This window comes from Flavobacterium hydrocarbonoxydans, from assembly GCF_009789235.1.
Classification (GTDB): domain Bacteria; phylum Bacteroidota; class Bacteroidia; order Flavobacteriales; family Flavobacteriaceae; genus Flavobacterium; species Flavobacterium hydrocarbonoxydans.
Window position 1 is genome coordinate 1 of record NZ_WSTB01000013.1, and the last position, 97519, is coordinate 97519.

Consider the following 97519-nt stretch of genomic DNA (forward strand, 5'->3'; position numbering starts at 1 on the left):
AACAGAGTAGTTAAGCCCGCCTGCGCAGATGGTACTGCAGTTATGTGGGAGAGTATGTCGTCGCCTTTCTTTTAAGAATCCTCATCATGAATTTGATGGGGATTTTTTGTTTTATAACATGAACGGGTTTTTGCCGCGAAGGCGCTATGGCGCTAAGAATTATGGGAAACTCTAAAGTTCAAATTCGAAATTCCAAAATCCAAACGCATCTCTCAGATAAAGCTTGAAGCTTCCAACTTCTAACTTCCAGCTTTTTTTGCCGTAAAGAGACCAGGACACTAAAGTTTAGTATAAGTATGGTTGAAAAAATTATCTGCGAAACTCTGCTTAAATCTTTTTTTAAATCTGCGTGAAAAAAACTTTCCATTTTGCCGCAAAGTCGCTAAGACGCTAAGAATTATGGGGAACTTCAAATTCGAAATTCGAAATTCAAGACGAGTCTATGCTAATTATTTTGCTATAAAGCTTCCAACTTCCAACTTCTAGCTTCCAACTTTAAACTTCCAGCTTCTAACTCAATTGTTAAGATCTTCTTTCTTATGAAAACAGATCTTGGTATGCGTTAGGGATGGGAGCGGCATCTCGCGATTTAGAAAAACAAGGCTTTTTAGCCGTAGTTTTTGTTAATCGGGAATATAGCGGACAGCCCGGCCCGGAGGGAAACGCCCTAAAAATAATGCTTCTGTTAAATTAAAGTCAATATTAGGTTTTTCGATTGTTGAGTTTCGTCTTTTTAAATGTGAATCTGTATTTTTGTGTAAATTATAATTTAAGTATGAAAAAAAGTATTGTATTGTTGACCTTATTTGTTATCTCAAATTTAAATGCTCAACAGCGTCCAAAATTAGTGGTTGGTATTGTAGTCGATCAAATGAAAATGGAGTATTTGTATCGGTTTTCAGATGATTTTTCTCCAAATGGTTTCAAGAGATTAATGAATAATGGATATACGTTTCATAATATGCACTACAATTATGTGCCTACTTATACGGCTCCAGGACATGCTTCTATTTATACGGGAACTACGCCGGCTACACATGGAATTGTTGGAAATGAATGGTTTAGCCGTACACTTGGGAAAGATGTGTATTGTACAGATGATGCTTCTGTAAAAACGGTGGGTGATGGTACCGCAGAAGAAGGAGCAATGTCTCCGAAAAACTTGTTGAGTACTACGGTTACTGACGAAGTAAGAATGGGGACTAATTTTGCGGGAAAAGTAATTGGGATGAGTTTAAAAGATCGTGGTGCAATTTTGCCTGCTGGTCATTTTGCTAACTGGGCTTTTTGGTACAGTAAAACTGGTGCTTTTATTTCTAGTACTTTTTACGGCGAAAAATTACCTGATTGGGTTACACAATTTAATAATGAAAAACATTATTTGCCTTACCTTAATAAAGGCTGGGATTTGTATAAGCCTGCCGCTACCTATAATGAAAGCTTACCAGATAATAATCCTTATGAAGGTAAGTTGTATGGCAGTGCTGCACCAGTTTTTCCGTATGATTTGAAGAGTATGTATGAAAAAAATGATGCAGGTGTCATAAGATCTACTCCGTTTGGGAATGACTTATTAGCTGAATTTGCCATGAAAGCAATTGAAAAAGAAGAGTTAGGAAAGGATAATATTACAGACTTTCTGACGGTTAGTTTTTCATCTACTGATTATGTTGGACATTTATTAGGGCCTCGTTCGATGGAGCTTCAGGATACTTACCTGCGCTTAGATCAGACTATTGCAGATTTTCTGAACTATCTTGATAAAACAGTGGGTAAAGATAATTATTTGCTTTTCCTGACCGCTGATCACGCAGGAGCTGAAAACGTGGCTTACTTAAAAGATCGTAAATATAATGTAGATAATCACTCTGGAAAAGAGGTAAAAAAGAGTTTACAGGACTTCTCAATTAAAACGTGCGGAGTTGATTTGATTTTGAATTATTCTAATTTTAATATTTTCTTCAACAAAACACTTATAAAAGACAAAGGTTTGGAATTAGTGAAAATCAAGCAAGCTTTTAAGGAGTTTTTAATGGCTCAGCCTCAAGTTAAACAGGCCTATACTGAAGAGGAAATTCTGGCAAACTCAGGTAATGATGCTTACTTAAATTTTGTTGCTAAAGGTTATGATGTGACTCAGGATGGTGATATGGTTATAATTGATAAACCGGGGAATATTCAATATGCTACGACGGGTACTTCTCATGGTACACTTTATAATTATGATACGCATGTACCGGCACTTTTTTATGGCTGGCATATTAAAAAAGGAGAATCCTTTGATAAAAAGGCTATTACTGAAATTGCTCCAACTATTGCACTAAAAGTTAAAGTTGCTCTTCCTAATGCAACTGAAGCTAAAGTGCTGGAGGAAGTTTTGGATGAAAAATAATTATTTTGGATTTACATAAATAATATAAACCTGTCGATAAGACAGGTTTTTTTATGGGATAAAAAAAAGGCTTTTCATTTAGAAAAGCCTTTTTAAAGTGATTTAGTAAGCACTTTTTTTAATGTTAGCACTATGCGTTTGCTAACACTATTTCTTCGTTGAAAGGAAGATTCCAAGCTTCTGCAACCCCTTTGTAAAGGATTTTTCCATTAGCTACATTTAATCCTTTTTTCAATTCTTCGTTTTCAGCACAAGCTTTTTCCCAACCTTTATTTGCCAATTGTACAGCATAAGGTAAAGTTGCATTTGTTAAAGCTAATGTAGAAGTATAAGGAACTGCACCTGGCATATTTGCTACACAGTAGTGAACGATATCATCAATAATGAAAGTTGGGTTTTCGTGCGTTGTTGGAGTACAAGTCTCGATACAACCACCCTGGTCAACTGCAACGTCAACAACAACAGTTCCTGGACGCATTAATTTAAGCATATCACGAGTAATCAAGTGTGGTGCTTTTGCTCCCGGAATCAATACAGCACCAACGATTAAGTCAGCATCAGCAATTGCTTTAACGATGTTGTAGTGGTTTGACATTTGCGTATTTACGTTTGCTGGCATAATATCGTCTAAATGACGTAAACGTGGCAAACTTAAATCCATAATAGTTACCTGAGCACCTAACCCAGCAGCCATTTTAGCAGCCTGAGTACCTACGATACCACCACCTAAAACTAAAACTTTAGCAGGAGGTACACCTGGAACTCCACCTAAAAGAATTCCTCTTCCTTTTAATGGTTTCTCTAAATACTTTGCTCCTTGCTGGATAGCCATACGACCTGCAACTTCAGACATTGGCACTAATAATGGTAAACTACGGTCTGTTTTTTCTACAGTTTCGTAAGCTAAACATACAGCTCCTCTTTCGATCATAGCGTGCGTTAATGGCTCAGAAGAAGCGAAGTGGAAGTATGTGAAAAGTAATTGGTCTTTTTTAATCAAATTATACTCAGAGGCAATTGGCTCTTTTACTTTGATGATCATGTCTGCGATAGCATACACTTCTTCGATAGTTGCTAAAACTGTTGCACCAGCGTTTGTATATTCTTCATCACTAAAACCACTTCCTAAACCAGCAGTTGCCTGTACGTAAACTACGTGACCGTTGTTTTTCATTTCAGAAACACCAGCAGGAGTTAACGCTACACGGTTCTCGTTATTCTTGATTTCTTTTGGAACACCTATTATCATTATGTTATATTTTTTTGTTTTTTTTGAAATTGTTTTACAAATCTACTAATAGAGAATATATTATTGATAATCGACTGATAAATAAGAAAATATTATTTTATTGATTACTTTTACAGAAAAATATTCTTTTTTAGGATTTCGAAACTGCTTTAAAAAGAAAAATTGACTGAAATTTGATGTTTAAATAAAACGTTTTCGTTATGGCTTTAGATGAAATTGACAAGAAAATCTTACGTCTTTTACAGGAAAATGCGCACTACACCCTAAAAGACATTGCAAACAAAATAAATTTGTCCCTAACACCTGTTCATGATAGGGTGAAACGTCTTGAAAAAGAGGGTGTTATAGAGAAATATGTTTCGATTTTGAACAAGAAAAAACTAGGCAATAATCTAACCGTTTATTGCCAGGTGACACTTACCAAAACGACTTATGATACTTCTGAAGGCTTTAATCTATCTATCATGGAAATGCCGGAAGTGGTGGAGTGTAATTATGTCTCAGGAAATTTTGATTATATGTTAAAGATTATCATTCCGGACATGGAAAGTTATCATCATTTTCATCAAAAAAAATTATCGGTCTTACCTGAAGTTTCGTTAATAAATACGGTATTTGTAATCTCTGAAGTAAAGAGTACAACTGTTTTGCCCATTTAAAACTTTACAAAAGAAATCATTATAATCCTTTTAATCTGTGGCTGACTTTTTTAAACAAAAAACCACCAAGATATCTTGATGGCTTTTAGGGTTTTGGTTTGGTTGTGAATTAATAGTAAGTAAAACGTCTTACTTTGGCAATATATTTAGCCAGACGAATTACCTGATGGCTGTAGCCGTATTCGTTATCATACCAAATATAAAGCACAATATTTTTTCCGTCTTTTGAAACGATAGTGGCATTGCTGTCATAAATTGATGGTGCCGAAGTCCCTACAATATCAGATGAAACCAATTCATTATTCAAAGAATATTTTATTTGCTCTACCAGTTCTCCTTCAAGAGCATACTTTTTCATGATTTTATTGATAGCCGGAATCGAAGTTGCTTTTTTAACTTCTAAATTCAGAACCACCAAAGAACCATTCGGAACCGGAACCCGGATCGCGTTCGAAGTTAATTTTCCTTCTAATGATGGTAATGCTTTCGCAACAGCACTTCCTGCACCCGTTTCGGTAATAACCATATTTAGTGCTGCGGCTCTGCCACGACGGTATTTTTTGTGCATATTGTCAACCAAATTCTGGTCGTTGGTGTAGGCGTGAATGGTTTCTAAGTGTCCTTTAACCACTCCAAAAGTATCTTCAATTACTTTTAAAATTGGAGTGATGGCGTTTGTAGTACAGGAAGCTGCCGAGAAAATATCTATTTCGTCAGGGTTGTATTCGTTATGATTTACTCCGTGAACGATATTGGGAACTCCTTTTCCGGGTGCTGTCAATAATACTTTGTGAGCTCCTTTTGAAGTTAAGTGCCTTTTTAAAGCTTCTTCTGTGGTGAAAGCTCCGGTATTGTCGATCACTAAGGCATCGTTAATTCCGAATTGGGTATAATCTATTTCTTCTGGTGCATTTGCTGTGATAATATGAACGGTAGTTCCGTTAATAATCAGAGCATTGTTTTTTGGGTCTGCCGTAACGGAACCCTGAAAATCTCCGTGAATCGAATCATAGCGCAATAGAGAAGCTCGTTTCTCTAAAGTTGTTGCATCATTTTTATCGCGGGTTACAATCGCTCTCAGACGCAATTGGTTTCCTTTTCCGGTTTTCGACATTAATTCTCTGGCCAATAAACGACCAATTCTTCCAAAGCCGTATAAAACGACATCTTTTGGCTGAATTTCTTCTGAAAATTTTGCTTCTTTCAATTTTTCGATAACAAAATATCGCGCATCCGGATATTTGTCTTCTTCTAAGCGATATTCGTACGCTAGTTTCCCGATGTCTAATTTGGCAGGTGGAAGATCTAACGACAAAATAACTTTTGCAATTTCAACCGAATCAAAAACGGTAATTGGTTTCCCGACAAATTCTCCCGCATATTGATGCAAATTGATAATATCGCTGACATTTTTATCCAGCAATTGGTTTTTGAATAAAACCATTTCGATGGATTTGTCATACCATAAATCGCTTATGACTTTAATTAATTCGACACCAGCTCTCCTTCGGTCGACTTGAATTGATACCTCTTTTTGGTACAAAGATTTTTTGCTCATAATTGAAAATTTGAAAAAATAATTTAAAGTAATATTTTACAATTTTGCGCAAAAGTATCCATTTCAATCGATTTCGTAAACTATTTTAGCATTTATTTTTGAATAAAAAAAAAGCCACCTTATTTCTAAGATGACTTTCAAAATTTAAATTATTTGTTTTTAAATGATGATTCTAAGAATTTCTCCTTGTTTGTTTATCATTTCAAGACGCATACTTTGTCCTTCGTCTTTTTGTTTCAAAAGTTTCGAAACGGTTTCAACATTGATCGCTTTTACATTATCAATTTTTAAAATAATATTGCCTTGCAATTCGTCCTGATACTGCATCAAATTCTCATTGGTGATGTTTTTTATTTTTACACCATAATCAATGTGGAATTTCTTTTTATCAGAAGCGTCTATATTCTCTAACTCGATTCCTTTAAATTCGGCACTATAAAATTCGTTTTTGCTTAAAGTTACCGGAACGGTTTTCGTTTTTGCGTCTCTAATATAAGTTACGTTTACCACATCATTCGGGCGTTTGGTATTAATATAACCTGAAAGATCGGCGTAAGTAGCGATTTTTTGGTTGTCTAGTTTTACAATAACATCACCTTTTGTAAGTCCGGCTTTCTCAGCACCGGAATTTTTAGAAACTTTGTTGATGTAAAAACCTTCCGTTTCAGAAATACCTAATTCTTTAGAAGCATTGCTGTTCAATTCGCCGCCTTCAACACCCAGAATTCCTCTCTGAACATTTCCAAATTCCATAATATCCTCGATGATTTTTCGGGCATTATTAGATGGAACTGCAAATGAGTATCCTACATACGAACCTGTTTGTGATGAAATCATCGTATTGATACCAATTAATTCTCCTCGGGTATTTACCAATGCACCACCACTGTTTCCAGGGTTTACCGCTGCATCTGTCTGGATAAAGGATTGAATTCCGCTGCCTAAATCTCTGGCTTTCGCCGAAACAATTCCAGCCGTTACAGTCGAAGTTAAATTATAAGGATTACCCACTGCCAAAACCCATTCGCCTACTTTCACATTATCTGAGTTAGCAAAAGCAGTGTATGGAAATTTTTCACTGGAATCAATCTTTAATAAGGCGATATCCATTTTAGAATCGGTACCAATCAGTTTTGCCTTGTATGATTTTTTGTTATTTAGGGTTATTTCGATTTCCGATGCGTCTTTAATCACGTGATTATTGGTTACAATGTAACCATCTTCAGAAATGATAACACCAGAACCAGTACCAATTTGTTCTTGTTGCTGACCGCCTCCATAACCATAGAAAAATTCAAGCATTGGGTTGCTAACGGTTCTTCTGGATACATTTTTTACGTGTACAACAGAGTGAATAGTTTTATCGGCAGCTTCAGTAAAATCGACAGCCTCACCGGCTAAACCAACATTTCTTCCGTAAGATTCAGGGGCAAGTGTAGTAATAGGATTTCCTTTTCCAAAATAAGAACTATTACCGTCAAATAATAACTTGTAAGCTCCAAGTGTAGTAGCGCCGCTTAATAAGGACACTAAAAATAAGGTTGAAAATCTTTTCATAAGTACAATTTATGTTTAAGTTATTTAACGTAAAATTACTTGAAAAAAGTATCTGTAAAAATGGTTTAACGCTCTTTAACAATCATTAACATTTTATTAATTAATAGTCTGTTAAAATCAGTGGTATTTAACATATTGAATCACAATTTAAAAGGTTTGAATAATAATTAAGTGGCTATAATCTGAAAATTGTGATTTTAGGAATAGTAATTATAAAATTTTAACATTCTATTTTGTTTGAATATCTCTTATGCTATTTTCATTCATTAAAATTTCAACAAGATTTAAAAATTTCATACCCATAACGCCAAATTTCACGTCCGGCACTTGAAATTTCACGTCAGCGATGTAAAGTTTCACATCAGGAACGTAGATGTTCCCGTTTCTGGATATATATTAAACTTCAAATCTTTATTGTTGTGGTTTTATAAGTTGCAACTATGTCTTTGCATAATAAAATTCAGAAGGATATAGTAAATGAGTATTTCACAAATAACAATCTATGGGTTAATTAATAGTTTGTACTTTTGTACTTTATAACCGAATAGCAATGCAAATAGAATTTTATAAATATCAAGGTACAGGAAACGATTTTGTCATGATTGATAATCGTTCTGATTTTTTCCCGAAAGAAGACATTAAATTAATTGAACGCCTGTGTGACAGACGTTTCGGTATAGGTGCTGACGGACTTATTTTGCTTGAAAATGACTCTGAAACCGACTTTAGAATGGTGTATTATAACTCAGATGGAAATCAGAGTTCGATGTGCGGAAACGGTGGTCGTTGTTTAGTAGCTTTCGCTAAAGAACTGAATGTCATCGAAGATAAAACAACCTTTATTGCTACTGATGGTCTGCATCATGCGACTGTGGTTGAAGACGGAATTGTTTCGTTGCAAATGATTGATGTGGATGAAATTCAGAAAAAAGATACTTATACTTTTTTGAATACCGGTTCGCCTCATCACGTTCAAATTGTAGAGGATTTAAAAAACTATAATGTAAAAGATAACGGAGCAGCCATTCGCTACGGAGAATTATACGGACAAAAGGGGAGCAACGTAAATTTTGTTAGTAAAGTGAATGATACAGAATTTTCGCTTCGTACCTACGAAAGAGGTGTAGAAGACGAAACCCTGGCTTGCGGAACGGGTGCAACCGCTGTTGCGATTGCCATGAATGCTACAGGGCAAACGGATAAAACTTCGATCAATATTAATGTTGAAGGCGGTAAATTAGCCGTTTCTTTTGATAAATTGGGTGAACATTTTACGAATGTTTTCCTGATTGGTCCTGCTAAGTTTGTTTTTAAAGGGACCGTGGAGATTTAATTATTTGTTTAGTAAATTTCAAGAGTATATAATATAAATCTTAAAAATGACAGAAAAGCAGTTAACTAATTTTAATTTAGGTAAATCAGTTTTATTGGGTCTAATATTTCCAATTATCTTTCTGTTCTTTTTTCTTGAAAAAACTAATTTAAATCCAATTTTAGATAAATGTAGATTACTTACAGGAGAAAGAATCATAGCATCTGGAATAATAATTAAAGCCAAATATTTTGAAGATTTTATAGAATCAAATGAGCATACGAAAACAACTGAAGTTTCGGGATATGAATATGATTACGTTTTTATTTCTAAAAAAGGAGAAAAAATAATCACGAAAAATTATTCATATGGTCAACTGCCAAATAATAAATTGATTTCTGAAATTCCATACAAGGTAAAAGTAGAATATCTTGCTGAGAGCCCAAAAAATAATAGAATAGTTGATTTATATTATAATGAAAGTTTTGTTGATTTTTTAAAAAAAGAGCTTTTTATACCTTTGTTAATTTTTTTATTTTGTAGTTACGCAGCTTTTAAAATTATTGAAAGAGGAGTTAATAAATATAATTTCGAGACAAAATATAGTCGTAAATAATTATTTAATTTTAAAATAGACAATGATAACTCTCAAAGGCAAAAACATCTATTTACGTGCGCTCGAACCCAATGATTTGGAATTTGTGTATGCGATGGAGAATGACCAGAGCATTTGGGAAGTCAGTAATACTTACACACCTTACAGTCGTTTTTTGGTTCGTCAGTATCTCGAAAATGCCCAGCAGGATATTTATGAGGCCAAACAATTGCGTCTTGCAATCTGTCAGGACGATGATTTTCCGGCCATTGGATTGATTGATTTATTCGAATTTGATCCTAAAAATAACAGGGCAGGAGTCGGAATTGTGATTCAGAGTAACGATAATAAAAGACAAAATATTGGTTCTGAGGCATTAGAGCTTCTGATTAAGTATTCATTTTTTAACTTAAATTTACATCAATTGTACGCAAATATTAGTGTAGAAAATGTAGCAAGTATAGCTCTTTTTACTAAATTTGGTTTTGAAAGAATAGGAATCAAAAAAGATTGGATATTGCTTAATGGCCACTATCAAGACGAAGCAATGTACCAATTAATCAATAAACAAATTTAAATTTTAAGCTTTGAACATAAAAAGAATCATCACGCTAACTGCTGTAGCCGTAATTTCAATATTAATGATTTACGGATTTGTTTTAATTAGTAAAATATTTAGTGCCAATACTAAATTTGAAGAAAAAGAACTTTATGTTTATGTTCCAACTGATGCAAACTATAGCGATGTCAAAAAAATATTAGCACCTTACGTTAAGAATTTCGAAAACTTCGAGATGGTAGCGGACAAAAGAAGTTATCCTGAAAACGTAAAATCAGGTCGTTTTTTACTTAAAAAAGACATGAACAGCATGGATTTGGTAAGAGCAATGCGTTCGAACGTTCCGGTAAAATTAGCTTTTAATAATCAGGAGCGTTTAGAGAATTTTGCAGGAAGAGTAGGCTCGCAAATCGAAGCTGATAGTTTGTCTTTGATGAAAGTAATTAAAGATTCTACCTTTATGGCAGCAAACGGCTTTAACGAAGACAATGTTTTTGCCATGTTTATCCCGAATACGTATGAAGTATATTGGAATACTTCGGCAGAGAAGTTTCGTGATAAAATGATCAAAGAATATCATAATTTCTGGACAGAAGAAAGAATCGAAAAAGCTAAAAAACAAGGATTAACTCCCGTTCAGGCTACAATTTTGGCATCTATTGTTCATAAAGAATCGGTTAAAAAAGACGAAAGACCGAGAATCGCCGGAGTTTATCTGAATCGTTTACGTTTAGAAATGCCTTTGCAAGCCGATCCAACTGTGATTTATGCTTTAAAATTAAGAGATAATAATTTTGATCAGGTCATCAAAAGAGTTTTTTATAATGATCTGGTAATGAGATCTCCTTATAATACTTACATGAATACAGGACTTCCTCCAGGACCGATTGCAATGCCGGATATTACAGCACTTGAAGCCGTTTTAAATCCAGAGAAAAACGATTTTATTTATTTTTGTGCCAGCGTAGAACGCTTTGGTTACCATGAATTTGCGACTACTTTGCCGGAACATAACATCAATGCAAAAAAATATTCTGACTGGATTGCAAGTCAGGGCGTAACAAGATAGTTTTGAAATTAAAAACAGCTTATCTTTTTTATTTTTTATTTTTTTTGAGTTTTCAATTTAATGCTCAAAGCAAGTTCGAAAGTTTTTTAACACCTTCGGATTCTTTAAATCTAAAAAGACAACATACAGTCATCATAACCGAAGCCGCTCTGGCTTCGGTTACTTTAATTGGTTTAAACCAACTTTGGTACGCTGATTATCCAAAATCAAAGTTTCACTTTATAAATGATAATACTGAGTGGCTCCAGATGGATAAAATTGGGCACATGTATTCTGCTTATCATTTGGGCAGATTTGGTGCCGAAGCGCTCAATTGGAGCGGATCCAGTAAAAAAACACAACTTATTTATGGAGCCGGTATCGGTTTTGCTTTTCTTACTGCTGTAGAAGTTTTTGATGGATATTCTTCAGAATGGGGAGCTTCTTCAGGAGATTTAATTGCAAATGCCGCAGGAACAGCTTTGTATGTTTCGCAGGAATTACTTTGGAAAGAACAAAGAATCACTCCAAAATTCTCTTTTCACACTACAAAATATGCTGAACAAAGACCTGATGTTCTCGGAAAATCGTTTAGCGAACAAATTTTAAAAGATTATAACGGACAGACTTATTGGCTTTCTTTTAACCTTCATTCTTTTGCAAAAGAATCCAAAATTCCAAAATGGATAAATCTTGCTTTTGGATATGGAGCAGATGGAATGTTAAGTGGAAATTTTAAAAATGAAAATGTAGATTTTAATCAAAACCAGGAAATTTATCGTCAGTATTTTCTCTCTTTTGATGTAAATTTGACGAAAATTGAAACAAAATCGCATTTTTTGAAAACTATTTTTTCTGTTTTTAACACGATAAAAATTCCGGCCCCAACTCTCGAATACTCCGCCAATAAAGGGCTCAAAGCACATGTGTTTTATTTTTAGAAAACATTAACTTGTTGGTTTTCAGCATTGTTTTAGATTTATTATCTTTGCACCGCAGAAATTTCAAATGGTGACAGTGTTTGAAGAAAAACAATTTATGATAAAGAAATGGTATTTTTACGCGAGTTTAATCGTTATTATTACATTTTTAACTTTGGGTTTCAAACCCTTTAATCTGGAAACCAAACCTTGGTTTTTAATAGAAAAAACAGATGGATCTGAATACGTATTTCCATCACAAGAAAAGGATGATTATCCTAAACTTAACAACTTCCCTTACACCGGAAATCGTTTAATAGGTTTTAAAGAAGCGGTTGCTTTTAAAGAATCTCAGGGAAAATACCGAAAAGTAAATACTTTAGGGTATATGGGAAAATACCAGTTTGGTTCTGAAACTTTAAGAACTGTTGGTGTACACAATGACAGAGCCTTTTTGAAAAATCCCGCGTTACAAGAAAAAGCTTTTATTGCACTGTTATCCAAAAATAAATGGGTTTTGCGCAAAGAAATCGAAAGGTACGAGGGAAAAATCATTAGTGGTGTCGAAATCACAGAATCAGGAATTTTAGCTGCGGCTCACCTTGGTGGTGCCGGATCGGTAAAAAACTTTTTCAAAAACAAAGGAAACAGACGTTTTAGAGATGCTTATGGAACTTCGTTAAGAAGTTATATGAGAGATTTTGGAGGTTATGATTTGTCTTCTATTGAAGCGGATAGTAATGCTACAATAAACGATTAATTTCGAAAATGGATAAGCAAAAAAAGTCCCGAGAGTTTAGCTTTCGGGATTTTTTTATTTTATAAAGTATTTTTTTAATTCGTTAGATCAAACACAAGTCCGCCGCCTAAACTAAACTGATACAAAGAAGAATAACTGCTAACTCCAGTAGAAACACCTCCAGTTCCAAAATAAACACCGCCTCCAACAGATTGTGTTATCGACAACATTTGTCCCTGAAATTTGATTCCGACATTTTTAGAAGCCCAATAGGTAACTCCCGCTTTTAATCCCCAGGCAAATTTTGTTGCAGAATCTGAGTGATTTCCTGTTACAGTACCAGACATATTGCTTGTGCTTCCGTCAATTCCGATTATTCCAATTCCGGCCATAATTCCGGCAAATCCTTCAAAATCAGAATCTGGACTTCTAAAACTTCTGGTTCCGCCTAATAAGATGTAATTCATATTTACATCAAAATTGGCATATTTATTAAAAGCTCCACCGTTATAATATTGCGTTGGTGCATGGGTATCTTCTCTTAAATAAGATAGCTCTACAAACGAATTAGGGTGAACTTCAAGTTCAATTCCTAAACCATACTGAAAGCCATCCTGTAATTGCCCTTGATAATAATTTCCTAAATCATAATAAGAATCAAAATTGTCCTCAAAAGTATAAGCTCCATAAAGGTTAAGTCTAAAATTATTTTGTGCGTAAGAAGCTGTACACGATAACATAAATACAGTTACTATTAATCTGATTGCTTTTTTCATAAATAATTAAAGTTTGGTTAGTATTCAATTAAAACAAAATTAAAGAAATGAACTATAATTTAAGAATTTATGTAGGTTAAATTTTATAAGAGTTAGCTTTGATTATGTTAAATTAAAAAGTCTAATCTATTAGAATTTCTAAAATTTTAATGGCAGCTTCACTAATCTTAGTGCCTGGACCAAAAACAGCTACAGCACCAGCATCAAAAAGATATTGATAATCCTGTGCCGGAATTACCCCTCCTACAATGACCATAATATCTTCCCGACCGTGTTTTTTTAATTCTTCAATGACCTGAGGAACCAGGGTTTTATGACCAGCTGCGAGTGAAGAAACACCTAAAATATGCACATCATTTTCGACTGCCTGTTTTGCTGCTTCGGCAGGAGTTTGAAAAAGCGGACCGATATCTACATCAAAACCTACATCGGCATAACCTGTTGCTACTACTTTTGCACCTCGGTCGTGGCCATCCTGTCCCATTTTGGCAATCATAATTCTTGGGCGACGGCCTTCTTGTTTAGCAAAGGCATCTGCTAATTGTTTTGCCTTTTCAAAACTCTCATCGTTTTTTATTGCTGCACTATACACACCGCTAAAGGATTTAATTTGTGCTTTATATCTTCCAAAGACACTTTCCAGGGCATCGCTTATTTCTCCTAAAGTTGCTCGGTTTCGGGCAGCTTCGATAGCGATTTCTAGTAAGTTTCCTTGTCCTGTTTTGGCACAATGAATTAATTTTTCGAGTGATTGATTTACTTTTTCAGTAGCTCTTGTTGCTTTTATTTTTTCTAATTGTTCCAGTTGTTGTTTACGAACCATTTGGTTGTCAACATCCAAAATATGCAACGGATCTTCTTTTTCTAGTCTAAATTGATTTACCCCCACAATAATATCTTGCGAACTGTCAATACGAGCCTGCTTTCTGGCGGCGGCTTCCTCTATTCGAAGTTTCGGAATTCCGGCTTCGATGGCTTTTGTCATTCCGCCCAATTCTTCTACTTCTTCAATGAGTTTCCAGGTGCTTTCTAAAATCTCATTGGTCAGACTTTCGACATAATAACTGCCTCCCCAAGGGTCAACCGTTTTGGTGATTTTGGTTTCTTCCTGTAAAAATATTTGCGTGTTACGCGCAATTCTAGCCGAAAAATCGGTTGGTAACGCTATGGCTTCGTCCAAAGCATTGGTGTGTAAAGATTGTGTTCCGCCAAATGCGGCAGCCGTAGCTTCGATGCACGTTCTGGCAACATTATTAAAAGGATCCTGCTCTGTTAAACTCCAGCCACTCGTTTGGCAATGTGTTCTTAAAGCCAATGATTTATCACTTTTTGGGTTGAATTGTTGTACCAATTTTGCCCAAATCATTCTTCCGGCTCGCATCTTGGCGATTTCCATAAAATGATTCATACCAATTGCCCAGAAAAAAGACAATCTTGGTCCAAATTCATCAATAGTCATTCCGGTAGAAAGTCCGGTTCTAATATATTCTAAACCATCAGCCAGAGTGTATGCCAATTCAATATCGGCAGTGGCTCCGGCTTCCTGCATGTGATAACCCGATATGGATATCGAATTGAATTTTGGCATTTTTTTGCTCGTAAATTCAAAAATATCAGCAATGATTTTCATCGAAGGAGTTGGTGGATAGATATAAGTATTTCGCACCATGAACTCTTTTAGAATATCATTCTGAATTGTTCCAGACAATTTTTCAATCGCAACGCCTTGTTCTTCGGCGGCAACAATATAAAAAGCCATAATAGGTAAAACCGCACCATTCATCGTCATCGAAACCGACATTTCATCCAAAGGAATCTGGTCGAATAATACTTTCATATCTTCAACAGAATCGATGGCAACGCCTGCTTTTCCGACATCGCCAACTACGCGTTCGTGATCGGAATCGTAACCGCGATGGGTTGGTAAATCAAAAGCAATGGAAAGTCCTTTTTGTCCGGCGGCTAAATTTCGTCTGTAAAAAGCATTACTTTCTTCAGCTGTAGAAAATCCTGCATATTGACGAATTGTCCAGGGTCTTCGCACATACATAGTCGCGTAAGGACCACGTAAATTAGGCGCAAAACCAGCTCCAAAATCCAAATACTCTAAATCTTCAATATCCTTTTCAGAATATGTTGCTTTAAGTTCGATGCCTTCAGCAGTGGTGAAGTTTTGAGTCCCGATAGCTATCGGGATGGGTTCTGAGTTTTGTGTCACAACTTTTGACTTTAGACTTTCTAGGCTAATATGTTTAAGGTTCTTCCGTACCATTGTTTTTTTATTTGATTAATTACTAAAAGATTACTCTAATTCTAACCGTTCCTGTTCCAGTTTTTCGGCTAATCTTTTTTCTATAATAGGTGTAATTAATGTTTTTCTTGGTTTTATTTTTACAAAAGGAAACAATTCTAAATCGTGTTTCATTTTGTCATCTTTGTTGGGATATTTATTGGTTCCTAATAAAACTTCTTTTTTAGAATCGAATAATTCCTGCTCTTTGTTGGCACTTTCCTGAATTTTACTTTTGATGGTTCCTGCGTTTAAAAGTTTTAGAAAACCTCCTTCGGCTTCGATGTTTTTGAATAAAGTCAAACTTTTTTCGGCCAATTGCATCGTTAGACTTTCGATATAATAACTTCCATCGGCTGGATTATTGACTTTGTCAAAATAACTTTCGTGTTTTAAAACCAACAATTGATTTCTCGCAATTCTATCTCCAAACTCATTGTCTTTGTGGTATAAAGCATCATAAGCCAAATTAGCAACCGCATCGGCTCCGCCTAAAATCGCCGACATACATTCGGTTGTGGTGCGCAACATATTTACATTGTAGTCGTAAATTGTTTTGTTACGTTTGGTTGGTGTCACCAATAAATGACACTCTAAATCAGAGTTGTATTCTGCTGCAATCAGGTTGAAAAGCATTCGCAAGGCACGAAGTTTTGCAATTTCGAAGAAATAATTGGTTCCAACCGAAACCTGAAAAACAACCTTTTTTGGAATATTTGGTACACGATTTAAGTATTCGTTAGCGTGAGCCAAACTATACGCGATTTGCTGTGTCATGTTGGCTCCGGCATTTTGGTACAATCCTAAATCAACGCTTATTAGCGAAAGGTTTGTGGTTGCTTTTGAAATTAAATCTATTGTTTCAAAGTTATTTTTATCCGATGTTGTAATCCAGTTTCCCTGACGGGCAAAATGACCAATAGGGTCTAAATTACAATAAAAATTAGCTTTTTTCTGAATAGATATAGTGTCTAATATTTTTACGAAATCGATTGAAATAAAACTCAAATTAAAGTAAACAGATCTATTTTCTAAAGGAAGATTTTCTAATAATTTTTGAATATCGATTTCTTCGTTCTGAATAGTGAAACGCAAACTTTCTGCACCACGATTAAGGGTGTCTAAAGCTCTTTTGATAGATTTTTCGATATCAAAAACAAATATATTTTGGCAAATAGAAAAGTGGGTTGCCTGAGTTTGTACAGGAGCCGCTTTTGTGAATTCGTCTCTGTGGTAAAAGGGTTTTACCTGAATATCTTCGGGAGAGTTCCAGATTACGGTTTGATTGTATTCGGCGCCATCCAACTCAAACTGAATTTTTTGTTTCCATTGTTTGGATGAAATCGGATTAAAATCTTCGAATAGGGTAGTAGCCATTGGGTTGTATTTCTTGGTTATTCTTTTTCCTGAACAGTATCATCCTGAAATTTGATGATGTAAATATCTTCGCTGTCTTTTTTCATATAGTATTTTTCGCGAGCATATTTTTCTATTTGTTCGGGATTTTTGAGTTGCTTGATTTGTTCCTGATCTTTCTTGATTTCTTCCTGATAATAGGTTTTATTATCTTCGAGTTCGTTGATTTGATTGTCCAGGAAACGATGGTCAAAATAGGAGTAATTGTCTAAAAATAACATCCAAACAACAAAAAATAATAAAACCCAAACGTATTTGTTTCCCAGGTATTTAAACCATTTTTTATCTTTATATGGATTTTTTAATTTCATTTTACGAGTGGCTCTTATAATTTCTAAACGTCTTTTAGCCCCGATAGTAGTGTAAATCCTTTTGTGCCGGGGTTCGGCACAAAAGATTGAAACGGATAGCGGGAATAGCTCCTAAATATTCTGGAATAAATTTACAATAAAATTTATGAAATTCGCTGATTTATTACGGCGCGAACTACATCTATTGCTACAGTGTTGTATTTGTCATTCGGGATAATGATGTCCGCAAAAGCTTTTGTTGGCTCGATAAATTGCTCGTGCATAGGTTTTAAGGTGTTTTGATAACGTGTTAAAACTTCGTCGATATCGCGGCCACGTTCTGAAATATCACGTTTTAAACGGCGAATTAATCTTTCGTCTGAGTCGGCATGAACAAAAATTTTGATGTCGCATAACTCACGAAGTTCCGGATTTGTGAGGATTAGGATTCCTTCGACAATCATTACTTTTCTTGGGTGTGTAGAAACGGTATCATCTATTCTGTTGTGCTGTACAAACGAATAAACCGGTTGATCGATGGTTTCACCTGCTTTTAAGGCTTTGAGATGTTTTACCAATAAATCGAAATCGATGGCACGGGGATGATCAAAATTGATTAATGCTCTTTCGTCAAACGACAAACCGTGGTTTTCTTTATAGTACGAATCCTGGGAGATTACCCCAACTTCTGTATCTGGTAATTCGTTCATGATTTGATGTACTACTGTTGTTTTTCCACTTCCTGTTCCTCCTGCAAGTCCGATGATGAGCATAATTTTATGTTTGATATTTGTTAGGCAAAAATAATAATTTCTGCGGATTGAATAAGCATATTAGTGTATTTAACCATATAAGTAATGTAAGTAAATTTAAGCAGCAATATGTTTAAATAAAACAGTACTTCACTGAACTTATATTGCTTATATGGTTAAAATGATTATTGTTTATATGGTGAAATATTTAAAAAAAATCCCGACAGCGAACCGTCGGGATTTAGTGCAATCAGTATAATTGAATATTCTGAATTTAGTAAGCACGTAAAATTATTTATTCTTTTTTGCTTTTATCATCATTTCCAGCTGATCCCAAAGTTCTTCCGGGATTGCTTCTAATAAATTGAATTGTCCTGCACCTTTTAACCATTCGCCACCATCAATCGTAATCACATCACCATTTATGTATGCTGAAAAATCAGATACTAAATAAGCTGCTAAATTGGCTAATTCCTGATGATCGCCTACACGTTTCAAAGGCACTTTTTTAGCCATATCAAACTTTTCGGCAAGATCGCCTGGCAATAATCTGTCCCAGGCACCTTTTGTAGGGAACGGTCCCGGAGCGATAGCATTAGAACGGATTCCGTATTTTGCCCATTCAACAGCCAAACTTCTTGTCATGGCCAAAACTCCCGCTTTTGCAGTAGCACTTGGCACTACGTAAGCCGAACCGGTCCAGGCATAAGTAGTTACAATATTCAAGATTGTTGAAGATTTTTGTTTCGTATCAATCCAGTGTTTTCCAAAGGCAAGTGTACAGTTTTTAGATCCTTTAAGTACAATGTCTATAACAGTATCAAATGCGTTAGCAGATAAACGTTCTGTTGGAGAAATAAAGTTTCCGGCAGCGTTGTTCAAAAGAACATCCACTTTTCCGAAAGCTTTTAAAACTTCCTGAAGCATGTTTTCGACTTCTTCATAATGACGTACATCACATTGAAGCGGCAAACATTTTCCACCAGTTTCAGTTTCAAGTTCTGTTGCAGTCGTTTTTAGCTTTTCTAAATCCCTAGAAGTAATGGCTACCTGAGCTCCTAATTCTAAGAAATATTTAGTCATTGCTTTTCCTAAACCACTTCCGCCACCTGTAACTACAATGACTTTACCTTTTAAGGCGTCATCACGCAACATTTTATCTGTATAGCTCATACTTTTCTTTTTTTTACAATATTAAATAAATAAAATAGGATGCACGCATAATAATGTTATAAAATTTTGATAAACTTTAAATTTTACGCAATTTTTCAGCTGCAGATTCTAGTGTATGATTGTCTTTGGCAAAGCAAAAACGTATTAATTTCTGGTCTTTATGATCGGAATAAAAGGTTGAAATTGGAATGGCCGCGACACTATGATCGGTTATTAATTTTTTGCAAAAAGTAACATCGTCGTTTTTTGAGATATTTGCATAAGAAACCACCTGAAAATAAGTTCCTTCGCAGGGTTTCAATTCAAAACGACTATTTTGAATCAATTTTTGAAAATAATCACGTTTTCCCTGATAGAATTTTCCAAGCAGGTTTACATCAACAACATCCAAATATTGACTAATAGCGACTTGTGAAATGCTGTTGACACTGAAAACCAAAAACTGATGTACTTTCTTGATTTCTTTCATTAAATATTCCGGTGCTACCACGTAACCAATTTTCCAGCCTGTAATGTGAAAAGATTTTCCGAATGAAGAAATCATAATACAACGATTCAAGAGGAATTCTTTGGTATGTGCCGATATATGTTTTTCTTCGAAAGTAATAAATTCATATACTTCATCAGATAAAACCAATAAATTTGGAAATTTTGAAAGAATTTTTTCTAATTGTAAAAAATCATTTTCAGTTAATATTTTCCCCGTTGGATTATGCGGATTATTGATGATAATCATCTTGCTTTTTGAAGAGCAGGCTTTTTCGATTGTTTCCCAATTTGGTGTATAATCATCGTTTAAAGCGACACGAACTGGCTTTGCATTTGATAATAAAACCGGTGCTTCGTAACAATCATAACTTGGATCGAGGATAATGACTTCGTCTCCCGATTTTACCAAAGCCTGAATGGATGCAAAAATTCCCTGAGTCGCACCCGCTGTTACCAAAACTTCTGTTTCGGGTTCTATAATTCGGTTATAAGAAGTTTGAACTAATTTTGCAATCTGATTCATCAACGGCGGATAACCTGTCATTGGTGTGTATTGATGCACATTTTCGAAAGCTAACTTTGATACAATTTCAGTCAACCTTTCATCTACAGGAAAATTCGGGAATCCCTGCGAAAGATTAATTGCATTGTATTCCGCAGCCATTTTAGACATGACTGAAAAAATACTAGTAGTTATGTGCGGAAGTTTACTCATAATTAGATTAATGAAAAAGAAGATAATTATATTCTCATTTTGGTAAATAAAATACAATTGAATATAAAGTTCTAATTTCTTTGTTGTTTTGTTTTCCAGGTTTCCATTTAGGAGACAATTTTAAAACACGTAAAAGTTCATCTCCTGTTCCAAAACCAATGTCGTAGAGATTTTTCATGTTAGTTAATGTTCCATCTTTTTCAATAACAAAACTGGCAAATATCTTTCCTTGTAGTGCTGGTTGCTTGTGTGGTTTTTTGTAGTTTTTACTTATAAATTGATGAAACTTAACTATTCCTCCTGGAAAAGCAGGAAGAATTTCTAGCCCAGCAGTATTATAGATATGATTTTCATCAAAAATTATTTCTTCTTCTTTGTGATTTTTTAGGTTGTCTCGTAAATCATCACTTTTTTCCCTGACTTTTTTTTGTTGAGAAAATATAATCTGTGCAGTACAGATAAAAATCAGAATCAAAAACTTTTTCATGACAACGAGATTTAAATGTTAGCTTACATTTTATGAATAATAAAAATCGTTGGTCTATTGTGCAAATCAACTTTCAATTTCTTCCAGTCCGAAACTCTCATCGTTTTGATGAATTCTGTTGGCAACGTAATATCAGTCGCAATACAAAGATGCGTTGAAGGATTTAGAATTTGTAAAATATCTTCCACCAACTTATTGTTTCGGTATGGAGTTTCAATAAAAAGCTGCGATTGATTTTTGTCCTGAGATAATTTTTCGAAAAATTTCAATGCCGATTTTTTTTCGTCTTTATCTATTGGCAAATAGCCATTAAAAGTAAAACTCTGGCCGTTCATTCCGGAAGCCATCATCGCTAAAAGAATTGAAGAAGGACCAACTAAAGGTACAACTTGAATTCCTTTTTCGTGAGCCAATTTTACAATAACAGCACCAGGATCAGCAACGCCAGGACAACCTGCTTCGCTCATTAAGCCCACATTCTTTCCTTCTAATAAAGGTTTGATGAAGTCTAAATGTTCGCTTGGTTCTGTGCGTTTATTCAGGGTAAAAAGTATAAGTTCGGATTGTTTTTTCTCTGGAGAAACTGCTTTTATTGATTTTCGGGCTGTTTTTTCGTTTTCAACAATGTAGTAATCTATAAAATCGATACTTCTTTTTACAGTTTGCGGCAAAACATCCATCGGATCGCTTTCGCCCATTGTAGTTGGAATTAAATATAGTTTTCCTAAAAGTTTCATGAGCGTTTTTTAGAGTTTGTAAAAACGGATTTTATGTAGATTTCAATTTTTGAATTTAAGAAATTGAAAATTAGGGATGCTTTTCTAAAAGCCGCTGTGCGATGATTTCCGAAACTTCATCTAACATTTGGTAAACATTAGCAAAACCATTAGTAGAACCGTAGAACGGATCTGGTACATCAACATTTTCTCCGGGAAATAATTCGTTTAAAATAAGAGAGACTTTAGTTTTATGTTCGTCCGTATTAGCCAGTTCTATTACATCATTGTAATTCGAATTATCCATTACGTAAATATAGTCAAAATCTTCAAAATCGGCTTTGCTAAATTGTCTGCCTCTTTGATTTTCCAGATTCAGACCGTTTTTTTTGGCAATAGCAATAGAGCGTTTGTCCGGGGAGTGACCTACATGCCAGGAACCAGTTCCGGCGGAGTCAACGATGAATTTGTCTTTGGGTAATTTTGATGCTAAAATGCCTTCGGCTAAAGGTGATCTACAAATATTTCCCAAACAAACCATTAAAATTTTTACTGGCATGATGCGCGTTTATAGCGTTAGTTTTTTGTTGATGTCTTCGACAAATTTCTTGAATTGTTTGTCTGTTGAAACTAAATTATCGACTGTTTTACATGCGTGTAATACGGTGGCGTGGTCGCGATCTCCAATTTGAGAACCAATATTTGCCAAAGAAGCTTTAGTGAACTTCTTCGCAAAAAACATAGCCAATTGTCTTGCCTGAACCACATGCCTTTTTCTAGTTTTAGACTGCAGTGTTTCAATATCCAATTGAAAATAATCTGAAACGATTTTTTGAATATAATCGATTGAGATTTCTCTTTTTACATTTTTAACAAATTTTTCTACAACGCTTTTCGCCAATTCAATCGTAACTTCTTTTTTATTGAAAGAAGACTGCGCAATCAACGAAATAATGGCGCCTTCTAATTCTCTAACATTCGTTTTGATATTGCGGGCAACATATTCGATAATGTCTTCTGGCATTTCAACACCATCACGATATAAAATGTTTTTTAAGATCGAAATTCTGGTTTCATAATCCGGCTGATGTAACTCAGCAGATAATCCCCATTTAAAACGGGACAACAAACGCTGTTCAATATCCTGCATATCAACAGGAGCTTTGTCAGAGGTTAGGATAACCTGTTTTCCGTTTTGGTGCAAATAGTTGAAAATGTGGAAAAACACGTCCTGAGTTCCTGATTTTCCAGATAAAAACTGAACGTCATCAATAATCAAAACGTCGATTAACTGATAAAAATGAATGAAATCATTACGATTGTTCTTTTTTACAGAGTCAATATATTGTTGTGTGAAAATTTCGGCAGAAATATATAAAACCGTTTTTTCAGGATATTTGTCTTTTACTTCAACACCAATAGCATGTGCCAAGTGGGTTTTTCCTAAACCAACGCCACCAAAAATCAATAATGGATTAAAGGATGTTCCTCCAGGTTTATTGGCAACAGCCATACCTGCAGAACGGGCCAGACGGTTAGAATCTCCTTCAAGGAAATTATCAAAACTGTAGTTCGCGTTTAATTGCGACTCAATTTTAAGATTTCGAATTCCAGGAATTACAAACGGATTTTTAAGTTCAGGATTTAAGTTTTTAAACGGAGCGTCAACCTCTTGCGGTTTCATTGGCACTCGGTTGGCACTTGGCAATTGTTCCGTAAACGGTTGTTTATTGCCATAAGTGTTTTCCATTTTAATTTTATAGAGTAACTTTGCGTTTTTTCCCAGTTCTTTGGTAAGCGCAACTTTCAATAATTTAACGTAGTGTTCTTCTAGCCATTCGTAGAAAAATTTACTTGGTACCTGAATGTATAACGCGTTGTCGGTTAGCTCAACTGACTTGATTGGTTCAAACCAAGTTTTGTATGCTTGATCTTGAATATTGTCTTTTATGAAGGACAAACAGTTTTCCCATACCGATTGAGCAGTTTTAGTCATAGATTCAAATAAATTTTTTTATTATTGATAAAGATTCTCCTAATAAAAGTGGAGCAATTTTATTCCGAATTTCGGGATAACAAATATGTGAACAAATTTCTTTAAAAAAAAATATTTTGGTGTGTAATTTTATAAAATATTGTTGTAAGGGAGCTTTAAAAGTATAATTTTTTTTAATCTATATATAATGAAAAATCATCAGACGCAAGTTCGCGTTCGCTACTCCGAAACGGATCAAATGGGAGTCGTTTATCACGGAAATTATATTCCTTATTTTGAAATTGGCCGCGTTGAATGGCTTAGAAACAAAGGGATTTCTTATAAAAGCATGGAAGAAAGCGGTATTGGTTTGCCAATTGTTTCTATGACCATAAATTATAAAAAATCTGCGCGTTATGATGAACTTCTTACTATTCATACTACCTTCAAAAGTCATTCGTCTGTTAAGATTGAATTTGACTGTGCCATCTTTAACGAATCAAATGAGTTATTAACAACGGCTGCATTTATATTGGTATTTATTTCGTTAAAAACAGGTCGTCCAACAGCTCCTCCGGATTATATTTTAGAATTATTTAAAACGCTTGAATAATTGTTAAAATGAGGCGTGAATTTCTGTTAAATTACATAATTTTAATGTCGATTTCAAACATTAAATCAAAAATGTCGAATACCATTTCGGCATTTTTTTTTCGTGTTTTGATGATGATTTTGCCAATTGGCAATCCGGAATCTTCATCGATTTCCATTTCCTGAGCGACAATTTCGAGCTTTTTCTCTTTGATAACACGCATAACTTTGTTCATGTTTTTATAATCAAAGGAAACTAAAAATTGCTCGTCGATGGTTTTTTCAATCACTTCGCAAACTTCTAAAGTCATTTGTGCAGTTGTTTTGTAAGCCGAAATCAATCCGCCAACTCCTAATTTTACACCACCAAAAATCCGAACCACTACAACAATAACGTTCGTAAGTCCAAAAGATTGTATCTGTCCGTAAATTGGAGCCCCGGCTGTATTATTGGGTTCTCCGTCATCATTGGCGCGATAAGACACTTTTGGTGCAACGCCCAATTGATACGCATAACAAAAATGTACCGCATGCGGATGTTGTTTTTTTAGGTTTTCGATAATGGGTTTTACTTCGTCTTCGCTTTCTATAGGAAAAGCATAGCCAAAGAACTTACTTCCTTTTTCTTTCATCAAAATTTCTTCTGATGCAAATGCGATGGTTTGATAGGTATCGTTATGTTCCAAAAGTAAATTTCTTAGTTATGTTTTTTATTGCTGCGTTGATTTTAACGCAAAGTGCGCTAAGATTTTTTTTCTTTAAATGTCTTTAGAAACGTAAAGAGTTCGCAAAGCTAGAATTAACGGCTGATAGTAGTAGCTTTTTTTTGTTTATTTACACTTTTGCATTCTTAAAGGTTCATTTCCGAATACAAAATCTATATTACTTATATTTAATTTATCTTCAATTTCATGCTTTTTAGGATTATGAATTGTATCTTTAAATCTATATGTAATTGCGGTAAGTTGGATCTCGTCGTTTTTTAAAAATTGAGCAGTAAATCCAATTTCTTGATTAAATGGAATTACAATTTTGATTTCGTTTGTGTTTGAAGAAATAATAATTGATTTAAGCTTTTCGGTTTTGATTTTATTGGCAATTATTTTTTTAAAATCTCTGATTACAAATTGAATTGCAGGTGGAAGGATAGTTGGATGAATTAATTTCTCTTCTAAATATGAAATTTTATCAATACAAGGTTTGTTATTCTGTTTTAAATTTGAACAACTGCAAAATAATGAAAGGATAAAAATTGTAGTAAATATTTTTTTCATTTTAAGTTTCCTATAAAGTTACTGCCAACTCAAAGCTTTGCGAACTTTGCGTTTTCTGATCATAAAGTTTGATAAAAAACCTTAGCGCACTTTGCGGTTAATTTTAATCAAATCTCTATTTACAATATTTGTTTTTCAAATAAATCGACAACATCTTCCTGACCGACTTGTAAATTCCAAACATGGAAACCCAACGCAGCGGCAGAATCTGTGTTTTCTTTTTTATCATCTACAAATAAAGTGCGTTTTGGCGAAAGCTCATGTTTGTTAATTAAATACTGAAAAACTTCGGCGTTCGGTTTGCGCATTCCGATTTCGAAAGAAAAATACACTTTTTCGAAACATTGATAAAAATCGCTGTAAAAAGAAATTCCAGATTTGTTTTCGAAAGTTTCTATATGAATGGCATCCGTATTACTTAATAAAAACAAACGGTATTTTTTAGAAAGCATTTGAAGAAATTCTAATCTATATAAGGGGAAGTCAGCCAAAATTGCATTCCAGGCTTCCAGAATTTCTTCGATAGTAGCGTTTGGTAATTGTTTCTGAAAACCGGCTAGAAATTCTTCTTTGGTAACATCGCCTGTTTCATATAAAAGATTCAGTTTGTCTAATTCTGCGTTCCATTCGGTTAAGCCTAATTTTTGCAATCCCGAAATAGTCGCTTGTTTATCCAAATTGATAAAAATATCTCCAAAGTCAAAAATGATAGTATCAATCATGATTTCTAATTAGTATAAGTTCGTCGTTTCCGATGAATGTTTTTTCTAAATTCTTTCTAGATAATTGGGGTGCTTTTGTTCCTTTTTCGAAAGTTGTTTTTCCGATAAAAATACGTGCTTCATCCCAAATATTTTGGTCAATAAAAGATTGTAATGTTTTAGAACCGCCTTCGATAATAATAGATTGTATTTGATTTTGATGCAAAACTTCAAGAATTTGCGGAATTATATTTTTCTCAAAATCAAGTACTTCAAAGGTAGTATTTTCTTTGTCAACAGCAGTTTTCGATTTTGTAAAGACTATCGTTTTGACACTGTCATCCAATATAAAACTATCTTTTTCGATACGATTATTTTGATCCAAAACTACTCGCACAGGATTGTTTCCAGACCAATCGCGCGTATTCAATTTTGGATTATCGTCAATCACTGTTTGTGTGCCAACCAAAATTGCCTGCTCTTCGCTGCGCCATTTATGAACCAATTGTCTTGAATATTGATTGGTAATCCAAACTGGTTTTCGTTCCTGGTTTGCTGCTTTTTCAGGAGCAATAAAACCATTTTGTGTTTCGGCCCACTTCAATATAATATAAGGACGCTTTTTTTGATGAAAAGTAAAAAAGCGTTTATTAAGTTCGTTACATTCCTCTTCTAAAACACCTACGACGACATTCACTCCTGCAGCAATAAGTTTCCTGATTCCGTTTCCGGCGACTTTTTCGTTTGGGTCAACGGTTCCCACGACTACATTCGGAATTTCATTCGAAATAATCAAATCGCAACACGGAGGCGTTTTTCCAAAATGACTGCAAGGTTCCAGACTTACATATATAGTCGCTTTTTTAAGTAGTGATTTATCTTTTACAGAAGCTACAGCGTTTACTTCGGCATGAGGGCCGCCGGCTTTCTTGTGCCAGCCTTCGCCAATGATTTCGTCATTATAAACAATTACGCTTCCCACCATTGGGTTTGGATACGTTGTTCCAAAACCATTTTTGGCAAGTTCGATGCAGCGTCTGATATATTTTTCATGTATATTCACAGTACAAAAGTAGTTATTTTTGAGTTTATGATTTCGTTTACTAACTATCGAAAAACTTATTTTACTTTTGTACTTATACTATATGAATTACATTTTATGGAAAATTGGGTAATCAGAACAATTAAAAAAGAAGACAATCAGTCTGTTGCAAAATTAATACGTGCTGTTTTTGATGAAATGGAAATTCCGAAAGTGGGTACGGCCTACGAAGATCCCTATCTGGATTTGATGTTTGAAGAGTACAATAAACCAAAATCGGTTTATTTTGTGGTGGAGAATGAGGGTGAAATTGTAGGTTGTGCCGGAATTGCACCTTTAGAAAATGGCGATCCGGCGATTTGCGAATTGCAAAAGATGTACTTTTTGCCCAAAACCCGTGGTTTGGGAATTGGCTCAAAAATGATGGAGCAATGTTTGCAGGCAGCTAAGGATTTTGGTTTCGAAAAATGTTATATCGAAACAATGCCGTTTATGCACGCCGCTCAGAAATTATATGTAAAATCAGGTTTTCAATATCTTGATGAGCCAATGGGCTGTACTGGGCATTGTTCGTGTCCTGTTTGGATGCTAAAGGATTTGTAAAAAGTATTGTAACAAATTTCATTTTCCGAATACTTACTCTTGCGTAGGCTTTACTCTAAAATATATTTTAATCACAAAGATGAAAATTAAACAATACCGCACTCAATTTATTCAGGAACTGACTTCTTTTTATGATCCGTATGAGGCAGAGAGTTTTTTCTATTTGATTTTGGAAGACAAACATAAACTGAGACAAATTGATGTGGCGTTGAATCACGAATTGATTTTTACCGAATCGGATATTAAGGTTTGGGAATCGCTTTTGGTCGAATTGAAAAAGGAAGTTCCGATTCAGTATTTACTGGGGAAAACCAATTTTTATGGTTTGGATTTTGAAGTGAATGAAAATGTTTTGATTCCGCGTCCGGAAACCGAAGAATTGGTGGAATGGATTATAAATGAAAACACGAGTTCTAAAAAAATAAAAATTCTGGATATTGGTACAGGAAGTGGCTGCATTGCTGTTTCACTGGCTAAAAATCTTCCGAATGCGCAGGTTTATGCTATTGATGTTTCTAAAAAAGCATTGGAAACCGCGAAAAGAAATGCCGAAAGCAATGAGGTTGAAGTGTTTTTTTTACTTCAGAATATTTTAGAAACAGAAGATTTAAAAGAGCAGTTTGATATTATAGTTTCGAATCCGCCTTATGTTCGAAATTTAGAAAAAGAAGAAATCAAAAAGAATGTTTTAGATTACGAGCCGCATCTGGCTTTGTTTGTAGAAGATCATGATGCTTTGGTTTTTTATCGAAAAATTGCCGAACTGGCTCAAAAAAATCTCCAGAAAAAGGGGCAGTTGTATTTTGAAATCAATCAGTATTTAGGAGAAGAAATGAAAGATTTGCTCCAGAATATGAATTTTAAAAATATCGAATTGAAAAAAGATATTTATGGGAATGACCGCATGCTTTCCTGCAAGGTTTCCAAAACCTTGTAGGTATAAAATAGTATTAGTTAAAGTTAAAAACTTTGCGTAGAGATTCCTCCGGAATGACAAACTTTGTGTAGAAAAAAAATAAACGCAAAACTTTGTGTATAAGACTTTTGAATTAATCTGAAAATTTTTACACCTACAAGGTTTTGGAAACCTTGCAGGAGGCAAGGCTTTTGAAAAACAAAAATTTCTAATTTAGCCCCGATAGCAGTGGAAATCCTTTTTTGCTGGTGTTCAGCAAAAAAGATTGCAACGGATAGCGGGACGAGTCGTGAACTGAAAAACGAATGTGCTGCTCCTCATTTTACTCGTAACGCAGCGCTTCGATAGGGTCTAATTTTGAAGCTTTTATGGCTGGGTATAAACCCGAAACAATGGCGACTGTGAAACTTGTGGCAAAGGCTGCAAAGATGGCTGCCCACGGAATTACAAATGCAAAATCCATTAGGCTTGAAACTAAAAAGCCAACAATAAGCCCTAATATTGTTCCAACAAATCCGCCAATTTGACCAATGAGTAACGTTTCGATAAAAAACTGAACGGCAATCGTTGTTTTTTTAGCCCCCAAAGCTTTACGGACACCAATTTCGCGGGTACGTTCTGTAACCGAAACAATCATGATATTCATTAAAGCAATCGAAGAACCAAGGATGGTAATGATGCTGATAACCCAGGATGCCCAGCCTAAATATTGGGTAATACTAAGGATTCGGTTGATTAAATCATCGCTTCGGATAACGCCAAAATTATTGTCACGAACGGGACTTAGTTTGCGTACTCTTCGCATGGTACTTGTAGCGTTGTCGATGGCCTGGTCGAGAAGTTCTTTTTTGGAAACCATGACACTTACGGTGTAATTGATATTAGGTGCTGTAAACAACGAACGCGCCACCTGAATCGGGATCAGAACTCGTAAATCCTGGCTGTTCCCAAATGTAGAACCTTTTTCTTTTAGGACTCCGATAACTCTGAAACGTGCGCCACGAATGGAAATTATTTTGTCAATGGGATTAATGTCTTTTAGTAAGCCTTTTTCGAAATCGGAACCTACAACGCAGGAATAGGTATTGTTGTCCACATCAAACTGGTTAAAAGAACGTCCTAAACTGGTTTCTAAACCGGAATTGGCTACAAAATGTTCGTCAACTCCTAAAATAGAGATTTCCGGATCGGTTTTTTGGTCCTGATATTTTACTTCTGCTGAAGAAGTAGCTGTAAACGACAGAGAAGTTTCGGTAAAAGGGTATTTGTATTTGTTTTTGAAAGCAACAGCTTCAGGATAGGAAACGATAGGATTGATGACTTCACGCTCGTTTCCGCCACGGTTTCGAACGTTATTTTCGTATTGCGCAATGTTGAAGGTATTGGCACCCATGGAAGCAAAATTGGTAGAAACCTGATTTTCGATTGCCGCAACAGCGGTTAGCATGGCAACCAGGGCGGTAATTCCGATAGCGATAATAACTACGGTAAGGATGGTGCGTAATAATTGTGTTTTGATAGAACCAAAAGCAATTCGGATATTTTCTTTAAATAATTTTAGCATCATGAACAATTTGTCACGAAAATACGTTTTTTGTTACAAGTTTGTTTTCGAAGGGGTGATATTTATTTTAAAATATAAGATATTTGCACTCGATTATAATGAAAGAGAATCTATCCCGATAGCTATCGGGACTAAAATCAACAATCTAAAATATAAAAGATGGCTTCAAAACCAAGCATACCACAAGGAACAAGAGATTTTTCGCCAGCAGAGGTGTCAAAACGTCAATATATTATTCAAACGATAAAAAGCAATTTCGAGAAATTTGGATTTCAGCCAATCGAAACGCCTTCATTTGAAAATTCAGATACTTTGATGGGAAAATATGGAGAAGAAGGAGATCGTTTGATTTTTAAAATATTGAATTCGGGTAATTTTTTCTTCAATAAAAATAAAATTGAATTACCAGAATCTATAGAATCGCTACAAGTAAATTCTGCCGAAACAATTGATTTGAATCAAAGAATTGAGTTGAATAAATTTACAGGAAAAATTTCCGAAAAAGCATTGCGTTACGATTTAACGGTGCCGTTTGCGAGATATGTGGTACAGCACCAAAACGAAATTGAGTTTCCTTTTAAAAGATATCAAATTCAGCCTGTTTGGAGAGCTGATCGCCCGCAGAGAGGACGTTACAGAGAATTTTTTCAATGTGATGCCGATGTGGTGGGATCCAAATCATTGTGGCAGGAAGTAGAATTGGTTCAGTTATACGATGCTGTTTTTACTTCTTTAGGATTAGAAGGTGTTACGATTAAAATCAATAACAGAAAAATATTATCTGGAATTGCAGAAGTAATTGGTGCTTCGGATAAATTAATTGATTTTACAGTGGCTTTGGATAAGTTGGATAAAATTGGAGAAGACGGTGTAAAAAAAGAAATGATCGAAAAAGGAATTTCTGAAGAAGCGTTGGTGAAAGTGCAGCCGCTTTTTAGCTTTAGCGGAACTTTTGCAGATAAAATTAATCAGCTTTCGACTTTGTTAGCTTCTTCTGAAGAAGGAATGAAAGGAGTAGAAGAATTGAAATTTATATGTGACAATGTGGCGACTTTAGGTCTGTCAACCGCAACTTTGGATTTGGATGTGACTTTGGCCCGTGGATTAAATTATTATACAGGAGCCATTTTTGAAGTGGCGGCACCAAAAACCGTTTCGATGGGATCTATTGGCGGTGGCGGAAGATACGACGATTTGACGGGTATTTTTGGTTTGAAAAATATGAGCGGCGTTGGAATTTCTTTTGGTTTAGACCGAATTTATTTGGTTGTGGAAGAATTGCAATTGTTTCCAGAAACAGTAGCGGCGACATCAAAAGCATTATTTATTAATTATGGCGATGCGGAAGCTTTATACGCTTCGAAAGCGATTCAGAAATTGCGTCAAGAAAATATAAAAGTAGAATTGTATCCTGATAATGTAAAGGTTGGAAAACAGTTTCAGTATGCTGATAAACGTTTGATTCCGTTTGCAGTGATTGCAGGGGAGCAGGAGATTGCAGCTAATTCGTATTCGCTTAAAAATTTAGTGACAGGAGAGCAGGTTTCAGTTGATTTTGAAGGTTTGAAAAATGCTTTGTTATAATTTGATTCTAAAATGTTTTTCACGGAGATTTTACAGATTAAAGCAGATTTAATTTGATTTTTATCCAAAGAAAATCTTTTATAATCTGCGTGAAAGAAAAAATTAGTTTCAGGATTGAAAAATACTTTGTTGGTTAACTGTTTGGAGACAAGGTTTTTGCTGTAGATTGTGCGGTTTTAAAGGGTTTTTCTTTAAAATCTCTGTTTGAAATAATTGGTTAGAAAGAAAAAAAGCTTTTAATTTGCCGACCTTAAGTTACGGGCGTAGTTCAAGGGTAGAATAGCGGTCTCCAAAACCGTTGATGGGGGTTCGAATCCCTCCGCCCGTGCAATATTTTTATCGCAGAGAACACAAAGATTGTTATCTAAATATAAAAAAATGAACAAAGTTCGCAAAGCTAAATCAATACAAAGCTTTGCGAATTTTGCGTTTTTTAAAGATAAAGTTTGATAAAAAAACTTAGCGCGCTTTGCGGTAAAATTTTCAAAAAAAGCAAAAAAAAGCTTCGTCTGACGGCGAAGCTTTTTTTAATATAAGGTAAACTTGAATTAATAATTATTTATACAGCCGAGGCTAACCCTTAAATTCAATTTTGTGTGGTAATTATTTTAATTGATATCAAATTTAAGATAAACGAAAACGTAATAGTCTTAAAATTATACTAAATTTTCAGCCTCAAAAGATATTTTTTTAAATGAATGAAAATTAAGAAAGTGACAATTTGACATTTTAAAAGATTTGGCAGTACTTTTGCTTTCCAAAAGAAAGAATAAAAATGAAGTTTAAGAATATTTTTAAAAATAAAAGTAATATGACTACGGAAAATACAGAAATCGATCAGGAATTAGATGATGTAACGTTAGAAAATAACGCCAATGGAGAACAATTAATTGTTGAGGAATTAAGTGTTGAAGAGCAATTAGCAAAAGACTTGGCACATGAAAAAGATAAATTCTTGAGATTGTTTGCTGAATTTGAAAATTATAAAAGAAGAACTTCAAAAGAACGTATCGAATTGTTTAAAACTGCAGGTCAGGATGTTTTAGTTGCGATGCTTCCTGTTTTAGATGATTTTGACAGAGCAATGGTAGAAATCAGTAAATCTGAAGATGAAGTTTTGACAAAAGGAGTAGAGTTGATTCATGAAAAACTGAAAAATGCTTTGGTTTCTAAAGGTTTAGAGCAAGTTGAGGTAAGAGCAGGTGATGCTTTTAATGCAGATTTTGCTGAAGCAATTACTCAAATCCCTGCACCGTCAGAAGATTTGAAAGGTAAAATAGTTGATGTTATCGAAAAAGGATACAAATTAGGAGATAAAATTATTCGTTTCCCTAAAGTTGTTACAGGTCAGTAATTTAGTCGCTTTTAAGGCCTAAATCTACAATACAATATAAACATGAAAAAAGATTTTTACGAAATACTAGGCATTTCAAAAAGTGCTGATGCTGCCGAAATTAAAAAAGCGTACCGAAAAAGTGCGTTAAAGTATCACCCTGATAAAAATCCAGGCGACAAAGAGGCAGAAGAAAACTTCAAATTAGCGGCAGAAGCTTATGAGGTTTTGAGTGATCCACAGAAAAAAGCTAAATACGATCAATACGGACATCAGGCATTTGATGGTTCAGGTGGTTTTGGTGGCGGTGGTCACGGTGGTATGAATATGGATGACATTTTCAGCCAGTTTGGTGACATCTTTGGTGGCGGATTTGGTGGTTTCGGTGGAGGCGGTGGCGGAGGCCCTCGTCGTTCTAAAGGAAGTAATCTTCGTATTAAAGTAAAACTGACTTTAGAAGAAATTGCAAATGGTGTTGAGAAAAAAGTAAAAGTAAAACGTAAAGTTCAGGCCAAAGGTGTAACGTACAAAACGTGTTCGACTTGTAACGGTCAGGGACAGGTAATGCGCGTAACCAATACCATTTTAGGAAGAATGCAATCGGCATCTACTTGCCCAACTTGTGGTGGTTCTGGACAAATTTTAGATAAAAGACCTTCTGAAGCTGATGCGCAGGGAATGGTTTTGGAAGATGAAACGGTATCAATCAAAATTCCTGCCGGAGTAGTGGATGGTATGCAATTGAAAGTTTCTAACAAAGGAAACGATGCGCCAGGAAACAGTGTTCCAGGTGATTTAATTGTAGCGATTGAAGAATTAGAGCATGAATTCCTGAAACGTGAAGGTGAGAACATTCACTATGATTTATACATCAGTTTCCCGGAAGCCGTTTTGGGAGTTTCGAAAGATATCGAAGCCATCAATGGAAAAGTTCGTATAAAACTGGAAGAAGGAATTCAATCAGGAAAAATCCTGAGATTAAAAGGAAAAGGTATTCCAAGTATCAACGGTTACGGAAGCGGAGATTTACTAGTTCATGTAAATGTCTGGACACCAAAAACGCTGAATAAAGAGCAGAAACAATTTTTTGAAAATGCTTTAACCGACGAACATTTTATTCCGAGTCCTGAAAAATCAGAAAAATCATTTTTTGAAAAAGTAAAAGATATGTTTTCGTAAGGAAAACTTTTTCTAAAATGTCAAAATAAATTTTAAAACCCATCCATAAAGTAAATTTTGGATGGGTTTTTTGTGTAATAGTGCCTAGTTTCGATACGAATTATTTACTTTTACAGTCGTAGACCAAAATGGTCAATTTGACGCAGAAAATCCTAAAAATAGCATGAGCAACTTACTCGAAGTACATAAAGTCGTAAAACAATACGGTGATTATGTCGCGCTTAACGAAGTTTCATTAAATGTGCCAAAAGGCAGTATTTACGGTCTTTTAGGGCCTAATGGAGCTGGTAAAACTTCCCTAATTCGAATCATCAATCAGATTACTTTGCCAGATAGCGGCGAAATAATTTTGGATGGAGAAAAATTACAGCCCAAACACGTGCAAACTATTGGGTATCTTCCGGAAGAAAGAGGTTTATATACTTCGATGAAAGTGGGTGAGCAATGTTTGTATTTGGCGCAAATGAAAGGATTGTCGAAAGCTGAAGCGAAGATACAACTGGAATATTGGTTTGAGCGTTTAGGAATTCAGGGTTGGTGGAATAAGAAGATTCAGGAGCTTTCGAAAGGAATGGCGCAGAAAATACAGTTTGTGGTTTGTGTATTGCACAAGCCTAAATTACTAATTTTTGATGAACCTTTTTCTGGCTTTGATCCTGTGAATGCGAATGTGATTAAAGATGAAATTCTGGCATTGAAAGAGCAAGGTGCAACTATTATCTTTTCGACACACCGTATGGAAAGTGTGGAAGAACTTTGTGATCATATTACTTTAATCCATAAATCGAATAAACTGATTGAAGGGAAACTGAGTGATGTAAAGCGTCAGTTTAAAACCAATAGTTTCGAAGTTGGAATTCTTACCAATAATGTGGAAGGCTTGATGTATGATATTACGCAGAAATTTACTGTTTCGCCGGCTAATTTTAAATCGTTAAATGATGATTTGAAATTAAATATTCAGATAGGCGATGCTACACCAAATGAATTATTACATCTTTTGACACAACGAGGACAAGTGACTCATTTTGTAGAGAAAATACCAAGTGTAAACGATATCTTTATCCAAACGGTTACTGAAAATAAAAATTAAAATTCCAAAAATTAAATTCCAAATTCCAATTTTAGAGCGATACAATTGGAATTTGGAATTTGAAAATTAATATATTTATGAGCATCATTTCGTTGATTATAAAAAGAGAATTTATTGCCAAAGTCCGCAATAAATCTTTTGTTGTCATGACTTTTCTGAGCCCGTTATTGTTTGTTGCAATTGCTGGATTTATTGGATATTTGAGTTCGATGAAAGCAGATACCAAGCGAATTGCAATTCACGATGAAACTGGTTTTTTTGCGAATGATTTTGTAAAACAGAATAAAAAAGAGGGCGAGTTCAAATACCTGAATTTATCAGAAATTGACACCAAATCACTGAAAGATAGTATTACTAAAGAAAATTTTAGCGGTTTAATTATTATTCCAAAAACTACTAATTTAAAAGAGTTAGAAAGCAAAGTCGAGTTTATTTCGAACAATAGTCCGAGTATTGTTTTTATCGAAAATACGCAGGATGTTATTGCTTCAAAAATTACAAAAATCAATCTTGAAAAAGCAAAATTAGATACAACAGCCATTCAAAAAGCCCAGGCAAATGTTAATATTCATTTGGCAAAATCATCTGGAGAAGAGAGTTTAAAAGGGTTGAACGAAATTAAAATTGGTATTGGCGGTGCTTTTGGTTATTTGATTATGATGTTCATCATCATTTACGGAAACATGGTAATGCGAAGTGTAATCGAAGAAAAAACCAATAGAATTATCGAAATCATTATTTCATCGGTAAAACCTTTTCAGCTAATGATTGGTAAAATCATTGGAACTTCGCTTGCGGGATTATTACAATTTACCATTTGGGCGGTTATTGGATTGAGTTTGATGTTCGCCGCTTCAGCATTTTTTGGAGTGAATGTTGGACCAACAGCCAGAATTTCACCAGAATTAATGCAGGCTGCACAACAAGAATTTTCGGGAACGGCGCAAATGTATATTGCCGAATTATGGAATCTGCCAATCGCTAGTATTCTGGTTGGTTTTATAGTTTATTTCATCGGAGGCTATTTTTTATACAGTTCGTTTTATGCCGCAATTGGTGCTGCTGTTGACAATCAAACCGATTCACAGCAATTTTTATTACCGATTATTATGCCCTTGATTTTGAGCGTTTATATTGGTTTTTTTACTGTTGTAAACGATCCTCACGGAACTGTAGCTGTAGTATTTTCGATGATTCCACTTACGTCGCCAATCGTAATGCTGATGCGTTTACCTTTTGGAGTGCCTTGGTGGCAAATCGCAATTTCGGTATCATTATTGTTTGCTACTTTTTTCCTTGTGGTTTGGTTTGCTGCAAAAATTTACCGCGTAGGTATTTTAATGTACGGCAAAAAACCAACCTGGAAAGAATTGTATAAATGGCTTAAATATTAATTTTAAAGCTGCTAAGTCACTAAGGTTCTGAGACGCTAAGTTTTTAGTTTCTTGGTAAATAAATAAAAAACCTTAGAGCCTTAGCAACTCAGAACCTTAGTACCTTTAAAAAAGAATGAGTAAAATACTAATTATAGAAGACGAAGCAGCTATCAGAAGAGTTTTGGTAAAAATCTTATCAGAAGAAAATGATACGTATCAGGTTGATGAAGCTGAAGATGGCGCGATTGGTCTTGAGAAAATAAAAAACAACGATTACGATTTGGTTTTGTGCGACATCAAAATGCCAAAATTAGACGGTGTTGAGGTTTTAGAAGAAGTAAAAAAAATCAAACCTGAGATTCCGATGGTCATGATTTCCGGTCACGGCGATATGGAAACAGCGATTCAAACCATGCGTTTGGGTGCTTTTGATTATATCTCGAAACCACCGGATTTGAATCGTTTACTGAATACGGTTCGAAATGCTTTAGATAAAAAACAACTGGTAGTTGAGAATAAAATTTTAAAGAAAAAAGTAAGCAAAAACTACGAAATGGTAGGCGAAAGCGAAGCTATCAGTCATATTAAATTAATGATTGATAAAGTTGCGCAAACCGAAGCCAGGGTTTTGATTACGGGACCCAACGGAACCGGAAAAGAATTGGTAGCGCATCAATTACATGAAAAAAGCGAGCGTGCTAATTTTCCTTTGATTGAAGTAAACTGTGCTGCAATTCCGAGTGAATTGATCGAAAGCGAATTGTTCGGTCATGTAAAAGGTGCTTTTACATCGGCAGTGAAAGATCGTGCCGGAAAGTTTGAAGCAGCTGATAAAGGAACTATTTTTCTGGATGAAATTGGGGATATGAGTCTTTCGGCGCAAGCCAAAGTATTAAGAGCCTTGCAGGAAAGTATGATTACTAGAGTAGGAGCTGAAAAAGATATAAAAGTGGATGTTCGCGTAGTGGCAGCGACCAACAAAGATTTAAAAACCGAAATTGCCGAAGGGCGTTTTCGTGAAGATTTGTACCATCGATTGGCTGTGATTTTGATAAAAGTGCCGCCATTGAATGAAAGACGTGATGATATTCCGGCCCTGATCAATCACTTTACTGAGAAAATTGCTTCGGAACAAGGGAATGCAATCAAAGTATTTTCGGCCCAAGCCATAAAATTATTGCAGGAATACGATTGGACAGGAAATATTCGTGAACTCCGAAATGTAGTCGAAAGATTGATTATTTTGGGAGGAAGTGAGATTTCTGAAAACGATGTGAAAATGTTTGCAAGCAAATAATAATTTTAGAATCTGAATTCTAAAATCATAAATCTAAAATTAGTATATGAAACTAAAAAAAATAAACGAAAAACTACAGGACGCCTTAATTGAGAACGGCTTAACGGAGCCTAATTTATTGCAAAAAGAGACTTTTTCGACTATAAAAAGTGGTGTCGATTGTATTGTGCTTTCGCCAAAAGGAAGCGGAAAATCAACTACAATTGTATTGAATGTGATTCAGCAACTGGCAGGTCAAACTGAAGAATCGCCACGCGCTTTGATTATTGTAGAAGACAAAACGAAGGTTTTGGAGATGGCAGAGCTTTTTGAGAAATACGGAAAATACACCAACCTTGAAGTGTATGGCGTACATGATAAAGGTGATATGGACTATGATAAAAACTACATTTCGACAGGAATTGATGTTCTAATCGGAACGCCAAATAAATTGAGTGATATGTTTACCACCGCAGGGTATAATGTAAACCGATTGAAAATGTTTATTTTGGATGATGCCGATCCAATTTTGAAATTGCGTCACGAGACTAAAATCATGCGCATTTCGAACAGTATTGCCAAAACACAGCGCATTATTTTTGCTGAAGATTATACAGAACGTATCGAGATTTTGGCGGATAAAATGCTATTAGAACCTTACATATTTGATTTGGATGAAGAAGGAGAAGATGAACTTGACGAAGAAGAAGGTTTGATCGAAGAGGAAGAATAATCGGTTTTGAAATGAATTTAAACAATAAAATTATAATGTCATGGGATTGATGAAAGTGTTTTCAGGAAGTGAAGTTTTAGCGCTTGGTTTACAAGAAAGACTAGAACAGGCAGGAGTAGAAACAGTAAAAAAAGACAATATTCAATCGGCCAGAGCGGCTGGTTATGGCGGTTCGGACTTGGCTGTTGAAATCTTTATTCAGGAAACAGATTTTGCAAAAGCAAATCCGGTTATTGAAGATTTCAGAATGAGTATTTAAAAGAAAAATGAGAAAAAGCTTCATTTTGATAATAATTATTTTGCTGACACTGATTTTGGATAGAATTCTATTCATGGAAAAGCGACTTGCAAATAATTTATTTGAATATGAAACAGGAGTTTATGTTGGTGATCCAATTTCTGCATCGCAAAATATTATAATTAAAAATAATTTTGAGATTCAAATTAGTAAGAATGAAAATTCAAATTCATTTTATGTTTTAGGTTTATATTTTGGAGAACTTTACTTATTGGAGAAAAATACTTTTAAATATACTCATTACACAGAATTTCAGGGAAGCTCAAGGTGGAATTAATTTAGAAAAACAATGCAATACAAAATGCTGGTACTCGACATGGATGACACCTTGTTGACAGACGATCATAAAATTTCAGATTTAAATAAAAAAGTACTTCTTGAAGCTCAGGCAAAAGGCGTTTATGTAGTTCTGGCTTCAGGTAGGCCAACTTCGGCAATGACTGCTTATGCAAAAGAACTGGAATTAGACTTAAATAATTCATACATGCTTTCGTTTAATGGTGCTATCGTCAGCAGCGTAAAAGATGACGAAATTTTGTTTGAGCAAAAGCTAACAGAAAAGCAGATTCACGAATTGTACGATTATAGCCTTAGTAGAAACACTGATATTATCACGTATCTTGACGGTGCCATCATAAGCGAAACCGACTCGGAGTTTATAGAAATCGAGAAAGAAATTACCAAAATGCCTCACAATAAAGTGGCTAGTTTTAAAGAGACTGTTAACAGGCCTGCAGTAAAATGTATTTTACTGCAGGAACCATCTTATCTAAAAGAATTAGAAAATGATTTAAAAGCAGCAATGCCACATCTGAGTGTTTCGATGTCTAAGCCTTTTTTCTTAGAAGTTGCCCAAAACGGAATTGACAAAGCAGCCAGTTTAAAATTTCTAGCCGAAAGATTAAACATTCAGCAAAGCGAAATCATCGCAGTAGGAAATGCTGGAAATGACCTGACCATGATTGAATACGCTGGTTTAGGAGTTTGGGTTGACAATGTAACGCCTGAATTGCGTGACAGAGCTAATATAATTGTGGCATCAAATAATAATGATGGCGTAGCTGAGGTAGTGCAGCGTTATATTTTAAATTAACGATGAAAAAAACAATCGAAACAGACCGTTTGATTTTAAGAGAATTAGTTGATTCTGATGCCGAACTAATGTTCGAAATGGAATCCAATCCAAACGTTCATATTTTTGTTGGTAAAAAGCCTTTAAAACATATTGACGAAGTCTATGAATATATCAGACTTATTCAAGAGCAATACGCAGCTTTTGGAACAGGCCGTTGGGCGGTAGTCTTAAAAGAAACAGGTGAATTTATTGGCTGGTCCGGAATAAAGTTTATTACAAAAGAAATAAATAACCATCAGGATTTTTATGAAATTGGGTATCGTTTCAATGAAAAACACTGGGGAAAAGGATACGCTACCGAAGCAGGAAAAGCTTTTATAAATCACGCTTTCAACGAAATGAAAGTAGATGCAGTATATGCTTATGCAGATGAAGGAAATGCAAATTCAAGAAAAATTTTAGAAAAACTGGGATTGCAGTTTATCAATACCTTTGAGTACGAAGACGAAACCGAAGTCTGGTACGAAATAAAAAATCCGAAAAATATATAATCCAATTGTAATAATTGGATTTTTTTTTGGATAAATAAGAAAGTGTCCCAGACCTTTACAGCCTTTTTTAATCACCTATAACAAATTTAGTAGGTAGTAATTGTTCAGGATTTTGGGTGTAAAGATTTGGGAAACACTGCTCACACTTGAGCTTTTCTTATAAGTAGATTGGGCTTATTTTTTAGCTACAGAAACAAAATATTTATTTCCGTCACCCATTGTCAGTTTTACGCGTTCATCACAAAGATCAATAGCAAAATTAGCACTTTCGTAGCAAGTACAAGTCGTGTTTTTGTCTTTAGACATCTCTGTTTTGCAATTGTTGTTTTTAAAAGTTGACAACTGCGGCGTGTACAAACTTACTAAATCTGTAGATGCTGTTACAAGCGAAATAATACTTGCAGAGTTGTTGTTCGTGATTCTGTACACAATTCTGTCCGTGTAATTTACTTCATTAACCGTTACTTTTCTAATGTAGGTGTAAGCAGTTGAAGCCTCTCCCGGCTCTTTAACCTCAAATTTAAAACCAACTGAACGAATAGCAATATCAAACTGAGTTTGATTGTTATAACTCGCCCATGTAGTAAGTGTACTGATGGATGGAAAAGTATTTGTAACCGGAGCAGGAGTTTGAGCTTCTGCAGAGAAAATCGTTAATAGCATTAAGCAAATCGTGGGGAAAAATGCTTTCATATAGTTAAAATTTTAAATTTGCCTACTCTGTATGGTTTTCGGCTTACCCATTTTATTAAATCTTCAAATACAAAACAAATCAGTAAACGCTATAAAAGGAGAAATGTTATTTCAAATTTCATTTATAAAGCAATTAATTTTTAAGTTTTAATAAAATAGGGTAAGACTAAAAATTAAACGACTAATAATGAGTTGTTTTCTAAATTAATATTTTTTTATTTTTTTTCAATAAAATCCTCCTGCGTTTTGGTATAAACACATTCAAAAATTAAAATCTGTTTTGGAAATGTGAATTTAAGTTTAAAATTGGCGTAAACAAAGAACTTATCGAGATTTTTTTTCTTTTTTTAGAATCAAATTTTCAAAATAATCTATTTGGTTAATTTTCATCAACTTAAAAAATATGTTTTATCCTCAATTTTTGAAATATTTAGTTTACTATTTTTCTTTACCCTACTTAATCTTATTAAAAAATAATTGAAAATTTGCTTAATCCCGAATTGGTTAACAGGTTTGAATCTAATTAGGAGCATCACAACCGGCTTCTTTTAATCAGGGTTCCCGTCTTCGGCTTTATTCCCGATTAACAAAAACTACGGCTGAAAAAGCCTTGTTTTTCTAAATCGGGAGATATCGCCTCAACCGGGGCTAGGCTCAAACAATTGGCTTCTTTTAAACATTTTTTAAAACTAAAAAAGGATGATATTCTTTTTAAAAGCTTTCATTTCAATAAATTAAAAAATAAAATATTGCAATCAATTGATTTTTAAATAATTATTGATTTTATTTTCAAAAATATTGTTCGTAAATTTGCAACCTTAAATTTTTTGACAACGATTTCATTAGTTTAAGACACATTATGGAAAATAAAAAGAAAGTTGCCTTTTATACACTGGGTTGTAAACTGAATTTTTCAGAAACCTCTACAATCGCCAGAAACTTTAATGACGAAGGTTTTGACCGCGTCGATTTCGAAGAAGTAGCCGACATCTATGTCATCAATACCTGCTCAGTAACCGAAAATGCGGATAAACAATTTAAGCAGGTTGTCAAAAAAGCAATGAAACTCAACGACAAAGCTTTTGTCGCAGCAATAGGTTGTTACGCTCAGTTAAAACCAGAAGAATTAGCGGCTGTAGATGGTGTTGATTTGGTTTTGGGTGCTACCGAAAAATTTAAAATTACCGATTATATCAACGATCTAAGCAAAAATGACATGGGTGAAGTACATTCATGCGAAATTGCCGAAGCCGATTTTTATGTAGGAAGTTATTCAATAGGCGATCGTACCCGAGCTTTCTTAAAAGTTCAGGATGGCTGCGATTACAAATGTACGTATTGTACCATTCCATTAGCTAGAGGAATTTCCAGAAGTGATGCGCTAGAAAACGTGTTGCAAAATGCCAAAGAAATTTCGGCTCAAAATATTAGAGAAATTGTACTGACCGGAGTAAACATTGGTGATTACGGAAAAGGCGAATTCGGAAACAAAAAACACGAACATACTTTTTTAGACTTAGTGCAAGCTCTGGATAAAGTAGAAGGAATCGAGCGTTTGCGAATTTCCTCAATCGAACCAAATTTGCTTAAAAACGAAACGATCGAATTTGTATCTCAAAGCCGCACTTTCGTTCCGCATTTTCATATTCCGTTACAATCAGGAAGTAATGACATTCTGAAAGCCATGAAACGTCGTTACTTACGTGAAGTATATACCGAACGCGTGAATAAAATTCGCGAAGTGATGCCGCACGCTTGTATAGGTGTCGATGTGATTGTTGGTTTTCCTGGTGAAACCGATGAGCATTTTTTAGAAACCTATCATTTCCTAAACGAAATGGATATTTCGTACCTGCACGTTTTTACCTATTCTGAAAGAGATAATACAGAAGCCGCAGATATGCCAGGAGTTGTTCCTGCAAATGTGAGAGCAAAACGTAGTAAAATGTTACGTGGTTTATCCGTTAAAAAACGTCGTGCTTTTTACGAAAGCCAATTAGGAAGCAACAGAACAGTTTTGTTCGAAAGTGAAAATAAAGAAGGGTACATTCACGGTTTTACCGAAAATTACGTAAAAGTAAAAACACCCTGGAATCCTGAATTAGTGAATACTTTACAAGATATTAAGCTCACAAAAATAGACGAAGACGGAAGCGTTCGTTTGGAGTTTATTCATAAATTGGTGGAAGCCTAAAAAATCAAAGCCCTTTAAAATTTCTTAAAGGGCTTTTTTTTACTTCTCATTCTCATCAACAAACAATTTCAGTGAATTGATGTAATCAGTATCAAATTCTATGACTCTGATTTTTTCAGGATTAAAACTTAATTCACCACCAAACTGACCTCGAATGTCCAGGAAATCAATAGTAAGTATTTCTTCGTTTACTTCAATCAATTTTCCTAAATAAACCGATTTTGGTGATTTTTTCACAATCTGAAAAAGACCGTATTTATTCTGAACGTAATTCAAAATCGTACTCAAATCCCGAATAGGGATAATATCCTCCGCATTTGTCTTTAAACCTTTCAGGCGAATCACCTTTTCGTTAAATTCAAGTTCTTCGTCTCTTTCGATCGCTTCGATGTTTTTGTTTTTCAAAATCACAAAACCATCCAATACAAAATCAATCGGATTGTTTTTCAACAAAATCCAATCATCTGAATAATCAATCAAAAAACCAGTGAAGATTTCTTTTTTATCTGTAAATGCAATCGAAATTAATTGCCTTAAATATTGTTCCATCATATTAATTTTTTAAAATTCCAATATTAAAATTCCAAATTCCAATTTTTGCATCACTTGGAATTTGGTCCCGATAGCTATCGGGATTAATTTTTGAGATTTAATGTTTTAAGGATTCGTCGACCAAATACTGCTGTTTTTTATAAAAACTCTACGGTTTAATTTCAGTTGAGCGATAATCAATTCGGCAACATCTTCAGCCTGCATCACTTTTTCTGGATTTCCATCAGTCAGTTTTAAGTCAATTGCCAGATCCGTTGCAACTGTACTTGGCGTCAAGGCGGTCACACGAATGTTGTGTTTTCTCATTTCCTGCATCAAAGAATCTGTCAATCCCATCACGGCAAATTTCGAAGCGCTGTAGGCACTCGTCAAAGCATTTCCGTTTAATCCGGCTGTCGAAGAAATATTGATAATATCACCAGATTGTCTTTCAATCATATTGGGCAATACGGCTCGGGTAGTGTAATAAGTTCCCATTAAATTAACCTGAATAATTTTTTCCCAATCTGCCGGTTCCAGTTCCATAAATTTACCAAAAGAAGCAATTCCTGCATTATTGATTAAAATATCAATGTTTTTAAATTGTAATAATGCTTTTTCAACCGCAGCATTTACCGAATTTATATCTGATACATCAGCAGAAAGCGCTAATGATTTAACACCAAAATTTTCAATTTCAATAGCTAATTGATCTACGTCAAATTGTGTTCGCGAAATCAAAATTACGTTTACACCTTCTTTAGCCAGAGCCAGCGCAATAGCTTTTCCGATTCCTTTTCCAGCTCCCGTGATAAGGGCATTTTTATTTTTTAAGTCCGTCATGATTTTATTTTTAGAAATGCAAAAAGCATCATTTTAGTTACACAAAAATACGGTTTTTGCTTCCTAAAATGATGCTTTTGTAAGGTTTCTTAATCTAAGTTTAACAACTTCTTTATTCCTTCAAAACCATATCAATACACATCACTGCTGCTAAAATCAATTGTCTTAACGGAGAATCTGCTGCTACATTTTCTTCAATATGAAGTACATAATTATCAGCACTTGTAAATAATTCTTTGCCCATTCCAGCCCATTTTTTAGATACTTGAGCCAATTCTTTATTTTCATGACTGAATTTAAAATCCCAACCTGTCCATTTTCCCTGAAGCGTACAAACAGGTTTTTCGTTTTTGTCCAGAATTTCAAATCTTCCTCCAAACGAAAAGAATTTTTGTTTGAAAGTACCAACCAAACGCTCTTTCTCGTCAAAAACTTCAACAGTAGAACGAAAAATAGCAACACCACGTTTTACAGAAATCAATCTTTCGCCAGAGGCTGTTGTAATTTCAACATTAAAAGGTGTCATTCTTTTATAATCGGTAAATCGCAATACTTTGGTGAAAAAGCCAAGATTGTTCTCACGGCAATTCATGATAATTTGGTTGCTTTCGGGATTGTAAATATCATAATTGTTAGCAGCCTTAAACATGCCAACATGTTCTTTTACAAGAAATAAATTCTGGTTTAAAATAGGGTTCATTAAATTTTAGTTATAAATGATTTTGTAATATATTCTTTAAAATTATTCTAATAGAAATCGAACTTGAACGGTACTTGAAATTTTTATTTTTTTAAATTCAACGCTAGGTTGTTTGCTTTCGCTTTGGTCATAATACCTAATTGATTTTGCTCCTCTAATTTGTATTCCATTAACTCGTCCTGCAAGTTGATTTGAAATATCTTCAAAATTACTGATTTGCAAAGCGTTTCCAATTTTCTGATTCAAAGGTTTTACAAAACTTTCCGCAATTTTTTTGGCACTTTCCATAGCTTTACCGTTAATTAAAAGTTGAATCTTTTTTTCTTCTGAATTTTCTATTTTTTCAATACGAACATTAGAGATGTCAATTTTTTCTAATTCAATAAATACCTTTGAAGTGGTTTTTGCATCGGTTGTTAAAATTGAATATGATTTCGCTTTTAAAATATCAGTTTGCTTTAAAAAATAATTTTGAAAATTACTTGACATATCAGTCATACTTAGATTGTTTTCCACATCAATTCCTATTTCTTGCAATTTTTGAATCATTGCTTTTTCTAAATCTTCTACAGATTTTTTTCCTTTTGAATCTTTTTCAGTAAGTATAACACTAATCCAAATTCTATTTGGCATTACCAAAGTATCAGCTTGACCAGAAACTTCAATAAAAGGTTTGTCAATTGTTTTTTTATCTTGTGAAAATGTTAAAACTGGAAAAATAATAAATATAAAATAAAAGAATGTTTTCATAAAATAGGGAATTAGGTATTGATGAGTCAAATGTAAATAAATTTCTACTAATAAACCTCTTTCAAAGTTTCAACCAATCGAATAAATTCCGCCTTGTAACCTTCGGTGTCGTTTGATAATCCTTGTCTGGCCAATTTTACAATATCTTCAGAAGATTTGTTTGTAATGAGTTTAGAATCTCTCAATTTCAATCCAAACCAGGCCACGGCAGCACTAAATTTTAAATCATCACTGGAATTTTGCAAGGTAACCGCTTTGTTTTCAATTACGTTAACCATTTCAATGCTTTTCTCACCATCAGGTTTTTTATAACGGAATTTTATCGTAGCCAATTCATTCGTATAATTGTTTTTTGTTGCTTCAACCTGAGTGTATTTCAAATCATCAGGCTGAGTGGCCAAATAATCACTTTTTACTCCGGCAGGAATGATTTCGTACAAAGCCGTAACAGTATGATTACTTCCTAATTCGCCTGCATCGATTGCATCGTTTTTAAAATCTTCGGCACGTAATTTTCTGTTTTCGTAACCAATCAATCGGTACGCCTGAACTTGTTTTGGGTTGAATTCAATCTGGATTTTTACATCTTTGGCAATGGCAAACATCGAACCTTTAAATTCTTTACCTAAAAAACGATTTGCCTCCTGAATATTGTCGATATACGCATAATTTCCGTTTCCTTTGTCGGCTAGGGTTTCCATTTTGCTGTCTTTGTAATTTCCCATTCCGTAGCCTAAAACAGTCAGGAAAACCCCTGATTTTCTTTTTTCTTCAATTAGTTTTTCCATGTCGGTATTCGAAGAATCGCCCACATTAAAATCGCCATCAGTAGCCAAGATCACTCTATTGTTGCCGCTTTTTATAAAGTTTTCAGTAGCAATTTTATAAGCCAAATTTATTCCAGCTCCACCAGCAGTGCTTCCGCCAGCGTTTAAATTGTCTAATGCGGCTATAATTGTTTTCTTCTCATCACCCGAAGTCGGAGGCAAGACCAGTCCTGCAGCTCCGGCATAAACGACAATCGCAACTTTGTCTTTTGAACGCAATTCGTTTACCAAAATTTTCATCGATTGTTTTAGTAAAGGCAATTTGTTCATATCGCTCATCGAACCCGAAACATCAATTAAAAACACCAAATTAGAAGCCGGTAAATCATCGGTCGGAATGTTTTTTCCTTGTAAACCAATTTTAAAGATTTGATTTTTGGTATTCCACGGACTTTCACTCAGTTCGGTATTGATAGAAAACGGATTTTCGTCTTTTGGCTGTGGATAATTGTATTTGAAGAAATTCACCATTTCTTCGACACGAACGGCGTCTTTCGGAACCGATTGCCCGTTATTGATAAAACGTCTCACATTGGTATAAGAAGCATTGTCAACATCAATAGAAAAAGTAGAAAGTGGTGCTGTTTTTGGGCTTTCGAAAGCATTTTCTACAAAAGCATTATAATCTTCCTGAGTTGGTTCTACTGGCTGAACGGGATTTATTTTGATTAATTTTTCACGAAGTTCTTTTTCCGAAAGGTTTTTGTAGATTCCGTTTTTAGTATCAATTACAATAACACCATTAGTAGCTTTGCTGCCGTAAATAGCAGTTGCGTTAGCCTCTTTTAAAACCTTTACTTCCTCAATATCACTAGGGTTGATTTGAGCAATCTGATCTGCTTTTGCCGGAACACCATCTATAACGTACAAAGGTTCATTTTTGGATGAAATTGAGGCTACACCACGAATAACAACATTTTGACTTGGCGAAGTTTGAACATATCCTGGTGAAATTGCAAGACCTGCAACTCGACCCTGAAGCATTTCAGAACCAGATTTTTTATCTTTCCTTTTGGATGAACGGTAACTCGTATCTTCATATTCATCAGAAGAAGTTCCGTAACCCACAACTACCACTTCATTAAGTGTTTGAAAAGCAGGAAGCAGTTTTATGTTTATGGTATTTGAATTTTGTACTTTTTGTCTTTGCGATTTATACCCAATATAATCAAAAACCAAAAGATCTCCTTTTTGTGCCTGAATACTGTACGCTCCATTAAAATCAGTTACTGCTGTTTTTTTAGTGTTTTGATTGGTGATGTTCGCACCGGGAATTGGCATTCTGGTTTCATCAGAAACGATTCCGGTAATGGTTTTTTCCTGTGCCATTGTTACGAAACATATAAGCATAGTAAGGGCTAATGAAATAAGTTTTACGTTTTTCATGATGGTAAATTTTTAAGATTAATGTTTAGGATTTAGCTATTTCTTTAAAGCTGGTTTTCCGTTTTTAGTAGTGATAATGACAACTCCTTTTTTTCCTTTTTCGCCATATTTTGAAGTAGCTTCCAGGTCCTGAAGGATGGTCATTGTTTTAATGTCTTGTTTGTCTAAAGGTGCATAAGGACTTGTTGGGTTGTTGCCAAATAAGTCATTTTCAGAATAATAAACACCATCGATGATATACAAAGGATCCTCTAATATGACTAATGATTCTACATTCTCAGGTTTTAAATTAGGCAATTCATCCTGCATCATTTTGTCTCTTTTGGTATCATCACTATGTGCAATTGCATTTCCGTTAAGGACAACCAAAGGTTTACTTTTTCTGGACATCTGTGCCTGGCTTTCGCTTTTTGCTAATTCATACGAAGCCGATTTTTTTGCCTGAAAGTAATGACTTTCGGAGGCCGTTTTTTCTTTTAGAGAACTATTATTTTCTTCAGCTTCATATTCAGGCGCAGCTTGAACTGGCACAGCAATTTGATCTACTACTGGTGATGCTTCATAACTCATAACTGGGCTATTGTCACTTCTAATTTCGTTTACGGCAACTGGTTCTCGATTGAGTTGTTTTTCTAAAATCTGAGTGGCTTCTGCCTTCGGAATTATTTCTGATGAGGAAACAATTGCATCATTTTGCTCTAAAGCAGGTTTTGCCACCCGGTCTTTTGATTTTTCATTTGTAACAACAGTTGGATTCTCAATGTTAGTGGTTTTGTCTGATTTCAAAAACTGAGAACCTAACGAAATCACTAATAAAAGAGAAGCTGCTACAGCAATTTTCTTCCATAACGAAATGGTTTTTTTATCTTCTTTTTTGTCGAGTTTGTCTTCAACACGCGACCAGACTTTTTCCATTGCTGGAAAGTCTTTGGCTTCGGCGTTATGTGAAGCCTCCTTAAATTTATCGAATAATTTATCTTGATTGTCCATGACTATTTTGCTTTTTGATAATACAATTTATTTACTAAATCCTTGAGCTTGGTTTTGGCAGCATTCAGTTGTGATTTTGATGTGCCTTCAGAAATATTGAGCATGCTCGCAATGTCTTTATGACCGAAACCCTCGATGACAAAAAGGTTAAAAACAGTTTTGCAGCCTTCCGGAATATGATTGAGTAAATTGAGTAAATCTTCTTCTTCTAAAGCATTAATTTCATCTATAAAAGGCTGAGAAAGCTCCTTGACATCATCAAGATACATATTGAAATTAGTGTGCTTTTTAATCGTTGCCAGACAATGGTTGACTGTTATTTTTCTGGCCCAGGCCTCAAAAGCTTTTTCTTCCTTCAGTTGATCCAATTTGGTAAAAACAGTATAGAAAGCGTCAGCCAAAGCTTCTTCAATTTCTTCTTCTTTCTTAAGGTATCGTTTGCAAAGACGATACAATTTGGGAGCCATGTGCTCATAAACCTGACGCTGAGCATCACGGTTCATTTTTTTGCAGTTAGAAATTAGCGTTTCGTTTATCACAATGGTTGTCTTTATACTAAAGAGAGCTGAAAAGTAAAAAAGGTTGGGACGGGGTTGAAATAAATGTAAAAATAATTTAAATTATTTTGTAAATGACTGATTACAGGATATTTATTGATGTACTGTAGAGACGCACTGCAGTGCGTCTTTACGATACAATTATAGTTTAATATGCGTTTTTTATTTTTAACGCGCTTTAGCGAGTAAAAGAAAAAGATCCCAAAGAAAATGACAAAGGATTACAATCTTAATGTTTCTGTATTTTTCGTATTGCAATGCAAATACCAACCCGATGACGATTGGGCCCACGATATTAAATAAAGTTCCATATCCAAAATGCAAAAGTCCAAAAAGAATACTGGAGAGAATTATGGCCAACGTTCGGTTTTTGAACAGTAGTTCTAAGCGGGGTAATAAATAACCTCTAAAAATTAATTCTTCGGTAATGCCGGCTGTTACGCAAGTGAAAAAAAGCAATAAAAAATTACTTTTAAAAAGTGCCAAAGTTTTTTTTAGAATAGCACTTTCTGCCGGATTTTTAAACAAAAGCATTAAAAGACCAGTTGCTAGAACTGCCAGAAATAATTTTAAGAAAGTTTTGAATAGCGCTATGGTAAAAAAAGAAAAAGGATATTCCGTTTCTTTCCAGATAAGTAAAGGTTGTTTTTCTATTTTCAGCGAATATAACAATAATAGAAGCAATGAAAACCAAATTGTAAATCTCGAAATGTAAAATTGAGTTTCAAAACTAAAACCTAATTTTTTGAATAATAAATTAGAACCAATTGCCACTAAAGGAAGAAGTACAGAAAGCAGGATACCAGTAATTAATAATGGTTTTTTGGATGAATATTTGGGTTCTTGCATTTGGATAATAGTGGGTTTGGGTTACGTTTTATTTTATTTAATATTTGTTTCACAGAGATTCACAAAAAAATCACAGAGAGACACAAAGTTTATTTATTTCTTCGTGACTCTCTGTGTAAACTTTGCGCATCTCCGTGAAACAACCTACCTAACCGGCAAGCTCAACTTAAAAACCTTAGTCTCCAACAATTCCGTATCATTGTCCTCACAAAGCAAAAACTCGATTTTGTCATTTGATTTTTTGTAGAAAGTCAGACCTTCGAATTTATTGGTTGAGGTGATTTTTTGAGTGTAGTCGATCTTCATGGTGGCAAGGTCGATGCGGCCAATGAAACTTCCTAATACTTCACCATCGTCGTAAGTAGATTGGGTGTCCTCGGCAGTAGAGAGGAAATAGATTTTGTCTTCGACCAAAATAGCATCGGTAAAACTAGAACGAACGCCTTTTATTTTTGGCAATTTATAATTGGTTGCGACCATTGCAAATTCTTCGCTTAGTTTTTTGGCGTGAATGGTAAAAATCGTGTTTTTGTTCGAAATTCCGTTACCGCGATTGAATAAATACCAGTTTTCGCCATCAAAGATGGCACCTTCCAGATTAAAATCTTCGGGTTTTATGGAACCGAAATTTTGCATTAGCGCATATAAATCTATCAGATCGTTTTTCTGGGAAATGGTTTTGGTTTTCAAATCAAACTCGATCATTCGGTTTCTGTGTTCGGTAGAACCGGAACCAAAAACATACAAAGTATCGTTGTAATGTGTGATCGATTCGAAATCAGGTTTTATGTTTTTCGGAATATTTTGCGACGGATTATCTATTAAAGGATGATGACTTAATTGCTGGTTTTCCATATTGTATTCGTACAGATAACCACTATTGTCGCCAATAATATAAAGAGAATTGTTAGTAAGAAAAAGCCCTGATGCAGAACCGATTCCGATGATTTGAAAGAGTATTTCTAATGTGAATTTTTCCATGGTTGTTTTATGAAATTCTAGTTTTTATTTTTAAGTGAATGTTTTGTGTCGCAAAGTTTGTCATTCCGGAGGAATCTCATGCTTGCTAAATTTTTACACATAGAGATTCCTCCGGAATGACAAGATTGTGTTTATAGGTTTGCAGATATTAAACTGGTTTTGACTTATTTTTTATTGATTAATTTCATTGTTTGTTCATTAACATTTTTTTTAAATTTTTGCAAAGCACTTGTTGATGTACATGCTGCAACTGAAATGTATATTAAATTATTGTCATCAGTTATATTTTGGTTTTTTTGCTCAACGTCATAAAAACTATCCAATCCATTTGTCAAATATACTGGAGTTCCTTCTTTATAAAGAATGGTACAAATTTCAATGGCTCTTTTTAAAATTACTTCCTGAATATCTTTTTGGTCTTTTGTATATTCAATGCCCATTTCACATTGTGCTAAACTACAAAAAGTCAATACTTTTAGAATAGGATTGTTTTCAATTTCTTGAATTGGTTTTAAGTCCTCAAAACATTTATTGTAAATTTTATATTGATATGGTAGTTGTTCTTCAGAATTATCTTTTTGACAAAAGGCTTGATTCATAACCAAAAGAAAAAGTATCAGAATTGTTTTTTTCATTAAAGTATAATAAAAGGTTATTATGAAAACCAATGCCTAGCCCTGATAGAAGTGAAAATCCTTTTGTGCCGGGGTTCGGCACAAAAGATTACTTCACTTAATATTTATTTTAATTTGTGTTCAGTGAACATGTTTGTAACGGATAGCAGGAATTTGCTTCGTAAAATTAGTATATTTATATTACAAATTATAAAATTCAGATATATGAAATCGATAGACCCGAATGATTTTAAAGTTGTAGATAAAATAAGCTTAGCCAAGATCCCGACTTTACTACAAGTAGATGCTGACGAAGAAGACAAGGAAGAAAAACTGAATAAGGTGCGTAATAAACTGAGCGACTTGCAGGATGTCATGTATGCGCACAACAAATACGGCGTTTTGATTTGCCTGCAGGGCATGGATACTTCGGGGAAGGATAGTTTGATTCGGGAAGTTTTTAAAGAATTTAATCCGCGTGGGGTGGTGGTGCACAGTTTCAAAACGCCGAATTCTACCGAGTTGGAACACGATTATTTATGGCGACATTATTTGGCTTTGCCGGAAAAAGGAAAGTTTGCGATTTTTAACCGGACACATTACGAGAATGTTTTGGTTACACGCGTGCATCCGGAATATATTTTGGGCGAGAATTTGCCGGGGATTGAATCGGTTGATGATATTACGCCGACTTTCTGGGAAAACAGAATCGAGCAAATTAATAATTTCGAAAAACACATTGCCCAAAACGGAACTATTGTCATGAAGTTTTATATGCACCTGAGCAAAGAGGAGCAAAGAGAACGCCTGCTGCGACGTTTGGAGGAAGAAAAACACCATTGGAAATTTTCGCCCGGCGACCTCAAAGAGCGCGAACACTGGGACGAATACCAGCAATATTACGAAGAAGCCATCAATAAAACCGCTACAGAACACGCTCCCTGGTACATTGTTCCGGCCGATGATAAGGAAATGGCACGCTATATTGTAGCCAAAATTATCTGGGAAGAAATGCAAAAACACACCGATATAAAAGAACCAGAACTAGACGATAAAGTAAAAGCCAATTTTGAAATGTATAAAAAACAATTGGAGTAGAAATAGAGAGAATTAGATAATGTGTCAATTTGATAATGAGATAATTTTCTCTACACTTACGATTAAACCCGACAGGTTTTAAAAACCTGTCGGGTTTACTATTTCGTAAAAAAAACAAACCCGACAGATTCCATAACTGTCGGGTTGTACCAAAAACAAAAAAACCAATAAAATAACCTATTTTTATAGTTCAAAACCATACGCCACACGAAGTGCTACCTGGTTGGTTTCGAATTTGTGATAATCTTCGTAACGTACACTAATATCGATGTTTTTACCTGCGTAACCAATACCTGGCGCCCATAAAAGTGTCGTATCATTATACCCGTTAGTAACTGCAAAACCAGCACCAACTTCTCCTAATACATAAAACTGATCTTCCCAGATAAAGGCTTTAAAACCTGCTTTTGCCGGAATAAATCCTAAATCATCAACATCATCTCCCATAAACAAGTTCGTAAAACCTGTTGTTAAGGTTACAGATGTTCTTTTAGATAAATCATATTGTAGTCTAACATCACCACCCAGTGCCCAATCATAGGCATTATCTGTTGGCAACCCTCCGTTTATACCGAAACCTAATTTGAATTTTTGATCATAATTTTGAATATCTCCACTAGTTTGTGCAGAAGCCATTGAAGTAATACCTAATGTTAAGGCTGCGAAAAGAACTGTTCTGATGTTTTTTAAATTTTTCATGTGCGTATATATTTTTGAATTTCTATACTGTAAAAGTACTCTCAAGGTATTCGTGAGATGTTATATAATTTTCCGGATTTGTTACATAATATCGCAGCTAGGGTTGTTAAGCCCCGTAAATAGGGGAATTGTAGGAATTTAATAGAATCATTTTCAGGAGCTATTTCCAGCTATCCGCTATATCTATTGTTGCGAACCCCGCAACAATAGGATGCCGCTCCTATCTGGGCTAGGGCTATCCGTTTTCATAAGTCACATTCAATCATTCAATTAACGTTTCCATTATTAAACTCCGTAATTTAGAGAGTAAGCTCCGTAGTTTAGAGAATGAGCTTCGTAGTTTGTAGAGTAAGCTCCGTAGTTTAGAGAATGAGCTTCGTAGTTTGTAGAGTAAGCTTGGTAGTTTAGAGAATGAGCTCCGTAATTTGTAGAGTAAGCTTCGTAAGTTTGAGAATGCGCTTCGTAATTTAGAGAATGAGCCCCGTAGTTTGTAGAGTAAGCTTCGTAATTTAGAGAATGAGCTCCGTAAAGTTGTTGGCGAGCTCCGTAAGTTAGTTGGTAAGCTTCGTAAGTTTGTTAGTGGGCTCCGTAAGTTGTTGGCGAGCTCGGTAAGTTTGTTGGTAAGCTCTGTAATTAAGGGAGATGATAATTAGAAAACGTCAAATTTGGCATTCCCCAAACATAATATTGTGTTTTTAGCTTAAAGTTGGCTTATAATTTTAATAATCCACAAGAATTAAAACCATCTGAGTATATTTGCCGACTAAAAAGATTAAAAGTGAATTTAGCTCAGTATACAAAGGAGTTCGGGTACAATATGAGATTAGCATATCCTATTATATTAGGTATGGTAGGGCACACCTTAATAGGTATAGTCGATAATATCATGGTAGGCAAATTAGGCAGTACAGAACTTGCCGCCGTTTCGCTGGGTAATAGTATGATTTTTATCGCCATGTCGTTAGGGATTGGTTTCTCTACCGCCATCACACCCATAGTGGCCGAAGGCGATGCCGAAAAAAATGATGGTAAGATTCGTTCGGCATTTCATCACGGATTATTTTTATGCTGCATTTTAGGGCTAGTGCTTTTTGGCGTTATTGTTTTGGCAAAACCTTTAATGGAGCTGCTGCAACAGCCAGAAGATGTTATTGCATTGGCAAAACCCTATCTCGATTGGGTGGCTTTCTCCTTAATACCTTTAATAGTATATCAGGGATACAAACAATTTGCCGACGGACTTTCGCTAACCAAATACTCTATGTACGCCATGATTATGGCCAATGTGCTGCACGTTGGAATCAATTATGTATTGATTTACGGCATCTGGTTTTTTCCTAAAATGGGCATTATAGGGGCAGCTTTAGGAACCGTGATTTCAAGAATATTTTTGGTCATGTTCATGCACATCATGCTGTCCAGAAGAGACGATCTGAAACGTTTTTTCAGCAACTTCAGCTTCGATGAAATAAAAAAAGAAACTCTGAAAAAAATAATAAATATTGGTTTTCCATCAGCCATGCAAATGCTTTTCGAAGTGGTGCTGTTTACAGCCTCTATCTGGCTTTGCGGAAACATTGGCAAAACCAGTCAGGCTGCCAATCAAATTGCATTGAGCCTGGCTTCGATGACCTTTATGTTTGCGATGGGACTTAGTGTAACATCGATGATTCGCGTTAGCAATCAAAGAGGTTTGATGGATTATAAAAAGCTGGTAGTAGTGGCACGCTCCATCTTTTTACTGGCGATTATAATCGAAACTTTTTTTGCGATTCTGTTTGTAGCATTCCACCAGTTTTTGCCTCATATCTTTCTGAATATGGAAAACGGAGGGCAGCTTTTGGATAACAACGAAGTAATCAGTATTGCATCTAAGTTACTATTGATAGCGGCTGTTTTTCAAATTTCTGACGGTATTCAGGTAGTAGTATTAGGCGCTTTACGCGGATTGCAGGATGTAAAAATCCCAATGTACATTACCTTTGTAGCCTATTGGGTAATTGGTTTCCCGATTTCTTATTACCTTTCAGAACACACACCCTGGAAAGCAGAGGGAGTCTGGATCGGACTTTTGGCAGGATTAACTTCGGCTGCAGTATTTTTGTATATTCGCTTTCATTATCTAACAAAGAAATTAATTACTGATTCAGCGAATAATTAAATTTTAAAATTGCAAAATTTAATAGTCACCGCAAATTCCACAAATTAGCGCAAATTAATTTGTGGAAATTTGTGCAATTTGTGGTAAAATTTTAGAGCTAGAAAGAAAATATACATTTTAAGACACATCATTTTAAATTAAAAATTAATAAAATACAATAACATGGAATTACCTAAATTTTTACTTGGCGACAACACTGATTTCCCGGATGACATCTTCATCATTCACCTGGATTACCCAAGATTTATCATCAATCTAAAAGACGATGAGGTAGAGTTTATGGAAGAAGCGGAAGACCTGGACGAAGCAGAATTAAATGCCGAAATGGAAGGTCTGATTGTGAAAGCAAATGAGTTTTACGACAGAGAAATAGGCCGTTACGAAGAGTAGAGACGCACTGTAGAGACGCACTGCAGTGCGTCTCCTGTAATACAAAATAGAGAGACGCACCGTAGAGACGCACCGTAGAGACGCACTGCAGTGCGTCTCCTGTAATACAAAATATAAAGACGCACCGTAGAGACGCACTGCAGTGCATCTCTACAATTGTACGTCGCTACAGATGAAATAATTTTTTAAATCCCCCCAATGAAAAAATTAAGTTTTTTAAAACCTATTTTTAATTTCATAACAATCGGTTTGCTGATTACGACTTTAAGTCGGATCTTTCTTTTCTTTATTTTTAAAGACAGGGTAGTAGAGACACCTGATTTCTGGTACATCTTTCCAATCGGTCTCCGTATGGATCTGATTTTACTGTGTTATTTATCATTTCTGCCAGCCGCTTTAATTACGTTTCTGCCGAATAAATGGCTGAAATTTACCAATAGTTTTCTGGTAATCTATAGTTTTTTATTCTTGTTTCTGATACTTTTTGTAGAACTGGCATCGCCTGATTTTGTAAAACAATACGATACACGCCCCAACAGAATCTTTTTAGATTATTTAATTTACCCGAAAGAAGTAGTAGGGATGCTTCTAAAAGGATATTTGGTATCTATAATAATTACTTTTTTAATTATTATTGGGGTGCTTTACCTGGCTTTTAAAAAAGGAAAGAAATTCTTTTACACCACAAGTGCAGATTATAAATTCAAATTGATGGTTTTTCCATTAGTTGCTTTTTTATTGTTTTTTGGAGCACGTTCGAGTCTGACTTCAAAACGCCCTATTAATGCCAGTAATGCGGTTTTCTCCACAGATCAGCTAACCAATACCTTGGGACTGAATTCGTTTTATACCGTTGCGTATGCAGCATATTCAATCAAAAACGAAGGAAACACCAAGATGTACGGCAAAATGGACGAAGCCGAGGCTATTGCCCGTGTAAAAAAATACATGGTTGCCGGACCAGGCGGTTTTACAGCTGCTGATATTCCGTTTCTTCATGTACAGCAGCCCGATTCAGTGATGAAAAAGCCATATAATCTGGTTATTTTTCTACAGGAAAGTTTAGGCGCCGAATATGTGGGTATTTTAGGTGGAAAAAAATTAACGCCTGAATTTGATAAACTATCAAAAGAAGGATTGTTATTTACCAATTTATATTGCACCGGAACCCGAAGTGTAAGAGGTATAGAAGCTGTAGTAACCGGATTTTTACCATCGCCCTCAGAAAGCGTGGTAAAATTACCAAACTCCCAGCAAGGCTTTTTTACTCTGGCAGCTGCCCTGAAAGAAAAAGGATTTGACACCAGTTTTATTTATGGCGGAATGGCAAATTTTGATAATATGGCCTCGTTTTTCAACGGGAACGGTTTTCAGGATATTGTTGATCAGGATGATTTTGATTCAGATGGAAAAAAATATGCCTTTAAAGGAACCTGGGGTTACTCGGATGAAGATTTGGTAACGAAAGCCAATGAATATTTTAAATCAAAAGGTGATAAGCCTTTCTTTTCTTTAATGTTCTCAACTTCTAATCACGAACCTTTTGAATATCCGGCTGGAAGAATTAAACCTTACGATAAAAAAGCGGCAACGGTAAACAATGCCATGAAATATGCGGATTTTTCTATTGGTAAATTCTTCGAAATGGCTAAAAAAGAAGCGTATTTCAAGAACACCATTTTTATTGTTATCGCAGATCACAACACCAGAACCTACGGAAAGAATTTAGTGCCAATAAACAAGTTTCATATTCCGGCTTTCATCATGGGACCAAATGTTCCTAAAGGTGCGGTGTATAGTAAATTAGCCAGCCAGATCGATATTCCGCCAACATTATTAAGCTATTTAGGGATTCCTTTTGAAACCCCAATGGTGGGTAGAAATTTAAATCAGTTAGATCCAAAAACACAGGGAAGATCAATCATGCAGTTTAATGACATCAATGCTTTCAGAGTCGAAAATCAGGTTGTCATCATGCAGCCCAATTTGAAACCCCTGCAATTCGAAATCAAAAACGATACAACCTTAGTTCCTGTAAAATTAAACGAAGAATTAGCCAAAGATGCTTTAGCACACGTGGTGACAGCGGGTAATTTGTATTTGGAAGGGAAATATAAGTTGAGAAGGAAATAATATTTTTTCAGGTTCAAAGGTTCAGAGATACAAAGGTTCAAAGGAGAAAGAAGATAAAAACTTTGTTCCTTTGAACCTTTGCTACTTTGAGCCCTTGTTAAAATATAATTTTAACAAACTCTGAGCAGCTGCAAATGGTGAAATTTCATCGTTTTGCACTGCTTTTTTGTTTTGTTCCAATTGTGATATAATGTCGGGTTGACTGTAAAATTGCGTTTTCAGTTGTTCGTTGATCGTTTCCAGCATCCAGAAATGATTTTGGTCTTTTCGGTTTTCTAGGAAGTAACCACTTTCTTTAGTTTGTTCAAAATAACTCGAAATCGTTTCCCAAACTTCAGCAATTCCATCTTTGGTTATAGCGCTGCAGGTCGTTACTTTTGGTTCCCATCCCGATTTTTTGGCAGGAAATAAATGTAGAGCCCGGTTGAATTCCAGTTTGGCCTGATTGGCTTTTTTGATGTTATCACCATCGGCTTTGTTGATGACAATGGCATCGGCCATTTCCATAATACCGCGTTTAATGCCTTGTAGTTCATCGCCGGCGCCGGAAATTTTTAGTAGTAAAAAAAAGTCTACCATACTGTGAACGGCAGTCTCGCTTTGTCCAACACCTACCGTTTCGATAATGATGGTATCAAATCCTGCGGCTTCACAAAGAATAATGGTTTCGCGGGTTTTTCTTGCCACACCACCCAAAGTTTCTCCTGATGCGCTTGGTCTGATAAAAGCATTCTCATCTTTTACCAATTCTTCCATTCGGGTTTTGTCGCCCAAAATACTGCCATGCGAAAGCGTACTGCTGGGGTCAACAGCCAGAACGGCTACTTTCTTTCCTAAAGCTGTTAAGTGTTTTCCAAAAGCTTCTATAAAAGTACTTTTTCCAACACCCGGAACACCTGTAATACCAATTCGAACCGATTTATTAGCATGTGACAAGCAACCTTTGATGACTTCATTAGCTTTAGCTAAATGTTCAGTATTGGTACTTTCCACCAAAGTAATGGCACGACTAAGTGCTGTTCGGTTTTCATTTAAAATGCCGTCAATTAATTCCTCAGCAGTGGGTTGCATCCTTCTGTTTTTCTGAATGTGATGAATAGCAGCAGTATTGATAATTTCAGGAGGTGAAATTCCAGCTTTCTCTTGTAAATGGCTTGGTTGCTTTTTTGAAGTTGACAAAGTGTACTTTTTAGTAATGTAAAAGTACAGAAAACAAAAACAGTTTCAAAAAAGGATTTTTTAGGTGCAAAGTAACAAAGGGACAGAGGTACAAAGTAGAAAAAAACCTTTGCGACTTTGCCTCTTTGTACCTTTGAACCTTAAATAGTGTTTTAGTAACCCGCTGTGAAACGAACCTGGTGGTGTTTTGGAGTTTCTGCTTCATCAGCAATAACAACTGCTAAATCCTCAACAGATAAAATACTTCTTTGTTCGTCGTTAAAAACTGGATTTTCCAGACCTAAACGGTATTTCCCAGTTCTTCCGGTTGTTGTACCGGCGTGCATCTCAAAAGCTGGACTAAAAAAGGCCCAATCCAGTTCTTTTTCTTCTTTAATATAATTTAGATAATCTCTTGCTGCAGTTGCTCCAGCATAAAAATCTTTCGGAAAATCGGGTGTATCTACAGCCTGTAAGCCCGGAGCTACAAACAAACTTCCTCCGCCTCCAATGGTAATGAAACGTTTTACCCCCGATTTTTTTACAGCTTCCTGAATGGCTTTAGAACCGGATAAAAAGTCCTCGTAAATATTTGGATTTGCCCATCCCGGATTATAAGCATTAATAATTATATCATTTCCTTTTAAGATTTCAGCTAAGGCATCAATATTAAAAATATCAGCAGCTATCCAATTTGTATTGGGTGTATCTTTTGGTGTTCTTGCAATAGCGGTCAGATCATGATTTCTGTCTGCTAATTCATTTAAAATGGCTGAGCCTACAAATCCTGTAGCTCCAATAATGGCGATTTTCATAATATATAATTTAATTAGTAATAAAAAATGTTACAGTTTTGGGTAAAAAAATAGTTTTAGAACTGAATCGAAAAATCTTCTAAGGTGATGTCGTCGAGTTGTAAGCTAATTTTTTGATTAATATCAGCATATAAAAGACCAAGATTTTGATTGATTTTTTTTCCAACAGGACAATCAGGATTAGGCGTATTTTTCGCATAACCTAAATTAATAGTGTCGAAAGTCATTCCAAAAATTTCTTTTAAAGTGATATTTGAAGGATTAACAGCCAGTTTCGTTCCACCGTTTTTTCCTTCTTTACTTTCTACAATATGATGAGCCTTTAAATTCGCAATTTCTTTCCGAACCAAAACAGGATTCAAATTAATGCTCCCCGCAATAAATTCCGACGACAAAAAATCATTAGGGAATTTAGTCAGCAAAGTGAGAATGTGAATCGTTATGGCAAATTTACCTGAAATCATACTGTAATAAAATATGTTACAAATGTAGTTTGTTTTTTCGGATAAAAAATAATTTTAACTAAAAATTAATTCAAAACGGCAATTGATAAAATAGTATTTTTGCTTTTTTCGCCCTATGAACAACTTTATTCTCATATTTTTCTTTCTTGCATTAGGTCTTTTACTGCAGCATATCCGGCAGTTTCCAACACATGCCTATAAGATTTTGAATAAAATTGTAATCTATGTTTGTTTACCAGCTTTGTCCTTATATCATATTCCGAGAATAAAATGGGACAATACTTTATTATATCCCATTGCTTCAGGTTGGATTGTTTTTATTCTGGCTTTTGTGTTTTTTCATTTTTTGGGAAAGAAGTTAGGATGGTCGAATAAACTCATTGGATGTCTGATTCTAACAGCTGGTTTGAGCAATTCTTCTTTTTTAGGCTATCCTATAATTGAAGCCTTGTACGGAAAAGAAGGTCTCAAAACGGCAATTTTGGTCGATCAGCCCGGTACATTTGTAGTAGTCTCGACTTTGGGTGTTTTTGTAGCTGCTTTTTATTCAAAAGGAAATCCAAATGCTTTTGGTATTATAAAAAAAGTACTTTTTTTTCCACCATTTCTAGCTTTCCTGGCGGCATGTGTTATGAATGTTTTCCAAATCGAATTCGATACCAATATTCAATCTGGTTTGCTTAAAGTAGGCAGTTTTGTGACTCCGTTGGCGCTTACTTCTGTGGGTTTGCAATTGCATTTTGATAGAAAAAGCCAGCACTGGAAATTTTTAAGGTTGGGTCTTTTTTATAAATTAATTTTCGCTCCATTATTTATTTTGGTTTTGTATGTTTTTGTTTTAAATCATCGTTCCGAAGAAATTAAAATTACCATTATGCAAATGGCCATGGCTCCGATGATTACGGGCGCAATTTTGGCTTCGACACACGGATTAAAACCCAAATTAAGCAGCATGATGATTGGTTTTGGGATACCAATTTCTTTCATAACCCTCGCCATTTGGTATTTTATCGTTAGTTTTGTAGGATAATATAGTTTCCCAAAATATGAATTCATCTACACAAACCGCCTCGATTGATGGCGGTGCTTTGGCTCAAAAAACAGTTTATTCGGTATTATTTTCAATAGCATTTGCCCATTTATTGAATGATTTAATGCAATCTGTAATTCCTTCAACATATCCGATTTTAAAAGAAAATTTCAATCTGACATTTACTCAAATCGGAATCATAACGTTTGTTTTTCAACTTACATCTTCATTATTACAGCCATTTGTTGGGTTTTATACAGATAGAAAACCAAAACCTTATTCTTTGGTCGTGGCCATGATTTTCTCTATTTCGGGACTTGCCTTATTATCCGTTTCTACTTCTTTTTGGATGTTATTAGTTTCAGTAAGTATAGTAGGAGTTGGCTCTTCTATTTTTCATCCGGAAGCTTCGCGTGTTGCTTTTCTAGGTTCTGGAGGAAAGCGGGGTTTGGCGCAATCTATATTTCAGTTAGGAGGAAATGCAGGAAGTGCGGTTGGACCTTTATTAGTAGCTTTGATAGTGGCACCTCGCGGGCAATCGTATGTCATTTGGTTTGTCATTGCGGGAGTTTTAGGAATCATGATTTTATCTAGAATTGCTGTTTGGTACGGAAATCATATGGCTTTAAGAGCTTCTAAAAAATCAAATTTAGAAGAAACTATTCAATTATCAGATAGAAAAGTTACCATTGCCATCGTAGTTTTATTATTGTTGATTTTTTCGAAATTCTTCTACATGGCGAGTATGTCCAGTTATTTTACTTTTTATCTCATTAGTAAATTCGGATTGACGGTTCAGGATTCACAGTTCTATTTGTTTCTCTTTATGGCTTCTGTAGCCGCAGGAACCTTAATTGGCGGGCCTTTAGGAGATCACTTCGGGAGAAAATATATTATTTGGTTTTCTATTTTAGGAGCAGCACCTTTTACGTTGCTTTTGCCTTACGCTAATTTATTTTGGACTGCAGTTTTGGCAGTAATTATTGGAGTGATAATTGCGTCGGCATTTTCGGCCATTTTGGTTTTTGCACAGGAATTAAAACCTGGAAAAGTCGGAATGATTTCGGGTCTGTTTTTCGGTTTTGCTTTCGGAATGGGCGGTTTAGGTTCTGCTATTTTAGGATATATTGCCGATCAGACCAGTATCGAATATGTCTATAAATTGAGTTCTTTTTTACCGTTAATTGGTGTTTTGGCTTACTTTTTACCGAATATTAAACAGAAAAAATAATTTAATAATCCTAAAATTGATAGAAAAAGTAGAGTTTAGTTTTTTTTAATTATTTTTTTTAAGTAATTTTAGAGGAACTAAAAACTTTATATTATGTCAACATTACGATTAGGCGATATAGCTCCGGATTTTCAGGCCGAAACTACTGAGGGTACAATTAAATTTCATGAATGGTTAGGCGATTCATGGGGCGTTTTATTTTCGCACCCTTCAGATTTTACTCCTGTTTGCACTACAGAGTTAGGAACAGTTGCCAATTACCTTCCTGAATTTACCAAGAGAAATACAAAAGTCATTGCTTTGAGTGTTGATGGATTGGCATCACATTTAGAGTGGATAAAAGACATTAACGAAACGCAAAACACGACAGTAAATTTTCCGATAATTGCTGACGAGGATAAAAAAATAGCGACTTTATACGATATGCTGCACCCAAATGCGAGCGATAAGTTTACAGTTCGTTCGGTTTTTGTGATTGGTGCCGATAAAAAAATCAAACTAACCTTGACTTATCCGGCTTCAACAGGAAGAAATTTTGACGAGTTGCTTCGTGTTATTGATAGTCTGCAACTAACTGCCAATTATAGTGTAGCAACGCCAGCCAACTGGAAAGACGGCGAAGATGTGGTTATTACACCAGCGGTTCCGGATAGTGATATTCCGGCAAAATTCCCAAAAGGGCACACGCCAATAAAACCTTATTTGCGTATGACACCGCAACCTAATAAATAAAAAAGGTACTAATATGTTAAGTTTCTGAGGTGCTAAGATTTATTTCCTTAGAGACTTAGCACCTCAGAACCTCAGTACCTTTTGTTAAACTTTTTTACTTAATTCGGTCATTTTTTTTCGGTCGCCTACCACCCAGATAATATCGTTTTTCTCTAAAATTAGATTAGATTCAGGATTCAGGATTCGTTTTCCGTTGCGCTCGATTCCAACGACCATTCCGTTTGTTTTATTTCTAAACTGACCAATGCTTTTCTGAATAAAATCTTCATCAGAAACTTCTAATTGGCGTAATACGACTTCGGTTTCGGCAACACTTTTGGGTGCTTCAATTTCATTTTGATTCAAATATTCACCAAAAGCGGTAACCTGTTGATCTGTACCAATAACGGAAATCTCATCTCCAGGAAATAAACGCTCATTTTTGGTCGGAATCGGAATCATAACATCGCCTCTTTTAATGTAAGCAATATTAATCCCCAATTGCTCACGAATCTGTAATTCCTCAAGTGTTTTCCCGGCTAAATTAGATTCTTTTCCAATATCAAAAATAGACATGTGACCATCCCAGGGCATTAAATTAGCATAACGACGGTCGATCTTTTTATTTTCTCTATCGTTTAAATTCTTCAAAAAGTGATTTTCAATTTTATGATATTGATCGTTTAGTTTTTTCGGGAATATCTGATACGCCACAATAGCAATTATCAAAGCAACAAAGGCTACTAATGGTGAAAAGAAAATATTCAAAAGGAAACCTATAAAAAACACGGCAAGACTCATTCTCAATAAGATCAACATCAATATTGCACCTCGATATTTACGTTCCTCCCAGAGTGCTTCGACATCGTCAACTGCAAATCTTCGTAAAGAAAGCGCCCATAAAAACGGAGCACTAATGACCAAAGTAATTAAGGCGGCCAAAGTGTTCCCAAAACGCGTTTCAGCAACCAAAGGCGCTACAAATTTAGCCGATAGTAAAATGACAGCAGCCACAATAATGGAGTTGACTACAATTTGAATAATATAAGTATTGAGAACTTTTTGCCACGTACTGACCGATTTTATCGCTTGCGCATTCACACTATAACGATTAATGTTTTTAAGCCATTTTTTAGGTAATTTTCGTTCCAGTAAGTCTGAAAACGGAACAGCATATTTTACCATAAATGGCGTCGTAAAAGTCGTTACCGCAGAAACGGCTACCACAACCGGATACAAAAACGAACTGGTAACATTTAGCGTCATTCCTAAAGTGGCAATAATAAACGAGAATTCCCCAATTTGCGACAAACTCATTCCGGTCTGAACCGATTGCTTCAGCGGCTGTCCTGCCAAAAGTGCTCCAATAGTAGAACTTACAGATTGCCCAATAATGGTTACAAATGTTAGAATTGCGACAGGTAAAGCGTATTCGTAAAGGGTATTTGGGTCAATTAACATCCCGACAGATACGAAAAATACCGCCCCAAATAAGTCTTTTACAGGTTTTATTAAATGTTCGATATGTTCAGCTTGCGTGGTTTCGGCAATAATAGAGCCCATGATAAAAGCACCAAGAGCAGGAGAAAACCCAACATTCGAAGCAAACGTTACCATCATCAGACATAAAGCCAGCGAAATAATAAGCAACATTTCGTCTGTCAGTAAATGTTTGGCTTTTTTAAGAAGTGTCGGAATAAAAAAGATACCGCCCACAAACCAGGCAGTCAGGAAAAACACTAATTTAAGAACCGACATCATCAATTCGCTTCCGGAAAATTGCTGACTTACCGCAATTGTCGATAATAAAACCATCATCAAAATCGCAACCAAATCCTGTACAATCAGAGAGCCAATTACAATTCCGGCAAATTTTTGAGCTTTAACCCCCAGTTCATCAAAGGTTTTAAGGATAATAGTAGTCGAAGAAATAGATAAAATTACACCCAGAAAAATACTATCCATCTTCGACCAACCCATCCATGTCCCGACCAGATAACCCATGGCAACCATGGTTATAATTTGCGTAATGGCAGTAATCGAGGCGGTTCCGCCCACCTTCATCAGTTTCTTAAAACTAAATTCGAGCCCCAGGCTAAATAGTAAAATGATAACACCAATTTCGGCCCAGACCTCGACACTTTTCATGTCGGTGATAGACGGAAAAAAATCAAAATGATTACCCGCTAAAAAACCAGCGATCAAATACCCTAAAACCAAGGGCTGTTTCATTTTTTTAAATATCAAAACGGCAATTCCAGCCGTAATCAGGATCAGTCCTAAGTCGCTAATTAAGGGTTTTAAGTGGTGAGTAGTTTCGGCAACGGCGTTTAATGCAATCATATAATTCTGTTTTTTTTTAGGAGCTATTTCCAGCCTTTCATTTCAAGCTTTTACTCAAAAAACCTATTTTTTAAGCTGGCACAGGAGCTTCCGCTGGTCGCTCTGTTCCAGCAAAAAAATATGGTTTTTTGAGCAAAAGGCTTTCCTTTTCAGTCTGGGCTAGTTCCTCACTGGATTCAATAAAAAAAGCTATCGATAAAGATAGCTTTTTTTGAGAAAATATTTTTGGTTTTTTATGTTAAAACCTATGTAATTAGTAGGATTTACTTATTCCAATTTAGCAATTCCAATTTTTGAATCCTTATAATAAAGATCAAAAACAGAAATATTTAATTGTAACGGAATGATAAAAAATAATTCCGCTTTGAAATTTTCGTAAGCTGTTTGTCCAAAATAAACAATAGTTGGGTCAGGATTTTTTTTAGTGCCTAATTCAACCGGAATTTCAAAATTACTATATCCTTCAAAAGTAAACTTGTCAAATTGATCTGTTTCATTTTCATTATAAGAAGGTAAACTATACGGATAGTTTTTTCTGTCAGGTTTTGTTTTCCTAAAATAATTACGTTCAGGATTACCAATGATAGCACCATATCCTAAATAATCACCTACACGATATCTAATCTTGGTAACAGTATCTAATAATGAAAAAGCACTAATCAGGGCACGATTTGTACCTAATGATTTTACTTTGCATTTTACCATTACGTATTTATACTTCGCGGGATCGAATTTTATTCCTCTTAAAAGCTGAGTCGAAAAAGACGAAGGTTCTTTGGTTTTAAGAATTTCGATTTCAATTTCATCGATAGTATTTTTTTGTGAATACACAGATGCATTTACAAAAAACAGTATAAGTACTAAACAACTAAATTTCATAAACCCGATTAAATTCCTGTGAAATTACTTGGAGTTATCTGCAATAATTCCTCCTTAATTGCATCAGAAACCTCCAATGTCGCAATAAAATTATGAATTGCTTTTTTATCAATCGCTTCGTTAGTTCTGGTCAGACCTTTCAATGCTTCATAAGGATTTGGATACGCCTCACGACGTAAAATCGTTTGAATAGCTTCGGCCACAACTGCCCAGTTTTTTTCTAAATCTTCGGCAAATTTACCTTCGTTCAAAAGCAATTTGTTTAGACCTTTCAAAGAAGCCTCAAAAGCAATAATGGTGTGTCCCATAGGAACACCAATGTTACGCAAAACCGTACTGTCAGTTAAATCGCGTTGTAATCTTGAGATTGGCAATTTAGCAGAAAGATGCTCAAAAATAGCATTTGCAATTCCTAAGTTTCCTTCAGAATTTTCAAAATCAATTGGGTTTACTTTATGTGGCATTGCAGACGAACCAATTTCTCCTGCTTTGATTTTTTGTTTAAAATAATCCATCGAAACATACGTCCAGATATCTCTGTCAAGATCGATGATAATATTGTTGATTCTTTTTAAAGCATCAAAAAATGCTGCAAAATGATCGTAATGCTCAATTTGAGTAGTTGGGAAAGAGTGGTGTAAGCCCAATTGGGTTTCTACAAATTTGCTACCAAATTGTTTCCATTCGATTTGTGGATACGCTACGTGATGTGCGTTGTAATTCCCGGTTGCTCCACCAAATTTAGCGGCAAACGGAATATTAAATAACAAACGCATTTGCTCTTCAAGACGCTCTACAAAAACCAAAAGTTCTTTTCCTAAACGAGTAGGAGAAGCCGGTTGTCCGTGCGTACGCGCCAACATTGGAATGTCTTTCCATTCAACGCTTAATTCTTTTAATTTTGAAATTAAAGTAATTAAAGATGGCATATAAACCTGCTCAAAAGCTTCTTTTGTCGAAAGCGGAATGGCAGTATTATTAATATCCTGAGAAGTTAATCCGAAGTGAATGAACTCTTTGTATTGAGATAAGCCTAATTTTTCGAAAGCATCTTTGATAAAGTATTCCACCGCTTTTACGTCGTGGTTGGTTACTTTTTCCGTTTCTTTAATCCAAAGCGCATCTTCGGTAGAGAAGTTTTTATAAATGTTACGTAAACTGTCAAATAGACTTGGATTTACGCCTGAAAGTTGTGGTAAAGGCACTTCGCATAAAGCAATAAAATACTCGATTTCAACCAATACACGGTATTTGATTAAAGCTTCTTCAGAGAAAAAAGGTGCTAATGAAAGGGTTTTGCTTCTATATCTTCCGTCGATTGGCGATATAGCATTCAATTCGTTTAAAGTAGTCATTGTTATGTTGTTTGTTCGAAAGGTGCAAAAATAGTTATAAGTTGTGAGTTGTGAGTTGTGAGTTGTATTTTTTTTTATTTAAATCATTCGCATTAACCAAAATAATATTTGTTAACAAACTACAAATATTATTTTTGATTGAATTCAGATATTGCCCCGATTGTTTTACGAAGCAAAATTTCCGATTTCCCTTTAACTATAAAATCTTTCAATTCCCCCACTTTTTCATAACCCATTTTATAATATAATCTTGCAGCGTTTGTATTGAACGAAGAAACACACATAAAAACATTTGGTGATATTTGAAAGATTCTCTCTTCGAAAAATGCTAGAAGTTCTGAACCAATTCCTCTGTCTCGGTGGCTTGGTTTTATTATTATGGATTGAATATATCCTCTAAAAGTTCCTGTCATTTGTAAAACTGCAAAGCCAACTAATTCTAAATTTTCTGTTACGATATAAACTTCTTTATTTTCGCCACGCATTGCATCTTTGCAACTTTTTAAATCCCTTTTAAGTGTTAGCCAAGGTTCTGATTCACTCATTAGTAATCCGCATTCGTCAATTATATTTTCGTCAGTTGTCAAATCGATTTTCATTTTCTGTAGTTTTTTATTTGACGTAATTGTATTTTAAATTGATTTTAATCGCTCACGTAATTCAGCCACACCTTCAGAAGCAACTTTAGCAATAACTTCCACTTTATTTCGAATATTCGGAATTGTAATGGGTTTTGGATCAATATAAAAAACCGGAGTGATGCTGTACGTGTACGAAATTAAACCCGCCGCTGGATAAACTTGCAACGAAGTACCAATTACGGCAAAATAATCTGCCGTTTCGGTAATGGCGATTGCTTCTTCCAGTGCAGGAACATCTTCGCCAAACCAAACAATATGAGGACGAAGCTGATGCCCGTTTTCGTCTAAATCACCAGTAAATAAATCGTCAGTCCAATCCAGAATATGATTTCTATTTTGAGTGCTTCTTACTTTTAATAATTCTCCATGTAAGTGCAAAACTTTTGTACTTCCGGCGCGTTCGTGCAAATCATCCACATTCTGTGTAATAATATATACATCAAAATCGTGCTCTAATTCGGCTAAAATTTGATGCCCTAAATTAGGTTGAACGTCTTTGAGTTGTGCGCGACGTTTGTTGTAAAAATCGAGAACCAATTCCTGATTTTTTCGCCAACCTTCTGGGGTAGCGACTTCCATCACGTCATGACCTTCCCACAAACCGTCGCTGTCACGAAAAGTTTTGATACCGCTTTCGGCACTAATTCCTGCACCGGTCAGGACCACTAATTTCTTTTTCATTTAATTATTTCAAAGTTAGTTTCATTAGCAAATCAGTTTGTTCATCATCGCCTAATCTAAAAATATGTTTGTCAAATTCCACAAAACCATTCTTTTTATAAAAGTTCAAAGCTCTGTGATTTTCTTCCCAAACTCCTAACCAGATATAATTCAAGTCGGCATCTTGAGCTATTTCCAACGCTTTTTGATATAAAATTTGCCCGACTTTAAGTCCGTGGAATTCTTTCAAAACATAAATACGTTCTATTTCTAAACCGTTTTTATCTTTCAATTCGGTTTGTGCTTCCCCAAAATTTACTTTTAGATAACCTAGAATTTTATCTTCGATATGTGCAAAATAGAATTCAGAATCAGTATTTGATAATTCGGCGGTAAGTTTGTCAATTGCGAATTTTTCATCTAAGTAGTCTTTCATGTTTTCCTCAGAATTGTCACCAGAGAAAGTTTCATAAAACGTTTCTCTTCCTATCTTTTGTAATTGCTGAATTTCTGAAAGTTCGATTTTTTTAATTGAGGGAGTTTTCATGCTTAGAATGTTTTTTTACGAATTTAATCAAAGTTTTTCTGATCACGAAGAGAAAGCATTCTTTTTAGAAGGCATTTGTTTTAAAAAAAAAGAAAAAAAAGTTAGCCACGAATTACACCAATTTTCGCTAATTTTTATCAAATTTGAAATTTAATTACTCGAATCCTACTTGTTTTTTTAGGAATTAGTGTAATTAAAAACTAGTTGTAATTCGTGTTTATTTGTTTAATTGCTTCGCCTGTTCGCTATTGCTCGGGTCGTGGCAAAAATTTTTAAATATGAATGCCCTGATTTTTTTATCGAATAAAAAAGAAATTTAAAAAATGTATTTTTGCGATAAATAAAAACCAAAATGATTGATTTAGATTACCTCGCTTTTCTTGAAAATATATTGACAGATAACCGTAAAGAACGATTTCTAAATGTTCTCGAAACTCGTACCAAACATTTTACAATTGTGGTAGAAGATGTTTTTCAGATGCACAATACCAGTGCTGTGATGCGCAGTTGTGAAGTTTTTGGAATTCAGGAACTGAATGTTATCGAGCAACGTTTTGGAAAGAGAATTGACAAGGAAATTGCGATGGGCGCTCAAAAATGGGTAGATATCCATCAGTTTGAATCGGTTACAAGTTGTATTGATAATCTAAGAAATCAGGGATACCAAATTATTGCAACAACGCCTCATGAAAATGATTGTTTGCTGGAAGATTTTGATATTTCAAAACCAAGTGCCTTATTTTTCGGAACAGAAAGAGACGGACTTTCTCCAGAAATTTTAGAAAAAGCAGATGGTTTTTTGAAGATTCCGATGGTTGGTTTTACCGAGAGTTTGAATATTTCGGTTTCGGCTGCGATTATCATCCAAAATATAACCAACCGATTACGAAATTCTGATATCGACTGGCAATTATCTCCAGAAGAAATTTTAGAGAAACGTCTGGCTTGGGCAAGAAGCTCCATAAAAGATATCAAACGAATCGAAGCCAGATATTACGAAGAGAATCCGAGATAGTATAAAGGCGAGTTATTTTTTAAAGCCACAGATTATAAAGATTAAAAGGATTATTTTATTAAGATTCTGCAGATTAACACAGATTTTTTATATAATTATCTGTGTCAATCTGCTTAAATCTTTTTTAAACCTGCGTGAAAGAAATAAAATTTAGAACCTCAGTAACTTTTTTTACTTTTTCAAAAACAAAATAAACCCAAGCACACTCACAATCAAAATTGTCAATGCTGCCAAAACCATTGATAGGTCACGAATGTTTTTTCCTGCCCAATCCATAAATAAAAATTTATGCAGAAAAGCAAAAGAATAACCTTCCACTTTGTCTGAAGTTTTAATCACAGCTGCCAGTCTTGAAGTCGCTGTTTCTATGAAATAAGTAGTTTTTTCGGGTGTGTCGTATGCCAATTTTACGACTGGCAATCTTTTGTTTACAAAACCATATTCTCTGCTTTCGAAATCGGTTAGGACTTTTGATTCTAATAATTTCGCATTTTCTAAAGATGGTTGTGGCTCATCCGTAGTTTCAACCATTTCGCAGCACGCGGCTTTTGGAGCGCCATCTGTAAAATAATAGGCTAGAAATTGCGCATATTCTAAGTCGATATTGGGTGCAATTTTATTGGTTGTGGCGTTGATGTAAACTACCTCAGATTTCAGGCTTTCTTTTTTATTCCATTTTGAATTAGAATCAACTTTTGCCGTTTTATATTTTTCTTTTTGAACCAATTGACAGCGATAATAGGTCGTATCGTTTAATGTGATAATACTGGCGTTTTGAAAACGGCTCCAGTCTAAATTCAGGCTATTATTGGCTAGCGGAATTTCTTTGGTAGTAAATGTTGGTTCGTAAACCATTTGCGATAAAGTGTACGGTGCCCATTTGGTAGTTGCGTGATACCCACCGCTAAAAGCAAATGTCAAAGTAAAAAGTGAAACCCAGATCCCGATTTGGCGATGGTATTTTCGAAGTCCTTTTTTAGGGGCTAAACTATCTGTTTTTTTGAATTGTTTCCAAAGTAAGCCATAAATTAAGATGCCGCTCAAGGCAGAGAAACCAATGATGGACAACAAGAAAATCATCGTGATGATTCGGATGCTGTTGTTGGTAATGGCATCAATAAAGGACCAGTTATGAAAAGTATCAAAAAACCAGATAAACCATTGTCTGGAAGTTGGATTGTAAGTTGCTAATTTGCTTGAAGAGGTTTCTACGTAAACTTCCATCGCGTCATCACGATCCAAAGTAACTTTGTAAACTGGTAAATAGCGATTTACATATTTGTATTGTGATGTAAATTCGGTTACGATTTCGCTCTTTTTTACGGCGCTTTTCTGATCGTCTAAGAAATAACGGGAAAGCCATTCGGCATATTTTTGATCTCCGTTTTCTAATTTTTTAGCTGTTGAAGTATCAAAATACAATAAATCGCCTTTGGTATTTTTTACCTGATAAAAAGCAGCATCGTTAAAAGATACAATTCGGAAGTTTTTGAATTCTGAAATACCGTTTTTCTGCAAAACTTCCTGAATAGAAAACTGCAGTTGGTTTTTGTCAATTGGTTGGAAATCCAGTTTTTCGTGTGCGATTTCGGGTTTGAAAAAATGCGCCATAAACGGATGCATCAATCCTGATAATGTCCAGAATATAACGGGAACAATCGTAATAAGCCCAATGGTACGGTGCCATTTGTACATGTGCTGTTTGATTTTCTTGACGATTTTAGAGTCTTTCTTTTTAGACTTTTTCTCTTTGATTTCTTTGCTCATTTTTGAGATCTTAAAATTAAGTGCCATTTTTTTAACCATTAAGAGATTAAGAAAAATTAAGTTTTGCCTAATGAAACTTAATATCTTAATGGTTTATTCTTTTTTAGCCCCGATCGAAGTGGCATCCTTTTGTGGTGGGGTTCACCACAAAAGATACAGCGGAGAGCGGGATTAGCTTCTAATAATTATTTTTCGCCACAGATTATAAGGATTAGAATGATTTTTTTTAAATAATTTGTGTTCATCTTTTTAATCTGTGGCTAAAATTTATTTATTTTTTTAATGAAAAATTATATTGTATTCCGAATACAAATGTTCTTGGAGCCGCTGCTGTATAGGTTGGTTGCGCATTGGCTAAGTTGCTTCTCGAAACATTATAGGCGTATAATTTATCGGTTAGGTTCATTACGTTTCCGTAGATTTCGAAGGCTTTCCACTGGTAGCCAACTCTTGCGTTGAATAAGTTATATCCACCATATTTTACGGTATTAATCTGGTCCTGGTAATAACTTCCAACCAATTGCCATTCGATTGAAGTTCTAAGGTTTGGAAGCCAGTTTGGGTAATAACTGATTTCTGAATTTCCAGACCATCTTGGCGCTTGTGGCATTTCTTTTCCGTCTAAATTCTGAACCGGATCCGATGGTTTGTCCGAAAGTTTAAAATCGATGTACGTGTGTTGTGCGTAAGTTCCGCCTAAGCGAAAGTTAAACTGTTTTGAAGGTCGGTAAGTCGTTCCAAACTCAATTCCTTTGTGACGTGTTTCTCCAGCCGAACGGTAATCAGTTGAATTGTCTGGTAATTTGATGCTTAATAATTCGTTTTCGCCTTCCATATAATAGAATGCGTAGTCAAAATTTAATTTATTTTGAAGGAAAGAAAACCATCCGCCCACTTCGTAATTGTTGAAAGTGGCAGGTTTTAGATTGTAATAAAAATCAGCAGGAACTCCAGTTGTACCGCCAGTTCCAGGTTTTGTTCTGAAGATTGATGTAATGCCGGGAGGCGCAAACCCTTGCGAATGATTTTCGTAAAAACCCGCAAAATCAAACGGATTGTAATTGGCACCAGCCTTAAAAGTTACTTTGTCATACACTTTGCTTCCTGTGGATTTGTCCAGCGCATTGTCGTAATCTACTTTCATATTGTCATAACGACCGCCAACGGTAATTACCAATTTTTCGATTGGATTGATACTCAATTGCGCATAACCAGCAGCATTATAAATGTCTGCAGAATAATCAGCCAATTTGGAGTCAGGACGTTCGGCTACGATTTCGTATGAATCTACGGTTTGTTTGCCTGGTTCGCCCGGATTTAAATTGGCTTTTAAGTCAATTACATAAGACCAATAGGTTACAGGAGAGTAATCGTAAAGTGCTCCAGCGACCAATTTTGCGTTTAAAAAATCAAATTTTTGAGTGTGCTGACCAATTGCTCCGTAACTCTTGAAGTTATTCGAATTGACTTCTCCAGTTGCTTTGGTTGGATTTACAGTTGGGCTCCATCTGATTCCGTAAGAAGGATTTTGTCCTAATTTGTTATCACGTAAATATCCTGTAATGTAACTGCTTGCGTTGTCATTCCAGTCATGTTCCAGAGTCAATCGAGTTCTCAAAGCATCTGATTTTCTATAGGTAAAATCGGTTGTGCTTTTGTAGGTTCTGTTGTTAAAAGCGTCTTCGTTGACACTTCCGCTCATATCCGAATAATATTTTCCGTACATCGTATTGCTAATCAGGCGGGTAGAGTGAGAAATGTTGTAATCGATTCTTGCATTCAGATTGTCTTTGTTGTAGTCTGAATAGGTCATCCAGCCGTTTTCCTGCAAACTTGAAATTCCGGCAATATGAAAACCAACTTTTCCGATGGTCGCTCCGCCAGCAGCCTGAATTCTTCTATAACCATAATTATCTGCCTGAACGCCAAATTTAAATTCTGGATCAACAGGTGGTTTTAGCGAAATTAAATTGATCGTTCCACCCACAGCTTCAGGTCCGTAAAGCGAAGAAACGGGTCCTTTTACAACCTCGATACTTTGCAAATTAAACTGATTGATTTCGAGTAAAGCATTGTGATTGAAGATTCCCATTGGGCGAATTGGCAAGCCATCTTCTAAATACAAATAATAAGCATTGGTGGTCATCGGCTGACGAATCGACATCATGTGCTGCTCGTTTCCCAGATTAACCATCAAAACTCCAGGTGTTTTGTTTATGATTTCGTAAACCGCAGTAGCTTTAGCTTCGTTGATGGTTTTGGCAGTCAGTTTACTAATAGCAACAGGTGTTTCTTTGCGTAAAGTTGCCGTACGATTGGCTGTGATAAAAACGTTTTCTAATTCTTGTGTTTTTGTAGAATCCTGCTCGGGTTTGTTTTGTGCCAAAGTAATTTGCCCTATCAGCAATAGGGTAAAGTATATTTTTTTCATTTTAAATTATATAAATTTTAAAAAGTACGTGTTTTTCATTGGCTTTAAGCCAATAAAAAAATCATTTCAAAACGTATTGAAATGCGTGATTAAAAATTATATAAAATAGGATGGAGGGTGAAAAGTAGCAATCGAAACCGAGATTGGCTTTTTAGCTGCAGCAGGAAAAATTCTATCCTGAGATTCAATGATTTCTATAACTTTAAAGTGGGGTGCAGCTATATTCTGGATGTAAACAATCTCTACCTTTTCTTTTAGATTGTTTTCCATCTTTTTTTCGTTATCCGAATATTTTTTTAAGCTTTTTTGAAGATCACATCGACCATTACAACTATTAAAAACCATTTTTCGCTGTACACAAATAGTCTTTGCGATTTCTTCCTGATTTAATTTGAATGCCGTATAAACAAAGAAACTGCCAAAGGTTGGCATTAAAAGCATACAGGAAAGAAATATGATGAGTAACTTTTTCAAAAGTTGTTTCGTTGTTTCAAGCGCAAAAATACATTTTATTCGTTTTAGAAAGAATAAATATTAGTTTTTTTGCAAAAAAAAATCCCCAACTACTTTTGTAATTGGGGATTTGAAATGTATTTGTTTAGAAATTCATTATTTAACCAGAACCCATTCGCCATTAGCGATTAAAGTTTCTGCTTTTTTAAATTTCATTGTTTCGGTTTTACCTGTCGCAACTTCCTGAACGGTTACAGTGTCATTACGGTTGATTTTTGGCATATCTCTTACGATAGTTTCCGTAACCTGACGTTGTTGCGTTTGTCCAGCTTCGCGGTTGATTTCTTCGCTATTAACGATTTCGTCTTTGCTTAATTGTAAATTTTCCTGCTGACGAACTTCTCTTGCTTCATGAATTTCCGGAACGTTTTGAGCGGGCAAATCACCTTTGAACAAGAATGAAATTACTTCTTTGTTTACGTTATCCAACATTCCTCTAAACAAGTTGAAAGCTTCTAATTTGTAGATAAGCAATGGATCTTTTTGTTCGTGAACGGCTAATTGAACAGATTGTTTCAATTCGTCCATTTTGCGTAAATGTTTTTTCCAGGCTTCATCAACAATAGAAAGTGTGATGTTTTTTTCGAAATCAGCAATCAATTGCGCTCCTTGAGAATCGTAAGCAGCTTTCAGATCCGTAACCACATTCAATGTTTTGATTCCGTCTGTAAACGGCACTACAATACGCTCAAAATGATTGTTTGGCTCTTCGTAAACTCCTTTGATAATTGGGAAAGCTTCTCTCGCACTTCTTTCTGTTTTCTCCGTATAGAAAGCTAAAGTTTCTTTGTAAATTTTTCCTGTGATTTCCATATCAGATAATTTCGCGAAATCAGCTTCTGAAATTGGAGAAGTGATGGAGAAATAACGAATCAAATCAAATTCGAAATTTTTGAAATCATTGATTGGTTTTGTCTGGCTTACGATCAACTCGCAGGTATCGTACAACATATTCGCGATATCCAGTTTCAAACGCTCACCAAATAAAGCGTGACGACGACGTTTGTACACTACTTCACGTTGCGAGTTCATAACGTCATCATATTCTAATAAACGTTTACGAACACCAAAGTTATTTTCTTCTACTTTTTTCTGAGCACGCTCGATAGATTTGGTCATCATAGAATGCTGAATCACTTCACCTTCCTGTAATCCCATTCTATCCATTACTTTTGCCACTCTTTCAGAACCAAATAAACGCATTAAGTTATCTTCAAGAGAAACATAGAATTGAGAACTTCCCGGATCTCCCTGACGTCCTGCACGACCACGTAACTGTCTGTCAACACGACGGGAATCATGACGCTCTGTACCCACAATTGCTAAACCTCCTGCAGCTTTTACTTCTGGAGTCAATTTAATATCGGTACCACGACCAGCCATATTGGTTGCAATTGTTACTACTCCGGCTTTACCAGCTTCTTCAACAATTTGTGCTTCTTGTTTGTGCATTTTTGCATTCAAAACGTTGTGAGTTACACCTCTCATCTTCAACATTCTGCTTAATAATTCTGAAATCTCAACAGAAGTTGTTCCAATCAATACTGGTCTTCCTGCTTTTGATAATTCGGTTACATCTTCGATAACGGCGTTGAATTTCTCACGGGTTGTTTTGTAGATATAATCTTCTTTGTCTTGTCTTGCAATTCCACGGTTAGTTGGAATTTCAACCACATCTAATTTATAGATTTGCCATAACTCTCCCGCTTCTGTAACAGCAGTACCGGTCATTCCACCTAGTTTGCTGTACATTCTGAAATAATTCTGCAAAGTAACTGTTGCAAAAGTTTGAGTTGCAGCTTCGATTTTTACATTTTCTTTCGCTTCAATCGCCTGGTGCAATCCGTCAGAATAACGACGGCCGTCCATGATACGACCTGTTTGCTCATCGACAATCATAATTTTGTTGTCCATGATTACATATTCTACATCTTTTTCGAACAAAGCATAAGCTTTCAAAAGTTGAGTTAATGTGTGGATACGCTCGCTTTTTACTCCAAAATCCTGGAATAATCTTTCTTTCGCTTCAGCTTCTGCGTCTTTATCTAATTTTTGTTTTTCGATAGCAGCAATTTCAGTTCCGATATCCGGAAGTACGAAAAAGTCTGAATCGGTATCGCCTGAAAGGTATTGGATCCCATTATCAGTCAATTCTACCTGATTGTTTTTTTCTTCAATTACAAAATACAAAGCTTCATCAACCTTGTGCATTTCGCGATTGTTGTCCTGCATGTATTGATTTTCGGTTTTTTGAAGCAATTGTTTGATTCCTTCTTCACTCAAAAATTTAATTAATGCTTTATTTTTAGGTAAACTTCTGTACGCTCTCAATAATAAGAAACCACCTTCTTTAGTGTTTCCTTCTTTGATTAATTTTTTAGCTTCAGCTAAGAAACCATTCGCTAACTGACGTTGTTGCGAAACTAAGTTTTCGATTTTTGGTTTCAGTTCATTAAACTCATGGCGATCTCCTTGCGGTACCGGTCCTGAAATAATCAATGGTGTTCTGGCATCATCAATCAATACCGAATCGACCTCATCGACAATCGCATAATTGTGTTTTCTCTGAACCAAATCATTTGGCGAGTGCGCCATGTTATCTCTTAGGTAGTCAAAACCAAATTCGTTGTTGGTACCATAAGTAATATCAGCATCGTAGGCTTTTTTTCTTTCTGCCGTACTTGGCTGGTGATTATCGATACAATCAACAGTCAAACCGTGGAATTCGAATAATGGCGCTTTCCAGGTACTATCACGTTTTGCTAAGTAGTCATTCACCGTTACCAAGTGAACACCGTTTCCTGTCAAGGCATTTAAGTAAAGTGGTAAGGTTGCTACCAACGTTTTACCTTCACCCGTTTGCATTTCGGCAACTTTACCTTCGTGCAACACCATTCCACCAATCAACTGTACGTCGTAGTGAATCATGTCCCAGGTGATTTCTTTACCAGCAGCATTCCATTTGTTTGCCCAGGTAGCTTTGTCACCTTCAATAGTAATATACGTTTTTGTAGCAGATAATTCCCTGTCTTTTGGAGTAGCTGTAACTTCGATAAACTCATTGTCTTTAAAACGACGAGCCGTTTCTTTAACCACAGAAAATGCTTCCGGAAGGATTTCCATCAACGTTTTTTCTGAAATTTCATACGCTTCTTTCTCAAGAGCATCAATCGCTTCATAAAGGTCTTCTCTTTTGTCGATGTCCTCGATGTTTTCTACTTCTGCTTTAAGCGAAGCAATTTTAGCATCTTTATCTGCTCTGGCTTCTTTTATTTTTTCTTTAAAAAATGCGGTTCTGGCTCTCAGTTCGTCATGAGACAAACTCATTAAGCTAGTTTCGAAAGTTTTAATTTTGTTTAAGTAAGGTTGTAAAGCTTTGACATCTTTCTGTGATTTATCACCTACAAAGACTTTTATGATACTGTTTATGAAACTCATGATTTGTTATATTTCTATTTTATGTAAATGTGTATTTGAACCAAAAAAAAAGCCTCTGTGATGAGACTTTTTCCTTTGGTTTATTTTTTAATATTCATCCTCATTCCAAAGATAATCTTCGTCTGTTGGATAATCAGGCCAAATTTCTTCCATTGATTCATATATCTCGCCTTCATCTTCGATAGACTGAAGGTTTTCTACTACTTCTAACGGAGCACCAGCTCTAATAGCGTAGTCAATAAGTTCATCTTTGTTAGCAGGCCATGGCGCATCACTTAAATAAGATGCTAATTCTAATGTCCAATACATTTGTTATCTCGTTTAGTTTGTGCAAAAATAAATTTTTTACTGAAAAAAACAAGTAAAAATCGATTTATTTTAATAAAATTTAAGAACGTCCTCTTGAAATTCCAAAAATTAAATTCCAAATTCCAAAAAAGGAACTTGAAAATTGCTACTATTTGGGGATTTCTATATTATTTAAATTCCCAGAATTTTTAATTTTTCCTTGGAATTTGGGGTTTAAGAAATTGGAATTTTAAGAAAATTTTATTTCCTCGGAATCCATTTCACTTCCTCCGCTTTTAAGTCAGAAGACAACTTCCGTGCCAAGACAAAAAGGTAGTCAGAAAGTCGGTTTAAGTACCTAATGGCTATTTCCGGAACGTGCTCATTATGGCTTAAATGTACTGCCAGACGCTCTGCACGACGGCAAACGCAGCGGGCAATATGACAATATGACACAGTTTGATGGCCTCCGGGTAAAACAAAATGCGTCATCTGCGGAAGCGATTCTTCCATTTTGTCAATTTCGTTTTCTAATAATTCAATATCAGTATCAATGATGCCCAGATTTTTCAATCGGAGTTCACCGTTTTTCAAAACCTCTTTTTCTTGTGGAGTTGCCAGAATTGCACCAACGGTAAATAATCTGTCCTGAATTTCGATTAAAATAGTTTTATAATGTAAGTCGATTTCCTGATCGCGAATAAGACCTATATAAGAGTTCAGTTCGTCAACAGTTCCGTAACTGTCAATCCGAATGTGATCTTTAGGAACTCGTGTGCCTCCAAAAAGAGCCGTAGTTCCTTTGTCTCCTGTTTTGGTATATACTTTCATTTTTATTTTAGATTGTAGATTTATGATTTTAGATTGAAAAGCTGGAGTTTTAATTCTTAGATTTTAATTAATTAGTATTCCGTTTTTATCTAGCCTCTTTAGTTCCATTTCTTTACTAAAAAAATAGTCCATTGTAATTTGTTCTTCTAAAAGTTGCCATTCCGGATTTTCTGGTAAATGTTCTAAAATAAAATCTTCCGGGCTTTCTAATAAATAACGGGGACATAGTTTTTTCTTGAATGTTAATTTTCCGTTCATATCCTCATAACACTCTCCCGCACCCCAGGTTACATCTATAAATTCCCATTTGTCATCCATTTTAACAACATTCCAGGTGTGATTTGTTTGTTCTAAAAAACCTCCTTTGTAGCCATTTCCTTTAGCGTAGCCGTTTATTACGTCACATTTTATTTTTGAATGATTGCAGATTTCTTTAAACAAATTCGCATAACCCGAACAGACTGTTTTTTTATTGAGAAAAGTAGTTGCTGCAGAGACATCGCCTGTTGTATTGTTTTGAAATGCCTCAGTGTCGTACTCGATATTTAATGCGATCCAGTAATAGATTAATTGTACGAGTTCTTTTTTGGTTTTGGCTCCTTTTGCTAAATATTTGCTTAAAGTACCAATGTCTTTAGCCTCAGATTCAGGCGTTTTCTCTACATGTTCGATTAGTCTATAGAAAGTCTGATTTTGAGCATGAATAGAAATAGTAAAAAATAAAATAAATAAGTAGGTGATTTTTTTCATTTTTAAAATAAAATATTTTGGGGCAAAATAAACAATCTAAAATCTAAAATCAGAAATCTAAAATTATTTCGTCGTGTCGCTCTCAATCACTCCGTCTCTTAAACGAATTACGCGATGAGCGTAAGCTGCAATATCTTCTTCGTGTGTTACCAGAATTACCGTGTTTCCCTGAGCATGAATATCGCCAAAAAGCTTCATGATTTCTACCGAAGTTTTACTGTCTAAGTTTCCTGTAGGCTCATCGGCTAAAATAATCGAAGGTTTATTAACCAAAGCACGGGCAATAGCCACACGCTGACGTTGTCCTCCTGAAAGCTGATTGGGCTGGTGATCCATTCTGTCGGCAAGATTCACCTGTTTTAAAACTTCTACCGCACGCGTATTTCTTTCGGTTTTAGAATGTCCGGCATATATCATAGGTAACGCTACGTTGTCAAGCGCTGTTGTTCTTGGTAAAAGATTGAATGTTTGAAATACGAATCCAATTTCCTTGTTTCTAATTCCGGCCAATTCATCATCTTTCATTTGGCTGACATCTTTTCCGTTTAAAACATAATGTCCGGAAGTTGGGGTGTCCAAACAACCTAATAAATTCATTAAAGTCGATTTTCCGGAACCGGAAGGTCCCATCAGCGCAACGTATTCGCCTTTGTTGATTTCTAAATCTATTCCTTTTAAGACATATACGATTTCATTTCCCAGAACAAAATTTCGCTTGATGTCAGTTATTTTAATTAATGGATTTGCCATTTCGGTTTACAATTTTGGATTTAAAAGTACAAAACACTTTTCAATAATTGGTAAGTAGCTTAAAATTGATTTTTGTTACAATTGATTCATTGTCATGAAAACTTGCTTTTTGATTTTATGAAACTCTTTTAAAATACTATAATTCGAAAACCAAAAAGAATGTTACATGATTTTAAATTATTATTATATAATTATCATTTTTTAATAATTTTACTGAATTTAATTTATAAAAAAGATTAAATTTTTAATAATTATTTAAAATATATCAAATATTTAACTATATTTGCTCTATAACTTTAAATAATCAAGATTATGAAAAATATTAAAATTGTATCAGGAATTGCATTAATTGTATTGGGTTTTACATCATGTAAAGATGAAAAACAAGAACAGGCTGAAAAGAAAATCGATTCGTACGTTGCGTATGTTGATTCAGTAAAAAATGTTAAAACAGATGATTTGAAAGCGGATTGGGCTGCAGTTGAAGCTGAATACGACAGAAGAGCAGAGGAAGCTCAATTAGCATTGGCGGATATCAAAGATAATTCGGTTGCTACTGAAAAAATCAACACTAGTAAAGTGAAGTATGAGGAGTTTAAAGACGAAATGACAGCTCTTTTTACACCAGCTCCATCTTCGAAACAACAATTGCGTAACGCTTTGTTTGGTGAAGGAAAAATTGGTGAAGACATGAGTTTTTCATGGGTAAATGCACAAAACATACATAGTGTTTACCAACAATTTGTTCATACGGTAGAAAATAACAAAGACAGTTATTCTCGTGAAGACTGGGACGAAATTAAATTAATGTATGAAGCCTTGGATAGTCGTAAAAATACGGTTGAAAAAGAAGGACTTTCATCTGAAGACAATAGAAAAATCTCTGGTTTGAAATTGAAATTTGCTCCAATGTACACTTTGAACAGAATGGGAGCTAAATCTGATGAAAATGCAGATGCTAAAAAATAATATCAATTTTTAAATTGAATTAGTAAAAAAATGACAATCAGCAATGGTTGTCATTTTTTTTATGCCCGAATTATAAAATGTTCTTTAGGCTGTTCGTATCTAAAGAACACAAATCCCCATTGAAAAGTATCAATGGTAACTTTTACTTTGGGATGCTTTTTAATGGTTTCCCAGGCTTCTTCCATATCTGCAGACCAATGTATGTCGTCAAAAATCCAGACTGAATCATTATCAATGGTAGGCAGCAAAAGTTCGAAATAGTCTAAAGTTGCTTTTTTGGAATGATTGCCGTCAAAGTATATTAGATTGAAAGTGGTGAGATGTGAGATGTGAGTTGTGAGTTGTAAATAGTTTGAAAATTCAGTTATTTCACTTTCAATGTTTTTGAAATTGAATTTTTGAAATTGTAATTGACATTGATTGGCTGTTTGGGGACAGCCTTCTAATGTAATTACTTTTGCTTTCGGATTTCCTAAAGCCAGGGCAGAGGTAGCCAGTCCTAAAGAAGTTCCTATTTCTAAAATGTTTTTTGGCTGAAAGTAATGTGTAACCCGAAATAATAATTCGGCTCGTTTTCTGGAAATTCCGGCTGTTTTGGCAACTTTGGCAATTTGCCTTTTATTCGATTTAAATACTTTCGAACCTGCGCCAAAATCGGTTACTTCGATGAAATTTTTATTTTCTAAAAGTGATTTTCGGTATTTTTTTAGAATACTATATTCTGGTTTTGGTTTTCTGTCGTAAAAACATTTTGTCAGCAAATTAAAAACAAAAGGCGAGTGCACAGCATGTTCGTTTTTGGAATGCCAAAGGAATTTTAAGTATGATTGTATTTGAAATAGCATGTTTTGTTTCGCAAAGATTCACAAAGAAATCACGAAGATTCACAGAAATAAAGGTAGAGTGCTATATTATTTCTGTGAATTTTGGTGTGTTTTATTTAATTAACAGCAATCAGTTTTACATCAAAAATAAGTACAGAACCTCCGGGTATTCCTCTGTAATCAAAACTTCCGTATCCTAAATGCGAAGGGATTAATAATTTTCCGCTTCCTCCGGTTTTAAAATAAGGGATGCCTTCTGTCCAGCCTTTTATAACCCCGTTTAATCCGAAAGATACTCCTGCATCAGTGCTTTGATCGAATACTGTTCCGTTTGTGTAATATCCTTTGTAGGCAACGGTTACATTAGAGGTTGCCGTAGGTTGAGTTCCTTCTCCGGGTTCGTCGATTATATAATATAAACCAGTTTCGGTTTTTTCTGCGGTTAAATTGTTTTTAGCAATATAATCGGTGATTTCTTTGTCGTTTTCAGCAGTGTAATCTTTTGCTATTTGTGGTTCAGGATTGTCTGGGTTGCAGGAAATAAAAAGTGTCAGTGCGATAAAAGCTGTTAGTAGGTGTTTCATTGTATTAAAGTTTTAAAAGGCGTAAATATAGTAAAATTCAAAAAGGTTTTGTTTGATGTATAAGGTTATAAATATGTCAGCCGCTGGGGTTTTGCGGAATGGTTATTTTAATTTGCAGATGATTTAATCAGATTTTCAGACCTGAATTTGACTCAAAGTGTAGCTCGTGTGAGGGATAGGAATAAGCTACCGAAGTAGCATGGATAGCCCGACACCATCCCGATAAGAGGGCGAATAACCGCAAAGTGAGATTGCCCTCTTGTCGGGATGGTGGCACACCCTGCTGATGGAAAGTCAATATTAGATACTACTGGTAATTATGATTTTTGTAGTGTTTTTTGTAAAAAAAGCTTTGGATATATGCTACGAAATATATTAAATTGGGAGAATTAAAAACAAATTTTAAATCAAATCTTAAGTAACCTATCAAAATTTATTATGAAAAAACATTTTTTACTATTAGCCGTTTTATTCGTTTCAGCGCTTAGTTTTACTTCTTGCAGCAGTGATAATGATGATGAAGTAGCGGATGAAACAAAAGCTTTTATTAGCTACAAATTTAATAATGTAAGTTATACGTATGATGATCCTGCCGTTGCGACTTCATTGAATATGATGATTGATGGTATGGGGGATGGTAACCGCAGAATTCAGCTTTGGCTGCCTTTAAGTGTGACAACCGGAACTCATGCGATTGTGAATGAACCCTCTAATGAGGATGCTTATGGAGCTTCTTTTTACATAAATGATGCGTCAGAATTTTATCTTCACGGGACATCAGGAACGATCAATATTACAGTTAATAACGATACTAAAATGGAAGGAACTTTTACTTTTAGCGGCACTACTGATGATGTGAATTACACTGTTTCTGAGGGTTCTTTTAGAATTTTGAAAGATTAGTACTGTTTTCTAAAAAGATCTTTTTAGTTTAAAATTAAACATAAAAAATCCCTTAACGTTTGATGTTAAGGGATTTTTCTTTTAAGATTTTCTGAAGGTTATCCTTCTATTTTAGCCGAAAGCTCGAACCAGCGTTCTTCTTTCTGATCTATTTTGTTGATGATATTTTGCAGTTCGTTTGCTTTTTTCTCGATATCGGCATCGGCTACTTTTCCGTCTGAGAATAATTGCTCGATTTTGGTTTTGTCAATTTCAAGGTCTTTAATTTCTCTTTCGAGTTTCTGATATTCTTTTTGCTCGTTGAAAGTCAGATTACCAGTTGGGTTATTTTGTTTCCAATCTTTCTTTTCGGCCTTGTTTTCTTCTTTTTGAGCGACATCGGCACTGTCTTCGTAAGCACGGAAATCAGAGTAGTTTCCTGGGAAATTTTCGATTTCGCCTTTTCCTCTAAAAATGAATAAATGATCGACAATTTTATCCATGAAATAACGGTCGTGCGACACTACCAATAAACATCCAGGATAATCCAAAAGGAAACTTTCCAAAACATTCAAAGTCACGATATCCAAATCGTTTGTGGGCTCATCGAGAATCAGGAAGTTTGGATTCTGAATTAAAACGGTACATAAATACAAGCGTTTTAACTCGCCACCGCTTAATTTTTCGACAAAATCGTATTGTTTTTTGGCATCAAAAAGAAAACGCTCCAACAATTGCGAAGCCGAAATCATTCTGCCTTTTGCAAGCGGAATAAATTCGCCGTATTCTTTGATGATATCGATAACTCGCTGATTAGGTTTCGGGTTGATTCCGGATTGGGTGTAATATCCAATTTTGATGGTGTCACCTTTTACCACGCGTCCACTATCAAGCGGCAGTGTTCCTGTAAGAAGGTTTAGGAAAGTCGATTTTCCGGTTCCGTTTTTACCAATAATTCCGATACGTTCTCCACGCTGAAAATCAAAACTAAAATTATCCAGAATAACGTGATCCTTGAATTTTTTCGAAATTTTGTGAAGCTCGATAATCTTGCTCCCCATGCGTTCCATATTGATTTCAAGTTCTACTTTATTCTCACGGCGGCGGCTTTGCGCTTTTTCTTTAATTACATAAAAATCATCCTGACGCGATTTCGATTTTGTTGTCCTCGCTTTTGGCTGACGGCGCATCCATTCTAATTCTTTTATAAATAAGTTTTTGGCTTTGTCAACACTGGCGTTTTCAGAGGTAATTCTTTCTTCTTTTTTCTCTAAATAATAGGAATAATTTCCTTTGTATTGGTATAATTTTCCGTTGTCTAACTCAATGATTTCGTTACAGACACGCTCCAGAAAGAAACGGTCGTGCGTTACCATAAACAATGTAATGTTTTCTTTGGCAAAATAGCTTTCAAGCCATTCAATCATCTCTAAATCTAAGTGATTGGTTGGCTCATCCAAAATCAATAAATCAGGACGATTGATTAGAATAATAGCAAGAGAAAGACGTTTTTTTTGTCCTCCTGAAAGATTTTTAACTTTCAATTTAAAATCTTCCAGCTTTAATTTGAAAAGGATTTGCTTGTATTGTGTTTCGAAATCCCAGGCATTGTGCTGGTCCATTCCGTCAAAAGCTTTTTGATAGGCTTCTTCGTCGTCCGGATTTTCTAATGCTTTTTCGTAAGCTTCGATTACTTTTAAAGTTTCGTTATCCGAAGCAAAAATGCTTTCTTCGATAGTTAACTCTTCCTGTAGATTATTATCCTGCGAAAGAAACGCCATACGGATTCCTTTTCTCAACACAACTTGTCCTGTGTCAGGCTCATCCAGACCATTGATAATGCTCATAATGGTTGTTTTTCCTGAACCATTTTTGGCAATAAAAGCAATTTTCTGGTCTTTGTTGATTCCGAAGGAGATGTTGTCAAAAAGCGTTCTCTCGCCAAATGATTTCGATATATTTTCTACAGATAAGTAATTCATAGTCTTAAGTAGCTTGAAAAAAAGCTTTTAGGTATTATTAAAATTAAGAGGTCACTATTAGGTCTCTAATTTTAATTAGGAATAAATTTTGACTTTGCAAAGATAGTTTTTTGAAGGAAAGAAAAAAAAACCTTTTGGTTATCTTTTTTGAGGCTAATTTCAACGGTAACGCAAGTGAGAATTATATTTTTTAATCATTTTGTTTAGTTGCATTAAACACTTTGCTTTTCATTGATTAAAGTTTTTTTAAATAAATTAAAATCACTAATTTTTATTAGTATTTTTTGAGTTTTATAAAAAGCGTATGTGGTATTTTTAATAGATGTGCTCAGACACATTTTGTTTTTTATTCTTTTTCATCAATTTTACTATACGAAAATAACTACAAAATTTAAAAAATATTATTATTTTTGTGTTCGAACACATATTTTTTGATTTTTATATTGTCATTCAAATTACATTATTTACATTCGAATGAAATAAGCTGTTTTATAGTTTGTATTTACGTTAAAAATGAAATTTAAAATCAACTATTTAAGACTATTTTTTAGGATGTAATAATTTGGTTTTAAAGCGAAAGGAGTAAATGAAGCTTGTTTTCTTTCTTAGAAATATTGCAATATTTAACTATAGTTTTCTTTTAATTGTTAATCTTTAAAATATCAAATTATGAAAATCAAGAAAATTACATTTATTTTTTTATTGTGTTTTATACAGGGTTTCGCCCAGACGTACGTCTCCACAACCGGAAATGACGTTACCGGTACAGGTACATCGGCCTTACCATTTAAAACCATTGTTAAGGGAGTTCAGGTTGCACCTTCTGGCGGGACAGTTATCGTACTCTCCGGAACTTATCCGGTTACAGGGCCTATTTATGTTGGAAAACCACTAACGATTCAGAAAAGCGGTTCAGGCGCTGTAGTTGTCAATGCTTCTGGCTGGACGAGTACAGATCCGTATGTTTTAGGGATTGTAAATACCAGTAATGTTACTATTGATGGTTTGACGATTTCTAATAAAATTGCAAATGGCAGTAAAGGAATTTGGGTTTTGGCTAATTCCGGAGCTACGGCTAACCTGAATAACATTACCATAAAAAATTGTATTGTTAAAAACATCGGCTGGATCAGTAATAATCTTTCTTCGATTCCGGCGAATAGCGGTATTGTAGCCAATGCTATTAAAGTCGATGGAGGAAACGGAACTTATGCAATTACCAATGTGAAACTGGAAAATAATGAAGTAGCCAATTGTGCTACAGGCTGGGGTGAAGCTGTAACAATAACCGGTAACGTAAATGGTTTTACGGTTTCGGGAAATACGGTATATGATATTGCCAATATCGGGATTGTTGCTGCAGGAAATTATACTTCGACTGGAGCAACGAGTAATAATCAGGCCAGAAATGGTACTATTGTTTCGAATGAGGTTTTTAATTGTATGAGCGCAGTAGCCAATAGTGCCGGAATTTATATAGACGGTGCTTTAAATTGTACCGTACAAAGAAATGAAGTGTACAGATGCGGTGTTGGACTGGCAGTTGGTGCCGAACAAAATACAGCTACTGGAAACGGTGGCCCATCTACAGGACATATTGTGAATAATAATTCGGTGTATAATAATGTGGTGACCGGAGCTATTTTTGGAGGTGTTATCGGGAGCGGTTATACGACCAGTGTGGGCAATACAAAAATATTTAATAATACTTTTTATAAAAACAGAACTGGAGCAGTTATCAATGGCGTGACCACCATTGCGGGTGTTGCAGTAGGAACTATTGCTGATATTTACGGAGGCGAAGTTCACCTTCAGAATAGTTCCGGCATTACTTTCAAAAACAATATATTGTATGCGACAAACAATAAAAAAGCGCTTTTAGCTTCGTATGGCTATACTGTTTCCAGTTTTGTTTCTAATTATAATCTTTTTTACAGAGAAGGCACAACCGATTTTATCATCGATTTAACCGGAGTAAGCTTTAACGGAAGTTCTACAACCGGTTCTTATAATCCGGCTCAGTTTGCTACATTGACAGGACAGGATGTAAATTCGGTAGTTGGATTACCTGGTTTTACAAATGCTTCTACTTTTAATTTCACATTAGTTTCAGGTGCTTTTGCCAGGGATAAAGGAGATCCTACTTACAATACAACGTATTCTGGAACATTGGATTTTGATGATGATACGCGCAGAAGAAACGGCCGCATCGATATAGGGTGTTCTGAATTGCAGACTGGATCATCTGGTAAAACAGCTGTTGCTACTAAAAAAACAGAAGAAATGGCACCAGTATTTTCTATATTTCCTAATCCGGCATCCGAAGAAATCAATGTTAGTTTTGCCAGCAGTATAAAATCGGCTAGTTTTACAGTATTGGATTTAAACGGAAGAACACTTTTAAATGGAGATTATAAAGATGTGAATAACATTAGAATTGTCGTTTCAGATTTAAATGTAAAATCGCAATTGGTGATTCTTCAGATTAACGCTGATGGTGAGACGACTCAGCATAAAATATATTTAAAATAATGAATTGAAGGAACAAAAGGGAAACCTCTCTTTTGTTCCTTATTTTTAGTTTATAATTTCCTTATCTTTTTTGAATGAAAAACTATAATGTTAATTTTATCAAAGAAAACACTTTGAAAATAAATGGTTTAGGTAATAACCCACTTTGGGATACGGCTGAAATACTAACCGATTTTGTTTCGCCTTGGGATGCTGTTGAACCTGGAAAAATAGAATTACGTGCTTTATGGGATGTAGAGAATATCTATTTTTACTATAAAGTATATGATACCAATGTTCATATTGTCAGTAAAGATGATTCTGTTGATAGCATAGGGGAGTCTGACAGAGTAGAAATTTTTTTCAGAACCGATACGGCACTCAATCCTTATTATTGTTTAGAAATAGATCCCACGTCCAGAATTATGGATTTTATAGCCTATCCGCAAAAGCAATTTGATTTTGACTGGAATTGGCCTAAGAATGATTTGATGGTAAAATCTAAGATTGAGAAAGATTTTTTTGTGGTTGAAATTGCAATCAGTATTCAGTCGTTGAAAAACTTTAATTTAATTAAAAATAATACTATTGAAGCCGGATTTTACAGAGCCAAATATACCATTCAGGAAAATAAACTCTTTAAACCCACCTGGATTTCATGGGTGAATCCTACTACTGAGACACCCAATTTTCATATTGCAAGCTCTTTTGGAACGCTAACATTACTTCTTTAATTACGAAAAGTAATCTTTTGCGTTTTCGGTATTCACAATATCAATTGGCAGCAATTTTTCTGCTACTATTTCTTTTTCAAAAATAAAATGTTCAATCAGACTGGTTGTTCCTAAATAAGCCTGTCTTTTTGGATTTTGATGAATCAAAAAGTCAATGGTTTTATTGTTCAGGTATTCAAGATTGTTTTCTAGTAAGTCATAGCCAACAAGTGCAATTTTCTTTTCCGGATTTTTGGATATAATTTTGGCCACCTGATACGCTTTTGAAGTAGTTACAAAAAGACCTTCGATAGCAGGATTCGATTCTAAGAATTCTTTCAGCGTACTCTTGAATTGCGGATGTTTCACTTTGAAAGTTTTGATTTCAAATTTTCCGTTTTCCAGCGTATCAAAATAATCTCTAAAACCCTTCTCTTTTTCCTGCATGTGAATGGCATTTTCGTAATCTTCATCAATATGAACGATTGCAATGGTGCCTTTTTTGAGCAGTAAATCCAAAAGTCTTGCTGCAATTCTGCCGCTTTGAAATAAATCCTGCCCAACAAAACTTTTTATCGCATTCGATTGGAGCTGATTATTAAAAATACTCGAAATAATACCTTTTGAGTTGTAGATTTCTATGGCATTAATGGCTTCTTTATGAAATAAAGGAACTAATAACACGGCATCAGGGGAAGCAGCTAATACTTTTTTGTTTGTTTCTACAAAAGAGGAAGTGCTTGTTGGGTCAAAAAGGAAAATTTCTACTTTAACATTAAAGGATTTAAATTCTTTTTTAGCCTCGTTTATACCATCAATACAAGGCTGCCAATAAGGATCGTTTGCCGAATCAGGAATAAGGACACAGATAGAATAAATTTGTGTTTTCTTTAAGCTTCGTGCCATCAGATTGGGCTGATAATCAATACTGGCCAAAACTTCATTTACTCTTTTTAGAGCATCTTCAGACACTTTTCCTCTTTTATGCAAAACACGATCAACTGTTCCTTTTGAAACGCCTGCGAGTTCTGCAATATCCTTAATTGTATAAATTTTTTCCATATAAAAACAAATATATATAAAAATCAAATATCAGAAAATATTAAATTACATGTGTTCGAAAACATTTTTATTGTGTTCGAGCACATTTTAACATAAATTCCTTTTTTTATAAATTATTAATATATATTTTAGCCGAATATTAATTACATAGTTCATGATATTAACATAAAATATGTCATATTGATAGTTATTTTCAATTTATTAAATAAGTTTTCAAAAATCAACTTTTGCAAATTCAGCTTACTATTAATTTATTGAAAATAATACGTAAAGATTACAAAAACATTAAATACAATAACCAATTAATAATACTATTTAAATGAGCAAAAGTAAACCTACTCTCGTGATTTTGGCGGCAGGTATTGGAAGTCGATATGGAGGATTAAAGCAGTTAGATACCTTTACTCCTGAAGGAGATACAATAATGGATTTTTCGATATATGATGCGTTGCAGGCGGGTTTTGGAAAATTCGTTTTTATTATAAGTAAAAATATTGAAGAGGAATGCAAAGAGATTTTTAATAAAAAATTAGAAGGAAAAGCCGAAGTAGGATACGTTTTTCAGGAACTGGATAAGGTACCGCCACAATATCAGAACCCGGAAAGAAAAAAACCATGGGGAACAGGACACGCTTTATTAATGGCGAAAGATGAAGTAACCGAAAATTTTGCTATCATCAATGCAGATGATTTTTATGGCAAAGAAGCTTTCGAAATTATGGCTAAAGCTTTAACCGAAATGGATAAGGAGTCCTATAATTTTAATATGATGGCGTATCTGCTTAAAAATACGGTTTCGGATCATGGTTTTGTTTCAAGAGGTGAATGTCAGGTAGATGAAAATAATTTTCTGACCGATGTAACGGAACGTACCCATATCGAAAAAATAAACGGTGAACTGAAACGCAAGGATGATAACGGCGAATTTATTCCGATTGATGAAAATACAATTGTTTCGATGAATTTTTGGGGCTTTACGCCAAAGTGTTTTGAATTTGGAGGAGCTCTTTTTGAGGAATTCCTAAAAGAAAATGAACACGACCTGAAAGCGGAATTTTTCATCACATCTGTTGTAAATGAAATATTGAAATCAGATAATGCATCTGTCGAAGTGCTTCAGTCAAATGCGAAATGGTTTGGAGTTACCTATAAAGAGGATAAGGAAATTGTAAAAAAAGAAATCGAAAAGTTAAGAGCCCAAAAAGTTTATCCAACAAATCTCTGGTAATATGGCAGCTGAACAATTAAAATTTATATTCGAACAGTTTGACCACATCGAGGTTTTTAAAACTTTTGAGGAACTGTCATCAGGTCATATCAATGACACATACTTAGTGACAGCTGAAAGTGGCAAACAATTTATTTTGCAACGAATTAATGAAGGCGTTTTTAAAGATGTCCCGGGACTTATTGCAAATAAAGTAAGCGTAAGCAAACATTTGCTTAAGAAATTAAAACATTTATCCGAAGACGATATCAAGCGTCGTGTATTGACTTTTATTGGTACCAAAAAAGGCGTTTTTTATTATAAGGATACTGACGGAAATTTCTGGAATGTAATGGTTTATATTGAAGGAAGCATCACTTTTGAAACCGTAAACAATGAAGAAATTGCTTATGAAGGCGGAAAACTGTTTGGAGAATTTCTAAATCTGACCAGTGATTTTGATGCCCGAAAACTGACAGAAGTAATTCCGGATTTTCACAATATGGCTTTTCGTTATTTCCAGTTTGACTGTGCTCTAAAAGAAGCATCGGAACAAAGAATTCAACAAGCCAGAAATTTGATACAGCTGGTTCAGGACTTAAAAGAGGAAATGCATGTACTGCAAAATCTAAAGGATACCGGAAAAATAAAACTCAGAGTGACGCACAATGATACCAAAATCTCAAATGCTCTTTTTGATACCAACCAAAAAGGACTTTGTGTAATTGATACAGATACGGTTATGCCGGGAATTATTCATTATGATTTTGGTGATGCGATACGAACTATTTGCAATACAGCGGCAGAAGACGAGAAAAATCTGGAGCAGGTAAAATTCAATTTGCAGTTTTATAAAGCGTATGTAAAAGGCTTTTTAGAAAAAACTAATAAATCGCTTTCGATACTTGAAATAAAATACCTTCCGCTGGGCGCAAAAACAATGGTTTTTATAATGGCTTTGCGATTTTTGACCGATTTTTTAAATAATGATGTCTATTATAAAACAGAATATCCGGAACACAATCTGGATCGTTCTAAAAATCAATTTAAATTGATTGAAAGTCTCTCGGAACAATTTAATGAAATGGAAGAATACAATCTGAACTTTATTGGATCATTAAAATAAATACAATGAGTAAATATGTAATTACGGGCGGAGCTGGTTTTATAGGAAGTCACATCGCCGAATATTTATCGAAAGAAGGACATCTGGTTACGGTACTGGATAGTCTAAGAACGGGATTCGAAGAAAATCTGACTGGATTGAATGTTGATTTTGTACACGGAGATATTCGTGATGAAAATTTGGTCAACGAAGTCATAAGTGGCGCAGAGGCTATTTTTCATCTGGCTGCTTTGGTGAGTGTACCAGAATCGTTATTGAAAATCAGAGAATGCATCGAAATCAATACGATCGGAACCATCAATATTTTAGAAGCGGCAAAAAATAATGCAGGCTGCAAGGTTGTACTTTCTACTTCGGCGGCTAATTACGGTAATAATCCGGTGTTGCCAAAGGTAGAAACCATGTCCCCGGAACCTATGACGCCTTATGCGGTTACCAAACTCGATGGAGAATATTATTTAAAAATGTATCTGGATCAATATGATGTTCCAACTGCCTCTTTACGTTATTTTAATGTTTTTGGTCCACGCCAAAATCCGGAATCAGCGTATGCGGCGGCAGTGCCTATTTTTATCAGCAAGGCACTTCAGAACGAGCCGATAACCATTTATGGAGACGGATCGCAAACCAGAGATTTTATTTATGTAAAAGATGTAGTGAGAGCGAATATCCTGGCTTCTCAGGCAGGAAACGAAACGTACAATGTTGCTTTAGGTCACAGTACTTCCGTTTTGGAATTGGCCGAAAAAATCATAAAAATCACCAATTCAAAATCGCAGATAAAATTTTTAGACGAGCGGCCGGGTGATATTAAACATTCCAGGGCAAATCCTGAAAAATTTAATCAGTTGGGTTTTCAGCCCCAGTATTCAATAGATCAGGCTCTGGAGGAAACCATTCTTTTCTATCATCAGCAATTAGTCAGTAAATAATTTTCAGAATATTAATCTTAATCAATTCCAGAATATGTCACAAATCGATATTACTTTAAAAAAGGAGCAGAGCAGTACTTTGATTCCAATGATTATTTTAACTTCATTATTTTTTATTTTTGGATTCGTAACCTGGCTCAACGGGCCGCTGATTCCATTTTTTAAATTAGCTTGTGAACTTACCGAATCACAATCGTATTTCGTGACTTTTGCTTTTTACATTGCTTATTTTGTAATGGCAATTCCGTCTTCTTTTTTAATAGAAAAAGTAGGGTACAAAAACGGAATTTCGTTAGGGTTATTGGTGATAGCTGTTGGAGCATTACTGTTTTATCCAGCTGCCGAAGCCCGCACTTTTGGTCTTTTTTTAATTGCTTTGTTTGTCATGGGAACTGGTTTGGCGGTTTTGCAAACGGCTGCAAATCCGTATGTTGTGGTAATTGGTCCACGCGAAAGTGCCGCTGCCCGAATTAGTGTATTGGGGATAGCCAATAAACTGGCCGGTTTTCTGGCGCCGTTATTATTGACTTCTTTGGTATTATCAAACATTGGCGATTATTCTTCAGACAAAATTGCGGTGATGACTTTGGGGCAGAAAGAAACTGCTTTGGATTTACTGGCTTTGCAATTGCAGACACCTTATATGTACATGGCTGCAATTATGCTGGTTTTGGCCATTATGGTAAAATTTTCCCCGCTTCCGGAAATCAATTTAGATGATGAAGGACAAGTGACACATCTAAGTATTTTCAAACAAATCAAAGCGGCATTCAAACATCCACAATTGGTTTTTGGGGTTATTACTTTGATGGTTTATATTGCTGCTGAGGTTCTTGCCGGAGATTCTATTGGAGGTTTTGGGAAACAATTAGGGGTGTACGGAGCCAGCGGTTCTTTTTATCTTAAACTGACTTCGTTTACCATGACGGCAATGGTTGTGGGCTATATTTTAGGAATTACACTTATTCCAAAATATGTTTCTCAGGTTTTAGCTTTAAAAGTATCCGGTTTTTTAGGCGCAATTTTGGTAGTATTAATTGTTTTGCTTTCGCCAAAAATTATGCTGCAGCTGCCTGGACTTCCAGAATTGCCTTTGATTATTATTTTGGTAGCCTTACTCGGATTGGCTAATGCACTTTGCTGGCCGGCGATTTGGCCTATGGCTCTTCAGGATTTAGGAGGTTATACCAAAATTGGGGGTGCAATATTAATTATGGGAATTATTGGCGGTGCCGTTTTTCCGTTATTGTATGGTTTGTTGGCGGATACTATCAACACTGCAAATGAAGCTGCCGGAACTTTAGAAACAGCAAAAAGCGGCAATCAATGGGCGTATTTAATACTATTGCCGGCTTATTTTATGATTATCTTTTTTGCTTATAAAGGTCATAAATACAGAAGCTGGAGTAAAGCCTGAACATAAAAAGGTTCTTTTCAGAACTAATTTTTAAGATTAACAGATTCAATAAAATTTTAAAGCACTCAAATACAATTTGATGGAGCTAATACACAACTTATGCCTTTTTTAATCAGATAGGCAGGATTATAAATAAAGAAAAAAATATAAAAAATACAGTCACAATGTTAAAAAGTAAAATCGACAAAGCAACAGGATTCGAGAAGCGATTCGAGAACATCAATACGGTTGTTTTTGAAAATTCGGGCGAAGCATCAAAAGCAGTTGCGAAGGAAATTGCCGCTTTAATTCAATTAAAACAAAAAGAAAACAAGCCTTGTATTTTAGGACTTGCTACGGGTTCATCACCAAAAGGTTTGTATGCAGAATTGGTGCGTTTGCACAAAGAAGAAGGTTTGAGTTTTAAGAACGTCATTAGTTTTAATCTGGATGAATATTATC

The 97519-nt window shown here is 35.0% G+C and carries 91 protein-coding genes, 1 tRNA gene and 1 pseudogene; 41 read left to right on the forward strand and 52 right to left on the reverse strand.

Translation table 11 applies throughout. The annotated features are described in order from the left end of the window. The first annotated feature begins 775 nt into the window (after nucleotides 1–775). Nucleotides 776–2392: an alkaline phosphatase PafA gene (gene pafA / locus GON26_RS18610; RefSeq protein ID WP_160376280.1), complete on the forward strand. Its 1617-nt coding sequence runs from the start codon at nucleotides 776–778 to the stop codon at nucleotides 2390–2392. A 130-nt stretch (nucleotides 2393–2522) separates the two neighbouring features. Here pafA and ald read toward each other — a convergent pair whose 3' ends face one another. Further along, nucleotides 2523–3641 carry an alanine dehydrogenase gene (gene ald / locus GON26_RS18615; protein WP_160376281.1) on the reverse strand — a complete coding sequence of 373 codons (1119 nt, stop codon included), beginning with the start codon at nucleotides 3639–3641 and terminating at the stop codon, nucleotides 2523–2525. Nucleotides 3642–3841: 200 nt separating this feature from the next. On the opposite strand from ald, the gene GON26_RS18620 reads away from it, so the two are divergent. Continuing rightward, complete coding sequence (locus GON26_RS18620; protein WP_160376282.1) at nucleotides 3842–4300, forward strand: Lrp/AsnC family transcriptional regulator; 459 nt, start codon at nucleotides 3842–3844, stop codon at nucleotides 4298–4300. A 109-nt stretch (nucleotides 4301–4409) separates the two neighbouring features. On the opposite strand, the gene GON26_RS18625 is transcribed toward GON26_RS18620, so the two are convergent. Together GON26_RS18625 and GON26_RS18630 are read right to left on the reverse strand one after the other, a co-directional pair. Next, nucleotides 4410–5858: a glyceraldehyde-3-phosphate dehydrogenase gene (locus GON26_RS18625; protein WP_160376283.1), complete on the reverse strand. Its 1449-nt coding sequence runs from the start codon at nucleotides 5856–5858 to the stop codon at nucleotides 4410–4412. 159 nt (nucleotides 5859–6017) lie between these two features. Next, nucleotides 6018–7415, reverse strand: coding sequence for a trypsin-like peptidase domain-containing protein (locus tag GON26_RS18630; protein WP_160376284.1), 1398 nt, complete (start codon nucleotides 7413–7415; stop codon nucleotides 6018–6020). A gap of 550 nt (nucleotides 7416–7965) precedes the next feature. Here GON26_RS18630 and dapF point away from each other — a divergent pair. The 6 genes from dapF to GON26_RS18660 all read left to right on the forward strand — a co-directional run bounded on the left by dapF (nucleotide 7966) and on the right by GON26_RS18660 (nucleotide 12609). Further along, complete coding sequence (gene dapF / locus GON26_RS18635) at nucleotides 7966–8748, forward strand: diaminopimelate epimerase (protein WP_160376285.1); 783 nt, start codon at nucleotides 7966–7968, stop codon at nucleotides 8746–8748. Nucleotides 8749–8794: 46 nt separating this feature from the next. Further along, nucleotides 8795–9343 (forward strand): hypothetical protein, encoded by a 549-nt coding sequence (locus tag GON26_RS18640; RefSeq protein ID WP_160376286.1) that lies wholly within the window; start codon nucleotides 8795–8797, stop codon nucleotides 9341–9343. Nucleotides 9344–9365: 22 nt separating this feature from the next. After that, nucleotides 9366–9899, forward strand: a complete 534-nt coding sequence (locus tag GON26_RS18645; RefSeq protein ID WP_160376287.1) for a GNAT family N-acetyltransferase — start codon at nucleotides 9366–9368, stop codon at nucleotides 9897–9899. Nucleotides 9900–9909: 10 nt separating this feature from the next. Beyond that, a complete protein-coding gene (mltG, locus tag GON26_RS18650) occupies nucleotides 9910–10950 on the forward strand; it encodes an endolytic transglycosylase MltG (protein ID WP_160376288.1) in 1041 nt (346 codons plus the stop codon). 44 nt (nucleotides 10951–10994) lie between these two features. Beyond that, nucleotides 10995–11870 carry a DUF2279 domain-containing protein gene (locus tag GON26_RS18655; protein ID WP_230407966.1) on the forward strand — a complete coding sequence of 292 codons (876 nt, stop codon included), beginning with the start codon at nucleotides 10995–10997 and terminating at the stop codon, nucleotides 11868–11870. Between the two features lie 97 nt (nucleotides 11871–11967). After that, the gene (locus tag GON26_RS18660) at nucleotides 11968–12609 is read left to right on the forward strand and encodes a peptidoglycan-binding protein LysM (RefSeq protein WP_160376289.1); all 642 of its coding nucleotides are present in this window, start codon (nucleotides 11968–11970) and stop codon (nucleotides 12607–12609) included. A 74-nt stretch (nucleotides 12610–12683) separates the two neighbouring features. Here GON26_RS18660 and GON26_RS18665 read toward each other — a convergent pair whose 3' ends face one another. The 11 genes from GON26_RS18665 to dnaA all read right to left on the reverse strand — a co-directional run bounded on the left by GON26_RS18665 (nucleotide 12684) and on the right by dnaA (nucleotide 23688). Then, entirely contained in the window at nucleotides 12684–13364 is a 681-nt protein-coding gene (locus GON26_RS18665; protein ID WP_160376290.1) for a hypothetical protein, read from the reverse strand. 121 nt (nucleotides 13365–13485) lie between these two features. Then, nucleotides 13486–15636, reverse strand: a complete 2151-nt coding sequence (gene scpA / locus GON26_RS18670; protein ID WP_160376291.1) for a methylmalonyl-CoA mutase — start codon at nucleotides 15634–15636, stop codon at nucleotides 13486–13488. Nucleotides 15637–15666: 30 nt separating this feature from the next. Further along, nucleotides 15667–17031, reverse strand: coding sequence for a methylmalonyl-CoA mutase subunit beta (locus tag GON26_RS18675; RefSeq protein WP_160376292.1), 1365 nt, complete (start codon nucleotides 17029–17031; stop codon nucleotides 15667–15669). Nucleotides 17032–17048: 17 nt separating this feature from the next. Continuing rightward, entirely contained in the window at nucleotides 17049–17381 is a 333-nt protein-coding gene (locus GON26_RS18680; protein ID WP_160376293.1) for an FtsB family cell division protein, read from the reverse strand. Between the two features lie 143 nt (nucleotides 17382–17524). After that, nucleotides 17525–18133 (reverse strand): uridine kinase, encoded by a 609-nt coding sequence (gene udk, locus GON26_RS18685; protein ID WP_160376294.1) that lies wholly within the window; start codon nucleotides 18131–18133, stop codon nucleotides 17525–17527. A gap of 270 nt (nucleotides 18134–18403) precedes the next feature. Beyond that, entirely contained in the window at nucleotides 18404–19285 is an 882-nt protein-coding gene (locus GON26_RS18690) for an SDR family oxidoreductase (RefSeq protein ID WP_160376295.1), read from the reverse strand. A 76-nt stretch (nucleotides 19286–19361) separates the two neighbouring features. Further along, entirely contained in the window at nucleotides 19362–20489 is a 1128-nt protein-coding gene (locus GON26_RS18695; RefSeq protein WP_160376296.1) for a methionine aminotransferase, read from the reverse strand. 34 nt (nucleotides 20490–20523) lie between these two features. Then, complete coding sequence (locus GON26_RS18700) at nucleotides 20524–20976, reverse strand: energy transducer TonB (RefSeq protein ID WP_160376297.1); 453 nt, start codon at nucleotides 20974–20976, stop codon at nucleotides 20524–20526. A 23-nt stretch (nucleotides 20977–20999) separates the two neighbouring features. Then, nucleotides 21000–21713 carry an SAM-dependent methyltransferase gene (locus GON26_RS18705; protein ID WP_160376298.1) on the reverse strand — a complete coding sequence of 238 codons (714 nt, stop codon included), beginning with the start codon at nucleotides 21711–21713 and terminating at the stop codon, nucleotides 21000–21002. A 70-nt stretch (nucleotides 21714–21783) separates the two neighbouring features. After that, nucleotides 21784–22251, reverse strand: coding sequence for a low molecular weight protein-tyrosine-phosphatase (locus GON26_RS18710; protein ID WP_160376299.1), 468 nt, complete (start codon nucleotides 22249–22251; stop codon nucleotides 21784–21786). 9 nt (nucleotides 22252–22260) lie between these two features. Next, nucleotides 22261–23688, reverse strand: coding sequence for a chromosomal replication initiator protein DnaA (gene dnaA / locus GON26_RS18715; protein ID WP_072973220.1), 1428 nt, complete (start codon nucleotides 23686–23688; stop codon nucleotides 22261–22263). 187 nt (nucleotides 23689–23875) lie between these two features. Between dnaA and GON26_RS18720 the strand changes: the two genes are divergently transcribed. Further along, nucleotides 23876–24280 carry an acyl-CoA thioesterase gene (locus GON26_RS18720; protein ID WP_160376300.1) on the forward strand — a complete coding sequence of 135 codons (405 nt, stop codon included), beginning with the start codon at nucleotides 23876–23878 and terminating at the stop codon, nucleotides 24278–24280. A gap of 31 nt (nucleotides 24281–24311) precedes the next feature. Here the strand turns inward: GON26_RS18720 and GON26_RS18725 are convergent, their stop codons facing one another. The 4 genes from GON26_RS18725 to ribD all read right to left on the reverse strand — a co-directional run bounded on the left by GON26_RS18725 (nucleotide 24312) and on the right by ribD (nucleotide 27296). Further along, nucleotides 24312–24944 (reverse strand): IMPACT family protein, encoded by a 633-nt coding sequence (locus GON26_RS18725; protein WP_160376301.1) that lies wholly within the window; start codon nucleotides 24942–24944, stop codon nucleotides 24312–24314. A 144-nt stretch (nucleotides 24945–25088) separates the two neighbouring features. Next, complete coding sequence (locus GON26_RS18730) at nucleotides 25089–25532, reverse strand: hypothetical protein (RefSeq protein WP_160376302.1); 444 nt, start codon at nucleotides 25530–25532, stop codon at nucleotides 25089–25091. A gap of 119 nt (nucleotides 25533–25651) precedes the next feature. After that, the gene (locus GON26_RS18735) at nucleotides 25652–26254 is read right to left on the reverse strand and encodes an HAD family hydrolase (protein WP_160376303.1); all 603 of its coding nucleotides are present in this window, start codon (nucleotides 26252–26254) and stop codon (nucleotides 25652–25654) included. Then, nucleotides 26247–27296 carry a bifunctional diaminohydroxyphosphoribosylaminopyrimidine deaminase/5-amino-6-(5-phosphoribosylamino)uracil reductase RibD gene (gene ribD / locus GON26_RS18740; protein ID WP_160376304.1) on the reverse strand — a complete coding sequence of 350 codons (1050 nt, stop codon included), beginning with the start codon at nucleotides 27294–27296 and terminating at the stop codon, nucleotides 26247–26249. Before ribD ends, GON26_RS18735 begins: the two co-directional genes overlap by 8 nt. Nucleotides 27297–27392: 96 nt before the next feature. Here ribD and GON26_RS18745 point away from each other — a divergent pair, with 96 nt between their 5' ends. Then, nucleotides 27393–27878: a GNAT family N-acetyltransferase gene (locus GON26_RS18745; RefSeq protein ID WP_160376305.1), complete on the forward strand. Its 486-nt coding sequence runs from the start codon at nucleotides 27393–27395 to the stop codon at nucleotides 27876–27878. Nucleotides 27879–27957: 79 nt separating this feature from the next. Beyond that, nucleotides 27958–28815 (forward strand): peptide chain release factor N(5)-glutamine methyltransferase, encoded by an 858-nt coding sequence (prmC, locus tag GON26_RS18750; RefSeq protein WP_160376306.1) that lies wholly within the window; start codon nucleotides 27958–27960, stop codon nucleotides 28813–28815. A gap of 301 nt (nucleotides 28816–29116) precedes the next feature. Here the strand turns inward: prmC and GON26_RS18755 are convergent, their stop codons facing one another. Then, complete coding sequence (locus GON26_RS18755) at nucleotides 29117–30361, reverse strand: ABC transporter permease (RefSeq protein WP_160376307.1); 1245 nt, start codon at nucleotides 30359–30361, stop codon at nucleotides 29117–29119. 156 nt (nucleotides 30362–30517) lie between these two features. Here GON26_RS18755 and hisS point away from each other — a divergent pair, with 156 nt between their 5' ends. From hisS to GON26_RS18815, 12 genes are all read left to right on the forward strand, one after another. Continuing rightward, nucleotides 30518–31942 carry a histidine--tRNA ligase gene (gene hisS / locus GON26_RS18760; RefSeq protein WP_160376308.1) on the forward strand — a complete coding sequence of 475 codons (1425 nt, stop codon included), beginning with the start codon at nucleotides 30518–30520 and terminating at the stop codon, nucleotides 31940–31942. Between the two features lie 257 nt (nucleotides 31943–32199). Further along, nucleotides 32200–32270, forward strand: a tRNA-Trp gene (locus GON26_RS18765). Nucleotides 32271–32717: 447 nt separating this feature from the next. After that, on the forward strand, nucleotides 32718–33296 hold the full coding sequence (locus GON26_RS18770; RefSeq protein ID WP_160376309.1) for a nucleotide exchange factor GrpE: 579 nt from the start codon (nucleotides 32718–32720) through the stop codon (nucleotides 33294–33296). A gap of 42 nt (nucleotides 33297–33338) precedes the next feature. Beyond that, on the forward strand, nucleotides 33339–34454 hold the full coding sequence (gene dnaJ / locus GON26_RS18775) for a molecular chaperone DnaJ (protein ID WP_160376310.1): 1116 nt from the start codon (nucleotides 33339–33341) through the stop codon (nucleotides 34452–34454). 163 nt (nucleotides 34455–34617) lie between these two features. Continuing rightward, nucleotides 34618–35547, forward strand: coding sequence for an ABC transporter ATP-binding protein (locus GON26_RS18780; protein WP_160376311.1), 930 nt, complete (start codon nucleotides 34618–34620; stop codon nucleotides 35545–35547). A 77-nt stretch (nucleotides 35548–35624) separates the two neighbouring features. Further along, complete coding sequence (locus GON26_RS18785; protein WP_160376312.1) at nucleotides 35625–36941, forward strand: ABC transporter permease; 1317 nt, start codon at nucleotides 35625–35627, stop codon at nucleotides 36939–36941. Nucleotides 36942–37056: 115 nt separating this feature from the next. Beyond that, nucleotides 37057–38220 (forward strand): sigma-54-dependent transcriptional regulator, encoded by a 1164-nt coding sequence (locus GON26_RS18790; RefSeq protein ID WP_160376313.1) that lies wholly within the window; start codon nucleotides 37057–37059, stop codon nucleotides 38218–38220. Between the two features lie 46 nt (nucleotides 38221–38266). Beyond that, entirely contained in the window at nucleotides 38267–38932 is a 666-nt protein-coding gene (locus tag GON26_RS18795) for a DEAD/DEAH box helicase (protein ID WP_160376314.1), read from the forward strand. Nucleotides 38933–38972: 40 nt separating this feature from the next. After that, nucleotides 38973–39191 (forward strand): putative signal transducing protein, encoded by a 219-nt coding sequence (locus tag GON26_RS18800; RefSeq protein WP_160376315.1) that lies wholly within the window; start codon nucleotides 38973–38975, stop codon nucleotides 39189–39191. Nucleotides 39192–39264: 73 nt separating this feature from the next. Then, nucleotides 39265–39507 (forward strand): hypothetical protein, encoded by a 243-nt coding sequence (locus GON26_RS18805; RefSeq protein WP_160376316.1) that lies wholly within the window; start codon nucleotides 39265–39267, stop codon nucleotides 39505–39507. Nucleotides 39508–39519: 12 nt separating this feature from the next. Further along, nucleotides 39520–40323 carry a Cof-type HAD-IIB family hydrolase gene (locus GON26_RS18810; protein WP_160376317.1) on the forward strand — a complete coding sequence of 268 codons (804 nt, stop codon included), beginning with the start codon at nucleotides 39520–39522 and terminating at the stop codon, nucleotides 40321–40323. A gap of 2 nt (nucleotides 40324–40325) precedes the next feature. Then, the gene (locus GON26_RS18815) at nucleotides 40326–40856 is read left to right on the forward strand and encodes a GNAT family N-acetyltransferase (protein WP_160376318.1); all 531 of its coding nucleotides are present in this window, start codon (nucleotides 40326–40328) and stop codon (nucleotides 40854–40856) included. Nucleotides 40857–41030: 174 nt separating this feature from the next. Here GON26_RS18815 and GON26_RS18820 read toward each other — a convergent pair whose 3' ends face one another. Next, nucleotides 41031–41549 (reverse strand): hypothetical protein, encoded by a 519-nt coding sequence (locus GON26_RS18820; RefSeq protein WP_160376319.1) that lies wholly within the window; start codon nucleotides 41547–41549, stop codon nucleotides 41031–41033. A gap of 859 nt (nucleotides 41550–42408) precedes the next feature. Here GON26_RS18820 and mtaB point away from each other — a divergent pair. Continuing rightward, nucleotides 42409–43743 (forward strand): tRNA (N(6)-L-threonylcarbamoyladenosine(37)-C(2))-methylthiotransferase MtaB, encoded by a 1335-nt coding sequence (mtaB, locus tag GON26_RS18825; RefSeq protein WP_160376320.1) that lies wholly within the window; start codon nucleotides 42409–42411, stop codon nucleotides 43741–43743. Nucleotides 43744–43782: 39 nt separating this feature from the next. Here mtaB and GON26_RS18830 read toward each other — a convergent pair whose 3' ends face one another. From GON26_RS18830 to GON26_RS18875, 10 genes are all read right to left on the reverse strand, one after another. Further along, nucleotides 43783–44292, reverse strand: a complete 510-nt coding sequence (locus tag GON26_RS18830; RefSeq protein WP_160376321.1) for a hypothetical protein — start codon at nucleotides 44290–44292, stop codon at nucleotides 43783–43785. 108 nt (nucleotides 44293–44400) lie between these two features. After that, complete coding sequence (locus tag GON26_RS18835) at nucleotides 44401–45117, reverse strand: 3-ketoacyl-ACP reductase (RefSeq protein WP_160376322.1); 717 nt, start codon at nucleotides 45115–45117, stop codon at nucleotides 44401–44403. 112 nt (nucleotides 45118–45229) lie between these two features. After that, nucleotides 45230–45817, reverse strand: a complete 588-nt coding sequence (locus GON26_RS18840; protein WP_160376323.1) for an LURP-one-related/scramblase family protein — start codon at nucleotides 45815–45817, stop codon at nucleotides 45230–45232. A gap of 42 nt (nucleotides 45818–45859) precedes the next feature. Continuing rightward, the gene (locus GON26_RS18845) at nucleotides 45860–46567 is read right to left on the reverse strand and encodes an SIMPL domain-containing protein (RefSeq protein WP_160376324.1); all 708 of its coding nucleotides are present in this window, start codon (nucleotides 46565–46567) and stop codon (nucleotides 45860–45862) included. Nucleotides 46568–46614: 47 nt separating this feature from the next. Then, a complete protein-coding gene (locus GON26_RS18850) occupies nucleotides 46615–48780 on the reverse strand; it encodes a vWA domain-containing protein (RefSeq protein WP_160376325.1) in 2166 nt (721 codons plus the stop codon). Nucleotides 48781–48816: 36 nt separating this feature from the next. Then, nucleotides 48817–49770: a hypothetical protein gene (locus tag GON26_RS18855; protein WP_160376326.1), complete on the reverse strand. Its 954-nt coding sequence runs from the start codon at nucleotides 49768–49770 to the stop codon at nucleotides 48817–48819. Nucleotides 49771–49772: 2 nt separating this feature from the next. After that, the gene (locus GON26_RS18860; protein WP_202110902.1) at nucleotides 49773–50273 is read right to left on the reverse strand and encodes an RNA polymerase sigma factor; all 501 of its coding nucleotides are present in this window, start codon (nucleotides 50271–50273) and stop codon (nucleotides 49773–49775) included. A 222-nt stretch (nucleotides 50274–50495) separates the two neighbouring features. Beyond that, nucleotides 50496–51176 (reverse strand): CPBP family intramembrane glutamic endopeptidase, encoded by a 681-nt coding sequence (locus GON26_RS18865; protein ID WP_160376327.1) that lies wholly within the window; start codon nucleotides 51174–51176, stop codon nucleotides 50496–50498. Nucleotides 51177–51320: 144 nt separating this feature from the next. After that, the gene (locus GON26_RS18870; protein WP_160376328.1) at nucleotides 51321–52157 is read right to left on the reverse strand and encodes a DUF6929 family protein; all 837 of its coding nucleotides are present in this window, start codon (nucleotides 52155–52157) and stop codon (nucleotides 51321–51323) included. 164 nt (nucleotides 52158–52321) lie between these two features. Continuing rightward, a complete protein-coding gene (locus tag GON26_RS18875) occupies nucleotides 52322–52792 on the reverse strand; it encodes a hypothetical protein (protein WP_160376329.1) in 471 nt (156 codons plus the stop codon). Nucleotides 52793–52996: 204 nt separating this feature from the next. Between GON26_RS18875 and GON26_RS18880 the strand changes: the two genes are divergently transcribed. Then, nucleotides 52997–53869 (forward strand): PPK2 family polyphosphate kinase, encoded by an 873-nt coding sequence (locus GON26_RS18880; protein WP_160376330.1) that lies wholly within the window; start codon nucleotides 52997–52999, stop codon nucleotides 53867–53869. Between the two features lie 183 nt (nucleotides 53870–54052). Here GON26_RS18880 and GON26_RS18885 read toward each other — a convergent pair whose 3' ends face one another. Beyond that, on the reverse strand, nucleotides 54053–54568 hold the full coding sequence (locus GON26_RS18885) for a hypothetical protein (protein WP_160376331.1): 516 nt from the start codon (nucleotides 54566–54568) through the stop codon (nucleotides 54053–54055). 778 nt (nucleotides 54569–55346) lie between these two features. Between GON26_RS18885 and GON26_RS18890 the strand changes: the two genes are divergently transcribed. From GON26_RS18890 to GON26_RS18900, 3 genes are all read left to right on the forward strand, one after another. Next, nucleotides 55347–56729, forward strand: coding sequence for an MATE family efflux transporter (locus GON26_RS18890; protein ID WP_160376332.1), 1383 nt, complete (start codon nucleotides 55347–55349; stop codon nucleotides 56727–56729). Nucleotides 56730–56891: 162 nt separating this feature from the next. Next, nucleotides 56892–57119, forward strand: coding sequence for a hypothetical protein (locus tag GON26_RS18895; protein WP_160376333.1), 228 nt, complete (start codon nucleotides 56892–56894; stop codon nucleotides 57117–57119). Nucleotides 57120–57317: 198 nt separating this feature from the next. Next, the gene (locus GON26_RS18900) at nucleotides 57318–59252 is read left to right on the forward strand and encodes an LTA synthase family protein (protein WP_160376334.1); all 1935 of its coding nucleotides are present in this window, start codon (nucleotides 57318–57320) and stop codon (nucleotides 59250–59252) included. An 81-nt stretch (nucleotides 59253–59333) separates the two neighbouring features. Here GON26_RS18900 and meaB read toward each other — a convergent pair whose 3' ends face one another. From meaB to GON26_RS18915, 3 genes are all read right to left on the reverse strand, one after another. Beyond that, nucleotides 59334–60431 (reverse strand): methylmalonyl Co-A mutase-associated GTPase MeaB, encoded by a 1098-nt coding sequence (meaB, locus tag GON26_RS18905; protein WP_160376335.1) that lies wholly within the window; start codon nucleotides 60429–60431, stop codon nucleotides 59334–59336. Between the two features lie 152 nt (nucleotides 60432–60583). Further along, a complete protein-coding gene (locus GON26_RS18910) occupies nucleotides 60584–61225 on the reverse strand; it encodes an NAD(P)-dependent oxidoreductase (protein WP_160376336.1) in 642 nt (213 codons plus the stop codon). A 56-nt stretch (nucleotides 61226–61281) separates the two neighbouring features. Next, complete coding sequence (locus GON26_RS18915) at nucleotides 61282–61689, reverse strand: Rrf2 family transcriptional regulator (RefSeq protein ID WP_160376337.1); 408 nt, start codon at nucleotides 61687–61689, stop codon at nucleotides 61282–61284. 115 nt (nucleotides 61690–61804) lie between these two features. On the opposite strand from GON26_RS18915, the gene GON26_RS18920 reads away from it, so the two are divergent. From GON26_RS18920 to GON26_RS18930, 3 genes are all read left to right on the forward strand, one after another. Next, entirely contained in the window at nucleotides 61805–62719 is a 915-nt protein-coding gene (locus GON26_RS18920) for an AEC family transporter (protein ID WP_160376338.1), read from the forward strand. A gap of 16 nt (nucleotides 62720–62735) precedes the next feature. Further along, nucleotides 62736–63950, forward strand: coding sequence for an MFS transporter (locus GON26_RS18925; RefSeq protein ID WP_160376339.1), 1215 nt, complete (start codon nucleotides 62736–62738; stop codon nucleotides 63948–63950). Nucleotides 63951–64043: 93 nt separating this feature from the next. After that, nucleotides 64044–64682, forward strand: coding sequence for a peroxiredoxin (locus GON26_RS18930; RefSeq protein WP_160376340.1), 639 nt, complete (start codon nucleotides 64044–64046; stop codon nucleotides 64680–64682). A gap of 84 nt (nucleotides 64683–64766) precedes the next feature. Here GON26_RS18930 and GON26_RS18935 read toward each other — a convergent pair whose 3' ends face one another. The 6 genes from GON26_RS18935 to GON26_RS18960 form a co-directional block, all read right to left on the reverse strand. After that, the gene (locus GON26_RS18935) at nucleotides 64767–67004 is read right to left on the reverse strand and encodes a cation:proton antiporter domain-containing protein (protein ID WP_160376341.1); all 2238 of its coding nucleotides are present in this window, start codon (nucleotides 67002–67004) and stop codon (nucleotides 64767–64769) included. Between the two features lie 267 nt (nucleotides 67005–67271). Continuing rightward, the gene (locus GON26_RS18940; protein ID WP_160376342.1) at nucleotides 67272–67883 is read right to left on the reverse strand and encodes a hypothetical protein; all 612 of its coding nucleotides are present in this window, start codon (nucleotides 67881–67883) and stop codon (nucleotides 67272–67274) included. 8 nt (nucleotides 67884–67891) lie between these two features. After that, nucleotides 67892–69238 carry an adenylosuccinate lyase gene (gene purB, locus GON26_RS18945; protein WP_160376343.1) on the reverse strand — a complete coding sequence of 449 codons (1347 nt, stop codon included), beginning with the start codon at nucleotides 69236–69238 and terminating at the stop codon, nucleotides 67892–67894. A gap of 128 nt (nucleotides 69239–69366) precedes the next feature. Continuing rightward, nucleotides 69367–69837, reverse strand: a complete 471-nt coding sequence (locus tag GON26_RS18950; RefSeq protein WP_160376344.1) for a GNAT family N-acetyltransferase — start codon at nucleotides 69835–69837, stop codon at nucleotides 69367–69369. A gap of 33 nt (nucleotides 69838–69870) precedes the next feature. Beyond that, on the reverse strand, nucleotides 69871–70560 hold the full coding sequence (locus GON26_RS18955) for an SIR2 family NAD-dependent protein deacylase (RefSeq protein ID WP_160376345.1): 690 nt from the start codon (nucleotides 70558–70560) through the stop codon (nucleotides 69871–69873). A 4-nt stretch (nucleotides 70561–70564) separates the two neighbouring features. Continuing rightward, nucleotides 70565–71086 carry a GNAT family N-acetyltransferase gene (locus tag GON26_RS18960; RefSeq protein ID WP_160376346.1) on the reverse strand — a complete coding sequence of 174 codons (522 nt, stop codon included), beginning with the start codon at nucleotides 71084–71086 and terminating at the stop codon, nucleotides 70565–70567. A gap of 352 nt (nucleotides 71087–71438) precedes the next feature. Here GON26_RS18960 and GON26_RS18965 point away from each other — a divergent pair, with 352 nt between their 5' ends. After that, nucleotides 71439–72101 (forward strand): TrmH family RNA methyltransferase, encoded by a 663-nt coding sequence (locus GON26_RS18965; protein WP_160376347.1) that lies wholly within the window; start codon nucleotides 71439–71441, stop codon nucleotides 72099–72101. A gap of 171 nt (nucleotides 72102–72272) precedes the next feature. On the opposite strand, the gene GON26_RS18970 is transcribed toward GON26_RS18965, so the two are convergent. From GON26_RS18970 to GON26_RS19005, 8 genes are all read right to left on the reverse strand, one after another. Continuing rightward, nucleotides 72273–73868, reverse strand: coding sequence for a PepSY-associated TM helix domain-containing protein (locus GON26_RS18970; protein ID WP_160376348.1), 1596 nt, complete (start codon nucleotides 73866–73868; stop codon nucleotides 72273–72275). Between the two features lie 271 nt (nucleotides 73869–74139). Then, nucleotides 74140–76299 carry a TonB-dependent receptor gene (locus tag GON26_RS18975; RefSeq protein WP_160376349.1) on the reverse strand — a complete coding sequence of 720 codons (2160 nt, stop codon included), beginning with the start codon at nucleotides 76297–76299 and terminating at the stop codon, nucleotides 74140–74142. Between the two features lie 96 nt (nucleotides 76300–76395). Then, nucleotides 76396–76773 carry a hypothetical protein gene (locus GON26_RS18980; protein ID WP_230407967.1) on the reverse strand — a complete coding sequence of 126 codons (378 nt, stop codon included), beginning with the start codon at nucleotides 76771–76773 and terminating at the stop codon, nucleotides 76396–76398. A 135-nt stretch (nucleotides 76774–76908) separates the two neighbouring features. Then, nucleotides 76909–80250, reverse strand: a complete 3342-nt coding sequence (gene secA, locus GON26_RS18985; RefSeq protein ID WP_160376350.1) for a preprotein translocase subunit SecA — start codon at nucleotides 80248–80250, stop codon at nucleotides 76909–76911. An 87-nt stretch (nucleotides 80251–80337) separates the two neighbouring features. Further along, on the reverse strand, nucleotides 80338–80559 hold the full coding sequence (locus tag GON26_RS18990; RefSeq protein ID WP_007138072.1) for a DUF2795 domain-containing protein: 222 nt from the start codon (nucleotides 80557–80559) through the stop codon (nucleotides 80338–80340). 240 nt (nucleotides 80560–80799) lie between these two features. Beyond that, nucleotides 80800–81369: a cob(I)yrinic acid a,c-diamide adenosyltransferase gene (locus GON26_RS18995; RefSeq protein WP_160376351.1), complete on the reverse strand. Its 570-nt coding sequence runs from the start codon at nucleotides 81367–81369 to the stop codon at nucleotides 80800–80802. 63 nt (nucleotides 81370–81432) lie between these two features. Next, nucleotides 81433–82119 (reverse strand): transglutaminase domain-containing protein, encoded by a 687-nt coding sequence (locus GON26_RS19000; protein WP_160376352.1) that lies wholly within the window; start codon nucleotides 82117–82119, stop codon nucleotides 81433–81435. Between the two features lie 63 nt (nucleotides 82120–82182). Further along, complete coding sequence (locus GON26_RS19005; protein ID WP_160376353.1) at nucleotides 82183–82869, reverse strand: ABC transporter ATP-binding protein; 687 nt, start codon at nucleotides 82867–82869, stop codon at nucleotides 82183–82185. 312 nt (nucleotides 82870–83181) lie between these two features. Between GON26_RS19005 and GON26_RS19010 the strand changes: the two genes are divergently transcribed. Further along, nucleotides 83182–83838 carry a DUF6565 domain-containing protein gene (locus GON26_RS19010; protein WP_160376354.1) on the forward strand — a complete coding sequence of 219 codons (657 nt, stop codon included), beginning with the start codon at nucleotides 83182–83184 and terminating at the stop codon, nucleotides 83836–83838. 59 nt (nucleotides 83839–83897) lie between these two features. On the opposite strand, the gene GON26_RS19015 is transcribed toward GON26_RS19010, so the two are convergent. Both GON26_RS19015 and GON26_RS19020 read right to left on the reverse strand, forming a co-directional pair. After that, on the reverse strand, nucleotides 83898–84683 hold the full coding sequence (locus tag GON26_RS19015) for an O-methyltransferase (RefSeq protein ID WP_160376355.1): 786 nt from the start codon (nucleotides 84681–84683) through the stop codon (nucleotides 83898–83900). A gap of 95 nt (nucleotides 84684–84778) precedes the next feature. Next, nucleotides 84779–85246: an FKBP-type peptidyl-prolyl cis-trans isomerase gene (locus tag GON26_RS19020; protein WP_160376356.1), complete on the reverse strand. Its 468-nt coding sequence runs from the start codon at nucleotides 85244–85246 to the stop codon at nucleotides 84779–84781. 438 nt (nucleotides 85247–85684) lie between these two features. Between GON26_RS19020 and GON26_RS19025 the strand changes: the two genes are divergently transcribed. After that, entirely contained in the window at nucleotides 85685–86149 is a 465-nt protein-coding gene (locus GON26_RS19025; RefSeq protein WP_160376357.1) for a DUF6252 family protein, read from the forward strand. A gap of 98 nt (nucleotides 86150–86247) precedes the next feature. Here GON26_RS19025 and GON26_RS19030 read toward each other — a convergent pair whose 3' ends face one another. Then, nucleotides 86248–88110 (reverse strand): ABC-F family ATP-binding cassette domain-containing protein, encoded by a 1863-nt coding sequence (locus GON26_RS19030; protein WP_160376358.1) that lies wholly within the window; start codon nucleotides 88108–88110, stop codon nucleotides 86248–86250. Nucleotides 88111–88779: 669 nt separating this feature from the next. Between GON26_RS19030 and GON26_RS19035 the strand changes: the two genes are divergently transcribed. Both GON26_RS19035 and GON26_RS19040 read left to right on the forward strand, forming a co-directional pair. Continuing rightward, a complete protein-coding gene (locus tag GON26_RS19035; protein WP_160376359.1) occupies nucleotides 88780–90642 on the forward strand; it encodes a T9SS type A sorting domain-containing protein in 1863 nt (620 codons plus the stop codon). 74 nt (nucleotides 90643–90716) lie between these two features. Then, a complete protein-coding gene (locus GON26_RS19040) occupies nucleotides 90717–91355 on the forward strand; it encodes a sugar-binding protein (RefSeq protein ID WP_160376360.1) in 639 nt (212 codons plus the stop codon). Here the strand turns inward: GON26_RS19040 and GON26_RS19045 are convergent, their stop codons facing one another. After that, nucleotides 91356–92396, reverse strand: a complete 1041-nt coding sequence (locus GON26_RS19045) for a LacI family DNA-binding transcriptional regulator (RefSeq protein ID WP_160376361.1) — start codon at nucleotides 92394–92396, stop codon at nucleotides 91356–91358. It abuts the gene before it with no gap. A gap of 319 nt (nucleotides 92397–92715) precedes the next feature. Between GON26_RS19045 and GON26_RS19050 the strand changes: the two genes are divergently transcribed. From GON26_RS19050 to GON26_RS19070, 5 genes and pseudogenes are all read left to right on the forward strand, one after another. Next, the gene (locus tag GON26_RS19050) at nucleotides 92716–93624 is read left to right on the forward strand and encodes a sugar phosphate nucleotidyltransferase (RefSeq protein WP_160376362.1); all 909 of its coding nucleotides are present in this window, start codon (nucleotides 92716–92718) and stop codon (nucleotides 93622–93624) included. A 1-nt stretch (nucleotide 93625) separates the two neighbouring features. After that, a complete protein-coding gene (locus GON26_RS19055) occupies nucleotides 93626–94729 on the forward strand; it encodes a phosphotransferase enzyme family protein (protein ID WP_160376363.1) in 1104 nt (367 codons plus the stop codon). A gap of 5 nt (nucleotides 94730–94734) precedes the next feature. Next, nucleotides 94735–95661, forward strand: coding sequence for an NAD-dependent epimerase/dehydratase family protein (locus GON26_RS19060; protein ID WP_202110903.1), 927 nt, complete (start codon nucleotides 94735–94737; stop codon nucleotides 95659–95661). 34 nt (nucleotides 95662–95695) lie between these two features. Beyond that, the gene (locus GON26_RS19065; RefSeq protein WP_230407968.1) at nucleotides 95696–97078 is read left to right on the forward strand and encodes a sugar MFS transporter; all 1383 of its coding nucleotides are present in this window, start codon (nucleotides 95696–95698) and stop codon (nucleotides 97076–97078) included. A 164-nt stretch (nucleotides 97079–97242) separates the two neighbouring features. Then, nucleotides 97243–97519, forward strand: a pseudogene (locus GON26_RS19070) (glucosamine-6-phosphate deaminase); the annotation flags it as partial.

Bases quoted from the DNA above. Each gene is read 5' to 3' on its own strand.
- pafA (WP_160376280.1), top strand. From the start codon at position 776: ATGAAAAAAAGTATTGTATTGTTGACCTTATTTGTTATCTCAAATTTA.
- ald (WP_160376281.1), bottom strand. From the start codon at position 3,641: ATGATAATAGGTGTTCCAAAAGAAATCAAGAATAACGAGAACCGTGTA.
- GON26_RS18620 (WP_160376282.1), top strand. From the start codon at position 3,842: ATGGCTTTAGATGAAATTGACAAGAAAATCTTACGTCTTTTACAGGAA.
- GON26_RS18625 (WP_160376283.1), bottom strand. From the start codon at position 5,858: ATGAGCAAAAAATCTTTGTACCAAAAAGAGGTATCAATTCAAGTCGAC.
- GON26_RS18630 (WP_160376284.1), bottom strand. From the start codon at position 7,415: ATGAAAAGATTTTCAACCTTATTTTTAGTGTCCTTATTAAGCGGCGCT.
- dapF (WP_160376285.1), top strand. From the start codon at position 7,966: ATGCAAATAGAATTTTATAAATATCAAGGTACAGGAAACGATTTTGTC.
- GON26_RS18640 (WP_160376286.1), top strand. From the start codon at position 8,795: ATGACAGAAAAGCAGTTAACTAATTTTAATTTAGGTAAATCAGTTTTA.
- GON26_RS18645 (WP_160376287.1), top strand. From the start codon at position 9,366: ATGATAACTCTCAAAGGCAAAAACATCTATTTACGTGCGCTCGAACCC.
- GON26_RS18660 (WP_160376289.1), top strand. From the start codon at position 11,968: ATGATAAAGAAATGGTATTTTTACGCGAGTTTAATCGTTATTATTACA.
- GON26_RS18665 (WP_160376290.1), bottom strand. From the start codon at position 13,364: ATGAAAAAAGCAATCAGATTAATAGTAACTGTATTTATGTTATCGTGT.
- scpA (WP_160376291.1), bottom strand. From the start codon at position 15,636: ATGGTACGGAAGAACCTTAAACATATTAGCCTAGAAAGTCTAAAGTCA.
- GON26_RS18675 (WP_160376292.1), bottom strand. From the start codon at position 17,031: ATGGCTACTACCCTATTCGAAGATTTTAATCCGATTTCATCCAAACAA.
- GON26_RS18680 (WP_160376293.1), bottom strand. From the start codon at position 17,381: ATGAAATTAAAAAATCCATATAAAGATAAAAAATGGTTTAAATACCTG.
- udk (WP_160376294.1), bottom strand. From the start codon at position 18,133: ATGCTCATCATCGGACTTGCAGGAGGAACAGGAAGTGGAAAAACAACA.
- GON26_RS18690 (WP_160376295.1), bottom strand. From the start codon at position 19,285: ATGAGCTATACAGATAAAATGTTGCGTGATGACGCCTTAAAAGGTAAA.
- GON26_RS18695 (WP_160376296.1), bottom strand. From the start codon at position 20,489: ATGAGTAAACTTCCGCACATAACTACTAGTATTTTTTCAGTCATGTCT.
- GON26_RS18700 (WP_160376297.1), bottom strand. From the start codon at position 20,976: ATGAAAAAGTTTTTGATTCTGATTTTTATCTGTACTGCACAGATTATA.
- GON26_RS18705 (WP_160376298.1), bottom strand. From the start codon at position 21,713: ATGAAACTTTTAGGAAAACTATATTTAATTCCAACTACAATGGGCGAA.
- GON26_RS18710 (WP_160376299.1), bottom strand. From the start codon at position 22,251: ATGCCAGTAAAAATTTTAATGGTTTGTTTGGGAAATATTTGTAGATCA.
- dnaA (WP_072973220.1), bottom strand. From the start codon at position 23,688: ATGACTAAAACTGCTCAATCGGTATGGGAAAACTGTTTGTCCTTCATA.
- GON26_RS18720 (WP_160376300.1), top strand. From the start codon at position 23,876: ATGAAAAATCATCAGACGCAAGTTCGCGTTCGCTACTCCGAAACGGAT.
- GON26_RS18730 (WP_160376302.1), bottom strand. From the start codon at position 25,532: ATGAAAAAAATATTTACTACAATTTTTATCCTTTCATTATTTTGCAGT.
- GON26_RS18735 (WP_160376303.1), bottom strand. From the start codon at position 26,254: ATGATTGATACTATCATTTTTGACTTTGGAGATATTTTTATCAATTTG.
- GON26_RS18745 (WP_160376305.1), top strand. From the start codon at position 27,393: ATGGAAAATTGGGTAATCAGAACAATTAAAAAAGAAGACAATCAGTCT.
- prmC (WP_160376306.1), top strand. From the start codon at position 27,958: ATGAAAATTAAACAATACCGCACTCAATTTATTCAGGAACTGACTTCT.
- GON26_RS18755 (WP_160376307.1), bottom strand. From the start codon at position 30,361: ATGATGCTAAAATTATTTAAAGAAAATATCCGAATTGCTTTTGGTTCT.
- hisS (WP_160376308.1), top strand. From the start codon at position 30,518: ATGGCTTCAAAACCAAGCATACCACAAGGAACAAGAGATTTTTCGCCA.
- GON26_RS18770 (WP_160376309.1), top strand. From the start codon at position 32,718: ATGAAGTTTAAGAATATTTTTAAAAATAAAAGTAATATGACTACGGAA.
- dnaJ (WP_160376310.1), top strand. From the start codon at position 33,339: ATGAAAAAAGATTTTTACGAAATACTAGGCATTTCAAAAAGTGCTGAT.
- GON26_RS18780 (WP_160376311.1), top strand. From the start codon at position 34,618: ATGAGCAACTTACTCGAAGTACATAAAGTCGTAAAACAATACGGTGAT.
- GON26_RS18785 (WP_160376312.1), top strand. From the start codon at position 35,625: ATGAGCATCATTTCGTTGATTATAAAAAGAGAATTTATTGCCAAAGTC.
- GON26_RS18790 (WP_160376313.1), top strand. From the start codon at position 37,057: ATGAGTAAAATACTAATTATAGAAGACGAAGCAGCTATCAGAAGAGTT.
- GON26_RS18795 (WP_160376314.1), top strand. From the start codon at position 38,267: ATGAAACTAAAAAAAATAAACGAAAAACTACAGGACGCCTTAATTGAG.
- GON26_RS18800 (WP_160376315.1), top strand. From the start codon at position 38,973: ATGGGATTGATGAAAGTGTTTTCAGGAAGTGAAGTTTTAGCGCTTGGT.
- GON26_RS18805 (WP_160376316.1), top strand. From the start codon at position 39,265: ATGGAAAAGCGACTTGCAAATAATTTATTTGAATATGAAACAGGAGTT.
- GON26_RS18810 (WP_160376317.1), top strand. From the start codon at position 39,520: ATGCAATACAAAATGCTGGTACTCGACATGGATGACACCTTGTTGACA.
- GON26_RS18815 (WP_160376318.1), top strand. From the start codon at position 40,326: ATGAAAAAAACAATCGAAACAGACCGTTTGATTTTAAGAGAATTAGTT.
- GON26_RS18820 (WP_160376319.1), bottom strand. From the start codon at position 41,549: ATGAAAGCATTTTTCCCCACGATTTGCTTAATGCTATTAACGATTTTC.
- mtaB (WP_160376320.1), top strand. From the start codon at position 42,409: ATGGAAAATAAAAAGAAAGTTGCCTTTTATACACTGGGTTGTAAACTG.
- GON26_RS18830 (WP_160376321.1), bottom strand. From the start codon at position 44,292: ATGGAACAATATTTAAGGCAATTAATTTCGATTGCATTTACAGATAAA.
- GON26_RS18835 (WP_160376322.1), bottom strand. From the start codon at position 45,117: ATGACGGACTTAAAAAATAAAAATGCCCTTATCACGGGAGCTGGAAAA.
- GON26_RS18840 (WP_160376323.1), bottom strand. From the start codon at position 45,817: ATGAACCCTATTTTAAACCAGAATTTATTTCTTGTAAAAGAACATGTT.
- GON26_RS18845 (WP_160376324.1), bottom strand. From the start codon at position 46,567: ATGAAAACATTCTTTTATTTTATATTTATTATTTTTCCAGTTTTAACA.
- GON26_RS18850 (WP_160376325.1), bottom strand. From the start codon at position 48,780: ATGAAAAACGTAAAACTTATTTCATTAGCCCTTACTATGCTTATATGT.
- GON26_RS18855 (WP_160376326.1), bottom strand. From the start codon at position 49,770: ATGGACAATCAAGATAAATTATTCGATAAATTTAAGGAGGCTTCACAT.
- GON26_RS18860 (WP_202110902.1), bottom strand. From the start codon at position 50,273: ATGAACCGTGATGCTCAGCGTCAGGTTTATGAGCACATGGCTCCCAAA.
- GON26_RS18865 (WP_160376327.1), bottom strand. From the start codon at position 51,176: ATGCAAGAACCCAAATATTCATCCAAAAAACCATTATTAATTACTGGT.
- GON26_RS18870 (WP_160376328.1), bottom strand. From the start codon at position 52,157: ATGGAAAAATTCACATTAGAAATACTCTTTCAAATCATCGGAATCGGT.
- GON26_RS18875 (WP_160376329.1), bottom strand. From the start codon at position 52,792: ATGAAAAAAACAATTCTGATACTTTTTCTTTTGGTTATGAATCAAGCC.
- GON26_RS18880 (WP_160376330.1), top strand. From the start codon at position 52,997: ATGAAATCGATAGACCCGAATGATTTTAAAGTTGTAGATAAAATAAGC.
- GON26_RS18885 (WP_160376331.1), bottom strand. From the start codon at position 54,568: ATGAAAAATTTAAAAAACATCAGAACAGTTCTTTTCGCAGCCTTAACA.
- GON26_RS18895 (WP_160376333.1), top strand. From the start codon at position 56,892: ATGGAATTACCTAAATTTTTACTTGGCGACAACACTGATTTCCCGGAT.
- GON26_RS18900 (WP_160376334.1), top strand. From the start codon at position 57,318: ATGAAAAAATTAAGTTTTTTAAAACCTATTTTTAATTTCATAACAATC.
- GON26_RS18910 (WP_160376336.1), bottom strand. From the start codon at position 61,225: ATGAAAATCGCCATTATTGGAGCTACAGGATTTGTAGGCTCAGCCATT.
- GON26_RS18915 (WP_160376337.1), bottom strand. From the start codon at position 61,689: ATGATTTCAGGTAAATTTGCCATAACGATTCACATTCTCACTTTGCTG.
- GON26_RS18920 (WP_160376338.1), top strand. From the start codon at position 61,805: ATGAACAACTTTATTCTCATATTTTTCTTTCTTGCATTAGGTCTTTTA.
- GON26_RS18925 (WP_160376339.1), top strand. From the start codon at position 62,736: ATGAATTCATCTACACAAACCGCCTCGATTGATGGCGGTGCTTTGGCT.
- GON26_RS18930 (WP_160376340.1), top strand. From the start codon at position 64,044: ATGTCAACATTACGATTAGGCGATATAGCTCCGGATTTTCAGGCCGAA.
- GON26_RS18935 (WP_160376341.1), bottom strand. From the start codon at position 67,004: ATGATTGCATTAAACGCCGTTGCCGAAACTACTCACCACTTAAAACCC.
- GON26_RS18940 (WP_160376342.1), bottom strand. From the start codon at position 67,883: ATGAAATTTAGTTGTTTAGTACTTATACTGTTTTTTGTAAATGCATCT.
- purB (WP_160376343.1), bottom strand. From the start codon at position 69,238: ATGACTACTTTAAACGAATTGAATGCTATATCGCCAATCGACGGAAGA.
- GON26_RS18950 (WP_160376344.1), bottom strand. From the start codon at position 69,837: ATGAAAATCGATTTGACAACTGACGAAAATATAATTGACGAATGCGGA.
- GON26_RS18955 (WP_160376345.1), bottom strand. From the start codon at position 70,560: ATGAAAAAGAAATTAGTGGTCCTGACCGGTGCAGGAATTAGTGCCGAA.
- GON26_RS18960 (WP_160376346.1), bottom strand. From the start codon at position 71,086: ATGAAAACTCCCTCAATTAAAAAAATCGAACTTTCAGAAATTCAGCAA.
- GON26_RS18965 (WP_160376347.1), top strand. From the start codon at position 71,439: ATGATTGATTTAGATTACCTCGCTTTTCTTGAAAATATATTGACAGAT.
- GON26_RS18970 (WP_160376348.1), bottom strand. From the start codon at position 73,868: ATGAGCAAAGAAATCAAAGAGAAAAAGTCTAAAAAGAAAGACTCTAAA.
- GON26_RS18975 (WP_160376349.1), bottom strand. From the start codon at position 76,299: ATGAAAAAAATATACTTTACCCTATTGCTGATAGGGCAAATTACTTTG.
- secA (WP_160376350.1), bottom strand. From the start codon at position 80,250: ATGAGTTTCATAAACAGTATCATAAAAGTCTTTGTAGGTGATAAATCA.
- GON26_RS18990 (WP_007138072.1), bottom strand. From the start codon at position 80,559: ATGTATTGGACATTAGAATTAGCATCTTATTTAAGTGATGCGCCATGG.
- GON26_RS18995 (WP_160376351.1), bottom strand. From the start codon at position 81,369: ATGAAAGTATATACCAAAACAGGAGACAAAGGAACTACGGCTCTTTTT.
- GON26_RS19000 (WP_160376352.1), bottom strand. From the start codon at position 82,119: ATGAAAAAAATCACCTACTTATTTATTTTATTTTTTACTATTTCTATT.
- GON26_RS19005 (WP_160376353.1), bottom strand. From the start codon at position 82,869: ATGGCAAATCCATTAATTAAAATAACTGACATCAAGCGAAATTTTGTT.
- GON26_RS19010 (WP_160376354.1), top strand. From the start codon at position 83,182: ATGAAAAATATTAAAATTGTATCAGGAATTGCATTAATTGTATTGGGT.
- GON26_RS19015 (WP_160376355.1), bottom strand. From the start codon at position 84,683: ATGCTATTTCAAATACAATCATACTTAAAATTCCTTTGGCATTCCAAA.
- GON26_RS19020 (WP_160376356.1), bottom strand. From the start codon at position 85,246: ATGAAACACCTACTAACAGCTTTTATCGCACTGACACTTTTTATTTCC.
- GON26_RS19025 (WP_160376357.1), top strand. From the start codon at position 85,685: ATGAAAAAACATTTTTTACTATTAGCCGTTTTATTCGTTTCAGCGCTT.
- GON26_RS19030 (WP_160376358.1), bottom strand. From the start codon at position 88,110: ATGAATTACTTATCTGTAGAAAATATATCGAAATCATTTGGCGAGAGA.
- GON26_RS19035 (WP_160376359.1), top strand. From the start codon at position 88,780: ATGAAAATCAAGAAAATTACATTTATTTTTTTATTGTGTTTTATACAG.
- GON26_RS19040 (WP_160376360.1), top strand. From the start codon at position 90,717: ATGAAAAACTATAATGTTAATTTTATCAAAGAAAACACTTTGAAAATA.
- GON26_RS19045 (WP_160376361.1), bottom strand. From the start codon at position 92,396: ATGGAAAAAATTTATACAATTAAGGATATTGCAGAACTCGCAGGCGTT.
- GON26_RS19050 (WP_160376362.1), top strand. From the start codon at position 92,716: ATGAGCAAAAGTAAACCTACTCTCGTGATTTTGGCGGCAGGTATTGGA.
- GON26_RS19055 (WP_160376363.1), top strand. From the start codon at position 93,626: ATGGCAGCTGAACAATTAAAATTTATATTCGAACAGTTTGACCACATC.
- GON26_RS19060 (WP_202110903.1), top strand. From the start codon at position 94,735: ATGAGTAAATATGTAATTACGGGCGGAGCTGGTTTTATAGGAAGTCAC.
- GON26_RS19065 (WP_230407968.1), top strand. From the start codon at position 95,696: ATGTCACAAATCGATATTACTTTAAAAAAGGAGCAGAGCAGTACTTTG.